This window comes from Halalkalibacter sp. AB-rgal2 (genome assembly GCF_041821005.1).
Taxonomy (GTDB): domain Bacteria; phylum Bacillota; class Bacilli; order Bacillales; family Bacillaceae_D; genus Halalkalibacter.
Map to the genome: position 1 here is coordinate 1 of NZ_JBGUAV010000016.1, position 91,603 is coordinate 91,603.

At 40.2% G+C, this 91,603-nt stretch carries 74 protein-coding genes and 2 riboswitches; of the genes, 11 read left to right on the top strand and 63 right to left on the bottom strand.

The annotated features are described in order from the left end of the window. Positions 1-15: 15 nt before the first annotated feature. From ACERJO_RS13080 to ACERJO_RS13125, 10 genes are all read right to left on the bottom strand, one after another. The gene (locus ACERJO_RS13080) at positions 16-1,566 is read right to left on the bottom strand and encodes a glycoside hydrolase family 43 protein (protein WP_373647771.1); all 1,551 of its coding nucleotides are present in this window, start codon (positions 1,564-1,566) and stop codon (positions 16-18) included. Between the two features lie 278 nt (positions 1,567-1,844). Next, positions 1,845-2,861 (bottom strand): glycosyltransferase family 2 protein, encoded by a 1,017-nt coding sequence (locus ACERJO_RS13085; RefSeq protein ID WP_373647773.1) that lies wholly within the window; start codon positions 2,859-2,861, stop codon positions 1,845-1,847. A gap of 2 nt (positions 2,862-2,863) precedes the next feature. Next, positions 2,864-3,514 (bottom strand): hypothetical protein, encoded by a 651-nt coding sequence (locus tag ACERJO_RS13090; RefSeq protein ID WP_247105792.1) that lies wholly within the window; start codon positions 3,512-3,514, stop codon positions 2,864-2,866. Next, on the bottom strand, positions 3,511-5,967 hold the full coding sequence (locus tag ACERJO_RS13095; protein WP_373647775.1) for a beta-glucosidase: 2,457 nt from the start codon (positions 5,965-5,967) through the stop codon (positions 3,511-3,513). Before ACERJO_RS13095 ends, ACERJO_RS13090 begins: the two co-directional genes overlap by 4 nt. A gap of 145 nt (positions 5,968-6,112) precedes the next feature. Then, positions 6,113-8,971, bottom strand: coding sequence for a glycoside hydrolase family 3 protein (locus ACERJO_RS13100; RefSeq protein WP_373647778.1), 2,859 nt, complete (start codon positions 8,969-8,971; stop codon positions 6,113-6,115). A gap of 355 nt (positions 8,972-9,326) precedes the next feature. Then, positions 9,327-11,816 (bottom strand): glycoside hydrolase family 3 protein, encoded by a 2,490-nt coding sequence (locus ACERJO_RS13105; protein WP_373647780.1) that lies wholly within the window; start codon positions 11,814-11,816, stop codon positions 9,327-9,329. 352 nt (positions 11,817-12,168) lie between these two features. Further along, positions 12,169-13,479: a GHKL domain-containing protein gene (locus ACERJO_RS13110; protein WP_373647781.1), complete on the bottom strand. Its 1,311-nt coding sequence runs from the start codon at positions 13,477-13,479 to the stop codon at positions 12,169-12,171. Beyond that, the gene (locus tag ACERJO_RS13115) at positions 13,476-14,186 is read right to left on the bottom strand and encodes a LytR/AlgR family response regulator transcription factor (protein ID WP_373647782.1); all 711 of its coding nucleotides are present in this window, start codon (positions 14,184-14,186) and stop codon (positions 13,476-13,478) included. The genes ACERJO_RS13110 and ACERJO_RS13115 overlap by 4 nt, the downstream gene beginning before the upstream one ends. Before the next feature lie 360 nt (positions 14,187-14,546). After that, a complete protein-coding gene (locus ACERJO_RS13120) occupies positions 14,547-15,806 on the bottom strand; it encodes an alpha/beta hydrolase-fold protein (protein ID WP_373647784.1) in 1,260 nt (419 codons plus the stop codon). Between the two features lie 459 nt (positions 15,807-16,265). After that, positions 16,266-16,688, bottom strand: coding sequence for a VOC family protein (locus ACERJO_RS13125; RefSeq protein ID WP_373647785.1), 423 nt, complete (start codon positions 16,686-16,688; stop codon positions 16,266-16,268). 425 nt (positions 16,689-17,113) lie between these two features. Between ACERJO_RS13125 and ACERJO_RS13130 the strand changes: the two genes are divergently transcribed. From ACERJO_RS13130 to ACERJO_RS13145, 4 genes are all read left to right on the top strand, one after another. Then, the gene (locus ACERJO_RS13130; RefSeq protein WP_247105800.1) at positions 17,114-17,926 is read left to right on the top strand and encodes an alpha/beta fold hydrolase; all 813 of its coding nucleotides are present in this window, start codon (positions 17,114-17,116) and stop codon (positions 17,924-17,926) included. 133 nt (positions 17,927-18,059) lie between these two features. Then, entirely contained in the window at positions 18,060-18,485 is a 426-nt protein-coding gene (locus ACERJO_RS13135; protein WP_247105801.1) for a YciI family protein, read from the top strand. Then, positions 18,482-19,747, top strand: a complete 1,266-nt coding sequence (locus ACERJO_RS13140; protein ID WP_373647787.1) for an RNA polymerase sigma factor — start codon at positions 18,482-18,484, stop codon at positions 19,745-19,747. Before ACERJO_RS13135 ends, ACERJO_RS13140 begins: the two co-directional genes overlap by 4 nt. Before the next feature lie 199 nt (positions 19,748-19,946). Beyond that, positions 19,947-20,288, top strand: coding sequence for a DUF1801 domain-containing protein (locus ACERJO_RS13145; protein WP_373647788.1), 342 nt, complete (start codon positions 19,947-19,949; stop codon positions 20,286-20,288). Positions 20,289-20,740: 452 nt separating this feature from the next. On the opposite strand, the gene ACERJO_RS13150 is transcribed toward ACERJO_RS13145, so the two are convergent. The 5 genes from ACERJO_RS13150 to rlmD form a co-directional block, all read right to left on the bottom strand. Continuing rightward, positions 20,741-21,016 (bottom strand): hypothetical protein, encoded by a 276-nt coding sequence (locus ACERJO_RS13150; protein ID WP_373647790.1) that lies wholly within the window; start codon positions 21,014-21,016, stop codon positions 20,741-20,743. A 300-nt stretch (positions 21,017-21,316) separates the two neighbouring features. Next, the gene (locus ACERJO_RS13155) at positions 21,317-23,458 is read right to left on the bottom strand and encodes a catalase (RefSeq protein WP_373647791.1); all 2,142 of its coding nucleotides are present in this window, start codon (positions 23,456-23,458) and stop codon (positions 21,317-21,319) included. 815 nt (positions 23,459-24,273) lie between these two features. Continuing rightward, positions 24,274-24,906 (bottom strand): type 1 glutamine amidotransferase family protein, encoded by a 633-nt coding sequence (locus ACERJO_RS13160; RefSeq protein ID WP_373647792.1) that lies wholly within the window; start codon positions 24,904-24,906, stop codon positions 24,274-24,276. 74 nt (positions 24,907-24,980) lie between these two features. Continuing rightward, complete coding sequence (locus ACERJO_RS13165; protein ID WP_373647793.1) at positions 24,981-25,943, bottom strand: helix-turn-helix transcriptional regulator; 963 nt, start codon at positions 25,941-25,943, stop codon at positions 24,981-24,983. 479 nt (positions 25,944-26,422) lie between these two features. Next, positions 26,423-27,802: a 23S rRNA (uracil(1939)-C(5))-methyltransferase RlmD gene (gene rlmD, locus ACERJO_RS13170; RefSeq protein ID WP_373647794.1), complete on the bottom strand. Its 1,380-nt coding sequence runs from the start codon at positions 27,800-27,802 to the stop codon at positions 26,423-26,425. A 174-nt stretch (positions 27,803-27,976) separates the two neighbouring features. Between rlmD and ACERJO_RS13175 the strand changes: the two genes are divergently transcribed. After that, complete coding sequence (locus ACERJO_RS13175; protein WP_373647795.1) at positions 27,977-28,207, top strand: hypothetical protein; 231 nt, start codon at positions 27,977-27,979, stop codon at positions 28,205-28,207. A 56-nt stretch (positions 28,208-28,263) separates the two neighbouring features. After that, positions 28,264-29,664 carry a methyl-accepting chemotaxis protein gene (locus tag ACERJO_RS13180; RefSeq protein ID WP_373647831.1) on the top strand — a complete coding sequence of 467 codons (1,401 nt, stop codon included), beginning with the start codon at positions 28,264-28,266 and terminating at the stop codon, positions 29,662-29,664. A gap of 69 nt (positions 29,665-29,733) precedes the next feature. Here the strand turns inward: ACERJO_RS13180 and melA are convergent, their stop codons facing one another. The 7 genes from melA to gatC form a co-directional block, all read right to left on the bottom strand. Then, a complete protein-coding gene (gene melA / locus ACERJO_RS13185; RefSeq protein WP_373647797.1) occupies positions 29,734-31,035 on the bottom strand; it encodes an alpha-glucosidase/alpha-galactosidase in 1,302 nt (433 codons plus the stop codon). A gap of 255 nt (positions 31,036-31,290) precedes the next feature. Then, a complete protein-coding gene (locus ACERJO_RS13190; protein WP_373647798.1) occupies positions 31,291-32,295 on the bottom strand; it encodes a LacI family DNA-binding transcriptional regulator in 1,005 nt (334 codons plus the stop codon). A 20-nt stretch (positions 32,296-32,315) separates the two neighbouring features. Then, positions 32,316-32,957 carry a hypothetical protein gene (locus ACERJO_RS13195; RefSeq protein ID WP_247105813.1) on the bottom strand — a complete coding sequence of 214 codons (642 nt, stop codon included), beginning with the start codon at positions 32,955-32,957 and terminating at the stop codon, positions 32,316-32,318. A gap of 34 nt (positions 32,958-32,991) precedes the next feature. Further along, a complete protein-coding gene (locus ACERJO_RS13200) occupies positions 32,992-33,885 on the bottom strand; it encodes a diacylglycerol kinase (protein ID WP_247105814.1) in 894 nt (297 codons plus the stop codon). 335 nt (positions 33,886-34,220) lie between these two features. Further along, the gene (gene gatB, locus ACERJO_RS13205; protein WP_247105815.1) at positions 34,221-35,654 is read right to left on the bottom strand and encodes an Asp-tRNA(Asn)/Glu-tRNA(Gln) amidotransferase subunit GatB; all 1,434 of its coding nucleotides are present in this window, start codon (positions 35,652-35,654) and stop codon (positions 34,221-34,223) included. Positions 35,655-35,670: 16 nt separating this feature from the next. After that, a complete protein-coding gene (gene gatA / locus ACERJO_RS13210) occupies positions 35,671-37,128 on the bottom strand; it encodes an Asp-tRNA(Asn)/Glu-tRNA(Gln) amidotransferase subunit GatA (protein WP_373647799.1) in 1,458 nt (485 codons plus the stop codon). Positions 37,129-37,144: 16 nt separating this feature from the next. Then, entirely contained in the window at positions 37,145-37,435 is a 291-nt protein-coding gene (gene gatC, locus ACERJO_RS13215) for an Asp-tRNA(Asn)/Glu-tRNA(Gln) amidotransferase subunit GatC (RefSeq protein WP_373647800.1), read from the bottom strand. A 399-nt stretch (positions 37,436-37,834) separates the two neighbouring features. On the opposite strand from gatC, the gene ACERJO_RS13220 reads away from it, so the two are divergent. Then, positions 37,835-42,640, top strand: a complete 4,806-nt coding sequence (locus tag ACERJO_RS13220; protein WP_373647801.1) for a bacterial Ig-like domain-containing protein — start codon at positions 37,835-37,837, stop codon at positions 42,638-42,640. A gap of 75 nt (positions 42,641-42,715) precedes the next feature. On the opposite strand, the gene ACERJO_RS13225 is transcribed toward ACERJO_RS13220, so the two are convergent. From ACERJO_RS13225 to ACERJO_RS13235, 3 genes are all read right to left on the bottom strand, one after another. Continuing rightward, complete coding sequence (locus ACERJO_RS13225) at positions 42,716-43,942, bottom strand: glycoside hydrolase domain-containing protein (protein WP_373647802.1); 1,227 nt, start codon at positions 43,940-43,942, stop codon at positions 42,716-42,718. Between the two features lie 257 nt (positions 43,943-44,199). After that, positions 44,200-44,577, bottom strand: coding sequence for a penicillinase repressor BlaI (gene blaI / locus ACERJO_RS13230; protein WP_247105820.1), 378 nt, complete (start codon positions 44,575-44,577; stop codon positions 44,200-44,202). A gap of 17 nt (positions 44,578-44,594) precedes the next feature. Further along, entirely contained in the window at positions 44,595-46,367 is a 1,773-nt protein-coding gene (locus ACERJO_RS13235) for a BlaR1 family beta-lactam sensor/signal transducer (RefSeq protein WP_373647832.1), read from the bottom strand. Positions 46,368-46,595: 228 nt separating this feature from the next. Here ACERJO_RS13235 and bla point away from each other — a divergent pair, with 228 nt between their 5' ends. After that, positions 46,596-47,540, top strand: coding sequence for a class A beta-lactamase (gene bla, locus ACERJO_RS13240; RefSeq protein ID WP_373647804.1), 945 nt, complete (start codon positions 46,596-46,598; stop codon positions 47,538-47,540). A gap of 375 nt (positions 47,541-47,915) precedes the next feature. Here bla and ACERJO_RS13245 read toward each other — a convergent pair whose 3' ends face one another. From ACERJO_RS13245 to ACERJO_RS13350, 22 genes are all read right to left on the bottom strand, one after another. After that, complete coding sequence (locus ACERJO_RS13245) at positions 47,916-48,293, bottom strand: DUF4234 domain-containing protein (protein WP_247105822.1); 378 nt, start codon at positions 48,291-48,293, stop codon at positions 47,916-47,918. Positions 48,294-48,307: 14 nt separating this feature from the next. Further along, on the bottom strand, positions 48,308-48,478 hold the full coding sequence (locus tag ACERJO_RS13250; RefSeq protein ID WP_373647805.1) for a hypothetical protein: 171 nt from the start codon (positions 48,476-48,478) through the stop codon (positions 48,308-48,310). A 219-nt stretch (positions 48,479-48,697) separates the two neighbouring features. Further along, the gene (locus ACERJO_RS13255; protein ID WP_373647806.1) at positions 48,698-49,240 is read right to left on the bottom strand and encodes a T6SS immunity protein Tdi1 domain-containing protein; all 543 of its coding nucleotides are present in this window, start codon (positions 49,238-49,240) and stop codon (positions 48,698-48,700) included. A 12-nt stretch (positions 49,241-49,252) separates the two neighbouring features. Further along, positions 49,253-51,040 (bottom strand): polymorphic toxin type 15 domain-containing protein, encoded by a 1,788-nt coding sequence (locus ACERJO_RS13260; protein WP_373647807.1) that lies wholly within the window; start codon positions 51,038-51,040, stop codon positions 49,253-49,255. A gap of 2 nt (positions 51,041-51,042) precedes the next feature. Continuing rightward, positions 51,043-51,369: a hypothetical protein gene (locus tag ACERJO_RS13265; protein ID WP_373647809.1), complete on the bottom strand. Its 327-nt coding sequence runs from the start codon at positions 51,367-51,369 to the stop codon at positions 51,043-51,045. Continuing rightward, entirely contained in the window at positions 51,370-52,074 is a 705-nt protein-coding gene (locus ACERJO_RS13270) for a DUF5081 family protein (protein ID WP_247105827.1), read from the bottom strand. Next, entirely contained in the window at positions 52,074-52,376 is a 303-nt protein-coding gene (locus ACERJO_RS13275; RefSeq protein ID WP_247105828.1) for a hypothetical protein, read from the bottom strand. The genes ACERJO_RS13270 and ACERJO_RS13275 overlap by 1 nt, the downstream gene beginning before the upstream one ends. A gap of 31 nt (positions 52,377-52,407) precedes the next feature. Beyond that, positions 52,408-52,749, bottom strand: coding sequence for a hypothetical protein (locus ACERJO_RS13280; RefSeq protein WP_373647810.1), 342 nt, complete (start codon positions 52,747-52,749; stop codon positions 52,408-52,410). Positions 52,750-53,244: 495 nt separating this feature from the next. Next, the gene (locus ACERJO_RS13285; RefSeq protein WP_373647834.1) at positions 53,245-54,198 is read right to left on the bottom strand and encodes an ABC transporter permease; all 954 of its coding nucleotides are present in this window, start codon (positions 54,196-54,198) and stop codon (positions 53,245-53,247) included. 10 nt (positions 54,199-54,208) lie between these two features. Further along, positions 54,209-55,267, bottom strand: a complete 1,059-nt coding sequence (locus tag ACERJO_RS13290; RefSeq protein ID WP_247105831.1) for an ABC transporter permease — start codon at positions 55,265-55,267, stop codon at positions 54,209-54,211. Next, positions 55,260-56,777, bottom strand: coding sequence for an ABC transporter ATP-binding protein (locus ACERJO_RS13295; RefSeq protein ID WP_373647835.1), 1,518 nt, complete (start codon positions 56,775-56,777; stop codon positions 55,260-55,262). Before ACERJO_RS13295 ends, ACERJO_RS13290 begins: the two co-directional genes overlap by 8 nt. A 116-nt stretch (positions 56,778-56,893) precedes the next feature. Beyond that, entirely contained in the window at positions 56,894-58,021 is a 1,128-nt protein-coding gene (locus ACERJO_RS13300) for a BMP family lipoprotein (protein ID WP_373647812.1), read from the bottom strand. A 521-nt stretch (positions 58,022-58,542) separates the two neighbouring features. Beyond that, positions 58,543-59,721, bottom strand: coding sequence for a CamS family sex pheromone protein (locus ACERJO_RS13305; protein ID WP_373647813.1), 1,179 nt, complete (start codon positions 59,719-59,721; stop codon positions 58,543-58,545). 29 nt (positions 59,722-59,750) lie between these two features. Then, positions 59,751-61,757, bottom strand: coding sequence for an NAD-dependent DNA ligase LigA (gene ligA / locus ACERJO_RS13310; RefSeq protein ID WP_373647814.1), 2,007 nt, complete (start codon positions 61,755-61,757; stop codon positions 59,751-59,753). 14 nt (positions 61,758-61,771) lie between these two features. Further along, positions 61,772-63,991: a DNA helicase PcrA gene (gene pcrA, locus ACERJO_RS13315; RefSeq protein WP_247105835.1), complete on the bottom strand. Its 2,220-nt coding sequence runs from the start codon at positions 63,989-63,991 to the stop codon at positions 61,772-61,774. Positions 63,992-64,053: 62 nt separating this feature from the next. Continuing rightward, the gene (pcrB, locus tag ACERJO_RS13320; RefSeq protein ID WP_247105836.1) at positions 64,054-64,740 is read right to left on the bottom strand and encodes a heptaprenylglyceryl phosphate synthase; all 687 of its coding nucleotides are present in this window, start codon (positions 64,738-64,740) and stop codon (positions 64,054-64,056) included. A gap of 169 nt (positions 64,741-64,909) precedes the next feature. After that, entirely contained in the window at positions 64,910-65,950 is a 1,041-nt protein-coding gene (locus ACERJO_RS13325; RefSeq protein ID WP_247105837.1) for a ribonucleotide-diphosphate reductase subunit beta, read from the bottom strand. An 18-nt stretch (positions 65,951-65,968) separates the two neighbouring features. Continuing rightward, on the bottom strand, positions 65,969-68,152 hold the full coding sequence (locus ACERJO_RS13330; RefSeq protein ID WP_373647816.1) for a ribonucleoside-diphosphate reductase subunit alpha: 2,184 nt from the start codon (positions 68,150-68,152) through the stop codon (positions 65,969-65,971). Between the two features lie 165 nt (positions 68,153-68,317). Further along, a riboswitch (cobalamin riboswitch) is annotated at positions 68,318-68,513 on the bottom strand. A gap of 145 nt (positions 68,514-68,658) precedes the next feature. Then, positions 68,659-70,395, bottom strand: coding sequence for an adenine deaminase (ade, locus tag ACERJO_RS13335; protein ID WP_373647817.1), 1,737 nt, complete (start codon positions 70,393-70,395; stop codon positions 68,659-68,661). Positions 70,396-70,706: 311 nt separating this feature from the next. Further along, entirely contained in the window at positions 70,707-71,018 is a 312-nt protein-coding gene (locus tag ACERJO_RS13340) for a YerC/YecD family TrpR-related protein (protein ID WP_247105840.1), read from the bottom strand. A gap of 28 nt (positions 71,019-71,046) precedes the next feature. Next, on the bottom strand, positions 71,047-72,084 hold the full coding sequence (locus ACERJO_RS13345) for a DUF3048 domain-containing protein (protein ID WP_373647818.1): 1,038 nt from the start codon (positions 72,082-72,084) through the stop codon (positions 71,047-71,049). Between the two features lie 54 nt (positions 72,085-72,138). Further along, positions 72,139-73,878, bottom strand: coding sequence for an adenine deaminase C-terminal domain-containing protein (locus tag ACERJO_RS13350; protein ID WP_373647836.1), 1,740 nt, complete (start codon positions 73,876-73,878; stop codon positions 72,139-72,141). A 128-nt stretch (positions 73,879-74,006) separates the two neighbouring features. Here ACERJO_RS13350 and ACERJO_RS13355 point away from each other — a divergent pair, with 128 nt between their 5' ends. Together ACERJO_RS13355 and ACERJO_RS13360 are read left to right on the top strand one after the other, a co-directional pair. Further along, positions 74,007-74,276 carry a YgaP family membrane protein gene (locus ACERJO_RS13355; protein ID WP_247105842.1) on the top strand — a complete coding sequence of 90 codons (270 nt, stop codon included), beginning with the start codon at positions 74,007-74,009 and terminating at the stop codon, positions 74,274-74,276. 519 nt (positions 74,277-74,795) lie between these two features. After that, positions 74,796-74,906, top strand: coding sequence for an EYxxD motif small membrane protein (locus ACERJO_RS13360; RefSeq protein WP_368859659.1), 111 nt, complete (start codon positions 74,796-74,798; stop codon positions 74,904-74,906). Here the strand turns inward: ACERJO_RS13360 and purD are convergent. From purD to ACERJO_RS13435, 15 genes are all read right to left on the bottom strand, one after another. Continuing rightward, a complete protein-coding gene (purD, locus tag ACERJO_RS13365; RefSeq protein WP_373647819.1) occupies positions 74,881-76,152 on the bottom strand; it encodes a phosphoribosylamine--glycine ligase in 1,272 nt (423 codons plus the stop codon). The genes ACERJO_RS13360 and purD overlap by 26 nt on opposite strands. 23 nt (positions 76,153-76,175) lie before the next feature. Beyond that, positions 76,176-77,711 (bottom strand): bifunctional phosphoribosylaminoimidazolecarboxamide formyltransferase/IMP cyclohydrolase, encoded by a 1,536-nt coding sequence (gene purH, locus ACERJO_RS13370; RefSeq protein WP_373647820.1) that lies wholly within the window; start codon positions 77,709-77,711, stop codon positions 76,176-76,178. 36 nt (positions 77,712-77,747) lie between these two features. After that, positions 77,748-78,323: a phosphoribosylglycinamide formyltransferase gene (gene purN / locus ACERJO_RS13375; protein WP_373647822.1), complete on the bottom strand. Its 576-nt coding sequence runs from the start codon at positions 78,321-78,323 to the stop codon at positions 77,748-77,750. Beyond that, complete coding sequence (gene purM, locus ACERJO_RS13380; protein ID WP_373647823.1) at positions 78,320-79,357, bottom strand: phosphoribosylformylglycinamidine cyclo-ligase; 1,038 nt, start codon at positions 79,355-79,357, stop codon at positions 78,320-78,322. The genes purN and purM overlap by 4 nt, the downstream gene beginning before the upstream one ends. A 21-nt stretch (positions 79,358-79,378) precedes the next feature. Beyond that, positions 79,379-80,791: an amidophosphoribosyltransferase gene (gene purF, locus ACERJO_RS13385; protein WP_247105847.1), complete on the bottom strand. Its 1,413-nt coding sequence runs from the start codon at positions 80,789-80,791 to the stop codon at positions 79,379-79,381. Next, entirely contained in the window at positions 80,767-82,992 is a 2,226-nt protein-coding gene (gene purL / locus ACERJO_RS13390; protein ID WP_373647824.1) for a phosphoribosylformylglycinamidine synthase subunit PurL, read from the bottom strand. The genes purF and purL overlap by 25 nt, the downstream gene beginning before the upstream one ends. Next, a complete protein-coding gene (purQ, locus tag ACERJO_RS13395) occupies positions 82,976-83,659 on the bottom strand; it encodes a phosphoribosylformylglycinamidine synthase subunit PurQ (protein WP_247105849.1) in 684 nt (227 codons plus the stop codon). The genes purL and purQ overlap by 17 nt, the downstream gene beginning before the upstream one ends. Next, on the bottom strand, positions 83,656-83,907 hold the full coding sequence (purS, locus tag ACERJO_RS13400; protein WP_247105850.1) for a phosphoribosylformylglycinamidine synthase subunit PurS: 252 nt from the start codon (positions 83,905-83,907) through the stop codon (positions 83,656-83,658). The genes purQ and purS overlap by 4 nt, the downstream gene beginning before the upstream one ends. Then, entirely contained in the window at positions 83,895-84,617 is a 723-nt protein-coding gene (gene purC / locus ACERJO_RS13405) for a phosphoribosylaminoimidazolesuccinocarboxamide synthase (protein ID WP_247105851.1), read from the bottom strand. Before purC ends, purS begins: the two co-directional genes overlap by 13 nt. Before the next feature lie 21 nt (positions 84,618-84,638). Beyond that, positions 84,639-85,937, bottom strand: coding sequence for an adenylosuccinate lyase (gene purB / locus ACERJO_RS13410; protein ID WP_373647826.1), 1,299 nt, complete (start codon positions 85,935-85,937; stop codon positions 84,639-84,641). 168 nt (positions 85,938-86,105) lie between these two features. Further along, complete coding sequence (gene purK / locus ACERJO_RS13415) at positions 86,106-87,227, bottom strand: 5-(carboxyamino)imidazole ribonucleotide synthase (RefSeq protein ID WP_247105853.1); 1,122 nt, start codon at positions 87,225-87,227, stop codon at positions 86,106-86,108. Then, positions 87,224-87,709 (bottom strand): 5-(carboxyamino)imidazole ribonucleotide mutase, encoded by a 486-nt coding sequence (gene purE / locus ACERJO_RS13420; RefSeq protein ID WP_247105854.1) that lies wholly within the window; start codon positions 87,707-87,709, stop codon positions 87,224-87,226. The genes purK and purE overlap by 4 nt, the downstream gene beginning before the upstream one ends. Positions 87,710-88,020: 311 nt before the next feature. Further along, positions 88,021-88,122, bottom strand: a riboswitch (purine riboswitch). A gap of 76 nt (positions 88,123-88,198) precedes the next feature. After that, entirely contained in the window at positions 88,199-88,408 is a 210-nt protein-coding gene (locus ACERJO_RS13425; protein WP_247105855.1) for an NETI motif-containing protein, read from the bottom strand. A 128-nt stretch (positions 88,409-88,536) separates the two neighbouring features. Beyond that, a complete protein-coding gene (locus ACERJO_RS13430; RefSeq protein ID WP_247105856.1) occupies positions 88,537-89,094 on the bottom strand; it encodes an isoprenylcysteine carboxyl methyltransferase family protein in 558 nt (185 codons plus the stop codon). Next, positions 89,091-90,194, bottom strand: coding sequence for a type III polyketide synthase (locus ACERJO_RS13435; RefSeq protein ID WP_247105857.1), 1,104 nt, complete (start codon positions 90,192-90,194; stop codon positions 89,091-89,093). Before ACERJO_RS13435 ends, ACERJO_RS13430 begins: the two co-directional genes overlap by 4 nt. Before the next feature lie 147 nt (positions 90,195-90,341). Here ACERJO_RS13435 and ACERJO_RS13440 point away from each other — a divergent pair, with 147 nt between their 5' ends. Then, a complete protein-coding gene (locus ACERJO_RS13440) occupies positions 90,342-91,286 on the top strand; it encodes an agmatinase family protein (protein WP_373647829.1) in 945 nt (314 codons plus the stop codon). A gap of 105 nt (positions 91,287-91,391) precedes the next feature. Here the strand turns inward: ACERJO_RS13440 and ACERJO_RS13445 are convergent. Further along, positions 91,392-91,603, bottom strand: a 212-nt coding sequence (locus ACERJO_RS13445; protein ID WP_373647830.1) for a hypothetical protein, incomplete at its 5' end; no start/stop codon positions are given.

Here is a 91,603-nt window from a genome sequence, read left to right on the forward strand (position 1 = left end):
GATTTGTGTTATGACTCATTCCATTCCTACATACTCAAACCAGTCAAAATAGGCTTTCTCATCGCTACTAGATCCATTAGAACTAGCATACATACCTAATACGGCTCCTACAAACCCCCCAGCTACATCGGTACTTAAAATTCTCCCATCAACATTTTCGATCAATGCCTTGTAATGAGCTGTTGTTTCCCCAAAATAGAAACTATAATCCTGACCTTTTGCTTGAACCTTTAAATACACTTTCGCCGCATCAATCGGCAGCTCCTTTAGCACTTCTTCATTCCCCTCTGTGCATTTAATCAACCTCATAACTTGTTGTTTGCCTTGTTTAGTGTATACAAATCTAAAATGGTATTCATGGCTTTGAAGTAAAACGATACCAGCTTCTTCGATTTCACTCGTTGGTGTAAATTCCATAGCCGTAGAAGCGGCAAAGTCCATATGCTGTTGTCTTCTACCAACAAAGCTAGGCTGCACAAGCTCAGATATCTGTTGCGGTCTAAGCTTCAAGCTTAAATGTCCGGGACGTTCTGTTAAACTATAAAACTTTCCTTTCGGCGTACGTATAAAGTTCCATATATAATCAAGCTTCTCTTCTTCAAAATGATCACATACAGATGGAATCAGCGATTGAACAGTTGGCAAATCAGGTAGTGGATACGCCATCTCTAATTTTCCTGTTCCCGGACTCATAACAGGCCAGCCGTCTTCCCATGTAACAGGTAGTAAGAATGTCTCCCTACCAAGATTTCGATAGTATCCACCATAAATACGAGATGCAAGCCCAACTGCCCACCATTCACCATTTTGCGTATCCACCAAATCACAGTGCCCAACATTGACAATTGGATACTCTTTGCCAAGGTGTCTATGTGTTAAAATCGGATTACCTGGATTACCAACATAGGGGCCTGAAACATGTTCACTTCGCGCTACTGAAACGGCATGGTGATGTCCTGTACCAGCCTCAGAAATTAACAAATAATAACTGCCATTCACTTTATATAGATGCGGACCTTCTGGCCAGATCACATCTCGTAATGCACCTCTCCACAACCCAGTCGGTTCTCCAACCAGCTGCTTCGTTTCTAAATCGAGCTCCTGTAGCCATACCTCCCAATTTCCACTATATTTCTCCCCTTCAGGCGCAGGCCTTGTCCCAGTGTAGTAGACTTTTCCATCCTCGTCGAAAAATAAGGAAGGGTCGATACCTGGAGCATCTAAGTAATAAGGATCAGACCAAGGACCAGAGGGATCAGTCGCCGTAACAAAAAAGTTCCCCCCATGACCAACATTCGTTGTAATCATGTAGAACACACCATCATAATAACGAATGGTCGGGGCAAAAATACCTTGTGATTGTCTTTGCCCATCTAACGGAAGCTGAGTTGGTCGATCTAACACATGACCAATCTGTTCCCAATTGACTAAATCCTTACTATGAAAAATAGGCACACCAGGATAATAAGCGAAGGACGATGTGACAAGATAATAGTCATCGTTCACTCGACAAATTGATGGGTCTGGATAAAAACCAGGAAGGATAGGGTTGTTAAATGTTTTCAATGTTTTAACCTCTTTTCTTTTGTAGGATCGCTTTTAATCGTATGCGCTTACATTTGTCTTTTACTTCATTCATTTCGAAACTTGTATTCTTTATAATAAGGATTTCTGTAAAAATAACACACGTGTCTTTAAAAGACACTTTAAAAACTTTAGTAAATATTTGTGTAAATTCACTACATTAGAAGTCATATAAAAAAGGAAGCATCTTTCTAGACTATGAAATGACATCATTTCAAAAGACTCGATAAATGCTTCCAATTCGTTAATCCTATCCGAATTTAATTAAATCCAACTAATTTTTGCGATACTTTATATGCACCTACAGAAATGCTTCGTCCAAAACGTCCTGGTAAATTAATAAGATGACCCATCCACCCATAACGAATATTGTGATAAAGCACTTCATCTCTCTCTTTAATATATTTCATCAATTCTTTTTTCTTTTTCAGGTTTTCTCTTGTTCCTGAACGAATTAATAATATAGAGGAAATGACCGTAACAATTTCTAGCTGATGCATCATATACTGTTGAAGTTTGCTGTTCTTAATCGCTTTAAGATCAACTTGTTCGATCATTAGCTTATTAACCTTTATTTGTTGGTCGATTCGCCTAATCATGACACTTTCATTCACAGACTGATCCTCTCTACCAATAAAATATCGATAAAAATCAACATTTAAATAATAGATTTTCTCTACATGAGCTAGCGGCAAGTAAACATACAGGTTATCTACATAAAAGGTATGCTTAGGTAACTCCAATCCGGAGTCTTTTAATAGCTGTGTCCTGTAGATAATAGAATGCATCATCAAATATTGTCCTTTACGAAAATCATTGATATCATCCCAAGTAAAGACAACATCCTCCGGAAGTACATCATCATATTTCATGACTTTCTTGTACTTTGCGCCTTCCTTTTCATAGACAAAATTACTAATCATCATATCAACAGACTTATTTTCTTCGACAAACTCACCTAATGTCTTTAAGACCTCAAGGTATGCTCTAATATCTACCCAATCATCACTGTCTACAACCTTGAAATACATTCCTGTTGCGTTTTTAATTCCTGTATTTACTGCTTCACCATGTCCACCATTCGTTTGGTGTATAGCTTTTACAATCGTTGGATATCTTCTTGCATAATTATCAGCAATTTCTGCTGTTTTGTCATAAGATCCATCGTTGACTATAATTAGCTCAACATCTTCTGCTCCTGGCAAAAGGGACTCAATGCAATTCCTCATATAGTCTTGAGAATTATAGCAAGGAATAACTACTGATAATAACTTCATTTTCACACAACCTTTTCTGGTTTTTTCGGCTCTTCAGGCACTTGTTTAAAGATAATTTTGAAAATAGGGAAGAACACCCAGAAAGAAATAGCACTATTAATAATCATCGTTACAACATCCGCGACCGTTTCTCCAAAACCGCCCCATCCTAACGTACTCATAAAGAAATTATAGACAGGAGTTTGATAGAAGCCTAGAGCAACTGCAGCAATAATGGTTATAATGACATAGGCAACAAAATACCAAAATGCCGCCTTCCAAATACTACTGTTTGATTTAAACGTAATGCTTCTTTGTGCAAAGAAATTAATAATTTGTGCAATCGCAATGGTAATTTGAACAGCTAAGAAAAAGGCAAGGCCGCCTCCTCCTCCTTCTGAAATAGGGCCAGCTGCATAGTCAAATATATAGTAAGGACTTCCATCTGTATTTGTACCAACTTGCCATATTTGAAAATTAGTACTCACTAACGTCGTTTGAGCAAACAGACTCCGAAACGCTGGCATCATTACTAATTGGAGAACCGTTATCCCATTACTCAGCATAAAAAACACAAAAAACTGAACACTATTAGGATATTTTGTTTTCATCCGATTCCATAAATTGGCGATTCCTGAAAAGGCACTAGCTTTCTTTACGTTTTCCTTACTCATAGTACCTCTCCTTTGTTACTATTGTTCATTAAATGCTGACTCTTTTTTTGAGCCTTCACCATTTTCTTTCGTTCTTTTAGCACATGTCGTAAACCTTTAAAGAACTTCCCATTCACAATCATTAAAACACCATCAAGCATTGGCATATTCATGATTCCACCAGTCATTCTTGCCATCCCTCTAAATGGCATATGATAAACGGACATCATAATAAGGTTCGCCGTACTTCGTTTCCCTATCTTCCATAGGAATGAATGAGATAATGTAATGGCTCTAAAAGCAAAACGTGCAAACAATCCCTTCGCATATTGGCATTGGGCAATCGTATCATTATATCCTAGTGGTACTGTTCGGTCCCATGTAGATACCGGAACCTTATAGCCTAACAGAGCCTCAAATTCTTCTATACTAACTTGGTTCGCTTCCCCTGAATAATAGGACGGCAACACATCCTTATCATATGGAAGAGGAGCTCCTGTACCTTCTACAACTAAAGTTTCTTCTAATCTAATATCTGAACACGACGCACCTATCATAATGTTATAAGAAGCTTCCTCTATTTCCCATTGGTTCGTTTTGACATTAAAATAGCGGAATGTTTTATCATCAAATGGAATCGTGACTGATTTTGTTTCGCCTGGATTTAGGAACACTTTCGTAAAACCTTTCAATTCCTTCTTCGGTCTAAATATATTAGTAGATTGACAGCCAACATATAATTGGGCTACTTCGCTCCCTGCTAGATCACCTGTATTGGTTATATTAAACGTCACACCACCCTTATCCACTTGAACTTCCGAATACTCAAACGTCGTATAGCTTAAACCGTAACCAAATGGGAAAAGCACCTTCACATTGGCTGTATCATAATAGCGGTATCCTATGAAAGGACCTTCTCTATATTCAACACTCACTTCTTTACCAGGGAAGTGATAATAGGCAGGTGTATCTTCATGTTTAATCGGATATGTTTCCGCTAATTTACCAGACGGATTGACCTCTCCTACTATCGTTCTTAATATCGCCTTTGCCCCTGCTTGTCCGCTTAAATAACTGTGTAGCACCCCTTTGACTTTTCCAATCCAAGGCATTTCGACCGCTGCTCCACACGAAAGTACGGCTACAATATTCGCATTCACCTTGTGTAAGGCTTGAATTAATTCAATTTGGTTTTCAGGAATGCTCATGCTTTGACGATCAAGCCCTTCTGCTTCTGTCACTTCATCTAAACCGATATATAGAAGGACGACATCAGCTTCTTTTGCTAATTCGCATGCTTTATCTATTTGTTTCTTGCTTTTCTTTCCATATCTATCAAAGCCTTTTTCAAATCCGATATACGTTAAACCTGATTCTTCAAGTGACTCTAATGTATTGTCCAATACGGTTGGATTCACAATGGATGATCCTGCCCCTTGATACCTTGCTTCTTGAGCAAAATCCCCAATAACAGCCACTTTTTCATTTTGCTTCAATGGTAGTATATTTTCTTCATTTTTCAATAAAACAATAGATTCTTCTGCTACTTTCTGAGCCATTTGATGGTGTTCGTTAATGTCGAATTCCTTTGTTTCCTTCTCAAATACTTTCTCCGTTGTAAACAATAAATCGAGTAAACGATCTACACATTCATCTAATATATCTTCTGTAATGAGACCCTTGTTTATCGCTTCAATGATTTCCTTGTCCGTTTCACCTGTTGTTGTAGGCATTTCTAATTCATTCCCTGCAATCAACCCAGCAACGCGATCGTTACTACCTCCCCAGTCAGTTACAACGACACCTTCATACTCCCATTCATCTCGTAAAATTTCTCTCATTAAATGGATATTCTCATTTGTATACGCGCCATTTAACATATTATAAGCAGACATAACCGTCTTTGATTGGCCTTCTTTAATCGCTATTTCAAATGCAGTTAAATAAATTTCTCGTAACGTTCTTTCATCAACGATCGTATCAATGGACATCCGTCTTTCCTCTTGGTTATTAACCGCAAAATGTTTAACACAAGCTGATATACCGTGAGATTGAATGCCCTTAATCATTCCAGCAGCCAACTTCCCAGCAAGATAAGGATCTTCACTAAAATATTCGAAATTCCTTCCAGCAAGGGGACTTCTTTTCATATTAATTCCTGGTCCTAGAAGCACATTTACGTTCTGTGACACAGCCTCTTCCCCAAGATATTCACCAACTTTTTCTACGAGCTCTTCATTCCAGCTATTCGCTACAGTCGCAGCTGTTGGAAAGCACGTTGCGGGAATACTTTCATTAAGACCTAAATGATCAGCTGCCTCTGCTTGCTTTCGAATACCATGTGGTCCATCAGCAAGAAACATACTTTTAATACCTAGACGTTCTATACTATCTGTTTGCCAGAAGTCTTTCCCTGACATTAAGGATGCTTTTTCCTCTAAGGTCATCTTTTTAATCAGATCGTTGTATTTCATTGCACATACCTCTTTTTGAAATTTGGCGGCACTCAAGAAGAGTACCGCCAACCCTATTATTTTTGTTATACAGGTTTGTTAAATACTAAAAGCACACACAACCTGAAACTCTACCTAACAAAATGTTTAATCAATTATCATGGATCTAATTACTTGCAGGATCAACTTTAATCTTGGGCTTGCGGAATGTGAAATAGAATCCACCGATAATAGCAGCAAGGAGCGCGATATCTACTGCAATTGTAACCTTCACCCAAGTCGGCATATCGCTACTTAAAGGATCATCAATTGCACCACTGTTCGCTACTGTATAAAGAATGTTGTGAGAAGCATCTCTCATTGCCCATAAAGTATCATTACTGCTAGTATTCACCTCAGGTACCCCGACTGGTGCTGTACCAGTGAGTAAAAGGTCATTTCCGTTACGGAAGCCAAGTTCAGCTACCATGTAAGGGTAGAAATCTCCTAAGAAGAAGTCTGTGTTCACATGACCACGGAAGCCCCATTCATTACGTAATACTTCTTGTAGTAGATTAGAGCTTGCACCAGCCCAAACGGTCCCGATACTATTAAACCCTGACATAACACCACTTGCTCCGCCTTCTTTCACGGCAATTTCAAATGGCTTCAAGTAAATATCACGAACCGTTTGCTCATTCGCCCAAGTCATCAAACCGAGTGTACGGTTTTCCTCTTGGTCATTAAGCGCAAAGTGTTTCATGTAAACAAATCCACCTTGACTTTCAAAACCTTCAATTTTGTTTGCTGCCATCTTACCTGATACAAGTGGGTCCTCAGAATAATATTCAAAGTTTCTTCCGCTAAATGCAGAACGATGAATGTTTATTCCTGGTGCATACCAACCTGTTACATTGTACGCTTGCCCTTCTGCGCCGACAGATTCACCCATTTGTGTCGCTAAATCGATATTCCATGTTTGTGCAAGCATGACACCTGCCGGGAATGCCGTGCCTGACGTATCTGATCTTGACGTGTACGCTGTAATACCTGATGGTCCATCATAATCATGGGTAACAGGCTTGCCTACAGTTTCAATTTCAACCGTTCGATAACCACCAAGAGTTACCAGATCAACCATATCATTTACAGATAGTTGATCAAGTAGATCATCCCAGCTCTCATCATGAAAGTCCACACCCGTAAACTCATCTAACATCAATCCATTATCGACACCCGTTGTAGGTGCTTCCGTCATTGTATCTTCCGGAATTTCATAACGATTTTTGTTCACCAAATGAACAAAATCTTCGTCTACAAGCTTACCTCGTACTGTTTCTTCACCATCATCTGTCATCACAGTAAATTCTTCGTGATTAACGAGTTCATCCATATTTTCAAATCCATTTTCTCTAGAAAGGTACGTGGCGATACTTCCCTCTCCTGCTTCAAGTTCTTCAAACTGATTGACAGGAACTTGATCATCTGTAGAACGTCCATTATCAAAAACAACTTCTTCTAACGTTCTTGACTCAACTTCTTCAATAACCTCATTAGAATTACTATTTAAATAAATCGTGTATTCCCCTTCTTCAAGCACATATGAGCCTGTGTCGCTGTAGATTCTGTTATAGTCAAAAGCAGCCATATCTTCTACTGCAAATGAAATATTTACCGTTTCAGACTCACCTGGATCAATGATATCTGTTTTATCAAATGCAGCTAAATCAATAGCTGACCTTTCGATATTTCCAGTGTATGGAGCTGAAAAATATGCTTGTATAACTTCCTTACCAGCTACAGATCCTGTGTTTGTGACACTTACATCGAAGGAAATCGTTTCATCATCCCAATTCAAACTACCTGGTACGACTTCTTGTTCGAACGTTGTATAGCTTAATCCATATCCAAACGGGAATTGAACTTCATCATCGTAATTAATAATCCCTTCGGCTGCGGCCGTCTCATAAAAACGATACCCAACATAAATTCCTTCTGTATACTCTACATACTTCAGAAGGACATCTCTCTCATCCACAGCATGAGAGTAGGAACCATCTGCATTTTCAATCACATAATTGAAATCACCAAAATTCGTCATGGCTGGTGGATCGAGAAGGTCTCTCGTATAGATGTCTACTGTGCGACCAGATGGATTCACTTCACCAGTCAAAATGTTTCCTAATGAATCAAAGCCGTTCTGTCCTGCACCCGCAACAGAGAGGACACTTTTAATTTCACTATATTCATCTACCCAACTAAGCTCAAACGTGTTACTACTATTAACAACTAGAACGACATTTTCAAAATGCTCTGTCACAATATCAACCATATCTTGCTCACGATTACTTAGCTGAAGATAATGTTTATCCGGATCTAGATCATCTTCGAAGCCGTAACGATTACCTGTTGCACTAAATGAACCACCATCTGGATCAAATGTATCTGGTCCGTCCATTACGCGTGGAAGGTCGGCCCCTTCACCACCCGAACGAGCAATGAAAATGACTGCCGTATCCGAAAAGTCCACCGCTTGTTGCATGCGTTCATCTGTATAGAAATCTGAAGCTAATGGCTCTGGAATTGTCCAGTCTTGACCATCCATATCAATAATAGGTCTTTCAAGCCCTGTAGCAACATAATCATTGTATAATTGTTCGTTCACTTCAAATCCAGCATTTTCAAGTCCTTGCTTTGGATTTACTGCTGTATCTGCATTTACTTTACCTGAACCCGTTCCACCATAAACAGGGTTTGTGAAGCTCCACCCGAACACGTTTATTTGCGTCGTTTCAGTTAAAGGCAGCATATTTTCGTTATTTTGTAGAAGGACAATCCCTTCATCTGAGATTTTCGAAGCTACCCCTTGGGAATGGTCACGTGCTTCAACAGCTTCAGCACTTTCTACATCAATTTCATCAAAGTACATCGTTACTACATCAGAAAAATATGCTAATGCAACATTTCCTGCTACCCCCAATAAGAGCACTACTGACAAAAATACACTCATAAGAATGCGGAATTTTTTCTTACTTTTGCCTGCCATTCTTTCTTCCCCCTTAAACGAATATCATAAGTAGTTTACATTTTACGCCACATTAAAAGCGTTACTCCCTCCCTAACACTTGACTTTTGCAAAGGATTAGAGTGATTTTAAAATTAATACTGAAAAGGTATTCATTTCATTACAAATAACTCTTAATGTGATTATGAAGAAATTCTAACATAGATATTTATTTGAACATTTCAAATGCATGAACGGTAGAATTTTTTTTATAAACGGTTGCTCACATAGCTTAAAGGGCATTGAAAAGTTCAAAACCAAACTTTTTCAATGCCCTGTTAAACACAAAATTCAATCCTTAAAGACCTTATATAATGTTCACTTTATCTTAAAACCCTTACTCACTACCTGTGTTGTCTGGTGTCACCAATGCTGGAACATCGTATCTTTCAGTACGTTCATCTTGAATGACTCCAGACCAGTCAAGACCGAATGTGAAGTCATACTCATTGCCCTCACTATCAACAAAGCTTTCCATATCACGAGGTACATCCTCATATTGAGCTTCTACTGTTTCCATATTAGCAGGCATTTGTACCGGTAATAGGGCCGATGGTTCTACCTTACCTGCCGCAATTTCAAGTAAAGCTTCATCTTCAATTCCATAACCCGAACCTGTACTCCATCCGAACGCCACAAGAATAGCATCTGCATATGGTTCAATTTCAGACATAATCATCGGTCCATCAGCTCTGATAGCAACAATAACTGGAACATCCTCTGGCACAGTTTCCGCTGCATATTTTACAGTATTAAGATCTTCGTAATTTTTAATTATTGCCGTGTTCCCATAATAAGAACGATTTTCTTTTTCTTCAATTTCTTCTACAACATAACCACTTACTTGTTCAGTGACCGTAATATCTCCAGAGATTGATTCTTGACGCACATGTTCAGAATCAGCTGTATATTCCCCATATTGTAAAGAGATTGGAATATACTCCTCATTTTCTTGGTCATAGCCAAATCCAGCAAAATAGTTCCCTTCATTCACAGGACTTGTAATAATCGGCAATGCGAAATCAACTGATGCTAAGTCTCCAGCCGATGCACGTTCAATATCCTCAACCGCAACTGTTGGATTCCCATCATCGTCTTCCGGACCTGTTAATGTCTCTGACGGAGTGTCCGTCACAACATTATAGTGCTCTTCTAATAGTTCAATATCAACCGGCAATGTCCATTCCGCTTCTGTTACTCCACCAAAATAATCGACTTCATATGGCACATAAATCATTGGTACATAAACAGTTTGCTTTTCATCACTATCATTGGATGAAATGGCATTATTTGAGTTCTTCAACATAACAATTGATTTTAATTGTGCTTCATAAGCTTTCAATTGGTTGTCTTCACTTAATACCGTCAATTCCGCCTCTTGTAAATCAACATATGGATTTTCGAATAATCCAATAGTGAAGAAACCATTTAATATGCGCTGCGCTGACTGTTCAAAGCGCTCATCAATTACATCTTCACCTAACTCTTCAACACCTAGTTCATAGGCTTCAACAACAACGTCCCTATCATTCAATCCACCAAATTGGTCCGTACCTGCTTGAATCGCTTTCAAAATACGTTCTGGTTTTTCTAATTCAGATACACCATAAGGCTTACCTTGCATAAATCCACCTTCTAGGTCATCAACCGCACCCCAATCCGTTGTAACAACACCTTCAAACCCATATTGACCACGTAATAAATCGTTTAGTTTGTAATCGCTAAATGCCGTACCAACTAACTCACCATACGTTTCATCCTCTTCAAAGGCAATCGAATACGATGCCATGACGGACGTAGTAGATTCTGTTTCTCCATCTAGGTTAAATCCACCGTCTACGAATGGTATGAGGTGTGTATCAAATTGTCCACCTGGATATACTTGAGCATTCCCTCTGAATGAATGACCTTCACGACCACCTTCAGCTGCTCCGTCTCCTGGCCAATGCTTAATCATCGTATTCAGGCTATAAGGACCCCAGCCAAGATCATTCCCATCTTCATCAAATGTGGATTGTACACCATGAACAAATGCACTTGTCAGATCTCTAGCTAGTGCCGGATCTTCACCAAATGTTCCATCCACTCGATTCCAACGTGGCTCAGTAGCAATATCAATTTGCGGTCCAAGTAACGTTCCAATACCAAGTAAACGATACTCGATAGAAGTTAAATTACCCATCTCTTGAACAAGTTCAGAATCAAAAGTCGCAGCTAATGCTAGATTAGAAGGAATACCAGAAACTCCACCCTCTCTTGGGTCAGTACTTGTAATAACCGGAATACCATAACCCGTCGCTTCTGCATATGCCTGCATCGCATTATTCCACTTTACTGTATCAGTTGTACTTGCTGAATTAGCAGCGTTTAACATTGCACGACCACCAATGTCTAAGAATTCAATTTGATCCTCTTCAAGCTCCTCAGAAACACTAGATACATGGGAGCTATATAGCATCAAACCAGCTATTTCTTCCGGAGACAATAATGACGCTAAATTAGCCGCTCTTTCATCAGCCTCTAATCTCCAGTCTTCATATGGATCTAAAACACCGTTATTATTTAGATCTTTAAAAGCATATCCATCGACTTGAAGTAGTTCCACTCCTGAATCTTTTGAATAGCCTAAAGTTTTTCCATCATCATTTGTGACAATAACATACCCATCTTCAGTTTCTGTCTCTTCCCATTTCACCTCTCCTGAACCAAGTTCTTCAGGTTCGATTGGATCTCCTCCAGCGGCATCATCATCTGTGCACGCCATTAGTAGAAATGAGGAAATGAGCACTGTCATTAACACAGTTGCATTTTTAAACATCATTTTCATAATCCCTTACCCCTTCCTTACTCAATAACATCATTTTAAGCTCTCAAAATGAAAGCACCTTCAATTCCTTTGAAGCGAAACGTTCATAGCCCCCCTTCCAACATCATAGGGAGAGAAAGTTTATACAACGCAGTACAATAACACCACTTAATGAAAAGGTATTCATTTATGTATAAACGTTACTTCCCTTCAAAACTATAAAATTAAATCTAGCATATTAATCAATTTTTGCAGGACAATCTCATAAACGGTAGCATTTTTTGCATGAACAGTAGACAAAAAAGAACTTGGATCAATCCTTAACAGGGACCCAAGCTTTATTCATAGCATTTAATTTATTTTTCTTCATCATTTATCTATCGTTCTTCGGAATTAAAACCTTTAATTCAAACCAATTGTTCCTTTGTCCGACATTGACGACACCATCATACTTTTGGACGGTATAGCGAATACTTTTTAGACCATACCCATGATAAGATTTATCCTTCTTAGTCGTAACCGGCAAATCACCTTCGAGCTTCAAGTCTCCTTCATAGTAATTTTCAAAACGAATCATCAAAAAACCTTTTTGACTAAATAATGAAACATGGATTAATCTTTTTTCTTCATTTTCAACCTGCATTTCGTACTCAATAGCATTATCAAGCGCATTTCCAAAAATCGTACAAATATCTATAACATCCATATCATTAAGTAATGTTCCGTCGGCTACACACGTTAAGGTAATGCCATTTTTAATGCAATACATATGTTTACTTGCTAACAAAGTATCTAACACTTTATTACCTGTTTTGTTCTGTGCTTCAAACGCTTTTATCCCATCCTCCATTTCATTCAGATAGGCATTTCTTTTTTCCGGATCTTCTTCCGCCCGAAGAGCGATAATCTGATTCTTTAGATCATGGTACTTATAATTAATTAATTCAATGCTTTCCTTCGATTGTTGATATTGTGAATATTGATTTTGAAGAATATTTTGCATTGCTTCTAGCTCATGTCTAACCCTTAACTCATTCAGTTGAATATGGTAAGCATACAAAATCGCGTACCCACCTAAGTCGACCAAGGTGCGAATATTTAATATTTCTTGTGCATATTGTCCACTAAAAGGCGTTCTAGCTGTCACAAAGCTTAAATTACTTATAAAAAAGACAGCTGCACCAATCACAACTGTAGACCATAACTCTCGTTGCCTTATATTTAGCTTGCCTTCTTCAGGTATATGACGTTTCTCTAATAGCCAAATGACAAAAAAGACAAGCCCATACATAACCATTAACAGAATGATTTCAAATAGCTTATGACTACTTTCACCACTCCATAAATAAAAATGAACTTGCCATTGTAAGGATGCGACTAATTCAGCTACAACAAAAGCTTTCACACTAAAATATCCTGCTTCGGTCGCCGTGATATCACAGCACATATAGATAAGTAAAAACATCATCCCAACAGCGACAAGCATGCTAGGCACCCAAAAAATGATCGGTAAATCTCTAGTCACAACGAGGAACACAGATTGTACAATTAAAGCGCCGCTTGCACAGGCTATTAACCTCCAACCACTTAACCTTCTTTTCAATATTGAAATATAGACGATACATGCTAGCCATTCGGCAAATGCCGTGTACAGCCTAGGTATTTCTGGAAAAAGCTCGTTCATTTAATGACATCTCCCCAATGATCAGCTAAAGCTTCTAAGAATGCCTTCCTTTTTGTGCGACTTACAGGAAGCTCATTCCCTTTCACAACAGCATAACTATCATTCATTCCATCTACGTGCTCCAAGTTAATCAAGTAGCCTTTATGTCCACGGAAGAAATGATACTCTGATAATTCTTCTTCTAAATCCTTCATAGCTCCAGAAGACGTAAACTCTCCTTCTTTTGTATAGAAAATTAGCTTATGGCCCTGGCTTTCCACATAATACACATCTGAAAGCTCCAGCCTTACCATTCCACCTTTTAATTTTATCGTAATAAAGCTGGATTCACGCTTCTTCATTCTTTCAAGAGCTCTAATCAAACGTTCAGAAAACGAAAAGTACGTAATCGGCTTTAACACATAGTCCAATGCATCTACTGCATATCCTTTAATCGCATATTGCGCCATATTCGTAATAAACATAATAACGACTTCTGAATCTATCTTTCGAATTTCTTCTGCTGCTGACATCCCATCCATAAGTGGCATTTGAACATCCATTAAGATTATATCGAATTGCGCTTTATAATGATCAATAAATTCATCACCATCAGAATACGTTTCAAATTCAATCGTTACTTCATTCTCTTTTTGAAACTTTCTTAGGAATTCAATGAGCTGTTCCTGATAACTAGTTTCATCTTCCACTATTGCAATACGTACCATTCCATGATCCTCCTTTCTTTACACGACTGACCTTATACAGAACACTTCTGGCTAGACACCCTTTAAATCATAGGGGTTGAATGATGTTCAGGAAACTTCCATTATAATATGGAAGTTAACCCCATATTAAACATAAAAAAACTTAACTCATTTATTTGGATAGGAGGAATTTCCTATTTTATGTTCGCACTCTTTAGTTCAATGAGATTGTTACTAGTATAGCATAAGAAATATCTCTAACAAACACGGACAAATAGCACCCTTGAAACCTTTGAACAGTAGGCGTATCAGCTAGTTTTCGTTCCATGTCTCATTAAAGCAATACCTAAGTCTTTTTCCTTATACACTTAGATTCTCATTTCATTTTGATTGTTGAAATACCCAGTCAATCATTTCTTGATTTTGATAAGCGGGAATCCAGGCAAAGTGACCATCTGGTTCTACTGCTCCTTCTGGATACTCCGTATAATGAATCGTTCTCCCACCAATCGATTTAAGCGCCACAACGGCGTCTCTGCTGAATCGGACATCAACAAGATGATCATCAGCTGCATGGAATACCCAAATAGGCATATCTTTGACCGGTTCTAATTCAGATGGATCTTCTAAAGGCGTATAAGGCTCTCCAATTGAATAATTAGCTATAATAGCTATGCCACAAACAGGAACGGCCGCCGCAAATAAATCAGGTCGCTTCAAAGCAATATGCCATGTGCCAATCCCCCCATTGGAAACACCCGTCACGTAGATACGATCTCGATCAATAGGATATTGCTCCATAACATCCTCTAGTACCTCCTCTAACAATGAATCATTAGGCTTTTCTGTCCAGTAGGCCGTCAACTCCTCATGTGCCGGTGCTTGAGGTGCTAAGACATAGGCTGGGTTGTTCGCCTGTTGCTCAGAATTAGCCCATACTAGTGCACTTTGATTTCCTAGAAGCTGTAAAGCGTTATCAGTTCCCCGTTCTCCTGAGCCATGTAAAAATAATACAAGAGGATACTCTTCATTAGACTTTGTAGTTGGTTCGAACAATCGATATGGCATCTCACTCCCTACTTCATTTCGATACGTAAACTCGCCAAACTGATCAACAATTGGCGTTTTCACATCTAGTGGCTCAACTCTTTCTGTGGATGCAACAAAAATAGTCCCACTGCTTACTGTTATATCTTCCTTCTGAGTAACCGTATAAGCAAGCTCCTTCCTCGTATGTAAAAAAGCTTCATGTTGGAACGTAAGCATACTCGCATTCGGATCACTCGTATCTAGTTCAATTATGACAAATCGACCTGGCCTGCTCATCTGGCTGATTTCTGCTTGTTCGTTTGTATACACAGATGAAATCGTTCTCGATTCCATCTCCTCATCTTTCATAACCTCTACTTCAAAGCTCGCTTCTGAAATTGTCGATGAATGGACCTCTTCCTCAAAATCAATTGCAATCGCATACGCAACTTCACCTAACGGAAGAACCTTTGTAATTAATGTCACATTATCTGGTTTCAGTTCTTGAGTTCCTTCCTTATTCTCTCCATCAGATGAACAAGCCATGATGAAGAAAACAAGCATAATCAAGCTAAAAATTCGAATTTGTTTACACATTTTCTCTCTATTCATAATGCTCCCCCTTCCACATAGTTAAAAATCAAAATAACGCACTGTCAAGAAAAACGATTACATTTATATTAATGCGACTTAATGATTTAAACAAAAGCAACTCTAAAATACATTCTTTAGCTAAGAAAAACGACAGCTTTTGCGAACCTACTTACACAGTGCAAACGAACAAAGGTAATCCTCATTCCTCTAAATAAGAGAAAAAACACTTCCTTATAAGAAAATGTAGTCCTCATTCCGCTATTTTGGCTTTTATGGCTCCTTTTGGATTCATTTAGCTTAAATAGAGGAATGAGGAAACCATAACGACATGAAACAGGGAATGAGGGGAGAAATAGAGGAATGAGAAACCGCATCGAGCATGTGACCTTTGCATTCTGCTACTGCCATACTTATAAATTCTAAAAAAAAGCCACTTCCAGAACGGAAATGGTTATACGAAACATATAAATAAAACGTTCAACTATTTTTTTCTAGTTGAAACAAATCATATTTGTTTCCATATAAATCCTCAAACCCAGCACCTTTCCCACCAGGAACATCTTGTGGTGCACTATGAAATACCACACCTCTACCCTTCATTTCTAAATAATCCTTTTCAATGTCATTCGATTGGAACATAATCACTATTTGCTCTCCTGCCTGCTTTCCAATTAGCTTCATTTCTTCCTCAGTATTAGCCTGCACGAGTTCAATGACAGTCTCATTATTTTTATTTGGAGAAACCGTTAAATAATGAAAACCTGGTGAAAATTCAACCTCATCACGTACTGTAAAACCTAGCTTTTCAGTATAAAAGGCTTTAGCCTTCTGTCGATCCCTCACAAAAATGGTCATTTGTATCGCTCTCGTAATCATCGTATCGCCTCCATAACCTTTCATACATTCTAACCTCCACTATGTAGTTCGTATTTTAACATCTAGGCTCGTTAGAAATTTCTCATGGATTGCGTTATTCAACCATTTATACGGGTCGAATTATTTTTCCTTGCTTATATCGTTTTATTCTAACGTTCAACAGCTTCACCACCATCCCCTTTTCTTAAGAAACTACTTTAGTCAAAGAACTACCTCAAAAACTCAACCTTTTTTAAAGGATATTCATACATAATTGGCGTATTTAAGATGCAAAGAACCATAATGTATGATGTTATTCGATATCCATAAAGCCAAGAATTTATAAATCTTTTTTTAAAATTTGTCGATTTTGAATATCGTTTCTCGTCGTCCTATTAGAGGCATAGAAAATATGTGAATATTAGAAGCTAGCTATCTTAATAACAATACACCGACAAAGGAGGAAACTTATGTATTCAGTTACATCGAAAGACGGAACAAAAATTGCTTTTGACAAAGTTGGTCAAGGAACGGCCCTCATATTAGTCGGAGGTGCATTTAGCTACCGTAAATTCCCACAGCAAGTTGAATTGGCATACCTGTTATCAGAGTACTTTACGGTTTACAACTATGACAGACGGGGCCGAGGAGATAGCGGTGATACTCAGCCGTATGATGTTGAACGAGAAATAGAAGATCTTCAAGCATTAATTGACGAGGCAGGTGGTGCTGCTTATGTGTGGGGATTATCTTCTGGAGCTGCTCTTGCACTGAGGGCAGCAGACAAAGGAGTAAACATTACCAAATTGGCTCTACATGAACCTCCTTTCGTAGTAAAGGAAGGAGATCGTAAGCCACCAAAAGACTTTACGAAGCATACGACAGACTTAATTTCCAATAATGAACGGGCTACGGCCATTAAGTATTTCATGACCAAAGGGATGGGAGCTCCTTCATTTGTTGTCAGCATGATGCGGATAATACCAGGCGTGTGGTCTAATCTGATGGCAGTTGCGCATACACTCGCCTATGATGCTGCATTATTGGAAGGATATATGGAAGGAAAGAAATTGCCTGCTACATGGAAGAACAGTGTCAAGGTTCCAACGCTCGTAATAGAAGGGACAGAGAGCCCTGCTTCCTTACGAAATAGCGCTCAAGCATTAGCAGACGTACTCCCTAACGCTCAACTATTGAGTAAAAAGGGTCTCGGCCATACTAAGAAGTTGAATACAAAAAAGATATCACCGGAGCTTACATCATTCTTTTTGGCTAATCATTAATAAAATATGTAAAAAAATTCGGATTTGTGTCGATTTCATTAACACATACTCGTTGTATAAATAGAAGCTTATCATTTGTGCGATTATGCGACTTTGATAAAATGCTTCACGATAAAATAGGAGGTAGTTAATTATGAGGTTTATGATGATTGTAAAAGCCACTTCAGATTCAGAGGCAGGAATAATGCCTAGTCCTGAGCTTATTGAAGCGATGCAAAATTATAACGAAGAGTTGGTAAAAGCAGGTGTTTTACTGGCTGGTGATGGACTTCAGCCTAGCAAGAATGGTATAAGGATTTCCTATCCGGAGCCTGGTGAAAAACCAAGAATTATGGACGGTCCATTTACGGAGGCTAAAGAATTAATTGCAGGTTATACATTGATCGAAGTTAAATCTAGAGAAGAAGCGATTGAATGGGCATTACGTATGCCAGACCCACATGGATTTGGACAGGGTGAGATTGAGCTTAGACAAGTATTTGAACCAGAGGATTTGACGGATAACCCAGAATTATTAGTAAAAGAGGCTGAACTTCGAGAGGAGCTTAAGAAGGCGTGAGTGTATCACTAACACATCGAACGATTGAAGCGATTTGGAGGATAGAATCGCCAAAGCTCATCGCAAAACTCACTAAATTAGTAAGAGATGTTAGTCTTGCGGAGGATCTTGCTCAAGATGCATTGGTCATTGCTCTTGAAAAATGGGAGCAAGTTGGTATACCTGAAAACCCTGGTGCATGGCTGATGACAACCGCTAAACGTCGTGCAATTGATCTGTTACGCAGAATGAACGTACAGGATCAAAAATATAAAGAAATTGCTAGTCATAGTGATTTATTTACTGTCCGGGATATGAATGATGTATTAGATGAGGAGATTGATGACGATCTCCTCCGTCTGATTTTTATGACCTGTCATCCCGTATTATCACAGGATGCACGAGTTGCTTTGACTCTGCGCTTAATATGCGGACTTACCACGGAGGAAATTGCGCATTCATTTCTCGTCACAGAATCCACTATTGCTCAAAGAATTGTCCGTGCGAAAAGAACGTTAAACGAAAAAAGCGTACCTTTTGAGGTTCCTGTTGGAGAGGAACTTATGAAGCGATTATCAACAGTCCTTGAAGTGATTTACCTTATGTTTAATGAAGGTTATTCTGCAACTTCTGGTGACCAATGCATTCGCCCTTTTCTATGTCAAGAAGCACTAAGATTAGGACGTGTTCTAGCCGAAATGGCACCTACTGAACCGGAAGTCCATGGACTTGTCTCCTTAATGGAAATTCAGTTTTCAAGGTTTAAAACGCGAGTGAATTCTAAAGGTGAACCTATTCTTCTCAAGAACCAAAAAAGGGCTCAGTGGGATCAATTATTGATCCGACGTGGCATAGCAGCACTTGAGCGTAGCAAAAAGCTAGGGAAGTCACTTGGCCCCTATTCATTGCAAGCATCTATCTCTGCTTGCCATGCTCTTGCGCCTTCTGAAGAAGAGACAAATTGGCCACGAATTGCAGCTCTTTACGAAGCTCTTTCGAGAGTGATGCCTTCACCAATCGTGGAATTAAACAGAGCAGTAGCTATTTCTATGGCATTTGGCCCGGACTTTGGCATCCAAATAGTAGATAAACTCTATTCTAATCCATCTTTAAAAAGCTATCATCTTTTACCTAGTATACGAGGTGATCTTTTAGTGAAGCTAGGGAGATATGATGAGGCTCGTAGTGAATTTGAACGTGCTGCTTCACTGACCAAGAATGAACATGAAAGAACCCTTTTACGAAATCGAGCAATGAATTGCCGAAATGGATCATCTACATAAGGTGAAACACCAATCAGTGAGTTTTTTACAAACGACATTCCGAGCTACAAATAGGCAACGGTTTTACACATTGCTGAGAGGGTACCGTAAAAGTTGAAACCAAACTTTTTCAATGCCCTTGATGGATGCTATTTTACAAGATCAACTCAATTTGTTGAATAATTTATACTAATAAATCATTGATAAGGAGCATGAAAAAATGAACCAAGAAATAACTGATTTTATTGATACATTAAATGAACCCTGGCAGAGTGAAATTGTTACTAATCTACTTGAAACCGTTCACCAAGCAATACCAGATGTACATGGACGTATTCAATACAAAAAGCCACATTTTTTAAAAAACGGGAAATACGCTGCTGTTATCTCAACTTCCAAAACAGCAGTTAGCTTTACTATTTTCAATGCCGTAACATTAGATCTTCCAGAGGGAGTATTTAACGGACCTCCTGAAAGAAAGACAATGAAAATACACAAAGGAGATACAGTTGATTTCGAACAGCTTGTCACATGGGTTAGTCATGCCTCTGCTGAACTTTAATTATAAATCAAATGTACAAAGTTGCTTAACTGGTATATGTGGCAACTTTTTTTACCAGTAGGTAAGAGGAGCAGTTCTTCTTACAACCTTTCCCCATTTGTTATTATAAACTAAAGATCCCGTTAGCTTAAATCCTATTCTTCTCTCTTTAGATTTATCTCTGCTAACTAATCCAAAACCATGTCTACACTTGTTTCGCGAACATAGCATAGGGTTCGGTTCGATCAGGACAGGACTTCGATCAATAGCCCATCTAAGATTATCGAAATGCCCTTGTCAGAAAGATCTTGATCCAGTCCATTATGCTTCTATACTATCAACGAAACAGGCTCTCTTCCTTTTAAAAATCGTCTCATCTCTTAATAAAATATGTGTTACAAATTACATTTAAACCTAAACAAAAGAGGATGTCCTTACGACACCCTCTTTGCATTAGTAAAATAGAATTTAAATTATTGTTGTTGATTTTGTTGTTGTTGTGCTTGCTGAAGTTGTTGTGTAGCCTGTTGTAATTCTTGCTGTACTTGTTGGAATTGCTGTTGTTGGGCCGGCTGAGCACTATTTTGCGCTTGTTGCATTTGTTGTTGAGCTTGTTGCAATTGTTGCTGTGCTTGTTGAATCGCTTGTGGATTCGCCTGTTGCGTCGCTTGTTGAACGGCTTGTTGTGCTTGTTGAATGGCCTGCTGAGCTTGTTGCGCTGCTTGTTGTGCTTGCTGGTTTTGTTGCATAAGAAACTCCCCTTTAAGATGTATTTGGTCTTACTCGTATATGATGCGTAAGTTTGCTCGCTAACATACATATTTATTGTTTTTTACCTTTTTTTACTTTAATCGAGCATTGTACTTTTCAAGACGAACAATCGGTATTCCGCTAAACCATTGACAACCTCTAATAATGGCATGGAAATTGGAATAAGTTAAAGAAAATGTGACAACATATCATCTTGTTAAAACCTTTTTTAGTTCACCCCAAACTTTAAGAATGCTTTTTTGAAAGTTAAAATCAGGTGAAATCTTCCACCTGATTAATTAACCACTCATTTTCCCATCTTGATTTTCCCGCAGCCAATGGCGGTGCAGTGCAATGGCATTGATAAATTCTTGTTGAAACGCACTTAAATCCGTTTCGTTCCGAACTGTCACAATCCCCATATCTGTAAATATTTGAGCTCCAGATTCAAGGTCTGCTAACAATGTTCGTTGAGCCTCAGATGAACCTAAAAGGTCGACACCTTCATTCGTAGCTCCAATTGGTTTAGCATGGACAAAAGCATCATTGATAAAGTCCTTAGCCTCTTTATGAGTCATCAATAGATCTATAGATCTCTTCCCACCAGGAATATAAAGTGCATCGTACATAATCGCTCCACTGGTAGCATAACTCTTATTCGCTTCAAGTTTCTGACTTTCTACGCTTGTAATCATGCCTAAGTTTTTACTAATAAGGTCGGCATGAACTCCCACTGCAGATAATCCAGTCATGACTTGTGTTACCTCATTAAAGTTAAAGCCATTTTCAATCAGAATGGCAACCTTTCTCGTTTTCGCTTGCTTCACTGTATTTTCTTGACTTACCGCTGGTGAGGAGGTTGTTACTCCAGTTTCTCCTTGATTCGCAGGAGGATTCACACCAATTCCTTCAGCAATTTGAATCGCTAATTGACTATCCACGTTATTAAACATTTCAACAACACGCTGTTTGATTTGTTTGTCCTGCACCTTTCCAACTTCAAAATGAAAAGCTTTAATAATGTGTTTCTTTTCGGCTGGTGACATACTATTCCAAAAAAGAGTAGCTTGACGATAATGATCATTAAAGCTATCACTACGTTTCCTGATTTTTTGCCCTTCTACTTTTTCAGCATAATGTGTGTATCCATGCTCTTTATCAGATGCTGGTTGGGGAGAGTTATTTCGAAGTGAATTTGGTGAATAACTCACGGCACCTTTGTCGATCGTCATCCGATGAAAACCATCGCGTTGATTATTATTTATAGAAGCAATCGGACAATTAATTGGAATCTCATGGAAATTGGGTCCTCCTAAACGGAGCAACTGAGTATCCGTATAAGAAAATAACCGTCCCTGCAGTAAGGGATCATTACTAAAATCAATTCCTGGCACTACATGACCAGGATGGAAAGCTACTTGTTCAGTCTCCGCAAAAAAGTTATCTTGATTTTTGTTTAAGGTCATTTTTCCGATAATCTTAACGGGGACCTGTTCTTCTGGCCAAAATTTCGTTGCATCGAGAATATCAAAATCAAACTTAAATTCTTCATCTTCTTCGATCAATTGGACTCCAAGCTCAAATTCAGGATATTCTCCCATATTTATCGCTTCCCATAGGTCACGCCGGAGAAAGTCAGGATCTTTCCCAGCTAGCTTTTGAGCTTCATCCCAAGTAAGAGAATGCACTCCTAGTAAAGGCTTCCAATGAAACTTCACAAAACGTGCCTTCCCTTGCTCATTCACAAACCTAAAAGTATTAACACCAAACCCTTCCATCATTCGAAAACTTCTTGGAATACCGCGGTCAGATAACAACCACATGATCATATGAGCCGTTTCAGTATTACTTACTACGAAATCCCAAAATGTATCGTGAGCTGCAGAAGCTTGTGGAATTTCATTATGTGGTTCTGGTTTAATAGCATGTACGACATCTGGAAACTTTATTGCATCTTGTATAAAAAATATCGGAATATTGTTGGCAACTAAATCATAATTTCCGTCTTCAGTATAAAACTTCGTTGCAAACCCTCGGACATCACGAACCGTATCTGCAGAACCTCGAGATCCAACAACTGTTGAGAATCGTACAAAAACAGGAGTTTTAACAGACGGGTCTTGTAAAAATGTAGCTTTCGTAAATTCTGTCATCGGTTCGTACACTTGAAAGTAGCCATGAGCTCCAAAACCACGTGCGTGAACGACTCGTTCAGGAATACGCTCATGATCAAAATGAGTCATTTTCTCCCGAAAATGAAAATCTTCCATCAAGGTAGGCCCTCGCTCACCAGCTTTAAGCGAATCATCAGTATTCGAAACTCGTACGCCTTGGTTCGTTGTTAATTTTGTACCTTTGTGATCAACTCGAAAGGTTTCTAACTGTTGATCCTTTAAGTTTTCTAAATTAGAAAGCTCATTATTTTGTTGATTATTATCCACTTCTGTTTCCTCCTTTTTATGTATTTCCGTTAACTATTTCGCGATTACCATTCCAATACTAATCTAAGACTAGGTAACGAAAAGAATGGTTACAAACATTAAATCGTTGGTATTGTTTGTAAACACGCCCTTTTTATACACCACTTTACCAATAAATAACCAAAATCATCTGACTTCAACCTGGATTTCCCCGTTCTCATTAAAATAAAAACTTGCCTACATAACCCTTTTTTTTAATGTTTTTCAGCTTTTTTCGTTTTAAAACAAAGTATTCTCAAAATATTGTCTAAGGGAAAGAAAAGAAGTCGAGACAGGGCATGAGCATAAAAAAATCCTAAATTTACAAATGTTTATTTCAAAAAAAACTGTAAAAGGTTTAAATGAAATCAATTTTATAAAAGCCGGGGATTTCTCCCCGACCATTTTTTTTATTTTCTGCTCCAACCAAGTGTTGTATCATTCTTGAAAAAGTGGAACGTAACGTTGAAACGGTCTTTCACTGCCCCATAGTAGGGACTGAATTCGGTTTCTTGCAACAGAAACATTACTTGCCCTTTTTCGCTCATTTTATTAAACATATCTTCAATCTCGTTTTACTGCGTCACTGTAATGCAAATATTCACCTGATCTCCGATAACATAAGGTTGCCCCGGAAAGATATCAGCGACCATCAAATCATTTTCCCCTGTTTGCAAAACAGAACGAAACAAGGGGTAGAGTCAGGAAAATACGGATTTACAACGATAAGGAAATTCCAAATTAAAAAGCCCAACTTCTCTACAAATCAAAATAGAGAAATTGAGCTTTTCAGTACTTCATTTATTTATTGAATTCATTAACTGAAAGAAGTATTCAGGTTTATGAGTCTTATTTAGGTTATACCATGAATGTAATGCATCTGGTGTAAATACATCTATTTTTTTCAGTACCTCCATTGCAAATTCCAGAGGAGCTATTCCTGATGCAGTAACTAAATTCGCATCAGATACCGCAGATCCCAACTCATAGAACTTTTCTCCTTTATAGTTAGGACATACCATTTTAGTATATTCTAAATTATTACTTGTATGCTTTCTAGTATCTAAGTATCCCATATTCGCGAGGCCCTCAGTTGCACCACAAATTGCAGCAACAATAGTGCCAAGCTTTAAAGCTTGGCCAATTCTTTCCAAGATAGGTTGATGAATTTCTTCACTCCAAGTAGTCCCTCCTGGTAAAATTAAAAGATCTTTACTCTCAAGAGTACATTCATCAAGGGAAATATCTGGTTTTATGCTCAGTCCTCCCATAGTAGTAATCATTTCTTTATTAGCTCCTACTGTCATTACTTTTAAAGGTGCTAAATCTTTTTTGAAATATCTTCCTGAGTTTAATTCAGCAATTAAATATCCATATTCCCAGTCTGACATTGTATTAAATACATATAGAAAAACTTTTTTTGTTTGCATCCAATAACACTCCAATCACAATTGATATAGCTATTATAAGATAACTTCCCTGACAGTTAACGTCAGGGAAGTTATCATACTTGATGAAATTTTATTAATTCCGACAGAACTTCAATAAGTCTTTTCTTAAGACTTATTGGCTCAATAACTTTAATAGATTTATTGTACGGTAAAAGTAAATAAGGTACATATGTATGCATCATATCTTTTTCAAGAAGAAAAACTGCTTGATTTGAAGTCCGTTCTTGTAAATAATGTCCTAAAAACCAGTGTTGGCAAATATCAGCCAATACACTTTTATCCCCATTAATAACCAAAGAAATAATCCCTTCCTTATCTTCTATAGTTGGAAGAAGACTTTTTATAAAAAAGTCACGTGCTGAAAAATTTTCTGGCCGGTTAAACTTATTTTCGGTTAGCATTAGACTTTCAATTCGATCTACTCTAAAACTACGGATATCATTCCTAAGATGACAAAATCCAATCACATACCACTTATTATTCCAATAGATCATTCTGTACGGATCGACCAATCTATCATTTAATTGCTTTTCGCCACTTTTATGGTAAAGAATTTTTACTGAGTACCCGTCAGCTATGGCCTGCTCCAACTCCTTCAAAAAAGGTTCCATAGAGAGTGAACTTAATCGACTTATTACTTCAAGACTAGTTAAATGTTGGTTTATCTTTGTTTCCTGCTCTTGATTTGAGTATTTACTTAGTTTTGAAATGGCCCTATTTAGTGCTTCACCTCCATAATATCCGGCTTCTTCTGCAAAAATAGCAGCGTGAAATAGTGAAGTTTGCTCCTCAAAATCAAAAAAAAGAGGAGCCTCAATAAAATTATTCAATAAAGTATATCCACCGTTATGTCCTGGTTCTGAAATTATAGGTACGCCACTTGTTGAAAGTGTATCAATATAACGATACACAGTCCTTATATTCATCTCTAACTTTTCTGAAATTTGTTTTGCGGTAATTTTTTTACCTGAACGAAGCATCCATAGAATTGCTAACATATTGTCAATTTTAGGCATATAATTCCACCTCCCTCTATAAAGTAAAAATATCTCTTACATACTCTTGATATCTCAGAATTTTATAAACGACCAATTATAAAGACAGCTGAATAGTTGGATGAGAGTGGTAGGTCTTAAAAATATTCACAAGTGGCAATCTATCCTAACACCCAAACTGGTTAAGTCTGGAATGAAAAAGTGACCGTGCTCCTAATCTCCACGACACTCATGGTCGCTCACCCTCCCATGTCTCTCAGGATTCTCCATAAATTCCTTCGTCCTGCTTATCCATGATGTGGAGTAATGCTTGTTAAACAAACCTGCCTCGTAGTTGAATAACGACTAAAGTGTAAAACTAGATTTTATCTTTAATCATACACTACCATATTTTTAATAAAGGAAATAATCAATAAATTTGTTCAATCCTTCAAAATCCTTAATAAAAAAAGAGCCTTTCAATTGCTTAAGAAAAGGCTCTTAACTCACTGTTACATCTTTTATTTACCTCCATAAATTAGTAGTGAACAGCACTCCACATGTGTTGAGTGCGGAAACATATCCACCGGCTGTACTTCCTTCGTCTCATATCCCCCCTCTTCTAATACCTTCAAGTCCCTCGCTAACGTGGCTGGGTTACAGGAAACATAGACAACACGCTTCGGTTTCATCGATAGAATGGTTTCAAGTAATGCTTGATCACAGCCTTTACGAGGGGGGTCGACAACAATGACGTCTGGACGAATACCTTGGGCGTACCACCATGGCATGACCTTTTCAGCTTCTCCAACAGCAAAATCAACATTTTCGATTCCATTTAACGTAGCGTTTCGTTTTGCATCAGCGATAGCATCAGGCACGATTTCAACACCATAGACCTGCTTCGCTTTTTGGGCTAGGAACAGGGAGATCGTTCCGATACCGCAATATGCGTCAATCACGGTTTCGCTTCCTGTAAGGTTCGCATACTGAAGTGCTTTTTCGTATAGAACTTTTGTTTGTTCTGGGTTCACTTGAAAAAAGGAGCGTGCAGAAATCGCAAATTTAATATCCCCGATATAATCGTAAATGTATTCCTCCCCCCAAAGTACGTTTGTTTCATCACCAAAAATGACATTCGTTCGCTTCGGGTTTATATTTTGGACGATTGATTTTACATTTGGTAGCTTCTTCTTTATCTCATCGAGTAATTTTTGCTTATGTGACAGTTCTTTCCCTCTAGTCACAAGGATGACCATGAGCTCGTCCGTCTCGTATCCTTTACGTGTAACGACATGACGTAATGTCCCGCGATGCTTTTTTTCATCATAGGCGCGAATACCATATTCGTTCGCCAGCTCCTTAATGAGCTGAACGACATCATCACTTTCTTCTGTTTGTATGAGGCACTTATCGGTATTTATAATCGTATGGCTGCGCTCTTGATAGAAGCCACCAATGACAAGCCCTCCTTCTTCTCCCATTGGAACCTGCGCTTTATTACGATAACGCCACGGCTCAGACATCCCGATCGTTTGGTGAACGGGGACTTCTCTCAAGCCCCCTATACGCTCCAACACATCTTTCACTTGCTTTTGCTTAAATATAAGCTGTCCTTCATAGCTCATATGCTGCATTTGGCAGCCACCGCAACGTTCGTAAATCGTACATGGTGGCTCCACACGATGAAGGCTTTCCTCTTCAATATGAATGACTCGTGCAAATCCATAGCCTTTATTTACCTTAACAACCTTTATATTGACCTTTTCGCCTGGTAAGGCCTTCGGTACAAAAAGAGTATAGCCATCCACCTTCGCTACTCCCGCTCCTTCATGTGTCAAATCCTGAATCGTGACGTGTAGCTGATCGTTTTTCTTTACTGGAGGTGATTGCTTGTTCATCGTTATCCGTCCTTTGCTTTTTCCTATATCGTATTGTAGCACATCTCCACTTTTTCTAATAATTCGACACTCTTGAACTTTATGCGACATTTTTCTTATTTTTCTATTGGCTTATATTTCGACATTAGTTATAATCTACTAGACTTTTAAAAATGAACATAAGAGGTGAAACGTTTGAAGCAGACATTAACGGCTAAAATTAACATATTAGTTTTAAGTATTATACTCATTCTATCGACTATTATCGGTGGTGTTATTTATTTTAGTGTGACTGATGGTATTGAAGATTTTGCTATTGAGAAGGCGCGTGGTGACCTTGCACTTTCCTACCGCTACATCGATACAAAATATCCTGGAGAATGGGAAATCCGTGATGGTCAACTATATAAGGGAGTGACATCTTAGAAGAGAATTTTGAAATCGTTGACGAAATCGGCGCTGATACCGGTAATACCGTCACTATTTTCAGAGAGGATACTCGTGTTGCAACAAATGTTGTGATCGATGGAGAACGAGCAGTAGGGACCAAAGCATCTGATGAAATCGCAAAAGTTGTTTTAGAACAAGGTGAGTATTATTTCGGTGAAGCGAACGTTGTTGGCCAAACGTATCAAACAGCCTATATGCCACTTCTCAATAGTCAAAATGAGCCTATCGGTATTTATTATGTAGGGGCTTCCCAAGAAACCATTAATGTGATTTTAACTGAAGTATTGATTAAATTTATCATTGTACTCGTCATCATTGTGTTACTAGCCATTACGTGTACGATGTTATTTACTCGTCGATTAAAATCGCGTCTTTCACATTTATCTAGTTCATTAGAAGCAGCTGGTGATGGTGATTTCACTTCAACTGTCTCCGATGCAACTGGTGATGAGTTAACATCCTTAGCTACGAGCTTTAATAAAATGACAGCTAACTTAAAAGAAATGATGGAGGAAGTCAAACAAACATCAGAACACCTCGCCTCATCATCAGAACAATTAACGGCAAGTGCTGAACAAACCGGTAAAGCCACTGAAACCATTACAGAATCCATTCAACATGTAGCAAGTGGTGCTGAATCCTCTACTGCTTCAATGGAAGAAGGTGCTAATACATTGACAGAAGTCAACAAAGGTGTTCAGAACATAGCTGAAAATGCAACTCTCATTTCTGAGGCGACGCTCGTGGCAAGTGAGAAAGCCGAGTCTGGTGAAAGCTATGTGAATGAAACGGTTCGTCAAATGGAGAAAATTAGTGAGTCCGTTGCAGAAAGTGGTCACGTCATTCAAATGTTAGACAAGCGTTCAAAAGAAATTGGCGACATTACTCAAGTCATTTCTGACATATCAGAACAAACGAATTTGCTCGCCTTAAACGCAGCAATTGAAGCCGCTCGTGCTGGTGAACACGGGAAAGGATTTGCAGTAGTCGCTGACGAAGTCCGTAAACTAGCAGAACAATCACAGCGGTCGACATCCGAAATTACATCATTGATTTCAACGATTCAAAAGGATATGGAGCAATCCACTCAATCCATTGATCATGTGTTCATTGATGTTCAAGGCGGTATGAAAATTGCTCAAGAAACAGAAGGAAGTTTTAAAGAAATACTTGAACAGCTTGAAAAGGTATCTGGACAAGTCGATAGTATGGCGGCAACAGCAGAAGAAATATCAGCCAGTTCCGACGAGGTAACCAGTACTATTTCAACTGTTGCCAAAAAGGCAGAGGAAACGGCATCCCATTCACAAAATGTCGCTGCATCAGCGGAGGAACAGCTCGCTTCAATGGAAGAAGTCTCTTCCTCTGCACAAGCCCTTTCTTCATTAGCAGATGATTTACAAGCATTAGTCAAGAAATTTAAAGTAGATTAATTATTACTCTATTCAATATGATCGGTGTGTCAAAAACTAATGACACACCGTCTCTTTTTATGCAAGATGTTATCTATACTCAGGCAACCAATTACCATGTGCTTCAATCAAGTCATCACACAGTGCGATGATATCATCCATGGATAGCTCTGAATTGGTATGCGGGTCAAGCATAGCCGCTTGATAAATGTGCTCCTTCTTCAATGTCATGGCTGCTTCAATCGTCAATAGCTGGGTATTAATATTCGTGCGATTAAGGGCTGCAAGCTGCTCAGGTAAAGCACCGACATAGCAAGGCATCACACCACTACGATCGACAACACACGGTACCTCAACACACGCATTCGTTGGCAAGTTCGAAATGAGCCCACCTTCATTTAACACATTACCGCCAAATTTAAATGACTTATTCGTTTCCACCGCTTCGATAATATACGAACCGTATTCATGTGAACGTTCATGTGTAAGCTGTGTATTGGTTACCATTTCATCACGCATTTCTTCCCAGCCTTTAATTTGATTGATACAACGACGTGGGTATTCGTCCAATGGAATGTTGAAGCGATCAATTAATTCCGGGTAACGGCTCTTAATGAAATAAGGATGATATTCGGCATTATGCTCAGACGATTCTGTCACATAGTAGCCGAACTTATCCATGAGTTCGAAGCGAACCATGTCATCATGCTTTTCTTTTTGCTTTTTTCTTGCTCTTCTTTTTATTTCTGGATACAAATCCTTACCATCCTTTTTGACTTCAAGTAACCATGCCATATGGTTAATTCCAGCAATTTTCTGTTCGATTCCGTCGTGTTCCATCTCTAATGCTTTGAATAGGTGATCGGTACAAATTTGTACACTATGACATAAACCAACTGTTTTAATATTCGTATAACGAAGCATCGTTCCTGTCAGTGCAGCCATTGGATTTGTATAATTAAGGAACAAAGCATCTGGACATACTTCCTCCATATCCTTCGCAAAATCTAAAAGTACCGGAATGGTTCGTAATGAGCGAAAGAGTCCACCAATTCCAATCGTATCGGCAATCGTTTGACGTAACCCGTATTTTTTCGGGATTTCAAAATCAATAACAGTACTTGGTTCATATCCACCAATTTGCACAGCATTAATCACATATTTCGCATTTCTTAACGCTTCCTTGCGATTCGAATACGCTTTCACTTTAATGGATGGGTTATAGTTGTTTGTTAGATTCAATAACATTTTCTCAGAATCTTTTAATCTCGTTTCATCAATATCATGAAGAGCGAATTCAAAACCATTTAATGCCTCAACAAACATGCAATCCCCTAATACATTCTTCGCAAATACCGTACTCCCTGCTCCTATAAACGTAATCTTAGCCATAAATAGTCCACCTCAGTTCATTTTAGTAAATAATTATTTTTATTAACTAAAAGATAACTTAGTGAGTATTCCATGTCAATCTTTTTTAGCCTATTTTCTTAATTACGCTCATACATGCATAGATACGACAAGGGTTTATGCCGATCTGAACAGTCTCACTTTCAAATCACCGTGTACTGACTCCAACATCCCTCTTTACTTTCACTTATATCCACAAAAAGGCTCTCGCTAATTGACGAGAGCTTTAACTCAAACTTATCTGTACTCCTTCGCACTTTCTCTTATCACTAAATTCGTTGGAAGTACCGCCTTAATTGGAATCGTTCGTCCGTTTATTTGGTCTAGGACAAGCTTCACAGCCGTTCGTCCCATTTCCTCTGTGTACACTTTAACCGTTGTAATCGCAGGTTGTGTGAAAGCGGCCATTTCAACATCGTTAAAACTAACAATACTTATATCATCAGGCACCTTCATCCCAGCTTCATGCGCAGCACGTATTGCCCCAATAGCCATGGCATCACTAGCTACAAATAGAGCAGTCGGTCGCTCTTCTTCTTCTTTCTGAATTAATTCCTTCATACACTTATAGCCATCACTAACGAGAAAACGTGAGGAAAGAAAGATATCCTTCTCCTTCAGCAACCCTTTTCTTTGCAAAATAGATTCAAACGCTCTTTGACGCAAGTCTACTTCTCCTGATTGATGCATCCCACCGATAAAGCCTATATTCGTATGACCTAACATAAGTAAATATTCAATCGCTTGCTCGGTTGCTTTTTCGTAATCAAGGACGACATTGTCATACTTTGGATTTTCCGTTGAGTCGTTCACCAATACAACCGGACTTACCTTGTCCACTTTCGTTTCATCTTCTAACGCTCCAATAACAATTAGCCCATCTAAATCCTCATAATCCTCACGCTTGTCCCGCCAGTCATGCTTTAATTTTCTAAGAGTAATACCTCTTTCAGTACACTCTTGTTCAATTCCTTTACGAATGGACAAGAAATACGTATCCTCCCATTCATATTCAGGTGCATACCACATTTCCAAGCCCAAAATACGATTTATCGCTACCGACACTTGATTTCGTTCTGTTTGTCTCTTTCGGACGGGCACGTAATTTAACTGATTTGCAATACTAATAATGCGCTCTCGCGTATCGTCTGTTACCGAAAGACTTTTGTCATGATTGAGTACTCTTGATACAGTCGCAGTTGATACATTTGCTTTCTCGGCAATTTCTTTTATCGTTGCCACGTTCATCCCCTCACTATCCACTACAGTGACGCCTCTTTATAGCGCCTAATCACTATTTGAATTGTAGCATGAACTGCCGTAATAAGAAAATGGAGGCAAGAAGGAAGTGTCACCTTTGTACAACATGAAAAAGCCCTATGGAACTGCAGGGCCTTAGGGCTGTTTTCATTGTGGATTTCATTAATTATTGTATAAATAGACAGAAACGCATTTGCCGTATCTCTTCTATCCGGAATACTTAATTTCCACGTTATTATTTCTCCATTACCTTGGTTCATGTATCCTTGAATTACCCTACCACTTGATTGTTCTTCCTCATGATTGTAGGAATGCTGATACGTTAATCCCTCTTCTGTAAATATAAAATAGGGCTTATTAAGACCAATGAAAAAGACCGGTACCATCATTTCATTAAACATACTCGTATAGTCAGACTTTGACGCCTGTTCAAAAGCATCCTCCGTTACGAAAACCGCATCAACATGATGCATCTCTTGCTCTAACTCATCGATATCGACCAAATGGTACTCAACATGCCGCTCCATATAAAAAGGTGTATATCCGAGTACAGCAATAGTTAATTTTTCTCCTTCATACAAGTTCTCTGTGTATGAACATCCACCAACTATTAACAAGACGATGATGAGGCTTAGTCGTCTCATCCTAAAACAACCTTTCTTACTAGTTAGATTCAACTTACGAACGCTTCTCTGGCATAAGCATCTTGAAATGCTGATACAAATTAACAAATTCAGCAGGAAGCGCTCCGCCATGCTCTCCATCTAGGTTTAACTGCATTTCTCCCCTTACCTCGACCTTTATCCGATTTGCATGGACATACATCACCTTCGGATGGTTGATATGCTCTCCACGCATTGCCAGTGTAACTAAGTGGAGAAATTCAGGAAAGGATAATTTTTTGACGATGATAAAATCAAACATTCCATCCTGTAACGACGCTTCAGGAGCGAGCTTTTCAAAACCGCCTACCGAATTTGTATTCGATACGAGGAACATCATAATTTCGCCTTCAAATAGTTTACCATCATACTCAATGCGCACATGCTGCGGGGCAATTTGCGGTAGCTTCTCTATTCCTTTTAAGTAGTATGCTAGCTGACCAACCGCCGTCTTCAACTTACTTGGCACCTCATATGTTAGCTCCGTTAACGTTCCACCAGCTGCAATATTAATAAAAAAGCGATCATCGACTTGACCGATGTCGATCGGTTCAACATGCTTTCCACAAAGAACATCACATGCTTTTTCTACATCTCGTGGAATGTGTAACGCACGCGCAAAGTCATTTGTTGTCCCTGCTGGAATTAAGCCTATTGTTGGCCTTTCTTTCAAATTCGCTAAACCGTTCACAACTTCAAATATGGTCCCATCCCCACCAGCTGCAATAACGAGATCATACCCATTTTCCCCAGCCTTACGTGCAGCCTTCGCTGCACAGCCTTCACCTGTTGTGGCATGAGCCGATGTTTCATAGCCTGATTTTTCTAATCGTTCTAAAATATACGCTAAATTCTTTCTGATTTGTTCACGTCCTGATGTTGGGTTATAAATCAATCGAGCTCGTTTCATCGTAGATCCCCTACTTTTTCCTTTATAATCACCAATTTTTGTCATGTCCTTAACATATTGTACCTTACATCTAGTCTATAGGCAATGAACGTAGCTGATACATATATAATTCTCAAAATCTTTAGTGAGTTATTTTATTTCATCAGTTGGATACTCTTTCTGATGGTGCACGGCGACTGCTTCTATTTCATTTCCCCGATTGGTTTCCTCTCAAACCTACACCTATCCCGCCTTCTGATGCACGTTCACTCTTAATTTCCACTAAAATCTCCGCCTATTCCCTAATAAAGAAAATCCCCACTGCTCCATGAGCAAATGAGGATATTGTATCACTCTTAACGCTTTTTCACTTCTTCAAGTAATAGCTTGTTGACCATTTGTGGATTCGCTTTTCCTTTTGAGGCTTTCATCACTTGACCGACAAGGGAACCAATTGCTTTTTCTTTTCCATTTTTGTAATCGTCGATGATTTTCGGATTTTGATCGAGTACTTCTGTCACCATCTTCAGAAGCTCACCTTCGTCAGAAATTTGTACAAGTCCTTTTTCTTTCACGATCTGTTCAGCATTGCCGCCGTTTTCAATTAATTCCTTGAACACCTTTTTGGCAATTTTTGAAGAAATCGTTCCTTTTTCAATGAGTTGAATCATACCAGCTAAACCCTCTGGTGTTAAGGCAACATCCTTTAATTCTTTCTGTTCTGCATTCAAATATCCTAGAACTTCACCCATGAGCCAATTCGATGCTTGCTTAGCACTTGCTCCTTGTTCAACTGTGCTTTCAAAGAAGTCAGACATTTCCTTCGTTAATGTTAAGACAGCTGCGTCGTAGGCTGGTAATCCTAACTCATCGACATAGCGTCGTTTACGTGCATCTGGTAATTCTGGAATATCCGCACGAATGCGTTCCTTCCACTCATCATCAATATAGAGAGCAACTAAGTCAGGCTCAGGGAAATATCGATAATCATCTGAACCTTCCTTCACACGCATTAAAAGGGTTTTGTTTGCTGCTTCGTCATAGCGACGTGTTTCCTGTTCAATTACTCCACCAGAAAGGAGTACTTGCTCTTGACGCTTCTCTTCATATTCTAATCCTTTGCGAACGAAGTTAAAGGAGTTTAAGTTCTTTAGCTCTGTTTTCGTTCCGAATTTCTCTTGACCGACTGGACGAAGGGAAATATTCGCATCACAACGTAGTGAGCCTTCCTCCATCTTACAATCAGAAACGCCTGTATATTGTACGATTGCCTTCAGCTTCTCCAAGTAGGCATACGCCTCATTCGGTGTACGAATGTCTGGCTCTGATACGATCTCAATTAACGGTGTCCCTTGACGGTTGTAGTCAACTAACGAATAGCCGTTTGGCGAATGCGTTAGCTTTCCTGCATCTTCCTCAAGATGAAGACGTGTAATTCCAATACGCTTCTTATAGCCATCCACTTCGATTTCAATCCAGCCGTTTTCCCCAATTGGCTGATCAAATTGCGAAATTTGATACGCCTTTGGATTATCTGGATAGAAATAATTCTTTCGATCAAACTTCGTGTCAGTCGCGACCTCACAATTGAGTGCCATCGCTGCCTTCATAGCAAATTCAACCGCTGAACGGTTTAAAACAGGCAAGACCCCAGGGTATCCTAAATCAATCACACTCGTGTTTGCATTCGGCTCTGATCCGAAGTGATTGGGACTTGCTGAGAAAATTTTCGAATCTGTTTCTAGCTCTACGTGGACCTCAAGTCCAATAATCGTTTCAAATTGACTCATCGATCTCATCCCTCCGTTACAATGTCGGCTTCTTCGTGTGATAGTCTGTTGCTTGTTCAAACGCATGAGCAACACGATAAACCGTGCTTTCATCAAAGTGCTTCCCGATAATTTGCAAGCCAAGCGGTAATCCGTCCTTGAAGCCACAAGGGACAGAAATACCCGGTACCCCCGCAAGGTTTACTGGAATCGTCAAAATATCGTTCGCGTACATCGTTAATGGATCCTTTGTATTTTCACCAATTTTGAATGAAGGCGTCGGTGAAGTCGGTCCAATAATGACATCATATTGATCAAAAATCTTCTCAAAGTCTTGCTTAATTAATGTACGAACTTGCTGTGCTTTTTTATAGTAGGCATCATAATAGCCTGAGCTTAACGCAAATGTTCCCAGCATAATACGACGCTTCACTTCATCGCCAAATCCTTCTGCTCTCGTTTGCTTATACATATCAAGTAAGTTATCGGCATTGTCGGTGCGATAGCCGTAACGAACACCATCAAAGCGAGAAAGGTTTGCTGAAGCTTCTGAAGAAGACAGTAAGTAATACGTTGCTAATGCATATTTCGAATGTGGTAACGAGACTTCCTCCCACGTAGCGCCTTGTCCTTCAAGAACCTTCAACGCATCAAGAACCGATTGCTTAACTTCCTCCTGTACTCCTTCTCCTAAATACTCCTTTGGTACAGCAATATTCAAGCCCTTCACATCACCCGTTAAAGCTGATAAAAAGTCAGGCACTTCAACATTGGCTGATGTTGCATCCATCGGATCAACACCAACAATTGATTGTAATAAGTACGCATTATCTTCAACCGTTTTCGTTACAGGACCAATTTGATCTAATGATGAAGCAAATGCCACTAGTCCAAATCGTGAAACACGACCATATGTAGGTTTCAGACCAACAACTCCGCAATATGCAGCAGGCTGGCGAATCGAACCTCCCGTATCTGATCCTAACGTAAAGGGAACTTGTCCAGCCGCAACAGCTGCTGCTGAACCTCCACTTGACCCACCAGGAACATGATCTAAGTTCCAGGGATTCTTCGTTTCTTGAAAGGCAGAGTTTTCTGTCGAAGAGCCCATCGCAAACTCATCCATATTTAGCTTACCAATGGTTACCGCTTGTGCGTCAGCTAACTTTTGCACAACAGTCGCATCATAAATCGGATCAAATTTCTCTAGAATACGACTTGAGCAAGTCGTTCGTAAGCCTTTTGTTACAATGTTATCCTTCACCCCAATCGGCATACCAAATAAAAGCCCGCGCTCGCTGTCTGAACCAAGTGCTTCGTCCAATTCTGCAGCATAGGCACGTGCTTTCTCTTCGTTTAACGTTACGAATGCTTTCACTTTGTCATCTGTTTCTGAAATACGCTTATAGGACTGATCGACTAAATCAGAAACGCTAATTTCTTTCTTATGTAACATGTCATGAAGCTCTGACATTTTATGATCAAATAATGACATCTCGCTAACCTCCCAACTATTCAATAATGGATGGAACTTTAATTTGTCCATCCTCGTGATCAGGTGCATTTTTCAATACATCTTCTACTGGTAGCCCTTCACCCGCTTTATCCTCACGTAACACATTCTTCATATTTAAGACATGAGTCGTCGGCTCGACACCTGTTGTATCTAACTCATTTAATTGCTCCGCAAACGTAATAATCGCATCCAATTGCTCTGTAAACATCTTCGCTTCTTCCTCAGTAATTGCTAACCTTGCTAAATTGGCGACATGCTTCACTTGCTCCTCTGAAATTCGAGACATTCTTGCTTCACCTCCAAAAAAAGTTCACACGTATTGACAATACTATTAATGATACCAAATTCCTTTAGTGTAGGCAATAAAGGGGGACAAACTTACTATCTTCTAACAAAGTTATTGACATTTCTTTTTGTAAGCGATTACAATTACAGTGTATTAACAACGTTGTTAATACACTGTACCATTTTTATCAACGTCACTATTCCCTTCATAATCCTTCCATCACCTAGAAGGTCACGTTGTTTCACCCTTCCATAACAACGTTGTTTCTCATTAGATATTCATTCGGCATTAAGCCGAAGAGTATAAATATGACCATACGAAAGGAGGTAGCTTCATTCGCTGCAACAGTATGAACTCATACGTTGCCTTGTTGTGCCATTTTATTATTAGGAGGTCATGATGAAAAAGAAAAATAAGCGCTACTTATCCATGTCTATGATCGTTTTGCTTTTATTTTCTAACCTTCACACCTTAGCAATGGCAGAAGATACACGTGACGAACTTCAGAATGAAGATAGCATAATGACTGTTTCAGGTGATTGGTCAGGCAGCGTCATGGGAGATATTGGGACAGACGACATCACGATAGACAACTTTGAAATAACAGAAAATAGTGATAACAGCGTAACATTACGAGCCTCGAATAACCGTGGCAAAATCGCTAGCAGTGCCGAGGGGCTCGTCTATTATTTCCAAGAAATCGACCCGAATGCTAATTTTGAATTTTCAGCAAAGGCTCATATCGATTCTTGGGATGCCAATAATCAAGTTTCCTTTGGAATCATGCTTCGCAGTAACATATTAGAAAATGAACGCGACAATCATTTTACCGGTGATTACTTAGCTACAGGGGCGATTCGTCAAGAAATGCGCGGCTTTTACAAATATGAGAATGACACTTTACAAACGCCTGATGAACTGACCTTTACAGCAAACACCCCAGCTCCAGATGAGCCATATGACCTTCACCTTCGCAAAGATGGTCATGTATATCAGCTGACAATAGGAGATGAAACGAAAGTCATTGATGATTTCAACGCGGAAACACCATATATCGGCTTATTTGCTGCAAGAAACACGACGATCACATATAGTGACATCAATCTTACAATCGATGGTCACGTTGACGTTAGTGATTGGTTCTTTACAGCATTTGGCGGTAATACGAGTATTACCAGTGATCCTATTCGCAACCCTGACCCCATTTATCATGAGGACGGCTCCATCTCCTTAGAAGCACTAGGTGGAAAAATTGCGAGCGGTGATGAAGGAATCTCCTTTTATACGAAGCAACTTCCTTCAGAAGCAAACTTCACCATTCAAGCACGTGCTTATGTGCAGAGCTTTCATGCAAACGGCGGCATTAGCACGCCAAATCAAAAGTCCTTTGGTCTCATGCTGCGTGATGACATTGGAGAGCACGGTGATTCTAGCGTACAAACTGCCAATTATGTTGCCGTCGGTGCTGTCGATCAAGTGATGAAACCATTTTATAAAGAAGGAGCCTCTCAGATTAAAGGGGACACCTTTGCAACAAATGCGATCCCTACTTCCGATGAAGTGTACGATCTCTCTATTCGCAAATCAGGGGATACGTACGTGCTCACATCCAATGATGAAACAGAAACCTTTTCAATAAACGATTTATTTACAAATGAATTATTTGCCGGTTTTTATGTTGCTCGTGACGCCTATGTAACATTTAGCGATTTTACAATTGAGGTAGAATCGAATACCGTTAGTGAGCTTCTCATCGATTCGGAATCGATGAAAACAGAATACTTAGTTGGCGAAGAATTAGACCTATCAGGGTTGAACGTAACCGCTGTCTATTCAGACGGCTCAACAGCGATTTTAACAGAAGCTGACTACATCGTGACAGGTTTTGATAGTAGTACAGTTGGAACGAATACAATCAGCCTTCATTTTGGTGGTGCTACCGCACATGTCGAGTTAACCATTGGTGAGCTCACCGTAACAAATGTAGATATCAAATACGAACCTGCTACATTAACCTATTTCCTTGGTGATACATTCGATCCACATGGGCTTGTCGTCATCGCTGAATTTAATGACGGCTTCTCCTATTCTGAATTATCATCAGACGACTATCAAGTGATGATTGATGAAACCATCGTCGATGAGCACTTCACCTTTCAGCATTCTGGTACAAAAGAAGTGGTGATTCGTTCAACTACAAGCCCTTCTGTCACAACAACGTTCATGATCACTGTCGCAAACACAACCATTTCCCATCTAGAAATAAGGCAGCCTCCTGAAAAAGAACAATATTTTATCGGTGATACACTAGACTTGTCTGGCCTTATTTTATATGCGGTCTACGATGACGGCTCAGACGTTAGATTAACACGTTCAGAGTATACTACTACATCGTTGGATACGGCATCTACTGGCGAAAAAGAGATAACACTTTCCCATAAAGGAATCGACATAGCGCTCACGTTACATGTTAAAGAACGTGAAGCCATCGGTTTAAAAGTGGCACACTATCCGAAAACATCCTACTCCTTGAACGAAGAATTTGACGCAACAGGACTAAACGTTGAGCTTATGTTTGATAATGGTGACCGTGAGCCTTATGAACATTACACAATCGAAGACACGAACTTTAATCGCTCTACAGCAGGCGTCTATGACATCATTATTCAACCAACTGAAGCGGATATCGAGTCCATTTCATTTCCTGTTACCGTCCGCGAACCGACTGACTATGAATTTGACTTCATCATGTTTGGGCAGTCCGTATCAGAAAGCCGAAACGACTGGCGAATAACAGAAGAAGGAACTGTCCTTCTCGAAGCACATGCACATGCAAATGCAGGAAAAATTACTGGTGACCATGACGGAGTTGTCTACTATTACACAGAGCTTGATGCCAATGAAGATAACTTTGTCTTATCAGCCGATATTCAAGTTCATCACTATGCGAAAACCCCTCATGATGGACAAGAGTCATTTGGCATTATGGCTCGTGATGCGATCGGTACACATGGGGATTCAGGTGTGTTTTCGAGTAATATAGCGGCCATCGGTGGGTTCGCTGGAGGGACAAGGGACGATAATGGTACACAGCTATTTGCCCGAACAGGGGTATTATCACCTGACGGAGAAGGAAGCAAAGGAATCGAAAAGATCATGCTCGACCCACGCAGACCTTCAAGTGAGAACACTTATCCGAATGAACCTTATCGTTTGACATTAGCAAAGACAAATAGTGGTTTCATCGGACAAATCAATGACGGTGAGGAAACGATACTATTTGAACCAGAGATCATGAACGTCCAAGGTTCAAACATGTACGTCGGCTTCTATGTGGCACGAGAAGCCACTATTGAAGTTCATAACATTGATTTACAAGTAACGGCCGCTGCTACGGATGCACCTAAGGTGGAGCCTCCTGCACAAGCTATCACACCAACAATCGATGTACTATCACTTGATCGGACATCAGACATTCATTATGAATTAAAAACTAGAGCAAACGTAGCGGGTGTCTTCACGATTCGCCAAGGCACTAACCATATTGCCGTCAATCAATTCGTAGAAGGTGGCAACACTGTCACAATCCCTACAACATTAACCGAGCAGGCCGACACACCTTTTAGCATTTCATTCCTGCCTGACGATACACAATATTTAACATCTTATGATCGCATCGTCACGAACTATTCGGTCACTCATCGTTCCTTTGTTGAAGACGGAGACATTTACGTTTCGCCTGATGGAGCTCCCACGAATACAGGACTCGCTGACAATCCATTAGATATTGATACGGCGATTGATTATGTTCGTCCTGGTCAAAAAATTATCGTCTTAGATGGCCATTATGTTCGTGACAAGCCCCTTCACATTAGAAAGTACAATAATGGCACGAAAGATAACATGAAATACCTTGTTGCTGCACCGGACGCACGACCAATCTTTGATTTTGATCGACGTTCTCATGGGATGCTCCACGAAGGTGATTACTGGCATGTAGAAGGCCTCGATTTCACCCGTTCAGCTGGTAATACGAAAGGCTATCACATCGGTGGTCACCATAATATCATTGAAAATGCTCGATTCTATGATAATGGCGACTCAGGCCTACAAATTAGTCGCCTTGATGGAACCTTAACGGATATCACTGATTGGCCATCTCATAACCTTATATTGAATAGTGTCTCCTTCGATAACCGTGACCCTGCCGAAAACAATGCGGATGGATTCGCTGTCAAACTCACTTCTGGTGAAGGGAACATTCTTCGTGGTGTTATTGCTCATAACAACATCGATGATGGCTTTGATTTATATGCAAAAGTTGGTACGGGACCAATTGGCGCTGTCGTCATTGAAGACAGCCTCGCCTTCAACAACGGTTTCCTAACAGACGGCACAGAAGGAGGAGGCGATAAGAACGGCTTCAAGCTAGGTGGGGAAGGGATTCATGTCCCGCACATTATCCGTAATAGCATCGCATGGGGAAATGGAAAGGTAGGCTTTACGAGTAACAGTAATCCAGGTGTCATCGCCTATGACAATATTTCCTTTAACAATGCGGAAAGAAATAGCGATTTTACAACATATTCAAACATTACATCAGACTTTACGATCGATGGGTTCGTTTCTTTCCATACGGAAGAGCATTCATCTTCAGATCGTTACCCTTCATCTGCGAACTCTCATCGTAATTTTATGTATGATGGCAAACAATCGAAAAATGAACAAGGAGATGAATTACCGGAGGAGCTAACGAGCATTTTGCAAACCATTGTTTCCTTTGAGCGAGATGGAAACGGCGAAATCCAATGGGGGGACATTTGGGATACCTATTATGCCTTTATGGCTTCATTAGAAGCAAAAGAACCTGACGAAGAAGATCCAATACCTGATGATGAGGGAGAGCCCCCTCCACCGAACCCGAAAGAGACAGAGCCAACACCTCCTATTGAACAAAAGCCTGATGAAGATAATGGTACTATGTCGCCGCCAAAGAACGGTGGGTTAACCCCACCATCAATTGAGGAGACTGACCCTAACGAACATGAGGGCAAACTTGATGCGGGACGACGCGGAGATGAAACGACAGACGAGCAGCTGCCAAGTACAGCGACCCCATTATACAATGTCCTTTTTTACGGAATTATTCTGATGTTTGTTGGTCTACTCGTTCTTGCTTTAAGGAGACGTATAGGAATATATTAATGATAGTAGGCTGCCATGAAGGAAATCATTCCTATGGCAGCCCCTTCTTTTTGATCGATTCAATTCTAAAACACTCTAATCCCACAGGGCGTCAAACACATTGCTGTCAAAGTGGTTTGTATCAATGTTACATGTTTGTGCATCAATTCCATATTGCCAGCCAGCGATTAACGACCCTTCAGGTGCTTCAGGATCATACTCTGGTGCATTTTCTTCTGTTGTAATGCCAATATTCGGTGAAGACGTCCACACATAATTGTTTTCTAGTAAGCTAGTATTCTCCTCGGCAGCCGTTTCATAGGCCGTGTACAGTTCACGATCCGGGTGAAAAATCCCATACACACCAGATTCATATTCGGACTCTTCCATCACATCGTACCAGCCTAATAGGAAATCAGCATCTATAGGATAGATTGGTTCCACATTAGCAAATATAGCCACACCTTCTGGAATATCAAACTCCCTAGCCATTTCAATGGCCGCTGTCGCTTCGCTTTGTCCTTTTTCATAACCAGTCGCATCCGTGAAATGGTTCCAAATGACCATAATATCAATATCATTTTCGTGAAGAAATTCCACTTCTTCGTGAGTCAATCCATAGGAAACCCCGTCTTTATCCCCTAAATACCTAGCCCATACTTTCGGGTCCCCAAAATTCTCACGAACACATGAAAGCATATCTTCTGTTGTCAAGCTTGCTGAATCAACTCCCCAAACAGTATCAGGCGTTTCACCATTGGAGGCTTCTCCATTTCCATTACCGTCCCCATTCTCTTCCTCACGGCCTGCTTCATCACCGTTACCATTTTCTTCCGTATCGTTTTCTCCATCGTCACCTTTTCCTTCTACGTTATTGACCAAGTAATTCTTTACATGGACATCAACATTCACTTCGACGTTGTTCGTAATATGATTAGTAATCGTGTTGTTTGAACCATTCGTGATATTATTTTCCACTTGATTATCAACGGTCGCATCGTCTCCGCTCATGTGATTCTCAATATGATTACCTATATCGCCATTTTTACTGTTAATGGTATTTTCAACGCTATTATTGATTTCACCATTGCTTACATTCACTTCATTAATGATGGAATTGTCAACATTTCCTGCATCGGTATTTATCTCATTTGTTATCGTATTTCTTAGATCACTCTCTTCACCGTTGGATTCTTGGGTGTCATCTGAAGCAGTGACTGGATTTGTCCTATCAGCACTCCCATACATATAGAAGGTGAACGCAGTGATGAAAATTAATACCAAAGACAATACATATGGCAAAAATCTATACGTACATCTCACTTTCTCCCCTCCTTTACGTTCGTTATCATCGTACGTAAAGCAAGAAAACGAAGTGAATGACATACATATTTTTGGGCATTTGTTTAGTCGTGATTATTGGAAATATCAAACGTCACGCTTGACACGAACATTATGACCAAGTGCAACCTACGTTTAGCAAACTGGTACCGTTTCGTTCATTATGACTTACGGACAAAGTATTTACAGAGAAGAAAGCGATTTGGAAAAATACCAAATCGCTTTTTAAAATATTATTGTTATTTAGGTTTCTTATTTAAAATATGGCGTAGTTCATTGATATCCTCATCAGATAGGGTATCTTCCTGAATGAATTGGACAAGCATGGATTTAAGGGTACCTCCATAGATTCGCTTGATAAATGATTCTGCCTCCGCACGTTGGCACTCTTCCTGTGTATAGAGCGGATAAAAGGTGTAAACTCTTTGATTTTTATTAACACCTACTACATCTTTTTGAACCAATCTATCGAGAAGAGTGCGTATGGTTTTCGGCTTCCAATCGACACTCCCCCGTAGGGAATTTATGATGTCATTCGCTGTCTGAGGGGCTTTATCCCAGAGCACGTTCATGATTTCCCATTCTGATTCTGATATACTGGGAATGTTTTTCTCCATATTTCTCCCCTCCATTTTTAATAAATTCCTAAATTTTTTAAAATTGATAAAGTAATTTCTAACGCCTTGCTTCCAGATGTATCATCTTCATCTTGTATATTGGTAGCAAAGAAATACGTATTGTTCTTCGTCTCTACATACCCGATAAACCAACCATTGATGTTTTTCCCATTCACTGCTCCTGTACCTGTTTTTCCTGATAGGCGAGCTTCTTCATTCTTTTCTAGGAATAGTGCTTCCTTCACAGCTTTGATATGCATTTCCTTATATCCCAATTGATTATTATAAAAGGCTTGTAGTAGTTCGACTTGCTCGACTGGAGAAATTTTTAATGAAGATCCGTGCCAGAATTCACCCATTCCCCCAGATACATCGGAATTTCCATAGTGTATCTCTTCTAGATTGGATTGGATTGTTTCAAATCCTGTTCTGCGATCTAATTCTTGGAAATACCAATTTACAGACTTTTGTAATGCAGATGAGACATCCTGATCCATATTCCAAGCTTCATAAGGTTGCTCCATCCCATCCCATAAAAGAGTGGATTCTTCGGGTGAAATCACATTTGTTTCTAGTGCAAATAAGGCACTATAGATTTTGTATGTGGAATCAGGTGATACCCGCAACGTACTTTTCTCTTCATTATAAATGCGATATTGCTCTGCGTTATGATCATATAAAACAAAGCTTCCTTCATACCCTTTAAAGAATTGATGTAAATCCTCATAAACGGCTCCGTCATTATTAAAATAGTATCGGTCGTTTTCCGTCGCAAATACGGAAATGAAAGGTAGCTGAATTGTCAAAATGATACTGGCCAACACATAAATAAAGACGCTTTTTTTTATTGATTTTTTTTCGGAATGATTATAGGCAGAAATTTGTTCAATTCGTTTTTTGATTTGAAGCTTCGAACCGTTTAATTGTGTTACTAAATGTAGCTTACTTGACCGTTTTGAAAGATCCAAAAAATTAATGATTGTATGTCCATATTCACTAAATGAATGATCATCTAGTAACTGTAAAACAGATGTATCACATGCAATTTCCCGATCCAATCTCATTTCTCTAAAAGCAACCCAGACAAGTGGATTAAACCAATAAATGGTTTGATAGAACAATATCACGTAATTTGTCAGCAAATCCTTGTTTTTATAGTGATTCAGTTCATGAAGAAAGATATATTCGTAATCTTTCAAACTAAGCCAGTTTTCATGCTGAGAAGGTAAAACGATATATGTTTGAAAAAGTCCGAATATCATTGGAGATTGAACTCTTTTCGAAATAACAATCTTTATTGATTTATTCATTTGTAGTCTTTTCTTGCATTCTTCGAAAAGCACGAGAACTTCTTGATTGGAAAACGCAGAAGAATCATTCCTTATCCTTCTAAGTGTGAGCCATCCACGAATCATAATAAAGGTAAATAAAAGCACCCCTAACATCCATAAACTCATCACTCCCATATTAAATAAGGACAGATCCGGCCGATTGACCGACACAGAAAAGTCTTGTATCAGGTGTAATCCCTGCATCATATCAGTTCCAGTTATGTCCACATTAGAGCTAGGTGCATGAGTCTGATATGTATCCCCACCGCTAAAGAGAGAACTAAAATTATATAGATCAGTTGGTATGAATGGAAGTGTTAAAGCCATAAAAAGAAACATCCACAAATGATAGTGCCATTTTGCTGTTAGTTGTCTTCCGAACCATTTTCGTATAAGTAGAATAACGGTAACGGAAAATGAAGACACCAATAGACCTATTATAAAATGAGTTAAAAACATGTCCTGCAACACCCACTCCCTTGACATTTAAATTTCAAAAAACAAGTATATAGCATATTTATAGTAGCTTGATTGTTAGAAAAAAGAATTGACTTCATTTGATTACGTATGTAATACTATACTACAGATGTAATCAGACTACAAATGTAATCTGTTAAAACTCCTTGAATAAGGTTGTTTTTAATTCGTACATAAGTGTCTAATCAAATAATTAGGAGGATTTACATCATGAACAAAAGATGGTTTTATCAAAAACTAGCACTGATAGGCTTAGTGCTTATGGTTGTAGGCTGCTCAGATGAGAAAGAACAGGTTGTAATACAATCAGAAACAGAAAATACGGGGACAACGAACCAAACATCAGAAACGATAACGGAAAAAGAAACCACAATGGAAAAATTTGAACAACTTGAGAAGGAATATGACGCGAGGATTGGGGTCTATGCCATTGACACAGGAACAAAAGAAACCGTGGAATTTCGTGAGGACGAACGATTTGCGTACACATCTACATCCAAAGCCCTAGCCGCAGCTGTGTTATTAAAGCAAAATCCGATATCTGTGCTTGAGGAAGTAAGGACATTCACCAATGAAGATATTGTTACCTATTCTCCGATTACAGAAGACTTTGTGAACAAAGGGATGAGTCTAGGAGAGATAGCTGAAGCAGCGATACAGTATAGTGATAATACAGCAGGAAATCTTCTGTTCGAAGAATTAGGCGGACCGGATGGATTTGAAAAGGCGTTACGAGAAAGTGGCGATACGATCACAAAGGCTGACCGTATTGAACCAGATTTGAACGAAGCTATTCCTGGTGATTCACGGGATACAAGTACCCCCAAAGCACTTGCAACTACCCTTGAGGTGTTTGGAATCAGTGAGTACCTTCCTGCCGATAAACAAGAAATTTTTACAAATTGGCTAAAAGGGAATACGACAGGTGATTCCCTCATTCGAGCTGGTGTACCAGAAGGTTGGGAGGTTGGAGATAAGACCGGGGCTGGTGGCTATGGAACTCGAAATGATATAGCGATTGTGTGGCCACCAAACCGAGAACCGATTATTATTGCGATCATGTCAAGTCGCAGTGAAGAGAATGCAAGCTTTAATGATGAACTCATTGCAAAGGCTACAAAAGTGATTGCTCAGGCGTTTTCTAACAGCAAATAGATTAACATTTATTAGAGAGAGTACGTCTCTTCGGGTGAAGTTCGTTTTTTCCTACAAGAAAGCTTGCGAAATACTATACTTACAATAAAAGTGCTTATCTTGAATAAGTGTTAAGCAATAATCTTCAACAATCGAGCGCGCTTTAATGAAGTAGCTAAAGCCTAATTTCTCGCTTGTAGCACCGAGAAATTAGGCTTTTTATATTTTTCACAGCCGTAAGCTGATAGTCTTCATAGGTGATCTCTTCATCTGACACTTGTCCTTGCCAGAGATCATATTCAAGCTTCATTTGTTCGGCATAGAAATTGTCATCGCCAAATAATCCCCACTTAAGACTAAGGTGGGGATTATTGACGATTACCTTATTTAAGTTGTCTATTCGCCTGATGCACGTAATGTCTTTCGATTCTCTAAAAAATGGAGCGTATTCATGCTTGTCTGTATGAGTCCCATCGAGATTAACCAACCACCGAAAGGGATCAAGCTACAAATGAGACAAAGAACCGATTGATCGCTAATTCCTTTGTATCCTTTACGTTGAGCATATGTATAGATTTCTTTAGCTGTTTTAAAGTTCCAATACACTAAATAAATACCGATTGTGATGATACCTAGAAACACAACCATTCCAGGAGAAGGCTTTTCCTCTTCCATATGTTTTGATGTCTCAAATACCCAATAGAAATAATAGATATTAAAGGTGAAAAGACATAATAGGTACAACGTTAATAAATTTCGCTCTATTATCTTCATGTCTACTCCTTCTATCAATCAAAATTCGCTTTTTTCTCCATGAATTTCTTACCGCACTCATGGCATTGATATTGCATTTGATTCATACCAAATATCCCAGTTGTAATCGTCCAGCCTCTTTTCTTTTTTGTTAGATCGCTGCTTTCACAGTATGGGCACTTCTCTTGTTTTGTTTCTACTGTCATTTTGGTTCTCCTTTATTGTTAAAAAGTGATTAATAGATTGACCGCTACGAGTCGATACTGTTTTAAAGATTAGTAAACGGTTTAGTAGAGTTTCTGTAGCTATGAACTTCTTTAATCAATTCCATTGTATGGTTGTACGTATCCATGGCTCATTCAATCAAACCTTTATTTATTCTTAATCAATGGATAATGGGTTCAGTCCTAAATCAACTAACCAGATTATTCTATTGGTCCCATAAATTCCGTAATAATCATAATATGTTCTTTTAACTTGACTTTTTTTAGGTTTTCTACTTTTTCTGCTCCACCTAAGCCTAGGAGGGGGGTGTAGCCGAAGCATTCGTCATAAGATACTTCTCCATGTTTTTCCACAGCTTCAGGGTATGGCCTCCATTTTAAATATTCGCTTTTAAATTTTTCCGAATCTAAACTTTTAAAAAAGAACAAAAAGTTCGGCATTAGTGTTTTCAGTACACCATACCTATAATTAAGTAATCGAACATAACCATCAGCCCATACAACTAAATCTCCCATACTTGTAGTAAATAGCACTATAGAATCACGATATCTTTGACTGCTCTCATATAAAACATCACTAAATTCTTCTGGATTTATACTTTTTAAGTAACCATTCATAAATGTCCCAAATCCGTAATCTTGCCACAAATCTATTATTTCTGTAGGAATTTGATTTTTATATCTTTCAATTAACTCGTTAGGAACCATACTATCAAATTTAAAATCACTTAGAATTTTTTTCATTACAAATTCTCCTTAGTTTGTCAATTTCACATTCAAATAGGTATTCCTTATTTGTTCTGATGTCATATTTTTTGCTAATTCCCTTATTTGTCCATCAACAACATCAATTCTATATTTCCACTGGGAACCTATTGATGAATTTATACCTTTATCCCCCATTCCACCAATTTTATCAGGCCTTCCTCCCGCAATCTGATCTGGGTTATGTAGTGCTGCTTGCGTATTTAACCACTTTTTAGCCACTTTTTCTGCTTCATCAAATGATTTTCCATTTGCCATAAGTTCGGAAATTTTATCAGATAAGGCTTCTTCTCTAGCTGTTTGTTGAGCTGCATTTCCCTCTATTGCTCTACCTTCAGCAATATATTTTTCTCTATTTTTTAGATACTCGTCAACAGTTAGCTGGTTCATGCCTTTCTCTTGATCTTTTAATTGTCTGGCAAACTCTTGTTGGTTGTGCTTCGGATTTCTAGTAAAGTTCACTTCAATTTCTTTTATTCTCGGTACGTCATCTAATTGTCTTCCAGTTCCAACAGGTACATTAACCCCACTACCACCAGAACCCACACTACTCTTCATCCAATTCGCCAATCCACTCGTCGCATTTTCAAGCGTGTGGGCGTTTTCGGCTGGGATTCTTGCCGTGGTCCCCATGCCATCCAAGGCGAATCCGTTTTGCGGGATGGCGTTCTTCATCGCTGTGATGCCTTTATCTCCTAACCTCGCTATTTCCGTTAGATCATCGGCTACTCTCACGACGGCATTCGCGCCTTGGCCCTTCAGGAATTGGCCTGCGCTTCGTAAGCGCGCATCGGCCTGTTTGCCTGCGGTGACGACGACGTCCTGGACGGTGCGCATTTGTTGTTGGGCCGATGACGTTAAGCGAGTTGTGAGGGCTGTACGTGTTCCCGCTTGGGCAAGGTCTGTTCCCATGCTGACGGTACGAGCAGCCGTACCAAACCGTTTCACCGCACTGACGCCTGGAATGATATCAAGTGGCGCCAGGCCGCCTCGTAAGAGACGTTCTCCTGTATCTATCTCTCTGCCTGATACCCAATCGGTTCCAGACACTGCACTACTTAACTCTAACGTACCATAAGCGACGCCTAATGCCAATCCTGCTGGCGGACAAATGATCGTTGCTCCGATAATGACGACCGTTGCGGCGATGCTCACCCAGAACTCCTTCGTCATTTGCGAGTCTTTTATTGAATTGTATTCAAAGGCGTTCATACTCACAGCCGCAAGCTGGTAGTCTTCATAGGTGATCTCTTCGTCTGACACTTGTTCTTGCCAGAGCTCATATTCAAGCTTCATTTGTTCGGCATAGAAATTGTCACCGTTAAAGAGGTCCTCTAATCCAATCTCCTTTTTTTCAATAACATGCTCTTGCCGATAACCGGCATAGTGCGAGGTGATTGTGTCCGTCGCGCCAATTCGATTGTCGGTCGTAAAATGAGAGATCGATGTATTTCGCATTTTTTCAACGAATGAATCGATATCCTTATGAAAGGGTTCATCAATCGTCTCATTCACCAATTTGCCAACGTCATTCGAGAATTCCGTAATCACTTTGAAATCCTCAAATAGCTCTTGGTATTTGCTGTCTTGGTTACGATGAGACAACGAGATCACACCATCGCTATCGAACTTTGATAAATCAGACTCTACTTTATCCATTAGCTTGGATAAATCCTTCAAGTCATCAATCGCTCCTTTTCCCCATTTACCTAAGCCGATCAAGTCTCGCAATCCACTATTCATTTGTTCCCAGTCTGCTTGCTTATATTTTACATCCATCGTCATACCTCCAGCGCTGCAAAGATTTGTTCTGCAATCGCTTCGTCGGTTTCGATCATGGTCACGAGTATGTCGACAACGAGAGTCGACGCCCGCATGTAGTTATCGAGAAGATCCTGAAACTTCTCATTCGCCTCTGGATAGACTTCCATCGCCTCGATCGCTTCGCCCGCTTCATAGAAGCGAAGGCGACCAAGCTCCTTAATCGCAGGTAAAGCTTCACTTTCAAGCTCGATAATAATATCATCTAGCTGACTGTACACAGACGTGATGACATCCGGATCAACCGTAATACCAACTGATGCTCCACGAGCAGGTAAATGCGCCATCTATTGACCCTCCTTGTATGGGAATTCGAGCTCATCGAATAACACCTTCATCAAATAATATTGACTTGCATAATAATACGTTTTGGTCACCGTATCGACCATGACTAACTGATCTTGTTTCGTAAAAATAAGCCATTGCTGATAATAAGCTAGATTCGTGATCACACGTGGCACTTCATTCAGATGGAAGACTTCTAAGTTCATCATTTCTTCGTTAGGTTCATATTGTTCAAGCTCGATCCGTTCTTTTTCTGGTACTTTTTCTTTAAGAAATGTTCGCTCCTTCTCATCAGGGACTCTTGAAATAACCGGAAGCTTCTCAGCTAGCATTTTTAATACAAATGGTTTGGCCATGACCATTAGTTTATAAGCCTTTTGCTCTTCTACCTCAAGGAGTAGGATCATATCATCCTTTTGCTCTCCTTGAAACGCAAACATCGCATTATGAACGCGGACAAACTTTTTACTATTGTAATAGGTTTGTAGAGTTCGAATGATGACAGCTCCGTTTTTCGTTAACTTTCCTTCCTCTGATAGAATGCCTTTTTCCTTTAAAGCGGCATATGCTTCTTTAAAAGGACCCTCTCCTTTTAATTGATACATCTTCTTATCTGGTAAGCCAAAAAGGGCATGACCGCCAAAGGCTGACGCTAATAAATAGAGCTCAGGAACACGAAATGTATCCGTATCTGTTTCGGTACTCATCATAACCGCTTCACTTTCCTAACAGAAGCATGATGACGGAAATCACTTTTATAGCGATCAATATTTTCCAACGCACGTGTTTGTAACGGAGCCGCTTCTTTTAATTCCGCATGGTATTGTTTAATAATGTCTAAATAGCTCAGAAAGCTATCACGTGCACTCCCTCTCCAATTCGCAGATTGAACAAAGGAATGGAGCGTTTCGCATTTCGAATAAGCTCGATCAATCGATCGTTCTAGCTTTCTCGCCTCTGCTTGTGCTGTTTGTAATCGGCGATCATGAATGATTGTATCCTTTGACATCGGTTCTCCCTCCTATTGGCCATGATTAAGGTTATTTATTCGCTTCTTGTTCCTCGCGAATGGCTTGGTTTCGATAGTATAAATACTGCTCATATGCTTGATTAATCGCGCGCACAAGCTCTGTTCGTTTCTCTTTTTCTTCATTTAAATACTGATTAAACTCATCATTTAAACGACGGCGAGCAGGAGTGAAATCATTTGATGGAATCACATTTTCAGATAAAAAAGGAACAGCGTTACTATAGCTTGAATAGGCAGAATCTGCATCTCTCACTAAGCGGTCATGGTCATCCTTCGCATCCTGTAATCGTTCATAAAGCTTCCAATAGTCATCTCTTTTTTTCTCCGTATCTGATCTAAACCAATTAAACAATCTCCATCACCCCTTTTAATACACCTCTTACCATTTCATTTTTGTCCCAATAAATAGACAGTTTTCCACAAGAATAGATTACCTTATAGACCTTTTTTTAACAAATAGCATATGAACAGATTTATGCAAGTGTTTATATATGAAACAGAACTTTTGGCACTGCATTCATCCTTCTAGTAAGAAAAATAAACCCATAGTCTCATGTCTCATTATCCGATTCTTCCTATTTTCCTCTATTATACCTACTCTATAAATACTTAGAAGGACAATTTAACTATTTTTTTTGATACTTTCACATAAACTTTAACAATAGGTATTAACGTATTATTTTCTTCGAAGTATCAGTCCATTCATCATGCTAGTTTTCATTTTTAATTTTTATCAAATCATACACAACAAAACCCACCCCTGTTTTTAGAAACAAGTGAGTGGGTTATTTCGGTATTTAGGGTACTAGTAAATTGTGTATAAAAGTTGCCAAAAGAATTGACTACCTTACCTCGATCCCTTAATATAAGGCTTCCCGATTGCCTTCGGTGCATCAGCGCGACCAACAAAGCCTGCTAATGCAAAAATCGTTAGGACATAAGGAGCAATATGAAGAAACACGGTTGGAACGTTGGCAAACAAGGGGATTTGCTGCCCAGTAATGCTCAGTGCTTGTGCAAGCCCGAAGAACAGAGCCGCCCCTAGCACACCAAGTGGATGCCACTTCCCGAATATCAAAACGGCTAATGACATAAACCCTTGTCCGACAATCGTATTTGCTGAGAAATTCCCTGATATCGTCACAGCATACACACCTCCGCCTAATCCACCTAATGCCCCGCTTAACATCACTCCAATATAACGCATGCGATTAACTTGAATCCCCATCGTATCCGCTGCCATCGGGTGTTCACCTACAGATCGGAGTCGTAAGCCAAAAGGGGTATGATAAACGACATAGAGGACGACAAATACGAGTGCAATGGCAATAATCGATGTCATATACGCTCTCGAAAAGAATAATGGACCAACGACCGGAATATCGCTTAACCATGGAATATCGAAACGGTATAAGCGATTTTGTATAAAATCAGTTTGTCCCTTTTGATAGAAGAGACGAACGAGAAAGACGCTTAAGCCAATCGCTAAGAAATTCAACGCGACACCACTCACAACTTGGTCAGCCCGAAATTGAATCGAGGCCACCGCATGAAATAAGGAGAATATGGCGCCAAATAAAACAGCAACGAGTAAAGCTAGCCACGTTGAAAGTGCGCCGATCCCTATTCGCTCTAACGTTAATGTCATCACAATTGCCGTGAAGGCTCCCATGACCATTAACCCTTCAAGTCCAATATTTACAACACCTGAACGTTCACTAAAAAGCCCACCAAGTGCTGTTAGCATCAACGGAGCTGCCGCATAAATTGCCGCCGGAATGATTAATGCTAATATTTGCATAACATCCACTTTAAATCTCCTCCTTTTTCACACGGTTAATGATCCAATGAATGAGATAGCTTGAAGCGACAAAGAAAATGATGAGCGCAATAATAATATCTATCAGCTCTGCAGGGATACCTGCCTGTGACTGCATCGTGAGTGCCCCGATTTGCAAGCCTCCAAACAAAAAGGCTGATAAAAATACACCAATAGCGGTATTTGCCCCTAATAAGGCGACCGCAATTCCATCAAAGCCCACACCTGTAAAGCCAGACATAATATTCATATAGCCATATGTCCCTAGTCCTTCCATTGACCCAGCCACGCCTGCAAAGCTACCAGCAATCACCATCGAAAGCGTGATATTCCGTTGAACATTCATACCAGCGTAACGTGATGCATGCTGATTGAAACCCACCGCTCTAAGCTCAAAGCCTTTTGTCGTTCGCCATAAAATAAACCACATAAGCACACATGTTAAGACAGCAACAATAATGCCATAATGCAAGCGAGAATAGTCCGTTAGCTCTTTTAAAAAGATCGAAGCTAAAGATGCACTAGAGGCAATCGTATCCGTTCTCTCTCCAGGGACAATTAAATAAGCGCGGATTAAGTAATTGGCAGTATAGAGAGCAATATAATTCATCATGATCGTCACAATCACTTCATGAACGTGATAGCGTGCCTTTAAAAATCCAGGTATAAACCCCCATGCTGCACCCGCCAAAGCTCCTGCCACTATCGCTATTGGCAAATGGACAACCGCTGGTAAATCAAACACTAGCCCGACATATACGGATGCAAGCCAACCAACGATGAGCTGGCCCTCCACTCCAATATTAAATAAACCTGTTCGAAAGGCGAAAGCGACCGATAATCCAGCTAATATAAGTGGTGTCATCGAACGAATCGTCTCACCGATATAATAGGCATCACTAAAGATCCCCCGTAATAATGCTTGATAGCCGACAAGTGGATTATAGCCACTAATAACCATCACAATGGCTCCGATGACAATACCTAACAGAACGGCAATAACCGGCACCGATAACGACAGTAAACGGGAAGAGGTTAACCACTTATTCATGACTTCGCTCCACCTCTTTCTTTTTTTGACCTCCTGCCATTAAGAAACCAAGCTCCTGCTCATTCGTTATCTCAGCATCAACTATATCGACAATTTTCCCTTCATATATAACCGCAATTCGATCACTAACATGTAATATTTCATCAAGCTCTAATGACATGAGAAGAACGGCTTTTCCTTTATCTCGCTCCACAATTAACCTGCGATGAATCGCTTCAATCGCCCCAACATCTAAACCGCGAGTTGGCTGTGCCGCGATGAGTAAATCAGGTGAACGATCCACTTCACGGGCAATGATGGCCTTTTGTTGATTCCCACCAGACAAAGCACGAGCTTGTGTATATTCACTTGGCGTTCTAACATCATAATCTTCTATTAGCAGCTTCGCCTTCTTGTAAATGGCTGAATAGTTTAACACGCCTTGCTTCGAGTACGGCTTTCGGTAATACGTTTGTAGAACGATATTTTCTCCAATTGAAAAATCAAGGACAAGTCCGTGCTTATGTCGATCCTCCGGAATATGTCCAACTCCTGATTCCGTTACTTTTCGAACCGGCACATTCGTAATATCGTGCCCATTTAAAGTAATACGCCCTGCTTCAACTTTTCGTAATCCCGTAATGGCTTCAATTAACTCGCTTTGACCGTTTCCATCTACTCCGGCAAGTCCAATAATTTCACCAGCTTTTAACTCCAATGAAAGATTGCTTACAATTTCTAAAGCTCTTGCATCCTTCACAGTTACATTTGAAAGAGATAATACCGTCTCCTTCGGTGTAGCTCGTGTCTTTTCCACAGAAAAGTTCACATCTCGTCCGACCATCATTGCCGCTAACTGATCCGGGTTTGTTTCCTTCACATCGACCGTGCCAATTCCTTTCCCTCTACGTATGACTGTACATCGATCACAGATGGTCATAATCTCCTTGAGCTTATGCGTAATGAGAATAATCGACTTCCCTTCCTGAACGAGCACCTTCATAATCGACATCAATTCCTGAATTTCTTGTGGCGTTAACACAGCAGTCGGTTCATCTAAAATTAAAATATTCGTTCCGCGGTATAACGTCTTCAATATCTCAACACGTTGCTGCATGCCGACTGAAATCGATTCAACCTTGGCATATGGATCAACACGGAGGCCATAACGATTGGAAAGCTCTTGAACATCTTTCGCTGCTTTTTCTAAATGAATACGGCCTGCTTTTTTCGGCTCATGACCGAGTACGATGTTCTCAGTTACCGTAAACGACTCAATCAGCATAAAGTGTTGATGAACCATCCCAATGCCTAATTGATCTGCCACATTCGGATCTGTAATATGTACACGTTCACCTCTTACTCGAATCTCGCCTTTTTCTGGTTGATACAAGCCAAATAAGACGTTCATTAACGTCGATTTACCAGCTCCATTTTCTCCTAACAACGCATGAATCTCACCTTTTTGTACTTGAAGCGTAATATGATCGTTTGCCACAATCCCAGGAAACTCCTTACGAATCCCATTCATTTCAATTACATACTCACCCACATAGCAGCCCCCCTAAAGAAACAAACTCGACTTTCCTCAAACAAAGCCGTCCATCTACATTTCCAGAACGGACGACTCCAACACTGAACATTTAATTAAAGTGAATCTACATATTCCTCATATTCGTCATCGGTTTCAGGTACATCGATGTCGCCTTCTAATATGTCTTCAATATAATCTTCAATCTCGTCTAAAGCTTCCTCAGACATATTGTCTGTTGTTGGCGCTATTCCAACAGCCTCATCATCTAACCCATATTCGAGAATTTCGCCGCCAGGAAAATCTCCATTCATTGTCTGTTCAGAAACAAGATAGACGGCACGGTCCACCCGCTTCACCATTGACGTAAGCGTAACGGATTGATCACCTTCATAAATACCTTCCTCATGTTGATCACGATCGACTCCAATGACCCACACGTCTTCACCGTTCCGTACACGGTTGATCGCTTCATTAAATACTCCATAGCCCGTCGCTCCAGCTGCATGATAAATAATGTCAGCTCCTTGGCTATACATCGTATTGGCAATTTGGGCACCAATCGTATCATCATTAAAGCTTTCGGCATATTGAACCGTAATTTCTGCGTCTGGATTAACAGCTTTCACTCCTGCTTTGAATCCGTTTTCAAACTTTTTAATTAACCCGCTTTCAACACCACCAACAAATCCAACACGGTCTGTTTCCGTTTGCAATCCGGCGGCTACCCCAACTAGAAAGGAGCCTTCATGCTCTTTGAACATCACATTTGCAACATTATCAATAGGATCATCATTATCATCTGTTACAACCGAATCGACGATCGCTAATTGAGCATCTTCATTTTGTTCAGCTACGGCTTTAATCGCATCATTCATGAGGAAACCAATCCCCCATGCTAAATCAACATTTTCTCTTACTAAATTACGTATATTCGGCTCAAAATCAGCAATATCACTAGATTGTACATAACGGTATCCTGTCCCTTGTTCCAAGCCAAACTCTTCACCGAATTCCGTTAACCCTTCCCAAGCGGACTGATTAAACGACTTATCGTCAATACCACCAACATCTGTAACCATTCCAACAGTGAAGTCTGTATCTTCCGCATCACCTTGTTGTTCATCAACTGGCTCATCTCCAGGTGTATCTTCAATCGGCTGTTCATCCCCTCCCATACCACATCCAGTTACAATCATCAAGCATACAGCTAGAACGCCAACAATATCTAACCCTCTCTTCATTTCATTAACCCCCTATAGTTCTTTAACCATTCTCTTTGTTAGAATGTCGCAAATTGGGGGGATTATACATTCAGAAAAGCGCAATAGCGTCTTTCTTACAACGTTTTTAAGTTTTTATGAAAGTGGGGTTCTTTCATGAAATTGTGTGCCACCCGCGAATGCGAACCCTTCTAGATCTTCCTCACTCCCCTTCCCTAACTTCTGGGACAATTTAATTTCTGATTTATCAAATAGGGAACCTTCATTCCTCTAAATCGGAAAAAAACAGCTTTCTGAGAAGAAAGTGAAACTCTCACTCCGCTAATTAAGCATAATAATTCCAAAAAGAGCAATAAAAGCCGAAATAGAGGAATGAGGAACCGTAACGACATGAAAAAGGGAAATAGATGAGAAATAGAAGAATAAGGAACCGGGTACAGCAATGACCTATGCCCCCATTTCCATCCAATCATAAAATCTGATTATGTAAAAAAGAGCGTCCAAAAGGTTTCACCTTTTTGGACACTCTTAAAACAATCCATTTAAAATATATGAATGACTGGTTCTTCATTCGGATTCACAATGACGACACTTTCGACGTTACCTGAAATGGATGTAACTTCAAGTGTTATTTTGTAGCCTTCATCAAAGCGTTCTTGAATTTGATTAGCGGCAAATTGCGTCATCGCAACAATTTCTGCTGTTCCTTGATAACGGATAGGAACTTCAATCGTTAGCTCTTGAATCTGGTTATCTAAATAACGCCCTGTCCCAACTACACCGACATACGTATCAAAAAATCCTTGGATATCATCACTGAAACGTTGAAATTGATCTGCTTCATTACGAACATTATTATTGGCGTCACGTGATGGGAATAAATAATACGTTTCATCAATTCGTTGCCAACGATCAATACCGCTATTTGGGTCTGCTTTCGCCGTTGCGATAAATCGCCCAGGGATAGCTGAGTCACGAGGCTCCTCTTGAAATAGCGCAAACACAATCGGTATATCGGTAAAAGCTCCCTCTTCAAAATTCTCCGAACGGATACGCTCTAACACACGATCGGCTAACTCTTGTCCTTCATTTTCGATCACATCATCTGGAATGTCCGTTTCATAGAAATAAAACAGTCCTTCCTCATCTTCCACTCGGAAATTGTAGACACTATTGAGTGATAAACCAATGACAATTCCACCTAAATTAAATTGCCCATTTGAATTTTCTACTAAATAATTGTGCTCTAATATATGTGATAACACACGAGGCTGATTTTCCTCCTGCGCTTTTAAATCATCTTCATCTCCAAGTGGTGGATTCAAACCAGTAGGATTATCATCTTCATCGTACCGCATCAACCAAGCATTAAGTTGGTTTCGGCGAATAAACTGACCTTCGCGAAAGAAATACTCCTCTGGTTCAAAGTATTCTTGTGCAATTCGTTGTAAACCTATTTCTAACTTGTCTAAATCCAATCGGTTATACACAACTGAATTCCCAAATCCACGTGATTCTCCGTGAAGATAAGCACCATCATATAAGACACTACGATAATAGTTATCCGGCGTTACTAGCTGTGGTACAACCTCTACCATTTGTTCATCCGGATCTGTAACCTCTTCTCTCTCCACTTCTTCATCTTCAGGAAATAATGAAAGACATCCTGACAACATGATAGCTTGTAGGGCAATCATCAAAAGCCCTAACGACTTCTTCATCACGTTTCCCCCCTCTCCCCTACTCGTTATTATAGATGCTTAAGCATCTGTTCCTCATCCCAAATCTCAATTTGTAATTGTTCTGCCTTTTTCTTTTTCGAGCCTGCCGCTTCACCTGCTATGACAAGATCAGTCTTCTTACTCACGCTTCCTGTAATCTTGCCACCGAGTGCTTCGATTTTTTCCTTCGCTTCATCTCGTGTTAGCTGCTCAAGCTTTCCTGTTAATACAATTGTCTTGCCAGCAAACGGACTATCACTCTGTTCACTATCAACACTTTGTCGTTTAGGCCCTTTATATACAAGATTGACTCCTAATTTTCTTAATTCTTGAAGTAGCTCTAACACTTCTGGCTTTTGGAAATAACGACGAATGGAAGCAGCCATTTTCTCACCAATTTCATTAACCGCCTCTAGCTCTTCTTCCGTAGCTTGAACAAGCTGATCAATCGTTTCAAATTCGATTGCTAATGTCTTAGCCGCCTTTGCCCCAACAAAACGAATACCGAGCCCGAATAACAACCGTTCTAATGAATTTTCTTTTGTTTTTTCGATCGCTTGTAGTAAATTATCAACAGATTTCTCGCCCATTCGCTCAAGCTTCAGCAATGTATCGCGCTCAAGCTTATATAGGTCGGCAACATCACGAACTAACTCATGATCAAATAATTGCACAATAATACGTTCACCAAGACCATCAATATTCATTGCATTTCTAGAAACAAAATGAATAAGCCCTTCCTTGATTTGTGCAGGGCATTGTGGGTTAATGCATCGAAGAGCGACCTCTCCTTCTAATCGAACAAGCTCACTTCCACAATCAGGACAATGAGTTGGCATCGAAAAGTCCTTTTCCGTTCCATCGCGACGCTCTGCTAAGACGTTCACGACTTCAGGAATAATATCTCCGGCCTTTTTAATAACAACAAAATCACCTAGCTTTAAATCCTTCTCACGGATCAAGTCCTCATTATGTAAGGAAGCTCGCTTCACCGTTGTCCCCGCAACCGTTACCGGGGATAATAGAGCTGTCGGTGTCACCACACCTGTCCGACCAACGCTCAGCTCGATATCCTCCAACCTTGTTACGACCTCCTCTGCTGGAAACTTAAATGCCGTTGCCCAACGAGGACTTTTCGCTGTAAAGCCTAGCTTTTCCTGTAAGGCTAATTGATCGACTTTAATGACAATACCATCAATTTCATAAGGAAGATCTGCACGCTTTTCAACCCATTCCTCTGTATAGCGGATGACCTCTTCAATCGTTTCACATCGTTTACTCTCACGATTGACACGGAAACCAAGCTCCTGTAAGTAATCAAGACCTTCACTGTGAGTTTGAATCACCTTTCCTTCAATCGAACCAATGGCATAAGTAAACATCGACAAATTCCGTTTAGCTGCAAGCTTCGGATCTAGCTGTCGTAATGAACCTGCTGCTGCATTACGAGGATTAGCAAACTTCTCGTCTCCCAATTTTTCCTTCGCTTCATTAAGCTTCTCGAATGAGGGCTTAGGCATGTAGGCTTCACCACGTACTTCAATCGTTACAGCTTCCTTTAGCTTAAGTGGAATCGCAGCGATGGTTTTTAAGTTTTCAGTAATGTCCTCACCTATCGTTCCATCGCCTCTAGTTGCCCCACGAACGAAGCGACCTTGGTCATACTGAAGAGAAATGGCTAGTCCATCAATTTTCAATTCACATGTATAACTAACAGAATCCCCGACCAATTGACATACTCTACGATCAAAATCAGATAAGTCATCAGCTGAGAACGCATTTCCTAAGCTCAACATCGGAATGCGATGCTCAACTTTTTCAAAATGGGGTAGAGGCTCACCTCCGACACGTACAGTCGGTGAATCCTCCGTACGTAAGTCTGGAAATTCAGTCTCTATTTTTAATAGTTCGTGAAATAATTGATCATATTCAGCGTCAGAAACGAGTGGTTGATCCAACACATAATAATGGTATCCATACTCCTCCACTATTGCTCGTAGCTCTTCCACACGTTTTTTGGCATCCTGTCGCTCCATTCTCCTCGTCCTCTCTATATTTTCGTAATGGGTGCAAACTTAGCAAATAATCGCTTTACACCAGTCGGATTCGGAAACGCAATGTCCAGCTCAAGCGCGTCATCGGTCCCTTTTATACTAACAACGGTACCAACGCCCCACTTTTTATGCTCAGCTTTGTCACCGACACTCCATGAGAATTGGTCTCCACCTGTTGTCGATACGGTTGCTCTTGCCTGTGCTACAGGAGGGCGATTTGTTGGCTTAGGTGTATGTAACCAAGCCGGCTCCTCCTTCACTTCATGCAATGGTTCTATGCAAAGATCTGGGATTTCGGCGATAAATCGCGATGGAGGATTGGTGTTCGTTCGACCATATAATGTCCTCATTCGGGCATTTGTCATATAGAGCTGTTGCTCTGCTCGTGTAATACCTACGTAAGCAAGGCGACGCTCTTCTTCCATTTCATCCTGTTCAAATAGAGAGCGACTATGAGGGAATACCCCTTCCTCCATCCCAATAAGGAAGACTAGCGGAAACTCTAACCCTTTCGCTGAATGAAGCGTCATTAATGTAACTGCCTCTTTTGGTTTTCCTTCGTCTTCTTCATCTAACTGATCAATATCAGCCACTAATGCGAGATCAGTTAAGAAGTTAATGAGCGCTTTATCCTCATTTCGCTTTTCAAATTCATTCGTCACCGTTAGAAACTCGTCAATATTTTCTAACCGACTTTGCGCTTCAATCGTTTGCTCATTCTTCAACATATCACGATACCCTGTACGCTCAAGCAGTTCTTCAACAAGCTCTGTAACGGATAAATATTCTTGCATTTGTACCCAATGACTCACTTGCTCTGAAAAATCCTTTAATTTGTTTGCTGTACGAGCTGGTAATCCCATTTGTTCGACTTCTTGCAGGGCAGCAAACAGTGTTAAGCCTTGGTTGACAGCGTAATCCGCAACTTTATCAACAGTCGTTGCCCCAATCCCACGCTTCGGCACATTAATAACGCGCTGTAAGCTAATATCATCATCAGGGTTAGCAATTAGCCTTAAATAAGCAAGGACATCTTTAATTTCTTTACGATCATAGAATTTAGTGCCGCCGACCATCGTATAATCGATATTTGATTTCACAAAGAATTCCTCAATAACACGAGATTGGGCATTTGTTCGATACAAAATCGCAATATCAGATTCCTTAAAGCCTTTCTCACGTACCGCTTCCCGAATCATCTCGACAACAAACTGAGCCTCTGACTGTTCAGAATCAGCCGCAAAATAGCCAATTTTATTGCCTGCTTCATTATCTGTCCATAGCTTCTTCGGTTTACGGTTACGATTATTTTCAATCACATAATTGGCCGCTTGAAGAATTATTTTACTCGAACGATAATTTTGTTCAAGTAAAATAACGGTTGCGTCAGGGTAATCCTCCTCAAACGATAAAATATTGGCAATATCAGCACCACGCCAGCGATAAATCGACTGATCGGAATCCCCGACGACACAAATATTTTTATAACGATCAGCCAATAGATTCACTAATACATATTGTGCACGATTTGTATCTTGATACTCATCCACATGAATATACTGAAATTTACGTTGGTAAAATTCAAGAACCTCTGGAACAATATGAAATAGCTCAATCGTTTTCATAATAAGATCATCGAAATCAAGCGCATGATTCTTTTGTAATTGCTTTTGATAGTCAATGTAAACATCAGCAGCGGTTTGCTCGAAAGGTCCTTGAGCAACTGCCGCATACTGATCGGGCTTTTTCAGTTCATTCTTGGCACTACTAATCATCCCAAGTATGCTTCTTGCATCAAATTTCTTCGGATCAATGTTTTGCTTCTTTAATATTTGTTTAATGACGGATAACTGATCTGTCGAATCTAAAATAGTAAAGTTACGATTATAGCCGATTCGATCAATATCACGCCGCAAAATACGTACACACATCGAGTGAAAGGTCGACATCCAAATATCTTCAGCAATCGGCCCTACTAATCCTGCAACACGTTCCTTCATTTCTCGTGCTGCTTTGTTCGTAAATGTAATCGCCAGCACACTCCATGGAGCTACTGCCTTCTCACGTATCAAATACGCAATCCGATGCGTTAACACACGTGTTTTCCCACTACCCGCTCCAGCCATTAATAATAACGGGCCCTCCGTATGGGTCACACCCTGCCTTTGTTCCGGGTTTAAACCAGCGAGCATTTTTTCAATGATATTTGTTTGCATATTCCCACCACCAAACGAATGTTCTTATCATTTATCTTAACTCTTTATTCATCCTCAATCAATCATTGTTTCACAGCTTGAACGGTTTTCAGTGCCGCATCCAAATCGTCATAAATGAAATTACCGACAACAATCACATCTGCAGCTTGAGACATTTCCTTAGCTTGTTCAAGCGAACGAATGCCACCACCATAAAAAAGCTTTGTTTCGTTTAACACACTCGCAACTTCCTTCACAAGCGTAGCATCGCCATACCTTCCACTATATTCAACATAAAAAATCGGCATTCTGTAGAGGCTTTCTGCCATTCTCGCATAAGCAACGACATCTTCTGTTGACAGTTGCGCATTCGCTTCTGTTAACCTGCCAACCTTAGACTCTTCATTTAACACACAATACCCTTCAACGACAATTTCATCCCAATTCATAATCGCTCCGTATTCCTTAACAGCTGCATGATGATATCCTGTAATCCATTTAACATGAGGACTATTCAATACCGACGGAATAAAAAAATAATCAAAGCCTGGCGTAATCGCTTCAAGATCAGATACTTCTAACGCACAGGACACGGGGTAACGCCTTACACGTGCTAATAAGTGTAACGTATTATCTAACGTTACACCATCACTCCCACCAATAATAATGCCATCTGTACCTGATTCACATACTTTTTCTAACGCTTCATCTGTTATTTCCTTATTCGGATCAAGCTTAAAAACATGGCGCCACTCCTGATACTCAAGCAAAACATTCAACTCCGTTTCTACTGCATCTAAGCCTTCATTATATCAAATAAGCAAAACGTTGTCGTCTATTATGAAGAAAACGCAAGTAGCATATTTTTGCAAATGTACGGCAAAAAAAAAAGCCAACAAGGCTTTTATTGCAACCTTATTGGCACCCTTATGATCATTCTTATAATTCATCAAATCCATTATCACTTGAAACTTTTGCATATTGTCGTGATTTTTGTTCAAAGAAATCACTTTTTGCCATGTTCACATCTTCATATGCTTTAATCCAACGCATCGTATTCGTGCGATGCTCAGGGTAAATATAATCATAACCAAGCTGCTTCACACGTTTATTTGCGATAAATTTTAAATAGGATTCCATTTCTTCAGGGTTGATCCCTTCTAGCCGGTCACCAATAATGTAACGGAACCAATTGATCTCAAGCTCTGTTGCCTTTTTGAATGCATCTTCAACAAACTGCTTCATTTCCTCATTATCAAGCTCAGGATTTTCCTTCAGCAGCTCTTTGAAAATATTAGCAAATAGGTGAACATGAAGCTGCTCATCTCGATTAATATAATTAATCATCGTTGATGTCGAAACCATTTTCTGGTGACGCGCTAAATTGTAGAAGAAGGCAAAGCCTGAATAGAAATTCAATCCTTCTAAAATTACATCATAGACAATGGATTTCGCTAATGACTCCGGCGTTGGATTACCGACAAACTCCTCATAACCATCTACGATAAATTCATTTCTTTCTCTTAGGACTTCATCCTTCTTCCAATATTCATAGATCTCATCCTGCACAGACTTTGGCACAAGACTTGATAGCACATACGAATAGCTTTGGTTATGGACAACCTCTTGGAATGATAGCACACTCATTAATGCAGCCATACTTGAGTCTGTCAAATAATCAGCTACACGTAACGTATAATCCGTTTGAATACTATCTAAAAAGGCCAGAAGTCCAATAATTTTCTTAAACGCCTCTTGTTCGTCATTGGATAAATTAGGAAACTGCTTCGCGTCATGGGTCATATTAATCTCAAAAGGTGTCCAAAAGTTTGCGAGCATATTTTTATATAATGGGTAAGCCCAAGAAAAGCGTACATCATCCCAGTTTAGAACATTAGAGCTTTCTCCATTAATAATTCCTGTTGATGCATTCGGTGCATAAATATCATATAGCTTTCGTTGCTTCATTGTATCTACCATAACCGCTCTCTCCCCTCTTTAGCTTGAACAACTCTCACAATCTTCAACTGTCGAAGATGTAGATCGAACATAATAAGTCGTCTTCAGCCCTTCCTGCCATGCGAGCATGTGCAATTCAAGTAGGTCTTTCGCGCGAACATTATTCGGAACATAAATATTAAAAGAAATCCCTTGGTCGATATGACGTTGTCTTCTTCCGTTTTGACGAATACTCCATTTTTGATCGATTAGGTGAGCTGCTTTATAGAGCCATGTCGTCTCTGAATTTAACTCAGGTGCTACGACTGGAATACGATAATTCTTCTTCTCCTCCATGTAGAGCTTCGAGAAAATCGGATCAATTGAAGCAGTTGAACCCGCAATAAGAGCCGTCGTTGCATTCGGAGCTACCGCCAATAGGTAACCATTACGGATACCATGCTCTTTTACATCAGCTTGGAGCTCCTGCCATTGTGGAGTATTGTAATCGCGCTTATTGAAATAAGCACCTGTTTCCCATTCAGAGCCTTTGAATTTCGGATAAGCTCCTTTTTCCTTCGCTATTGAAAGGCTTGCCTTTATCGCAGCATAATTGATCTTCTCATAGACACGCTCAACCTCTTGTACTGCTTCCTCTGATTCCCACTTAATACCATTACGTGCTAAATGATGATGCCAGCCATACGTCCCGCCACCAATCGCACGATACGTTTGGTTTGTTAGTTCAGCTTGCTTCACATCAAGCTTATTAATATCAATAACATTATCTAGCATCCGAATTTGGATTGCAATAACACGATCTAAGACGTCATCCTTCAATACATTCGCAATTGATAATGAGCTTAAGTTACAAACAACATAGTCCCCAGGCTTTTTCGTAATACGAATTGTTCCATCCTCAAGCGCTTCTTCTGTGATAACTGTTGAACTCATATTTTGCATAATTTCTGTACATAAATTAGAGCCGTATATCATACCATTATGAGAGTTCGGATTTAAGCGATTCGCTGTATCACGATAGAACATGTACGGTGTTCCTGTTTCAAGCTGCGAAATCATAACTCGTTTCATGATTTCGATGGCTGGAACCTCCTCCTTCGATAGTAACGGATGATTGACACATTGCTCATATCGTTCACGGAAGGACCCGGCACCCTTTTCTTCATCATAATGATCTTCTAACGAGAAGCCCATCACTTCTCTCACTTCATGAGGATCAAACAGATACCAGTTATCACGATTGTCTACCGCCTCCATGAATACATCAGGTACGGAGACTGCCGTAAATAAATCATGTGTTCGTTGGCGCTCATCTCCATTGTTTAGCTTCGCGTCTAAGAATGAAAAGATATCCTTATGCCAAACATCTAAATAAACGGCAATCGCTCCTTGACGTTGACCGAGCTGATCCACACTAACCGCAACGTTATTTAATTGCTTCATCCATGGAATAACACCTGATGAAACCCCTTTGAAGCCGCGGATGCTTGAGCCCTTAGCACGAATCTTGCCAAGATATACACCAAGCCCTCCACCGTTTTTACTAACTGTTGCTGCATCGGTACAGCTGTCAAAGATCGAACGCAAGTCATCCTCAACCGTATCAATGAAACAACTCGAAAGCTGACCACCTTTTTTCCCTGCATTCGCAAGGGTAGGTGTTGCAACTGTCATGTATAGATGAGATAGTGCCCAATAACTCTCCTTAACGAGTTCGACACGCTTTTTTACTGGCTCATTGACCATGAGCATCATCGAAATGACCATCCATCTCTCTTGCGGAAGCTCTAATAACGTTCCATCAAAGTCACGAGCTAAATAACGGTCTGCTAAAGTCTTTATGCCAACATACGTAAAGCGCTCGTCTTCTTTCCCTTGAAACGCAGCTTCTAGCTCATGAAGCTCGTCTGTTGTATACGCATTTAATCGTTCATCATAAATCCCTTTTTCAACTAGTTCCTCTATTAATGCTGAAAACTGTGAATACTCATCATCAATTTGGCGTCTTGTTTGTACTTGCTCATATAAACCATTTAAATAACATCTAGCTGCAACATATGTCCAGTCAGGCTGATCCATATCTAGTTCAGTTAGCGCGCTTAATGCACGATTATCCCACGTATCGGTTTCCTTCCACTTGTTAATCCACTGCTCAACATTCAACTGAGGAAATCGAGCTACTAAAGCTTCCTGAAATGATTTCTTTTCAAGAGTTTGATTCATTTCGATACACTCTCCCTTAAACGACACAATTATTTAAATGTGAAAACAACTATTAAAGGTGCAAAAAGCGCCCTTCTCACGTGTGGGAAAGGGCGCGAAACGGCATATGTATTCAAACCATACATTATGTAGAATAGGCCGTCTCACTTCTTACACCCCGAAGATAGCTGACTTTGGAATACGGCAGGTCTCCTGACTCGTGCTTCGTTCTACTCTGAACCTTCCCATGTAAACTAGCTCATTCTAGCAGCTTACACAGTGGATTTTTCATTTCGTCCACACTTACAGTTGCGGGGGCAGCTCTGGACTTTAACCAGATTCCCTATTAAGTAGTAAATACACCGTCATTCCACAAAAATCAATATATAGTTGCTTAATTCACTTTTTATTACGATATATAGTATATGGTACAGAATACCACTATTATTTGCAAGCATATTTTTTTGAACGTTTTCGTCAAATTTGCCCAACATGAGCCAGTACGCCTGTTTCGTTCTAAAAAAAATTTACACGTCATTCACTCCAACGTCAATATGAGAAAAGGAACGAACATCGAATAAACCTAAATCCGTTAATTTCAATTCCGGGATAACAGGTAACGCCAAAAAAGATAAAGTTAAAAATGGGTTCCATTTTTCATCAAACCCAATTTTCACTAAAGCCTCTTCTAATGCGCTCAATGATCGGTAAACGGTCGAATAAGATTCAAGTGACATTAATCCTGCCAGAGGTAACGATACATCGGCCAACACTTCCCCTTCTGACACAACAGCAATACCACCTTTTAAATCAGCAACATGTGAGATCGCCCTATATATACTATCGTCATCTGTTCCGCATACAACAATATTGTGTGAATCATGAGCGATTGATGCGGCAATTGCACCATTTTTGATCGGAAAGCCTTTTACAATACCAACTCCTACATGCCCTAATCGATGGTGCCTTTCTGCAACAACAAGCTTTAATTGGTTTTGTTTAACAGATGGAACAAATAGGCCATTTTCCACCGTGACTTCCTCAACCATTGCTTTTGTCACAATTGAACCAGGTGTAACAGTGATCACATTGGCCTTATTGGCTTCTTCAAGTTTTAACTGAAGCGATTCTTTCTTCAATTTCATATGAACACTTTCTAATAAATAGGCTGGAGGTGCTACATACTCTCGGATAGATTGAACAAGCTTCCCATTTTGTGCGACACATTCTCCTTTTACAAACACAGACTGTATCGTTAATTCTTGCAGGTCCTCAATGAATAAAAAGCTCGCTTCGTAGCCTGGTGCTATTGCTCCTTTTTCTGTTAGCTTGAAGCATTCTGCTGCATTGAGGCTGGCCATTTGGATCGCCTGAAGGGGCTCTACACCTAATCGAATGGCTTTACGAATAGAAGCGTCAATACTGCCTTCATCAATTAAATCATCTAAATGCTTGTCATCCGTTGCAAACACACATCTTCTCGCATTAGAGGGGGTTAATATCGGCAATAGTGCCTCAATATCTTTCGCAGCTGTTCCTTCTCTCATTAACACGTACATGCCACGCCGAATACGGTCCAATGCTTCTTCAGCTGTTACGGCTTCATGGTCATTCTCAATTCCAGCTACTCGATATGCATTAATCCCAACTGTATCTAAGCCCGCAGCATGACCATCAATCGGCTTATGACGTTTCTTCGCTGCACTGATCTTTGCAAGCATTTCCTTCTGAGCAGAGAAGACAGAGGGATAGTCCATCACCTCCGCCAATCCATACGCCTCCGTTTCTTGAAATAACGTCTCAACTTCTTCTGCGGTAAGACTCGAACCACTATTTTCAAAGGAGGTAGCAGGAACAGAAGAAGGGACCATCACCTTCACATCAAGTGGAAGCCCCTTTGCAGCGTCAATCATATAACGAACAGCTTCCATTCCACCAACGTTCGCAATTTCATGCGGATCGGCCATCACCGTTGTGACTCCTTTTGGAACAACAATGCGTGCGAATTCCTCAGGTGGAACCATAGCAGATTCGATATGTACATGTCCATCAATAAATGACGGCGAAATATACGCACCTTTTGCATCAATTACTTCATTCCCATCATATTCGCCGATACCAACAATAACGCCATCGGTAATCGCTACATCCGCCTCATATATCGTTAATGTAAAAACGTCAATTATCTTGCCATTCTTAATGACAGTATCTGCTTTCTCAGCCTTTGTTGCTGCTTTTAACCTTGCTTTTATTTTTACACACATTTCGTACACCTCTTTTTAACATCGCTCATATTCTTGAGGAATATCGTATCTTAAATAGCTGAGAAAAGAAAGTCTAAGAATACCTGTTCAGCAGTCTTTTATTAATTCCTCCGTGTTGAGTCGTTACAACATGGGTGAGCTTTTCTAAAAAGGTTATTCTATCAGAAAGCATGTAACGCGCGCATTCGAAGCATTCCTTTTACAACAGAATGTCACTTTGCATATATTACAAAAAACAAACGAGGGCACAGGAAAAGTTACAAACCGAACTTTTCCGTGCCCTTATCATCCACCTGTCGTTCTCTTCTCATCTACGCTTCTGCGTTTTCACCGAGTTCCCTTACACGGTCTAATGTCATCTTATATCCATCATTACCATAATTGAGGCAACGTTTCACTCGAGAAATCGTTGCTGTGCTCGCACCTGTTTCAGTTTCAATCTTATGGTATGTGTAGCCATTTTGTAGCATTCTCGCCACTTCTAACCGTTGCGCTAACGATTGAATTTCATTAATCGTGCATAAATCATCAAAGAATTCATAACATTCTTCCAGATCCTTCAATGACAGGATTGCTTTAAATAATTGGTCGAGCTCTTTCCCTCTTAGCTTGTCAATTTGCATTTTTTCACATCCTTCTGACATCCAAACATTAATAAATAATATGTTGATCGATCCCCATCGGAATGACATTCACCCACGTTTGTCCTGGTACGAGTGGAACAACATGACCATCTTTAACAGGTGTAATAATCCCATCTAGGTTTTCCCAATCAACTGATTGTACTTTCCCATGCTGAAACAAGAGAGCTTGTCCACCAGAGTTTAAATCAATCATTCGGCGTCCCTGTTCATCCACAACCTGATGAGACGTTTCGACTACAAATAAATTCTCAATCAACTGTGGCTCCCCTGTTTCATGATCTGCTGTTTGTAGTTCACCGTTTGCTCTTGTATAACCTGATAATTCCACGTTAAATTCGTAATTAATGCGATGACCGCTTGAATATTGAACAACAACACTCTCGGCGTTCTCACCCTCAACTTCATACTCATCATCTAGGCTATAAAACTCGAATGTAGGAACATCACCTGTACGCTCGTACCCTTCTTGTTCGATCCCTTGAAGAATATGACGAGCTGTAATGTAAGAATTGTGAGGCGCTACACGATCTGATGACCGCTGAAATAACGTACCATCATACTTCATACCACTAATATAATCCAATTCTCTATTGACCGTTAGTCGCTGCTCAGCTTCGGGACTCCAGCCATGAGTAACAAAAATACTATTATAGCCTTTTAATAAATCAATATGGTAAGCTCTAGAGCTACGAATAGGACCAATTTTTTCGGGAAGTATACTATGGTACAACGCAACAAAACGAGTAATATTTCCCTCTGCTAATAATTCATAAACAACATCAGCGTCCACGAGCCCTGTTTGCGGACGAGCTCGTGGATCGTTATTGATCGTTACACCGATTATTCGATCTCCACTTTCTTCCTCTGCTTGCAGCCCAGTTAACGGATAAGTGAATAGCGGAGAAGGTTCTAGTTCTTCTTCAATAGGTTCTTCTACCGAATCTTCAGGTTCTTCATCCGGCAATTTAGTTTCTTCGGTATTCGAACATCCTGCTATCATGATCCCACTTACTAGTAGTACCGTTAGGATTTTCGTTCCTTTCATCTGTCGCACAACCTTTTTCCCTTTAACTTAGTAACGCTTTCCTCTACGTCTAGTTTAACGCATAATCGCAGGAAAGAGTATCGTTTTCTTCTTAACATCATAAATTCCTTGCTGCGTGACTCGAATATACGGCAAATGAGTCGATGAAAAGAAAAGCATACTATAAATTGGATCTTCATACTTATAGCCCCGCTCTCGCAGGAGAGAAACAAATTCCTCCTCCTCTGGAATTAAATCCTCCATTGCTTTCTTTGAGAGCATCCCAAATATTTCGAGCGGAATCCTTCCAATAACTTCACCGCCTTCAACAAGCGCTAATCCCCCGCCTTGTTCCTTCAATGCATTAAATGCGCGAACCATATCAGGCACACTCTTCCCAATAAGTATAATATCACCTGTAACCGTAAATGTACTAGCAAAGCCTTTAACATGTGTAGCAAAGCCTTTAATCATCGTCGTCAACTGCCACTTCCCATGTCGGTCAATCATCACAAAGAAACTCTCATCATGACCATTTCTTATCGTAGGATGTGAACCTTCCACAGAGATACGATACGGCTTTAAAATAACGGAGTTAACCATTTCAATTCCCATAGGCATTGAAAAGTGAAGCTCATCCTCCTTTAAGTCCCAATCAATATGAAACGGCTTTGTCTCATATTGATCCCATGAAAATTGATCAAACGTCACACATCTCTTCTTGTCCTTTAACACCCATTGTCCTTTTGCGATGACCGAAATGGGGGTAGGGTGGAATTCATCTTGGATGATATTTAAGTGGGCAATACGTCCAGGAGCAATCATACCAAGCTTATGATCAAGCTGATAATAAACAGCTGGGTTATAACTAGCCATTAAGTATGCATCAATCGGAGTAACTCCACTTTCAATAGCTATCGCAATTAGTTTATCCATTACTCCATCTTTATAAAATGACGGTGGTGAACCATCCGTCGTTAATAAGCAGCGATCAAATCGATCAATACCGATAGCCTTCATTTCTTTTAAAATCCTTGCAAGGTCAGGTCGTATTGACGAATGGCGCAACGATGTGACATAGCCTAAATCTAAACGCCTTACAGCCTCTTCACCTGTCATCGCTTCATGATCAGCCGTAACACCTAATAAAGCCAACTGAGATAAGGTCTTATTTGAAGCTCCTGGTAAGTGTCCCTCAATTCGTTTTCGTAAATGAGTTGTCTCCTGCATCCAATGTAGTGTCGCATCGTCCCCTTCTAACACTTTCGGCCATGCCGTAAGCTCCCCTCCTTGAATGACTAGCGGATGATCCAGCCATTCCTTCATCTTCGAATTCGAGAAGGCATCATCATTTAAAAGCTCAGTCTGAGCATCATAACGTGCCCACCAAAACATTGATACAGGTAGCTCATCTAACTCTTCAATGAACGTAAGCGCTTTCTTTTTTTCAAGATGCAAAAATAACATCATATTGTCGTTAAGTAATGTTGTTGTTCCTGTCATCGCTGCATATTTCGCAAATGTATGGGGATTATACAACTGAAAAGGATGTGCATGATGCTCCATATAGCCAGGCACAATTTTCATATTTTGACAATCCACTATTTCTGTATCGTAAACCATATTTGGTAATTCGTTGCCGACATAGACAATTCGATCATCAGAAACCCAAATGTTACCTCGAACCCATTTTCGCCTTGCTACGTTAAGATAAGTAGCATTCTTGAGAACAAGTGAAGGAGGACGTTCGCCTCTCACTACTTCAAGCTGTTGACGCATTCGTTTCTTTGTCCATCGATATAATCGTTCTGGCATCGTCATCACTACTTTCATTTCTATAAGTCTTTAGCATTACTTTAACATAACTTTCTTAATCAAATAATAAAAGATGTTAAAAATGTTCACGAACTTTCTGTGAAGAATTTGTAAAGGAGCTAACCAACATGAAACCAAACATTTCTTTAATTAATTCACTATGTCGAATTACAGCGGGACTTACCATTCTCGCATGGTCAACAGCTAAATTGACAAAGAGACAGTCATCAGCAGCACCAATACTAATAGCGATGCTAGGCAGTATGAAAGTAGCTGAAGGGATTACACGCTTTTGTCCATTAGTGTACTTGGCAAATCAGAAGACTCACCATGTTGTTGAGGAAAAAAATAGTGATTCTCAACCAACTAGTGATCATTCTACAACACCTTACCAATAGTCATTTCAGTAAACATTTACCTTGTGGGAGGCAAGCACCTCTCATAAGGCATTTCTTGCTATAGTTATTATACTGTATGGATAGGCTTTTTCCTTCTTACATTTATTTTACATAAACAGAAACGTTTGTAACAAACCTGTAAGGAATAATAAAAATGCGCTACTATACTCTAGTTGATGGAACCTCATTCCGTTATTTCCGAGGTTATGCTTATTTTGACTGACTTTTCTGAACCTCGTTCCGCTATTTAATCGTTTGAGCTTCACTTTCCTCTTTTTGTTACATATTAGCGGAATGAGGTTCCTCTTGGTAGGCATAAACAGCGTTTTTCACTCATTTAACGGAATGAGGTTCCATTTGGCACATCTTTAATATCGACTGTTTCCATACATAGCTTTCGGCTTCATTCGTTGCTTAAAGGACATCATAAAAAGCAACAACTTATAGTAGTTGTTGCTAAAAGGTATCATAAAATAAATACAAATCGGTCACATTAATACAAAAGGAGTGTGAGACAACATGTTTGATTTTACTGAATTTGCGCTTGATTCCTTATTCGTTTATGCAATGGTTATTGGGACGATTGTCGCCATTATTTATTTTTTTATGAAGAAGCGAGGCGCGAAATAGCACGGTAGCCAATATCAGTACGATAAAATAAGCCTTCTTTTCCTATTAATTCAGCCTGTGCGTACACTCGTTTTTGTGCATCTTGCAAATGAGACTGTCTAGATGCAATGAGAAACACACGCCCACCATTTGTCTTCCAATGACCATCTTCCTTTTTCGTTCCAGCATGGAAGACAAGAATGTCTGATTCAAGCTGATCTAAGCCTTCAATAACCGTCCCTTTAGGGTATGAACCTGGGTAGCCTTCCGTCGCAAAGACAACTCCAATGACCGCGTCATCTGACCAATTTAGTTCAGGTTTCTTACCATCAAGCAAGTCGATACAGACCTGAACAAGGTCAGAATCAAGCCTTGGTAGAATGACCTGTGTTTCAGGATCGCCGAAGCGAACATTAAACTCAATCACTTTTGGGCCTGCAGTTGTCATCATTAATCCAGCATACAAGAACCCTGTGAAAGGTGTCCCTTCTGAAATAAGTGCATCTGCCGCTGGCTGTAATACTTTATCAACAGCCTCCTGAACATCTTCTTGTGTAAATTGTGGTACTGGAGAATACGATCCCATACCGCCTGTATTCGGACCTTTATCCCCATCATACGCTCGCTTATGGTCTTGCGCACCGACCATAGGAATCACTGTATCCTGATGAACAAACGCCATTAGAGATAGCTCTTCACCTTCAAGATATTCTTCAATGACGACTTGTGCACTTGCTTCACCGAAGGCTTCATCATTTAACATTGAATCTAATGCTTGAATGGCCTCTTCTTCTGTCATCGCAACAGTCACGCCTTTTCCTGCTGCAAGACCGTCTGCTTTAATGACAATGGGAGCACCTTGTTCTTTCACATAAGCTACTGCTTGTTCATAATTCGTGAATACTTCATATCCACCTGTTGGAATGTTATACTTCTTCATCATTGATTTCGCAAACGATTTGCTACCTTCAAGCAGCGCTGCATCTTTTTTCGGTCCAAATACGCGTAAACCCGCCTCTTCAAATCGATTAACGACACCAGCTAACAAAGGTACTTCAGGACCTACAATCGTAAGCGCAACTTTCTTTTCTTTCGCGAAAGCCACAAGCCCTTCATGGTCATTTTCTGCAACAGCGACAGGTGTCGCTATATCTATCATTCCATCATTACCAGGGGCAACGAAGACTTCCTTAACTTGCTCGCTTTGCGCCGCTTTCCATGCTAATGCATGCTCGCGTCCGCCACTACCAATAATTAGAACGTTCACCGCTTATGCACTCCTTCTTTTGTCTAATGTTTAAAATGACGTACGCCTGTCATAACCATCGCAATGCCATATTTGTTGGCCATATCAATCGATTCTTGATCCTTAATAGAACCGCCAGGCTGAATAACAGCTGTGATGCCTGCTTTACCAGCAAGCTCTACTGTATCCCCCATCGGGAAGAAAGCATCTGACCCCATCACTGCACCTTTAATTCGCTCGTTTGCTTGAGCAATAGCAATATCTGCTGCACCGACACGGTTCATCTGACCTGCTCCTACTCCAACCGTCATTTGTCCATTCGTTAATACGATCGCATTAGATTTCACATGCTTGACAACCTTCCATGCTAGCTTCAACGCTTCCCATTCTTCTTCAGTCGGCTGTCGCTCTGTCACGACTTCAATATTTGCATCTTCAAAGCCATACGTATCCTCATCTTGAACAAGAAGACCTCCATGAATCGATGTGAGCATCGCTTCAGGCTTCGATTGCTTCTTCACATCAACCGTAAGTAAACGTAGATTCTTCTTCGCTGTTAACACATCAATCGCTTCTTGCGTAAAGGAAGGAGCAATAATAATTTCTAAGAAAATCTCCTTCATCTTTAATGCTGTTGCTTGATCAATTTCGCTGTTAGCCGCAACAATTCCACCGAAGATAGAAACAGAATCAGCTTCGTATGCACGATTGTACGCTTCTTCAATCGTTTGACCTGTCCCAACCCCACATGGATTCATATGTTTCACTGCAACAACAGCCGGCTCACTAAATTCCTTAACAATCGCTAACGCCGCATCTGCATCATGAATGTTATTATAGGATAACTCTTTCCCATGAAGCTGCTTTGCACTTGCAATGGAGGCATGATCAGCTAATGGTTTCTTATAGAATGTCGCTTGTTGATGTGGATTTTCACCGTAACGCAATCCTTGCTTACGCTCATATGTAACTGTGAACGTTTCTGGCTCTGTTTCTTCAACTGCATCCGTTAAGTATTCAGCAATTAGCGCATCATAAGCTGCTGTATGGCGGAACACCTTCGCTGCAAGACGACGCTTCGTTTCAACAGTCACAGTATCACCTGATTTCAGCTCAGACAAAACCGTATCATAATCATCAGGATCTACTACAACGGTTACATGCTGATGATTCTTTGCTGCCGCACGAAGCATACTTGGACCACCAATATCAATATTTTCAATTGCATCAGCAAACGTACAATCCGACTTCGCAATCGTTTCTTTAAATGGATATAAATTAACGACTACTAAATCAATTGGTGTAATATTATGCTCTTGCAATTGCTTTTGGTGTTCGTCGAGATCTCTCATCGCTAAAAGACCACTATGAATATTTGGATGTAGTGTTTTCACACGCCCACCTAAAATTTCAGGAAATTTCGTCACTTCAGAGATTCCAATAACCGGTACCCCTGCATCCTGTAATGCTTTCTTTGTCCCACCCGTTGAAACGACCTCAAACCCTTGATCAACAAGTTGTTGAACAAATTCAACGATTCCGTCTTTATTTGAAACGCTCACTAATGCGCGCTTGCTCATATCTACTCCGCCCCTTCAAATAGAATTACTATCAACTCATTTGTACTCTTTACTTGTAAAAATCTTCTGCAAAGTTTCTGGATATAACGTGTGCTCTATTGCTTGTACCTTTTGACGTAACGTTTCAATTGTATCCATCTCTTCAATGCGAACAGACTCTTGCGCAATAATAGGACCCGAATCCATTCCAGAATCGACATAATGAATCGTAACACCTGTGATTTTCACTTTAGCATCAAACGCCTGACCTATCGCATCCAACCCAGGGAAAGAAGGAAGCAATGAAGGGTGAATGTTCACCATCCGCCCTTCATAGCCTTCTAATAATGTCTCACCAACGAGACGCATATAACCAGCAAGAACAAGAAAGGAAATGTCATACTCCTTTAGCTTAGAAACGATCTCCTGTTCAAATGCCGCTTTGCCATTGTAATCCTTAGGAGTAAAAGCAAACACATCAATGCCGTAAGATTGTGCTCGTTCAACGACCTTCGCACCTGGCTTGTCTGTAACGATGAGAGCAACCTCTGCATCTAATGTTCCCTTTTTTGTTGCTTGAATTATAGCTTCAGCATTACTTCCACTACCTGAAGCGAACACTGCTATTCTCATTCGTTAATGCCTCCGATCGTGACTCCTTCACCCTTTATGACCTTCCCGATTAAGAAAGCATCTTCACCCTGCTCATTCAACAATTCAATGGCACGAGCCGCTTCCTGCTCAGGTACAGCTACTGCCATGCCAATCCCCATATTAAAAGTTGAGAAAAGCTCCTCATCTGTTAACTTACCGTATGATTGGAGGGCATGAAAAATCGGCAATACAGGCCAAGAACCATGATTAATGTGAATTCCTAAGCCGTTAGGAAGCATTCTCGGTACATTTTCATAAAAGCCTCCACCTGTTATATGAGCCATTCCTCGAACATCTATTTCCTTCATACATGCTAGCAATGGTTTGACGTATATCTTTGTTGGTGTTAATAATTCCTCACCTAATGATTTTCCTAGTTCATCGATTGTATCTTTAAGTGTAAAGCCATGATCTTGAAGAAAAATTTTGCGAACAAGTGAAAAACCGTTACTATGAACACCACTTGAGGCAAGACCGATGACAGCATTTCCTTCTTCAATCCTATCACCTGAAATCATTTCTTTCTTCTCAACAGCTCCAACGGCAAAGCCAGCAATGTCATAATCATCTTCACTATACATCCCAGGCATTTCTGCCGTTTCACCACCGACGAGAGCGCAGCCCGCTTGTTCACAGCCATCTGCGACTCCCTTTACAATCGCTTCTAAACGCTCTGGAACGGCTTTTCCACATGCAATATAATCAAGGAAGTAAAGAGGTTCTGCCCCTTGAACGACAATGTCATTCACACACATCGCCACAGCGTCAATTCCAATCGTGTCATGCTTATCCATCATAAAAGCAAGCATCAGCTTCGTTCCCACTCCATCTGTACCAGAAACGAGAACAGGCTCCTTTAAGTTTAACGAGGAGAGGTCAAACATTCCTCCAAAGCCTCCAAGTCCACCGATCACACCTTGACGCTTCGTACGATTCACATGGCTTTTCATTCTCTCTACTGCTTCATAGCCAGCTTCTAAGCTGACACCTGCTTTTTTATATGCTTCTGACATCAATTCAGGCTCCCTTCTCTTCTAAACCTTCGCATAAGGATGTAACGTATCCGGATAAATCTCTGTAGGATAGCTCCCTGTGAAACATGCTAAACATTGACCACAATTCGGTGAATCATCCGTACGACCGATCCCTTCCATCAGCCCGTCCGTTGAAAGGAACGCCAAGGAATCAGCTCCCATCATTTCACGCATTTCTTCCATTGAATGATTAGCCGCAATTAATTCACCTGAAGTCGATGTATCAATTCCGTAGAAGCAAGGGTGCTTAATAGGTGGGGAGCTAATTCGTACATGGACTTCAATAGCTCCAGCATCTCTTAGCATATTCACAATTCGCTTACTCGTTGTTCCACGTACAATCGAATCATCAATCATCACGACACGCTTCCCTTCAACAACTCCACGAACAGGGGAAAGCTTCATCTTCACACCTTGCTCACGTAGCTCTTGGGAAGGCTGGATAAACGTTCGACCAACATAACGGTTCTTAATCATCCCTAGTTCATACGGAATCCCAGACTGTTCAGCATATCCAATCGCAGCTGAAATACTAGAGTCTGGCACACCTGTGACAACGTCCGCCTCAACTGGTGACTCCATGGCAAGCTGTTTCCCTAAATTCTTTCTTGATGTATGAACATTAATCTCATCAAGATTACTATCTGGTCGAGCAAAATAAATATATTCCATACTACAAATAGCACGGTTAGATGAACCCGAAAAACGTTGAGATCGTAGACCGTTTTCATCAATGACAATTAACTCACCTGGCTCAACCTCTCGAACATACTCAGCACCGATAATATCAAATGCACACGTTTCAGATGCAACGACATACGCTTCACCTAAGCGCCCGAGAGATAATGGACGTAAGCCATTTGGATCAAGAGCAATCATTAATTGCTGCTCATTCATGACTGCCAACGCATAGGCACCCTTTAGCATCGTTAACGCATTGCGAAACTGTTCTTCAAGCGAAGCAAAGCCACTACGCTTAATTAAATGCGCAACAACCTCTGTATCAGAAGTCGATTGAAAAATACTCCCTTGACCTTCTAGCTGGTGCTTCATGCTTGTTGCATTGACAAGATTTCCGTTATGAGCAATCGCAATGCTCCCTGTTTGTGAGCGGAACATAAGAGGCTGCACATTGGCAAAGCCTCCTCCTCCCGCAGTGGCATACCGAACATGACCGATTGCAGCCTGACCACTTAATTCTTTGAAATCATTCGGGCTAAATACGTCATTTACAAGCCCTAGACCTTTGTGAATCGTTAATTGTTCGCCATCTGATACGACGATACCTGCTCCCTCTTGACCGCGATGCTGTAAACTATGAAGACCATAATACGTTAGTTGAGCTGCATCTTTATGTCCCCAAATCGCAAACACACCACATTCTTCATTTAAGCCTTTGATTTCAGCAAACATGGAATGGCTCCTTTCCAAGCCTCGACAATTTCTTCTTGAGTTGCTTCAAGTATCACTTGTTGCTCTTCACCTTTCACCGTTAACACAGCTGTATCTGTTACAACCCCAATCTTAGTACCAGAAACCAATGCTTCGAAGTCTGCTACCTGATCCGGGCTAACCGTAACGACAAATCTAGATTGCGATTCAGCAAATAGCGCAGAAACAGCATCACCTGCTACTACTACATCGGCACCTAACGAACCAGACGTCATACATTCTGCCAACGCAACACTTAGCCCACCTTCAGCCACGTCATGCGCTGATTGAACGAGGCCTTTTTGAATAGCTGTTAATAGCTGATCTTGACGTTGCTTTTCCTCTTCAAGATCAAGCACTGGTGCTTTCCCAGATAACTCACCATCCACTAGCTTTTGTAGCTCACTACCACCAAATTCTGACTTCGTTTCACCTAAAAGATAAATCACATCCCCAGCCTGTTTAAACGCTTGGGTCGTAATATGATCAACATCCTCAACTAGTCCTACCATCCCGATAACAGGTGTTGGGTAAATGGCTACACCGTGCGACTCATTATATAACGAAACGTTTCCACCAATAACAGGTGTTTTTAATACACGACACGCCTCGCTCATTCCATCTGTTGATTTCTCTAATTGCCAGAAGATTTCTGGCTTTTCAGGACTACCATAATTTAAGCCATCTGTTAATCCAAGTGGCTTCGCTCCTGAGCAAATAATATTACGCGCAGCCTCTGCAACGGCAATCTGACCACCTACTTCAGGGTCAAGGTAAATATAACGAGAATTACAATCTGTCGTCATCGCAAGTGCCTTACGAGTACCACGCACACGCAACACTGCTGCATCAGAACCTGGTTCAACAACTGTATTCGTCTGCACCATATAATCATACTGATCGTAAACCCATTCTTTGTTTGCAATCGTTGGCTGCTTCAACAATTGCAGGAATGTTTCTTTCGTATCTTGAATAAAAGGTACGTTATTTTCCATCTGTTGAAACTTCTTATAGTACTCTGCCACCTTAGAAGGCTTATGATAAACAGGAGCTTCCTCAGCAAGAGCATCCACTGGCAAGTCTGCAACAACTTCACCTTTATGAAGCAAACGCAGGCGCTTATCGTCAGTCACATGACCAACCTCTGCTGAAAGCAAACCCCAACGGTCAAAGATCTCCTTAATCTCTTGCTCACGACCTTTTTCCACGACAATTAACATACGCTCTTGAGATTCTGAAAGCATCATCTCATAAGGTGTCATTCCTTTTTCACGTTGTGGAATTAAATCTAAATTCATCTCAATTCCAGAGCCTGCTTTACTTGCCATCTCTGCAGATGAAGACGTTAAGCCTGCAGCTCCCATGTCTTGAATACCTACCAACGCATCATTTTGAATGAGCTCTAGACACGCTTCAAGCAATAGCTTTTCCATAAACGGATCGCCAACTTGAACCGCAGGACGCTTCTCATCGGCATCTTCTCCAAGCTCCTCAGAGGCGAAGGTTGCACCGTGAATACCATCACGCCCCGTACTAGCACCTACATACATGACGGTATTACCAACACCTTTTGCTTGACCTTTTTGAATATCTTTATGATCAATTAAACCGACACACATTGCATTAACAAGTGGATTTGCTTCATAGCATGGATCGAATTGGATCTCTCCACCAACAGTTGGAACACCCATACAATTACCGTATCCAGCAATTCCTGCAACAACTTCCTCAAATAAATATTTCACACGTTCTGATTCAAGCTCACCAAAGCGTAATGAATTCAATAATGCAATCGGACGCGCTCCCATTGAGAAGACGTCACGCAAAATCCCACCAACACCAGTAGCAGCCCCTTGAAATGGCTCAATCGCTGATGGATGATTATGACTTTCTACCTTAAACACAACCGCCTGTCCATCACCGATATCAATAATTCCCGCACCTTCTCCAGGCCCTTGCAACACTTGCTCTCCTTCAGTTGGGAATTTCTTTAAGACGACTTTGGAATTTTTATAACTACAATGCTCCGACCACATAACAGAGAAAATGCCCGTTTCCGTATAATTCGGGGTACGTCCAAGAATACCCTCAACCATCGCAAATTCCTCATCCGTAAGACCCATTCCACGGTATAGCTTTTCCTCTTTCACACGCTCAACTGTTGGTTCAAGAAGTAGTGACATGAGATTCCCTCCAATTTTTCACAATCGATTGAAAAAGTCTTAATCCATCTTCACGGCCAAGCAATGCTTCAACCGCTCGTTCTGGGTGTGGCATCATTCCTAATACGTTACCACCTTCGTTTACAATTCCAGCAATGTTCGCTTTCGATCCGTTAATCGGCTGCTCATAACGGAATACGACTTGCTTCTGCTCTTCAAGCTTCGTTAACGTTTCCTCATCACACTCATAGTTCCCTTCACCATGTGCGACAGGAATGTTAATAACCTCACCTTGCCCATAATTAGAAGTAAATTTCGTCTCATTATTTTCAACGACCAAATTCGTAGGTCGACAAATAAATTTCAGTCCATCATTACGCTTCATCGCCCCTGGTAACAGACCGACTTCAAGAAGCACTTGGAAGCCATTACATACGCCTAATACTGGCTTTCCTGCCTCGGCAAAAGCGACAACCTCATCCATAATCGGTGCAAAGCGAGCAATTGCCCCAGAACGGAGATAGTCACCATAAGAGAAACCTCCTGGTAGCAATACGCCATCAAAGCCTTCAAGTGACGTCTCATCGTAACGGACATATTCTACTTCTTCGCCAATACCATCACGAATCGCGTGATACATATCAGAATCACAATTTGATCCTGGGAAGACAATCACTGCAAATTTCATGAAGTAACACCCTCCTCGATTTCGTAGCGATAGTCTTCAATAACAGTATTCGCAAGTAATTTTGAACACATTTCATCTATTCGTTTCTCAACATCAGATGTATCTGCTAATGTCAATTCCATGTACTTACCAATTCTCACTTCTTCTACTTCCTTGTAGCCTTTCGTGTGAAGGGCACGCTTCACTGCTCCTCCTTGTGGATCAAGAACACTTTCTCTTAACGTAACGTATACTTTTACTTTGTACATGATGCGCCTCCTAAGCGTGATAAGATTTCTTCATATCCTTCTTGTAAACTCCCAATATTTCGTCTAAATAAATCTTTATCAAATCGTTGATTCGTCTCTTTATCCCACAGCCTACAAGTATCAGGAGAAATTTCATCAGCTAGTAAAATGTCTCCCTCTTTCGTACGACCGAACTCTAGCTTAAAATCAACTAAACGAACATTTAACGTATCAAACAGTGCGATTAAGTGCTCATTAACTTCTTGTCCCTTTTCACGTAGAACGAGTAAATCTTCCGGTTTCGCAACATCTAAAATGGCAATATGATCCTCTGTTACGAGTGGATCACCTAAATCATCATCCTTATAGTAAAATTCCACTATTGGCTTTTGTAGCTGTGTCCCCTCTTCGATTCCAAGACGCTTTGATAAGCTTCCTGCTACGACATTTCGGACAACAACTTCAAGGGGAATAATCTCTACTTCCTTCACGAGCTGCTCTGTTTCAGAGAGACGTTTAATGAAATGGCTTTCTACACCATTTTTTTGTAAATAATCAAAGATCAACGTCGTAATTTCGTTATTTAAACGCGCCTTCCCAGCTAATGTTTCCTTTTTCTCTCCATTGAATGCAGTTGCTGCATCCTTATACTCAATCCAAAGCTCAGCAGGCTTGTCGGTCTTGTAGATCTTCTTCGCTTTTCCTTCGTAAAGCAAGTCGCCTTTTTTCATGAGATCGAACCTCCGAATTTATTAGTCTTCTAAACCTACTCTTCTAAAGATCGTATCAACATGCTTCATATGATGTTCATAGTTAAAGCACTCTTCAATTTCAGCAGGTGATAGTACACTCGTAATGCGCTCCTCCGATTCGATTAGCTCACGGAATTGAACACCCTTCTCCCACGCTTCCATCGCTTTCGGCTGAACAAGGTCATATGCTTCTTCACGTACCATTCCTTTATTAATCAGGGTGAGCAGAACACGCTGTGAGTAAGTTAACCCATACGTCCGTGTCATATTACGCTTCATGTTATCAGGGAATACAGTCAAGTTTTTCACGATATTTCCGAAACGGTTTAGCATATAATTCAACGCAATTGTCGCATCAGGTAAAATGATTCGTTCAGCAGATGAATGAGAAATATCACGCTCATGCCATAACGGTACATTTTCATATGCCGTTAACATATGTCCACGAACAACTCTTGCAAGACCTGTCATATTTTCTGAGCCGATCGGATTACGCTTATGTGGCATAGCTGACGAGCCTTTTTGTCCTTTTGCAAAGAATTCCTCTACCTCACGCGTTTCACTCTTTTGTAAACCGCGAATTTCTACTGCGAACTTCTCAATTGATGTCGCAATTAAAGCAAGTGCTCCCATATATTCGGCGTGACGATCACGTTGCAGAGTTTGTGTGGATATAGGCGCTGCTTGAAGTCCTAGCTTTTTGCAAACAAACTCCTCAATTGCAGGATCAATATTCGCAAATGTGCCAACAGCTCCTGATAATTTACCTACGCGCACGCCTTCTGCTGCATGCTTAAAACGCTCTAGGTTACGTTTCATTTCTTCATACCAAAGGGCAAGCTTCAATCCGAACGTTGTCGGCTCAGCATGAACGCCATGAGTACGACCCATCATAATCGTAAATTTATGCTCAAGTGCTTTGTTTTTCAAAATATTAATAAACCGTTCGATGTCGGCAAGTAAAATGTCATTAGCCTGCTTTAATAAATAGGAAAGAGCCGTATCAACCACATCAGTTGACGTTAAGCCGTAATGAACCCACTTTCGCTCTTCACCTAACGTTTCAGAAACCGCACGGGTAAATGCGACAACGTCATGACGAGTTTCTTCTTCAATCTCAAGTATCCGGTTCACATCAAAGCTAGCATTTTCTCTAATTTTCTGCACATCTTCCTTTGGAATCTCTCCAAGCTCAGCCCATGCCTCACATGCAACAATTTCAACTTCAAGCCACGCTTGATAACGATTTTCCTCAGTCCAGATTGATCCCATTTCAGGTCGCGTATAACGTTCGATCATAGGTTCATAGCCTCCACATATTTATATTTATCAGTTCAGAATACCTCTAAGAAAAACACGTAACGAGCGAATCCAACGCTCTTCATTAAATTTCTCCGACAGCTACTCCGGTTCTTCTCACGCAGTCTGCCTAGAATTTATACTTTCTTATCTTTTTAACAAACCTCGTTACTCCTTCATAACACGCTCAAGCTGTCTTTCTGCTTCTTCTAATGATTCTGCTGTCACTGTTAGATGACCCATCTTCCGCTTTTCCTTTGCTTCAAACTTCCCATATAAATGGAGCTTTGCTTCGTTCAGATTAGGCAACCCCTTCATAACCATGTCAACATGCTCCCCAAGGATGTTCTCCATAATGACAGGTCGTAATAAATCAGTTGAACCAAGTGGCAATCCGCAGACAGCACGTATATGCTGCTCAAACTGTGATGTCACACAAGCCTCAATAGAATAATGACCAGAATTATGTGGTCTAGGCGCTAATTCGTTGACATATAATCTGCCATCCTCAAGCATGAAAAGCTCCACCGCCAATGTCCCAACGACATTTAACTCCGTCACAAGTGTCAGAGCAATTCGCTTTGCTTCTTCAATCACCTGATCATTCACTCGTGCTGGTACGTATGAACGGTGTAATATGTTATCCTTATGGTCATTCTCCGCTACTGGAAAGACAGCTGTTTCTCCATTTCTAGACCGTGTTACGATCACTGAAAGCTCAAGAGAAAATGGAATCCACGCTTCAAGAACACATTCTGATTGTTTCAATAGCTCACTTGCTGCTTCTGTTAATTGTTTCTTATCTCTCACAACTCGTTGACCTTTTCCGTCGTATCCACCACGACAGGTTTTTAAAACAGCAGGAAATCCGATCTCCTCTATAGCACCTTCTGTATCCTCAATCGAATGTATGGCATGAAAAGGGGCAACAGGAATGCCTACCGATTGAATCGTTTCCTTTTCTAATAGACGATGCTGAGTAAACCGTAATACGTCTGCTCCTTGAGGGAAATCTGCCTCCTCCGTAAGCCATGTTGCCGTTTCACTATCAATATTTTCAAATTCATACGTAATGACATCTGAGATCTTGGCAAGCTTCTTCGCTGCCTCACGATCATCATATGGTGCCTCTATGACATAGTCAGCGACCTGCCCACAGGGCGAATCCTGACCTGGTTCCAAAACAGCAATGCGATAACCCATTTGCTTAGCTGCAATCGCCATCATTCGGCCAAGCTGTCCCCCACCAATAATACCAATCGTTTGTCCTGGTTTGATCATTCGCTTCATAGTTGTTCACTGCTTTCAATGACAGCTTGTCTCGTCTTCTCTCGACGTTCTTCTAAGCGCTTGTGTACCTCTGGTTGAAAGGCTCCTAATAATTGCGCTGCAAGTAAACCCGCATTTGTCGCGCCGGCTTTTCCTATAGCAACCGTTGCTACTGGAACTCCACCCGGCATTTGAACGATCGATAATAAGGAATCAAGCCCCTGTAACGCTCTTGATTGTACAGGCACGCCAATAACAGGCAACGTCGTCTTCGCCGCAACCATACCTGGAAGGTGAGCAGCTCCTCCTGCGCCTGCTATAATGACTTTTATCCCTCGTTCTCTTGCCTGTTCTGCATATTCAAACATTAAATCCGGTGTCCGGTGAGCCGAAACAACTTTTTTCTCATAGACCACCTTTAACTCATCTAACACGTCACATGCCGCTTTCATTGTATCCCAATCAGATGTACTTCCCATTATGACGCCCACTTCTGGATTCACGTTTTATTCGCCCCTTTTCCTTCTGAGATGTTTTCATGAATAATCACTTTTTTAGAGGCTGTTCAAAAAAGGCTATTTTCCCCTTTTCGAATGACCTCTAAGCAATGAGCGTAGTCGCTACATCTTTTAAAAGTCTTGTGGTGAGCGGTTTTCTGACCAGAAGACACGTAGCGAACGGAGCCATCGCCATGTTTTTGGTGATTTTTCAACATGCTCTTTTAAAAAATCATAGAAAAAAGCATAGAAAAAGCTTACTTTATCACTCTATATTCGAGAGAAAGGAAGCAACTTCTACGCTTTCATAGTTCCAAAGTGCAACGACCTTTCCTCATAGTCCAGTCATTTACGGTAACTGGGTAGAAACTTTTGGACCCTATCTCCAATGATATATGAGGTTTATTTCGCTTTTATTCAATCATCTAGCTACATCTTACAAGGAACTGCTCATTATGTCAATAAAATGTCGAACATTAAGAAAACCATTTCCTGCTATTGTTCGTTTTCTGTCAAAACCCCTTCAAACACAATCTTCTGACGAATTGGTACGTATTCTTTCGTTGTTCGCTCAGTTCGTTCTTCAAATATTGGCTTCTCTAACCTTCTCATCGGCTGATAGCCTTCCTTTTTCATACGATCTAAGCATTGCTCTATTGTTTCTCCTTCTTCAACTTCAAATTTCTTCTTACGTTGTTTTGTCAATACAAGTCCATTCCTTCCTAATATATGAATTGTTCAATAGCTTATCATTAATAAGGTAGAATGAAAAGATGTACTAATAAGGACACCGAAAAGTTAAAACCAAACTTTATCAATGCCATTTTAGATACTCATTTATCAGCTTTTGGCACAAATCGCTTTTTATGTGTAAATTGTACGTCATAATCTGTCGCCTCACGTAAGGCCTTCTCCTCTTCTTTAATCCGAATCGATAACACCCATCCATTAAGAATGGTAAAGACTACGGCCGTTACATATGCTTGAAACATTAGAGGAAGCATGAGCAGCTCTGTGATGACGATTACATAATTAGGATGGCGAATAAATTGATAAGGTCCCTTGACCTTCACCTTTGCACCTGGTAAAACGATAATTCTCGTATTCCAAAAGCGCCCTAATGAGGACAAAGCCCACCCTCTACATACTTGTGCTATCATGAAGAAACTAAAAGGAATAATCGACCATACGAAAAATTGCGGAGATCTTACAGTGACCTCGAGCAAAAGTGAGACAAAGAACATCACATGTACGATTACAATGTAAACATAATGCTCCCCGCCTACTTCATAGCCTCCTTGCCCTTTCATCCATCGTTCATTGTTCTTAGCAATGATAACTTCTATTACACGTTGGGCGATAATAAAGAAAATGAATAGGTATACAATCATCCTTCCTTCATCCCTCCCCATTGCATAAGTACCATCTCGGAGCAAAATCCTGGGCCTAGTGAAGCCATCAATCCATATTCCCCTTCTTGGTGGTCCTTCATCATTATTTTTTCAAGCACATATAAAACAGTTGGCGAAGACATATTACCATGCTTCCTTAAAACGTCTTTAGACTCTGTCAATAACGCTTCATTAATATGTAAACTTTCCATATAAGCATCTAGTACTTTTTTTCCACCAGGATGAGCAATAAACTCCGAAATATTTCCTATCTTCAAACCTACTTTGTCCAAAAAAGAGACGACTGTTGGCTGTAGCCATTGACGAATAATAGCTGGAATACTTCTCGAAAACACAACGTGTAAACCAGAATCCTTCACAGCCCACCCCATCACATCTTCAGAATGCGGCATTAATGTTGATTCGGTTGAGACGACAAAAGGGGACCGTTTTTGATTAAGGTCACTCCCCACACTTGAGTCATCACCACAAATCAACGCACATGCAATACCATCAGCAAATAAGGACGTTCCAACGAGATTGCTTTTTGATCGATCCTTCCTTTGAAACGTTAAGCTACAGAGCTCGACGCATACGACAAGAACATTTTGGTCAGGAAAAGCACGGCAATACTCATACGCTCGACTCACACCTGCCGTTCCTCCCGCACAACCTAAGCCCCATAACGGAATTCGTTTCGTATGTGGAGAAAAAGGCAGATGATTCATAATTCTCGCATCCAAACTAGGGGTAGACATTCCGGAACTCGTGACACAAACAATCGCATCAATCCGCTTATACTCAATCGTTCTTTTTAAGAAAAAGGGTTGATTTAAGCATTTTTCAATGGCCTTAACTGAATATTGGGTCGCAAGTTCTATATAGAGATCATTTCGTTCCTTTAATGAGTGTTCCTTTTGAAACCATTCAATTGGAACGGCAAATTGACGCTGATCGATTTGTCCATTTTGAAAAACAGTCAACAAACGCTCGATATCTTGATAATCTTCTTGAAATAATTCACGCGCAAATTCAGTCGTCGTATCTTGGTTTAATGTATATTCAGGCTCTAATCGACTAACAGAAGCAATAAATGGCATATTTCCACTCCTAGAAAAAATAGATAAAGGTAGTATCACCTAGTAGCTGGTAAAATATTCATTAAATAAATCTCCGCAATATTCTTGTTTGATTCTCTTCATTTCGGGAAAAGTATCAAAAAACGAATGATTCGAAAGGAGAGTCCTATGGGTTCGATGTTATACGGCAATACGCCACCTTTTCTAGGTGCAGAAATTGCAAATGAGCATTCTTTTAAAGAAGCAGATGTCCTTATTTATGGTGTTCCTTGGGAAGGGGCAGTTACGTGGGGAGATTATACAGGCTGCGAACTAGGTCCAAAGGTGATGCGCTTATGCTCTGCTCGATACAGTGGCTACTTGCCTGAATTAGATGATATTGACGTGTTTGAGCATTTATCGTTAGCTGACCTTGGTGATGTTGACGTTGTACCTGCTAATGTGGAAGAAACGATGAATCGGATTGAAACATTTGCCTCACGTATATGGAAAACGAATAAATTCCCACTAGCTCTAGGTGGGGACCATGGCATTACGTATCCTATTGTAAGAGCATTGACTGAAACAACGAACAAAAAGGTAGGTATTATCCATTTAGATGCCCATTATGATAATATGCCCCACCATGAGGGGGATCAATATGCTCGCTCAACACCTTTTGCTAGGTTGTATGAGCTTGATGGTGTAGTAAATGAAAGCTTGATCCATACCGGTATTCACGGACCAAGAAATAAACCTGAGAGTGGTCGGTTCGCCAAAGAAGCTGGCGCAAAAACGTTTACCATTAATCACATCCGTGAAGTACCTAACATAAGAGAACTTGCTGAATCGATCTATGAACTAGCAAGCCAGAATACGGATATTGTTTATTTAAGTGTATGTAGTGACGTGCTTGATTTCGCTTTTAATCCAGGGGGACCCGTTGATGGAAATGGGCTAACCTCTTATGAACTTCTTACACTTATTTATGAATTTACGAAACGGGGAATTATCGGAATGGATTTTGTAGAAGTCTATCCACAGCAAGACCCCACTGATGTATCTTCACATTTTGCATCCACGATTGCATTGTATGCACTTGCCGGACATATTAGGAGTAAAGAAAATAGCTAGTGACAAAATGCCTTTGAGAAAAAAGTCTCAAAGGCATTTTTACGTTATTTCCTCTATTTTCTGTTGGTGACACTGGAGGGTGGGTGTTTCCCCAGTGCCAGTTGGCTAACTTTTTAAGGTCATGGTAGAAAAAACAAGCATCGCCTGCATTGATTTTTTTCCAACACTTTCAGATTGGTCCAACGTAAACCATTCTTTTGTTTGAGGTTCATAAACCATTCGTCTCACAGGGGGACATGTTGCTTTTCTTGATGCTTCTTCACGGCAATCCATCCGCTCTTTCACAGATGATGCTGTCCCTTCCGGAACAGTGCTCG

Coding starts and splice junctions, on each gene's coding strand:
- ACERJO_RS13085 (WP_373647773.1), bottom strand. CDS start 2,861: ATGAAGTTATTATCAGTAGTTATTCCTTGCTATAATTCTCAAGACTAT.
- ACERJO_RS13345 (WP_373647818.1), bottom strand. CDS start 72,084: ATGAAAGGAACGAAAATCCTAACGGTACTACTAGTAAGTGGGATCATG.
- ACERJO_RS13110 (WP_373647781.1), bottom strand. CDS start 13,479: ATGAACGAGCTTTTTCCAGAAATACCTAGGCTGTACACGGCATTTGCC.
- ACERJO_RS13160 (WP_373647792.1), bottom strand. CDS start 24,906: ATGCAAACAAAAAAAGTTTTTCTATATGTATTTAATACAATGTCAGAC.
- ACERJO_RS13120 (WP_373647784.1), bottom strand. CDS start 15,806: ATGAATAGAGAGAAAATGTGTAAACAAATTCGAATTTTTAGCTTGATT.
- gatA (WP_373647799.1), bottom strand. CDS start 37,128: ATGTCATTATTTGATCATAAAATGTCAGAGCTTCATGACATGTTACAT.
- pcrA (WP_247105835.1), bottom strand. CDS start 63,991: ATGCAAACAAATATCATTGAAAAAATGCTCGCTGGTTTAAACCCGGAA.
- ACERJO_RS13165 (WP_373647793.1), bottom strand. CDS start 25,943: ATGCCTAAAATTGACAATATGTTAGCAATTCTATGGATGCTTCGTTCA.
- ACERJO_RS13290 (WP_247105831.1), bottom strand. CDS start 55,267: ATGAATAAGTGGTTAACCTCTTCCCGTTTACTGTCGTTATCGGTGCCG.
- ACERJO_RS13115 (WP_373647782.1), bottom strand. CDS start 14,186: ATGGTACGTATTGCAATAGTGGAAGATGAAACTAGTTATCAGGAACAG.
- ACERJO_RS13440 (WP_373647829.1), top strand. CDS start 90,342: ATGGGTTCGATGTTATACGGCAATACGCCACCTTTTCTAGGTGCAGAA.
- rlmD (WP_373647794.1), bottom strand. CDS start 27,802: ATGAACAAGCAATCACCTCCAGTAAAGAAAAACGATCAGCTACACGTC.
- ACERJO_RS13270 (WP_247105827.1), bottom strand. CDS start 52,074: ATGAGTACCGAAACAGATACGGATACATTTCGTGTTCCTGAGCTCTAT.
- melA (WP_373647797.1), bottom strand. CDS start 31,035: ATGGCTAAGATTACGTTTATAGGAGCAGGGAGTACGGTATTTGCGAAG.
- ACERJO_RS13245 (WP_247105822.1), bottom strand. CDS start 48,293: ATGAAGATAATAGAGCGAAATTTATTAACGTTGTACCTATTATGTCTT.
- ade (WP_373647817.1), bottom strand. CDS start 70,395: ATGTGTGTAAAAATAAAAGCAAGGTTAAAAGCAGCAACAAAGGCTGAG.
- ACERJO_RS13130 (WP_247105800.1), top strand. CDS start 17,114: ATGTATTCAGTTACATCGAAAGACGGAACAAAAATTGCTTTTGACAAA.
- ACERJO_RS13150 (WP_373647790.1), bottom strand. CDS start 21,016: ATGCAACAAAACCAGCAAGCACAACAAGCAGCGCAACAAGCTCAGCAG.
- purN (WP_373647822.1), bottom strand. CDS start 78,323: ATGAGAATAGCAGTGTTCGCTTCAGGTAGTGGAAGTAATGCTGAAGCT.
- purQ (WP_247105849.1), bottom strand. CDS start 83,659: ATGAAATTTGCAGTGATTGTCTTCCCAGGATCAAATTGTGATTCTGAT.
- ACERJO_RS13285 (WP_373647834.1), bottom strand. CDS start 54,198: ATGCAAATATTAGCATTAATCATTCCGGCGGCAATTTATGCGGCAGCT.
- ACERJO_RS13220 (WP_373647801.1), top strand. CDS start 37,835: ATGAAAAAGAAAAATAAGCGCTACTTATCCATGTCTATGATCGTTTTG.
- gatB (WP_247105815.1), bottom strand. CDS start 35,654: ATGAGTCAATTTGAAACGATTATTGGACTTGAGGTCCACGTAGAGCTA.
- blaI (WP_247105820.1), bottom strand. CDS start 44,577: ATGGAGAAAAACATTCCCAGTATATCAGAATCAGAATGGGAAATCATG.
- ACERJO_RS13145 (WP_373647788.1), top strand. CDS start 19,947: ATGAACCAAGAAATAACTGATTTTATTGATACATTAAATGAACCCTGG.
- ACERJO_RS13090 (WP_247105792.1), bottom strand. CDS start 3,514: ATGAGTAAGGAAAACGTAAAGAAAGCTAGTGCCTTTTCAGGAATCGCC.
- ACERJO_RS13135 (WP_247105801.1), top strand. CDS start 18,060: ATGAGGTTTATGATGATTGTAAAAGCCACTTCAGATTCAGAGGCAGGA.
- ACERJO_RS13260 (WP_373647807.1), bottom strand. CDS start 51,040: ATGGATGTAAAATATAAGCAAGCAGACTGGGAACAAATGAATAGTGGA.
- ACERJO_RS13350 (WP_373647836.1), bottom strand. CDS start 73,878: ATGCCAGAACGATTATATCGATGGACAAAGAAACGAATGCGTCAACAG.
- purS (WP_247105850.1), bottom strand. CDS start 83,907: ATGTACAAAGTAAAAGTATACGTTACGTTAAGAGAAAGTGTTCTTGAT.
- ACERJO_RS13325 (WP_247105837.1), bottom strand. CDS start 65,950: ATGGTAGATACAATGAAGCAACGAAAGCTATATGATATTTATGCACCG.
- ACERJO_RS13295 (WP_373647835.1), bottom strand. CDS start 56,777: ATGAATGGGATTCGTAAGGAGTTTCCTGGGATTGTGGCAAACGATCAT.
- purM (WP_373647823.1), bottom strand. CDS start 79,357: ATGTCAGAAGCATATAAAAAAGCAGGTGTCAGCTTAGAAGCTGGCTAT.
- ACERJO_RS13105 (WP_373647780.1), bottom strand. CDS start 11,816: ATGAAAATGATGTTTAAAAATGCAACTGTGTTAATGACAGTGCTCATT.
- ACERJO_RS13125 (WP_373647785.1), bottom strand. CDS start 16,688: ATGAAAGGTTATGGAGGCGATACGATGATTACGAGAGCGATACAAATG.
- ACERJO_RS13355 (WP_247105842.1), top strand. CDS start 74,007: ATGAAACCAAACATTTCTTTAATTAATTCACTATGTCGAATTACAGCG.
- ACERJO_RS13275 (WP_247105828.1), bottom strand. CDS start 52,376: ATGTCAAAGGATACAATCATTCATGATCGCCGATTACAAACAGCACAA.
- ACERJO_RS13435 (WP_247105857.1), bottom strand. CDS start 90,194: ATGCCATTTATTGCTTCTGTTAGTCGATTAGAGCCTGAATATACATTA.
- ACERJO_RS13265 (WP_373647809.1), bottom strand. CDS start 51,369: ATGGCGCATTTACCTGCTCGTGGAGCATCAGTTGGTATTACGGTTGAT.
- ACERJO_RS13200 (WP_247105814.1), bottom strand. CDS start 33,885: ATGAAACGAGCTCGATTGATTTATAACCCAACATCAGGACGTGAACAA.
- ACERJO_RS13235 (WP_373647832.1), bottom strand. CDS start 46,367: ATGTTTTTAACTCATTTTATAATAGGTCTATTGGTGTCTTCATTTTCC.
- ACERJO_RS13330 (WP_373647816.1), bottom strand. CDS start 68,152: ATGAATCAAACTCTTGAAAAGAAATCATTTCAGGAAGCTTTAGTAGCT.
- purL (WP_373647824.1), bottom strand. CDS start 82,992: ATGTCACTACTTCTTGAACCAACAGTTGAGCGTGTGAAAGAGGAAAAG.
- ACERJO_RS13250 (WP_373647805.1), bottom strand. CDS start 48,478: ATGACAGTAGAAACAAAACAAGAGAAGTGCCCATACTGTGAAAGCAGC.
- ACERJO_RS13300 (WP_373647812.1), bottom strand. CDS start 58,021: ATGAAGAGAGGGTTAGATATTGTTGGCGTTCTAGCTGTATGCTTGATG.
- ACERJO_RS13095 (WP_373647775.1), bottom strand. CDS start 5,967: ATGAAATACAACGATCTGATTAAAAAGATGACCTTAGAGGAAAAAGCA.
- ACERJO_RS13430 (WP_247105856.1), bottom strand. CDS start 89,094: ATGATTGTATACCTATTCATTTTCTTTATTATCGCCCAACGTGTAATA.
- purB (WP_373647826.1), bottom strand. CDS start 85,937: ATGATCGAACGTTATACGCGACCTGAAATGGGATCAATCTGGACTGAG.
- ACERJO_RS13360 (WP_368859659.1), top strand. CDS start 74,796: ATGTTTGATTTTACTGAATTTGCGCTTGATTCCTTATTCGTTTATGCA.
- ligA (WP_373647814.1), bottom strand. CDS start 61,757: ATGGAGCGACAGGATGCCAAAAAACGTGTGGAAGAGCTACGAGCAATA.
- ACERJO_RS13100 (WP_373647778.1), bottom strand. CDS start 8,971: ATGGCAGGCAAAAGTAAGAAAAAATTCCGCATTCTTATGAGTGTATTT.
- purK (WP_247105853.1), bottom strand. CDS start 87,227: ATGAAGCGAATGATCAAACCAGGACAAACGATTGGTATTATTGGTGGG.
- ACERJO_RS13195 (WP_247105813.1), bottom strand. CDS start 32,957: ATGAGACGACTAAGCCTCATCATCGTCTTGTTAATAGTTGGTGGATGT.
- purH (WP_373647820.1), bottom strand. CDS start 77,711: ATGAGCAAGCGCGCATTAGTGAGCGTTTCAAATAAAGACGGAATCGTT.
- ACERJO_RS13255 (WP_373647806.1), bottom strand. CDS start 49,240: ATGAAAAAAATTCTAAGTGATTTTAAATTTGATAGTATGGTTCCTAAC.
- purF (WP_247105847.1), bottom strand. CDS start 80,791: ATGTTTGCTGAAATCAAAGGCTTAAATGAAGAATGTGGTGTGTTTGCG.
- ACERJO_RS13340 (WP_247105840.1), bottom strand. CDS start 71,018: ATGCAAATTGACAAGCTAAGAGGGAAAGAGCTCGACCAATTATTTAAA.
- bla (WP_373647804.1), top strand. CDS start 46,596: ATGAACAAAAGATGGTTTTATCAAAAACTAGCACTGATAGGCTTAGTG.
- gatC (WP_373647800.1), bottom strand. CDS start 37,435: ATGTCTCGAATTTCAGAGGAGCAAGTGAAGCATGTCGCCAATTTAGCA.
- ACERJO_RS13305 (WP_373647813.1), bottom strand. CDS start 59,721: ATGAAGAAGTCGTTAGGGCTTTTGATGATTGCCCTACAAGCTATCATG.
- purC (WP_247105851.1), bottom strand. CDS start 84,617: ATGAAAAAAGGCGACTTGCTTTACGAAGGAAAAGCGAAGAAGATCTAC.